This is a genomic window from Streptomyces sp. NBC_00370, from assembly GCF_036084755.1.
Taxonomy (GTDB): Bacteria; Actinomycetota; Actinomycetes; order Streptomycetales; family Streptomycetaceae; genus Streptomyces.
In genome coordinates this window covers 2,733,931-2,849,273 of sequence record NZ_CP107968.1, presented here as the reverse complement: position 1 = coordinate 2,849,273, position 115,343 = coordinate 2,733,931, and the positions used below count along the sequence as shown (strand labels likewise).

Below are 115,343 nucleotides of genomic sequence, written 5' to 3'. Positions count from 1 at the left end.
GGCGTCCGCACCTTCGACGCCCGCAGCGCCGTGGCAGGCCTCGAAGTGGTCGACGAGTCGGCCACCGCACCGGCCGATAGGCCGCAGGACACGCCCTGTGCGATACTGCGGCTGGTGGTTCGGCACCTGACACCTGCCGTTCGACCCGACGACGTCCTGTCCGGTCTCCGAGCTGTGGCCGACCTGGCGCCGCCGGTCCCCGCAGCGGTGACCAGGCTGGCGCAGGGGCTCTTCGACGAGGAGTCCGGCAGTGTGACCGACCCGCTCGCGCCCGACCGCGAGGCAGTCCTGGCCGGCCCTTCCAAGGCCGCCGGACCCGCCGCCGCGAAGGCGCCGGAAGGTGCAGGTTCCGCGTAGGGCGGTCGTTGTAGCGCAGCCCTGGCATCCGGGAGCCACCTGGGCCGGGCGGCGCGCAGACCAGAAGACTTTCGCCAGGCCGTACGTAACCGCGTAGGGAACCGGCGAGCCAGACACAGCAGCTCCCGTGCGGCGCCCGCGCCCCGGACGGCGGCAATCCGCGCATCGCGCGGGCCGCGGCCGGACCGGAATCAGGCGCGGCGCCCGGGAGCGTGACGGGAGAACCGCCCGCATGCCCATTGACTCGACTTCGCCCGGTAACGCCGGGAACGAGAACAGCGAGAACGACAACAACACCCCCAGCGACACGCTGCCGCCGCGGCGCAGGCGCCGCGCGGCTTCCCGCCCCGCGGGACCGCCGTCCGGGACGGCCTCGGCCGCCGAGGCGACCGGCGCGAGCGTGTCCGAGACCGTGCCGCCAGCGGCGGGCGACCAGCCCGGCGAGAATCCGGCGGCTCCCGCGGCCGAGGAGACACCCGCGCCGCGTGCCCGGCGCCGAGCCACCCGTAAGGCAGCGGCTCCCGAACCGGTCGCCGAGCCCGCCGCCGAGCAGGCCGTGAGCCAGCCCGCAGCGGTCGACAGCGCCGCCGAGCAGCCCGCTTCGGACAGCGCCGACGAGACACCGGCGCCGCGCGCCAGGCGCCGCGCGACCCGTAAGACGGCGGCCCCGGCCGCCGCTGCCGACACCGTCGCCGAGCAGGCCGAAGAGACGGCCGCCACGAAGGCCCCGGCGGAAGCCGCCGAAGCTCCGGCCGAGGCCCCCGCGCCGCGTGCCCGGCGCCGTGCCACCCGTAAGACAGCGGCGCCCGAGGTGACCGCCGAGCCGGCGGAGCCCGTGGTGACGGCGGAGATCGCCGAGCCCGCGCCCGCCGCCGAGGAGAGCGCCGAAGAGGCCGCTCCCGCGCCGCGTGCCCGGCGCCGCGCCACCCGCAGGGCCACCGCGCCCGCCGGTGCGCCGCAGCCGGAGGAGAGCGCCGCCGCAGGCGAGAGCGTCGCGGCGGGCGAGAGCCTGCCCGAGGACGCCGTGGCGCAGATCAGCGCCGACGCACCGCAGGTCGAGGCGGCCAGCAAGGCCGCCACCCGTGGCCGTACGCGCCGCAGGGCCGCGGCCCCCGAGACCAGCCCCGAGCCCGCCGCCGAGTCCGTGACGCCCGCAGCGGCGCCGGCGAAGGCCGCGCCGGCGAAGGCCGCGCCCGCCAGGGAGACCGAGGCGGCGCCCGAGCGTTCGCGCCGGCGCTCCGCCCGGCCCGCGGTGGCCGTCTTCCAGGCCCCCGTCTTCACCGAGCCGATGTTCCAGACCCCGGAGACCGCTGCGGCAGCCGCCGCGGCGGGCGGTTCGGACGACGAGCCCACGGACGAGCACGACGAGGCGGCCCGGACACCGGCCGCCGCCACCCCCGAACCCGCCGCCGAGCCGTCGGGCCGCCGCAGCAGGCGCCGCCGCCGTGGTGAGGCCGCCGCCGAGCCGGTGGAGGCCCCGCAGCCCGTCCAGGAGACGCCGCAGGAGCCCGTGGACGAAGCGGGCGACGAGGACGAGCAGGCCCAGGACGCCGACGACACCGACGAGTACGAGGACCGCCCGTCGCGCCGCCGCCGCAGGGGCGGCCGTCGCCGCCGTCGCGGTGAGGCAGCCGACGCGGACGAGTCGCAGGACGAGCAGTCGGACGACCACGCGGACCACGCGGACCGGACGGACCACGCCGACGACGGCGGACGTTCCGACCGCGCCGAGCAGTCCGACGAAGCGGACGACCACGACGAGCCCGACGACAACGACGACCACGACGCCGAATCCTCCGGTGGCGGCTCGTCCAGCAGCAGGCGCAGGCGTCGTCGCCGTCGCCGCAGCGGTGACGGCGGTGGCGAGGCCGAGAGCGGCAACGGCGCCGACGACCCCGAGCGCACCGTCGTCAAGGTCCGCGAGCCGCGCAAGAAGGAAGAGCGCGAACGCGACAGGGAGCACAGCACCAGCTCGGACGAGGTGCAGTCCATCAAGGGCTCGACCCGTCTGGAGGCCAAGAAGCAGCGCCGCCGCGAAGGCCGCGAGCAGGGCCGCCGCCGGGTGCCGATCATCACCGAGGCGGAGTTCCTCGCCCGCCGCGAGGCCGTCGAGCGCGTCATGGTCGTCCGCCAGAACGGCGAGCGCACCCAGATCGGCGTCCTTGAGGACAACGTGCTCGTGGAGCACTACGTCAACAAGGAGCAGGCCACCAGCTACGTCGGCAACGTCTACCTGGGCAAGGTGCAGAACGTACTGCCGTCCATGGAGGCCGCCTTCGTCGACATCGGCAAGGGACGCAACGCCGTCCTGTACGCCGGTGAGGTCAACTTCGAGGCGCTGGGCATGGCCAACGGCCCGCGCCGTATCGAGACCGCGCTCAAGTCGGGCCAGTCGGTCCTCGTCCAGGTGACGAAGGACCCGATCGGCCACAAGGGCGCGCGTCTGACGAGCCAGGTGTCGCTGCCTGGCCGCTACCTCGTCTACGTGCCCGAGGGCTCGATGACCGGGATCAGCCGCAAGCTGCCCGACACCGAGCGCTCCCGGCTCAAGACGATCCTCAAGAAGATCGTCCCCGAGGACGCGGGCGTCATCGTCCGTACCGCCGCCGAGGGCGCCAGCGAGGACGAGCTGCGCCGCGACGTCGAGCGGCTGCAGGGCCAGTGGGAAGAGATCAAGAAGAAGACGAAGGGCGGCGGCAACGCCCCCACGCTGCTCTACGGCGAGCCGGACATGACCGTCCGGGTCGTCCGCGACATCTTCAACGAGGACTTCACCAAGGTCATCGTCAGCGGCGACGAGGCGTGGGAGACGATCCACGGCTACGTCGAGCACGTCGCCCCCGACCTCACCGACCGGCTGACGCGCTGGACGAGCGAGGTGGACGTCTTCGCGACGTACCGCATCGACGAGCAGCTGATGAAGGCGCTCGACCGCAAGGTCTGGCTGCCGAGCGGTGGTTCGCTGGTGATCGACAAGACCGAGGCCATGGTCGTGGTCGACGTCAACACCGGCAAGTTCACCGGCCAGGGCGGCAACCTGGAGGAGACCGTCACCAGGAACAACCTGGAGGCGGCCGAGGAGATCGTCCGCCAGCTGCGCCTGCGTGACCTGGGCGGCATCGTCGTCATCGACTTCATCGACATGGTGCTGGAGTCCAACAGGGACCTGGTGCTGCGCCGGCTGCTCGAATGCCTCGGCAGGGACCGTACGAAGCACCAGGTCGCCGAGGTGACCTCGCTGGGCCTGGTCCAGATGACCCGTAAGCGGGTCGGCCAGGGGCTGCTGGAGTCGTTCTCCGAGACCTGCGTGCACTGCAACGGCCGTGGCGTCATCGTCCACATGGAGATGCCGACGGCGTCCGGTGGCGGCGGCAACGGCAAGCGCTCCAAGAAGCGCGGCCGTGGCGGTTCCTCGGGTGCGGACCACGACCACGAGCACGAGTACACGGACGTCCTGACCGAGCCCGAGCTGGAGACGGAGTCCGAGGCCGAGCTGGCCGCCGAGGTGGCGACCCCGGTCCCGTTCGCCGAGCCCGAGTTCGCGCCGGACGAGGAACTGTTCAACAGCGTGGCCGAGGCGGAGGCTTCGGCGCGTGGCCGCGGCCGCCGCAGGGCGTCCCGCAAGGCGTCGGCCCCGGCCGGTTCGCCGCGGACGGCCGAGCCGGTGGAGGCCGAGGTCGTCACCGAGCCCCCGGCCCCGGTGGCCCCCGTGGCCGACGTCGAGCCGGAGGCTCCCGCCGAGGAGCCGGCGCCGCGCGGCCGTGGCCGCCGCAGGGCGACGCGTAAGGCGACGGCCCCGGCCGGTTCGCCGAAGGCGGCGGACGCCGAGACGGCCGCCGAGGTGGTCGTCCCGGTCGTGGCCGAGGAGCCCGCCCCGGCGGCTCCGGAAGCCCCCGTGGCCGCTCCCGAGGCCGAGGAGGCCCCCGTGGCCGCCCCGCCGAGGGCCCGCCGCCGCGCGACCCGCAAGGCCACCGCACCCGCCGGCTCGCCCTCGGGCGCCGAGGAAGCGGCGGTCGTGGTGGTGGCAGCGTCGACCGAGCCCACGCCGGAAGCCGAACCCGCAGGCGTCGCCGCAGCCGAGTCCGAGGCTCCGGCCGCGGCCCCGGCCAAGAAGACGGCCCGCAAGGCCACGGCGAAGAAGGCCCCGGCGAAGAAGGCCGCCGCCAAGAAGACGACGACGGCCAAGAAGGCGGCGACCAAGAAGACGACCGTCAAGAAGACGGCCAAGTCGGCGTCGAAGAAGACCTCGGCGGCCGAGCAGACGTCGTCACCGAGCGTGTCAGCACCGACCGAAGACTGAGCCTTCGGTAGTACCTCCCCGGTGCCCCGTCCTGTCACATACAGGGCGGGGCACCGTTCTGTTTCGGGCGAACTGCGAGTTGTCAGTGGGGGCGGCGGGAGTTGAGGCGGGCTGCCTGGCGGGTCAGGTGGGTGCGTTCCGCCAGGGTGGGGGCCTTCTTCGCGGCCTCCGCGTAGAGCTTTGCCGCCGTGGTCAGGTCGCCGTCGCGTTCGTGGAGGTACGCGGCCACCGCGGTGTGGCGGGGGAGTGTGTCGTCCAGTGCATCGAGCGCCGCCAGGCCCGCGCGGGGGCCGTCCGCCTCGCCCACGGCGACCGCGCGGTTGAGGCGGACGACCGGGCTGTCGGTCAGCGCGGCGAGTTCGTCGTACCACTCCACGATCTGCACCCAGTCGGTCTCCTCGGCCGTGCGCGCGTCCGCGTGGAGCGCCGCGATGGCCGCCTGCGCCTGGAACTCGCCCAACCGGTCGCGCGCGAGGGCCGTCTGCAGGATCTCGACGCCCTCGGCGATCGACCTGGTGTCCCAGCGGCCACGGTCCTGCTCGGCCAACGGCACCAGGCTGCCGTCGGCGGCGGTCCTGGCGGCGCGGCGGGCGTGGTGGAGCAGCATCAGCGCGAGCAGCCCCGCCACCTCGGGGTGGTCGATCCCCGCCGCGAGCTGCCGGGTGAGCCGGATCGCCTCGGCGGCGAGGTCGACGTCGCCCGAGTAGCCCTCGTTGAAGACCAGGTAGAGGACACGCAGCACCGTCGCGACATCGCCGGGCTGGTCGAACCGTACGCCGGAGACCGTGCGCTTGGCCCGGCTGATGCGCTGCGCCATGGTCGCCTCGGGCACGAGGTACGCCTGGGCGATCTGGCGTGTGGTGAGCCCGCCGACGGCGCGCAGGGTGAGCGCGACGGCGGACGACGGTGTCAGCGACGGGTGGGCGCACAGGAAGTAGAGCTGGAGCGAGTCGTCCACCTCCGGCGCGGGCCCGGGCGCCGGTTCTTCGTCCACGACGTTCTCGCGCCGGCGGCGGGCGGTGTCCGCCCGCGTCGCGTCGAGGAACCGGCGCCACGCCACGGTGACCAGCCAGCCCTTCGCGTCGCGCGGAGGATCGGCCGGCCAGACGCGTACCGCCTCGACCAGCGCGTCCTGTACGGCGTCCTCGGCCGCCGCGAAGTCGGCTCCGCGGCGGACGAGGATGCCGAGGACGCTCGGCGTCAGGCTCCGGAGCAGTACCTCGTTCACGTACGGCTCACTCCGTGACGGTGGGTGCCGCGCCCAGGAACGGGCGCAGTTCGAGCCACTCGTGGATCGGCTTCCCGCCCGCCCCGGGCGCGGCCGACAGCTCCCCGGCCAGCTCGACGGCGCGCTCGTAGCTGTCGACGTCGATCACCATCCAGCCGGCGATGAGGTCCTTGGTCTCGGCGAACGGACCGTCGGTGACGGGCGGACGCCCCTCGCCGCCGTACTGGACGAACGTCCCCTTGGGGGAGAGCGCCTGGCTGTCGACGAACTCGCCGGTCTCCTCAAGACGGGCCGCGAAGTCCTTCATGTACTGGACGTGGTCGATGACCTCGTCCGGCGTCCACTTCTCCATGGGAACGTCGTTGACCGCGGCCGGAGCGCCACGGTAATGCTTGAGCAGCAGGTACTTGGCCATGATGGTTCTCCTCGGTGCCGGCGTGCGACCCATTCTGGTCGCGTTCACAGCAGGGACGGAGCGGGCCACGGGTTCTCGACATGGTCGCGCGAGAAAATTGTTCTGGGGTGCGGCGGGTGGAACGGATCTTGGTGGTGGGGGTCACCGGCGCGGGCAAATCGACGCTCGCCCGAGCGCTGGCCGGCCGTCTGGACCTGACCTACCACGAGATGGACGCGCTCCACTTCACGGGCCCCGACTGGGCGACGAACGAGACGTTCGCCGAAGACGTGTCACGGCTCACCGCCGGGTCCCGCTGGATCGTGGACTCCCTCGGCTACCCGGAGGTCCGTGACCTGCTGTGGGACCGGGCCGACACGGTCGTCTGGCTCGACTATCCGAAGCGCGCCATCATGCCCCGCGTCCTGCGCCGGTCGCTGCGCCGCACCGTCACGCGCGAGCGGATCTTCGGCGGCAACAGGGAAACGTGGAGGGGCTGGCTGAGCCGCGAACACCCGGTGTGGTGGGCCTGGTCCCAACACGCCCCGCGCCGCGCCGAAATCCACCGCCGCGCAAGCGATCCCCGCTTCGCCCCGCTCGCCGTCCACCGCTTCGGCCACCCGGACGAGACGGCGGCGTGGCTGGCGGCGCTCTGACCGACTGCCGGAGCGGCGGGTGTCAGTCCGGGAGGTTCAGGTCCGTCAGTACGTACGTGATGTCCAGGCCCGTCGTCAGGTAGTGCTCGAACAGGCCGTTGTTGAACGCCCACGACGAGCGGCGGCGGCGGATCAGGTCGATTGCTTCTTCGGCCTCCAGGCCGTCCAGCTCCATCAGCGTCTGGGCCACGATCAGGCCGGACCTGTTGTAGCCCGAGTAGCAGCGGACGAGGGCGGTCCTGCCGTCGCGTACCGCGTCCGCCGTCGTCGTGGCCAGGGTCTGCACCGTGCGGATCTGGGGCGGGGTGAGGGAGGCGTCGGGGATCTCGCCGACCAGGTGGTCCACGCCCGGGTCGGGGCCGTGGTCCGGGCGGGTGAAGGCGCTGACGACCAGGTCGAACTCGTCCGTGACCACCACGGGCCGCAGCAGGCCCGTGGTGTCCGTCCAGACATGGCCGCCCATCCAGAGGCCCGGCCTGATCTCGTCCCAGCGGGTTCGGGGGGCGGGGACGTGGTCCTTCTGGCGCGTGTTCACTCATGCTCCTTCGCCGCCCGGCTCATCGAGGTAACGACACGATCCGCCGTTCCCGTTCCCGGTCCGTATTCTGAAGAGCGGAGGGACCCGGACCGCGTTCCCTGAGCCGCAGGAGGAGAGAGGCGTCGTGACCGCGATCGCAGACCGGCCGCACCTGCTGTCGGAGCAGTTCGAAGCCGTGGCCCGATCGCTCGCGCGGGAGGCGGAAGAGCTCAGGCCGGAGCTGATCCACGGAAAACTGGGAGTCAAGCCGGTTCCGGACGGCGATCACGGCCGGATCATTCAGTGGCTGACCCGGATCTGCATCCAGGCGGGCCCTGAGCTGTGGGTCCATGACCAGGGGCTGCGTGTCGAGACCTACCGCACGGGACATGCGCGGCCCGACGGCGTGCTGGCGCCCGCCGACGTGTTCGTCGGGCACGGAGAGTGGGCCGATGCCGGCCCCGCACTCATGGTTGTCGAGGTCACCTCGTACGACTCCGACTCCGACTCCGACTCCGACTCCGACTCCGACACGGACCGGCGCGACCGCGTCGAGAAGCCGCGCGCCTATGCCGAGACCGGGATCCCGGTCTATGCCCTGATCGACAGGGACAGCTGCGAGGTGATCGTGCACAGCGTGCCGGACGGCGTGCGGTACGAGCGGTCCGACCGGATCCCGTTCGGCAAGGCCGTCGAGCTTCCCGCGCCCGTCGGGATCCGGCTGGACACCGAGCCGCTCATGGGCTGGGTGCGCTGAGAGCACCAGGCCCAGGGGCTCCGAGGGCTGGTTTGACCCCCCGTACCGGCGCCCCGTACCCTGAACCTTCGGCGTGTCTATGCACGTCCACTCCTGAGCACCTACCTCCCGGAATTCCGGAGCCCTCGGCTCCCGGGCCTTCGGGGGAGGCCGCTCTCCCTTTCAGGATCGTCTCGGGCCCCGGCCCGTGCGGGCGGCTGGCTTCAGGAGTTCCGTATCGAGCGAGAGTGAGTATCCGTGTACGCCATCGTGCGCAGCGGTGGTCGTCAGCACAAGGTTGCTGTCGACGACATCGTTGAGGTTGACAAGATTCCCACCGCCAAGGTTGGCGACACGATCGAGCTCACCGCTCTGCTCGTGGTTGACGGCGACGCCGTCACCAGCGACCCGTGGGTGCTCGACGGCATCAAGGTCACGGCCGAGGTCGTTGACCACCACAAGGGCGTCAAGATCGACATCCTTCGCTACAAGAACAAGACCGGCTACCGCCGTCGCCAGGGTCACCGCCAGCAGTACACGGCGATCAAGGTCACCGGTATCCCCACCGCCGCGAAGAAGTAAGGGACTGACGAGACATGGCACACAAGAAGGGCGCATCGTCCACCCGTAACGGGCGCGACTCGAATGCGCAGCGGCTCGGCGTGAAGCGCTTCGGCGGTCAGGTCGTCAACGCCGGTGAGATCCTCGTCCGCCAGCGCGGCACCCACTTCCACCCGGGCGCGGGCGTCGGCCGTGGCGGCGACGACACGCTGTTCGCGCTCAACCCCGGTGCGGTCGAGTTCAGCACCGCGCGTGGTCGCAAAGTTGTGAACATCGTTCCGGTTGCCTGACCTCGACTGAGTCGCTGGGCAGCACTGCTGGAACGTTCTGCGCTTGGGGCGGACCTCACTTCTCTGACGGGAAGTGGGTCCGCCTTTCGCGTGTTGTTCGGTATGAGTTTTTCCGTATGTACTGGAGGCAATCCCCATGACCACCTTCGTGGACCGCGTCGAGCTGAATGTCGTCGCGGGTAACGGAGGCCACGGCTGCGCCTCCGTACACCGTGAGAAGTTCAAGCCGCTGGGCGGACCCGACGGCGGCAACGGCGGCCGTGGCGGCGACGTCATCCTGGTCGTCGACCAGGACGTGACGACGCTGCTCGAATACCACCACTCGCCGCACCGCAAGGCCACCAACGGCAGGCCCGGCGAGGGCGCCAACCGTTCGGGCAAGGACGGCCAGGACCTGGTCCTGCCGGTGCCCGACGGGACGGTCGTCCTCGACAAGAAGGGCAACGTCCTCGCCGACCTGGTCGGTCAGGGCACCACGTACGTCGCCGCCGAGGGCGGCCGTGGCGGGCTCGGTAACGCGGCGCTTTCTTCTGCGCGCCGCAAGGCGCCCGGCTTCGCGCTGTTCGGTGTGCCCGGTACGGCCGGTGAGGTCGTCCTGGAGCTGAAGACCGTCGCCGACGTGGCGCTCGTCGGCTACCCGAGCGCCGGCAAGTCCTCGCTGATCTCCGTGCTGTCCGCGGCACGTCCGAAGATCGCGGACTACCCCTTCACCACCCTGGTGCCCAACCTCGGTGTGGTCACGGCGGGTTCGACCGTCTACACCATCGCCGACGTGCCCGGTCTTATCCCCGGCGCCAGCGAGGGCCGCGGGCTGGGCCTTGAGTTCCTGCGCCATGTCGAGCGCTGCTCCGTGCTCGTGCACGTCCTGGACACGGCGACCCTGGAGTCCGACCGTGACCCGGTCACCGACCTCGATGTCATCGAGGAGGAGCTGAAGCAGTACGGCGGGCTCGACGACCGGCCGCGGATGGTCGTCCTCAACAAGATCGACATCCCGGACGGCAAGGAGCTGGCCGAGATGATCCGCCCGGAGCTGGAGAGCCGCGGCTACCGCGTTTTCGAGGCGTCGGCCGTCGCGCACACCGGGCTGAAGGAACTCTCCTTCGCCATCGCCGAGTTCGTCGCCAAGGCCCGTGCCGAGAAGCCGCACGAGGAGGCGACCCGTATCGTCATCCGACCCAAGGCCGTGGACGACGCGGGCTTCACCGTCGCCTTCGACGAAGAGGAAGGCGTCTACCGCGTACGGGGCGAGAAGCCCGAACGCTGGGTGCGGCAGACCGACTTCAGCAACGACGAGGCAGTCGGCTATCTCGCCGACCGGCTCAGCAGGCTCGGCGTCGAGGACCAGCTGCGGAAGGCCGGTGCCCGCGCGGGCGACGGAGTGGCGATCGGCGCCGATGACGACGCGGTCGTCTTCGACTGGGAGCCGACGATGATGGCCGGCGCCGAGATGCTCGGCCGCCGTGGTGAGGACCACCGGCTCGAAGCGCCCCGGCCGGCCGCGCAGCGCCGCAGGGACCGCGACGCCGAACGGGACGACCCGCAGAAGGAGTACGACGACTTCCGGCCGTTCCAGTAGGACGACCGGGGACGCCGCCGGGACGACGACCGGGGACGCCGCCGGGAGGACGCCCGGGGGACTCCGCCGGGGGAGCCGGAGGATGAGCAGGGGCGCCCGCAGGACGTTCGGGCGCCCGGACGTCCCCACGACGTCGTGGCGTCCGCTCCGCAGTACGCCCCGCCCCGGCAAGAGGTCATTCCCGTAACGATCCGGGCCGCCCACGGTCTCGTCACCGACCGTGCGCGGCCCCGTCGCCGCGCGTGCCGTATCCGCCGCGGCCGGCGGCCCGGCGGCCGCGCGGACCCCGTGGACCAGGGAGAACGCGCCAACGTGTGGTGTCGGTCACCTTCTTGGCCGTCGCGCCGCCGGGCAACATCGCTGGCCAGAGGGTGAACGCCCGGTATCGGCCGCATGGCCTGCACCGGGCGTCCGCCTTGCGAGACGGTCACGGAGAGTGCGACCATCGCTCTGTCCTCCACTCGTCTCAAGGCAGGTCGTTCCGTGTCTGTGCTCCATGAAGTCCGGCCCCGCACCACCGCAGTCGTCCTCGCCGGTGGTACCGGCCAGCGCGTGGGCCTGTCGATTCCCAAGCAGTTGCTGAAGATCGCGGGCAAGGCTGTCATCGAGCACACCCTCTGGATCTTCGAGCAGTCCGAGTCCATCGACGACGTGATCGTGCTGATGGCCCCCGGCTACGTGCCCGACGTGGAGAAGATCGTCGCCAAGGCCGGGCTGACCAAGGTCTCCCGGGTCATCGAGGGCGGCACGACACGCAACGAGACCACCGAGCGCGCCATCGAGGCGCTGAGCGAGGGCCTTGCCGAGGGTGAGGACCGCAACGTCCTCTTCCACGACGCCGTACGGCCGTTGCTCTCGCAGCACGTGATCAAGAGCTGTGTGGACGCGCTCGACCGCTACCAGGCCGTCGACGTCGCCATCCCCTCCGCCGACACGATCATCGTGACCCGCACGCACGGTGAGGACGGCGAGTTCATCACCGACGTGCCCGACCGGTCCCGGCTGCGGCGCGGCCAGACCCCGCAGGCGTTCAAGCTCTCCACCATCCGCAGGGCGTACGAGGTCGCCGGCGGAGACCCCAACTTCCAGGCCACCGACGACTGTTCGGTGGTCCTGAAGTACCTGCCCGACGTGCCGATCTACGTGGTCGCGGGCGACGAGTTCAACATGAAGGTCACCCAGCCGGTCGACGTCTTCATCGCCGACAAGCTCTTCCAGCTCGCCTCGACCGCCGCGCCCCGCCAGGCCGACGAAGCGGCCTACCGCGAACTGCTCCAGGGCCGCACGCTCGTCGTCTTCGGCGGCTCGTACGGCATCGGCGCCGACATCGCGGCGCTGGCCGAGCAGTACGGCGCGACGGTCTACGCGCTGGGCCGCTCCACCACCGGTACGCACGTGGAGAATCCGGAGCATGTCGACGACGCGCTGTCGAAGGCGTACTCCGAGACCGGGCGCATCGACTACGTCATCAACACGGCGGGCGTGCTGCGCATCGGCAAGCTCGCCGAGACGGACAACACGACGATCCAGGAAGCCCTGAACGTCAATTACCTGGCGCCGGTGCAGATCGCCCGTGCCTCGTACAAGTACCTGGCCGAGAGCAAGGGCCAGTTGCTGCTCTACACCTCCAGCAGCTACACCAGGGGCCGCGCCGAGTACAGCCTCTATTCGTCCACCAAGGCCGCCATGGTGAATCTCACCCAGGCCCTGTCGGACGAATGGGCGGGCGAAGGCATCCGGGTGAACTGCGTCAATCCGGAGCGTACGGCGACCCCCATGCGCACGAAGGCGTTCGGCGCCGAGCCCGCGGGCTCGCTGCTCTCCTCCGAAGCTGTCGCCCGTACCTCCCTCGACGTGCTCCTCTCCGAACTGACCGGGCACGTCATCGACGTACGCCAACAGGACCCCACCCGCGGGGCTTCCGAGGCGTCCGGCTTCGAACAGGCCCTGGCGGCCGTGCTGGACCGTCAGGGAGATGTGTAATAATCCGTAACAAGTTGTACTTTTCGGGCCTTTGTGCACGCGATTTCGCGTGCACAGGGGCCCGAGTGCGTGAAGCCCCGCCTTCACAATTCCCGCCAACTATGTAATAACCGGCACCCCCTCTGGAGCAGGTTCTTCGTGATTTCGACCGCCATTCGACTGGCCCGCGTGGGCAGCCGGTCAGAGCTGGCCGCGGCAGCCCTGCTGGGGCTTGGGTTCCCGTGCGCCATACTCGCCGCGCTGATTCCGAACATCTGGTTCTTCGCCGTCGCGGTCATCGCGACCTATGCAGCCGACCGGTATCTCTACCACCGCGGCAGCTATTTGATAAACCGGCTCGACAAGGTGCGGGCCGGTCTCGCGATCCGCTTCCTGGCACGCCAGCTCCTGCTGGTCCTGCTGCTGGCCCGGCTGGACCTGGCCGGTGAGGCGCTGACCTACGCGGCGGTGGCCGGCTTCCTGATCTTCTACGCGCTGCACACCGCGCAGGGCGCGCTGGTGATGCTGCTCAGGCTGCGCCGCACGATGCCGGTCGTCACCCGCAACGTGGACCTGCACGCCATAAGGATCCCCAACGCCCCGCCGAACATGCTGGTGCGCCGGGCCAGCGAGAAGATGCTCCACCTCGACCTGCCGATGATGGCCGGGGTGTTCGTCGCCGCCTGGACCGGCACGTACGAGTTCGGGTACGCGGGCGTCGCCCTGACGCTCCTCCTCGCGCTGCTCTACGTGCTGGCCATCGCGCCGTACCTGCGCCGCAGCCGGCTCGTGCCGCCCGCCGCCGACGTGCTCGAAGCCGTCGACGGCTGGCTGCGCGAGTACCAGCCGCAGGTGGTGCTGTACTTCTCCGGCTCCAAGGAGTCGGCGTACCAGGTCAACATGTGGCTCGAAACGATGGAGCAGCTCTCCGAGCGGCCGCTGATCATCCTGCGCGAGCGCGCCATCGCGACCCAGCTCGCCGCCACCCCGGTGCCGGTGATCTGCGTCCCCGGCGGCACGCATCTGATGAACCTCGACCTGTCGACGGTCCGCGTCGCGCTCTACGCCGCGAACGTGGGCAAGAACATCCACCTGCTGCGGGTGCCGACCATGCAGCACGTCTTCATCGGGCACGGCGACAGCGACAAGATCGCCAGCGTCAACCCGTACAGCAAGGTGTACGACGAGGTGTGGACCGCGGGACGGGCGGGCCGCGACCGCTACGCGCTCGCCGACGTCGGCGTGCGTGACGACGACATCGTCGAGGTGGGCCGCCCGCAGCTCGCCCCGATCGAGCAGGGCACCGGCACGACGCGCAAGCCGATCCCGACGATCCTCTACGCGCCGACCTGGGAGGGCTGGGACGACAACCCCGGCAACACCTCGCTGCTGCTGGCCGGCGAGAACATCGTCAAGCGGCTGCTCGACGCGGAGCAGCCCGTTCGGGTCATCTACAAGCCACACCCCTTCACCGGCATCCGCGACAAGAAGGCCAAGGCCGTTCACGCGCGGCTGATGGAGATGGTGAACGAGGCGACGGCGGCCAGGGCGGCCGAGCCGCGCTGGGCCGAGGCAGCGGCGGCCGCGCGCGGCGAGCAGGAGGCGGCGCGCGCCGACCTGGCGCGTATCGAGGCGCGGCTCGCCGAGCTGACGGCGCCCGGCCGGTCCGGCGGGGACGAGTCGGAGGGGTCGCGGGTCGCCCTCGCCGACCAGGACCGGCTCGACGAGGCCAAGCGGCTGCGTGACGAGTGGAACGCCGCCTACTGGCGTTCCTTCGGCTGGTGGGAGCACAAGGTCGTCACCGGCGCCGAGCCCAAGCTGTACGACTGCTTCAACGAGACCGACGGCATGGTCTCGGACATCTCCAGCGTGGTGTCGGACTTCATCGCGAGCGGCAAGCCGTACGCGGTCACCGACTCGGCGGCGCTGGGTGCCGAGGAGTTCAAGCGGCAGAACACCGCCGTACGGGCCGCCGTGATCCTGTCCAACAGCGCGCAGGAGCTGGACGAGCTGCTGGCGGCTGTCGCCGCTCCGGCATCCGACCCGCTCACCGAGCGCAGGGCCGAGCTGAAGCGCTATCTGCTCGGTCCCGACGAGCCGACGTCGATGGAGCAGTTCGACGCCGCTGTGGCCGCACTGGCCGAGAAGGCCGAGGTGCGCAACGTGGGTGTGCGCAAGCGGCTGGCGGAGCCCGAGGAGGCGGCGGGTCTCGACGACTCGGCGCCGGAGGCGGCGGACCCGGCGGACTCGGACGACCCGTCGGCGGACAGCGAGCGGAACTCGCACGACTCGCCCGTAGGGGGCTGAGTCCCGGTAGGCGCGGAACCCGGCGGTGCCGTCCTTGGACGGCGCCGCCGGGTTTTTCGTGCGGTACGGGCCATAGCGGGCGTGATCCCGGCCCCTTGTGACAGGCCTCACACAGACTGAGGAGATGACAGGACAACCAACTTTGCGTTCATCCTGTCTTGAGATTTGATGAATAACATGCCAGCTCCTGACGTAAGCGTGATCATTGGGGCATACGAAGCGATGCCCTATCTGACCCGCTGCCTGGAGTCGGTGGCAGCCCAGACGCTGGACGCCGACCGCATCGAGATCGTCGCCGTCGACGACGGCTCCACCGACGGCACGGCGGAGTACCTGGACAGCTTCGCCGCCGACTCGGCCATCCCGACGAGGGTGCTGCACCAGGCCAACTCCGGAGGTCCCAGCGGACCGCGCAACGTGGGCCTGGGCATGGCGCGCGGCCGGTTCGTCTTCTTCCTCGACGCCGACGACTACCTGGGTCCCGAGGCGCTGGAGCGGCTGGTCGCCATGGCGGACAAGGCCGGTACCGACGTGGTGGCCGGCAAGGCGGAGGGCGTCAACCGGGTGGCTCCCCGGTCGATGTGGACCCGTACGACCGAGCGCGTCAACATCTACAACTCACGGATCATGTACGCGCTGAGCGCCCAGAAGCTCTTCCGGCGCGAGCTGCTCGTACGCCGCGGCATGCGCTTCGACGAGACGCTGCGCACCGGCGAGGACGCCGTGTTCACCATGGAGGCGTTCCTGTGCGGCAACGGTGTGTCGGTGGTCGCCGACTACACCTGCTACTACCTGGTCGGCCGTACGGACGGCAAGCACGCGACGCAGAGCGGCAGCCACGTCGACAGGTTCGAGTCGGCAGCCGCCCTGATGAAACTGATCACCGAGCATGCCGCGCCCGGTTCGAAGACGGAGAAGCTGCTGGTCAGGCCGTTCACCGTCACGCTGGTCCAGCAGTTCAAGCACCAGCTGCTGCGGGAGTCCGAGGAGGTCAGACAGCAGAAGATGGAGCTGGCCGCCCCGCTGATGGAGCGCTACTGGACCCCGGGTGTCGCGAAGCGGCTGCGGGTCGCCGACCGGCTGAGACTCGAATGCGTCGCGCTGGGCCGGCTCGACGTGCTGATGGACGTGGTCGAGTTCATGACGGCGAAGAAGGTGCCCGAGGTGGTGCGCAGGGGCCGCGAGCGCACGCCGTACCTCGCCTACCCGCACTTCAGGAGCCGCAAGGCCGGCATCCCGGACGCCGCGTACGAGGTCACCGTGGCCGAGAAGGTGGGCGACGAGCGGGTGGAACCGTCGAAGGGGATCGTCGGACGCACCTCCATGGCCCGCAGGGTGGCCCGCCGGCTCCGTACCCGGCTACGGGGCGCGTCCGCGTCGGCTTGACGCGTGGCGAGTGCTCGCCGGCCGGCTGACGTAGGGTCGGTTTGGCGAGCCAAGTCGGCCTGTTGCAGCATGAGTTGACGTCAACAATCGACCGTACGGGGCGGCCGGAAGGCCCACTGCCGGGGATACGGCTCATGGCCGCGCCGGAAATCGTGGGTAAAGTCGGACTGCCGGGCGACGCCCGGACCGCAACGTCATTCTCGGCAGGGGATACGCATAGTGAAGGCTCTCGTACTTTCCGGTGGAGCGGGTACCCGCCTGCGCCCCATCACGCACACCTCGGCCAAACAGCTCGTCCCCGTGGCGAACAAGCCGGTGCTCTTCTACGGCCTGGAGGCCATCGCCGAGGCGGGCATCACCGAAGTGGGGGTGATCGTCGGCGACACGGCCGAGGAGATCCAGGAGGCGGTCGGCGACGGCTCGCAGTTCGGGATCAAGGTCACCTACCTCCAGCAGGAGGCGCCGCTGGGCCTCGCCCACGCCGTCCTGATCGCCCGCGACTTCCTCGCCGACGACGACTTCGTCATGTACCTCGGTGACAACTTCATCGTCGGCGGCATCACCGGGCTGGTGGACGGCTTCCGCGAGGAGCGCCCCGAGGCCCAGATCCTGCTGACCCGGGTGCCCAACCCGACCTCCTTCGGTGTCGCGGAACTCGACGCCGACGGCCGGGTCGTGGCCCTGGAGGAGAAGCCGGAGAAGCCCAAGAGCGATCTGGCGCTCGTCGGCGTCTATCTCTTCACCCCCGCCGTCCACGAGGCGGTGCGCTCCATCGAGCCGTCCTGGCGCGGCGAGCTGGAGATCACCCACGCCATCCAGTGGCTGATCGACCAGCGGCGGGACGTACGGTCCACGACGATCTCCGGGTACTGGAAGGACACCGGGAACGTCACGGACATGCTGGAGGTCAACCGCTCGGTGCTGGAGCGGCTGGAGCCGAGCTGCGAGGGCACGGTCGACGAGGCCAGTGAGATCGTGGGCCGGGTCAGGATCGAGAAGGGCGCCAAGGTCACCGGCAGCCGCATCGTGGGACCCGCGATCATCGGCGCCGGCACGGTCGTCTGCGACGCGTACGTCGGCCCCTTCACCTCGGTCTCCGAGGGGTGCACCATCAACGACAGCGAGATCGAGTACTCGATCGTGCTGCGGGACTCCTCCATCGTCGGTGTGCGCCGCGTCGAGACCTCCCTGATCGGCCGCAACGTCGAGGTGACCCCCGCCCCCCGCAACCCGTCCGTCCACCGACTCGTCCTCGGCGACCACAGCAAGGTGCAGATCTCTTCATGACGACTTCCGCCACGCCCACCCGCATCCTGGTGACCGGCGGCGCCGGCTTCATCGGCTCGCACTACGTCCGTACGGTCCTCGGCCCGCAGGGGCCGGGCGACGTCGCCGTCACCGTCCTCGACAAGCTCACCTACGCGGGCAACCCCGCCAATCTCGACGAGGTGCGCGCCCACCCCGGCTTCTCCTTCGTCGAGGGCGACATCTGCGACCCGGAGCTGGTCGGCAAGCTGATGGCCGACCACGACCAGGTGGTGCACTTCGCCGCGGAGTCGCACGTCGACCGGTCCATCGACGGCGGCGCCGAGTTCGTCCGGACGAACGTGGTGGGCACCCACACCCTGATCGACGCCGCGCACCGCGCCGGGATCAAGACCTTCGTGCACATCTCCACCGACGAGGTGTACGGCTCGATCGACGAGGGCTCCTGGCCCGAGACGGACCCGCTGGCGCCCAACTCGCCCTATTCGGCGGCGAAGGCGTCCAGCGATCTGATCGCTTTGTCGTACCACCGCACCCACGGCCTCGACGTGCGGGTGACCCGCTGCTCCAACAACTACGGGCACCACCACTTCCCCGAGAAGGTCATCCCGCTGTTCATCACGAACCTGCTGGACGGCAAGAAGGTTCCGCTGTACGGCGACGGCGGGAACGTGCGGGACTGGCTGCACATCGACGACCACGTGCAGGGCATCGAGCTGGTCCGTACGAAGGGGAAGGCCGGTGAGGTCTACAACATCGGCGGCGGCACGGAAATGTCCAACAAGGAGCTGACAGGCCTCCTGCTGGACGCCTGCGGCGCCGACTGGGACACCAGCGTCGAGTACGTGACCGACCGCAAGGGCCACGACCGCCGCTACTCCGTGGACTGCGCCAAGATCCGCGACGAGCTGGGCTACGAGCCCCGCAAGGACTTCGCCACCGGCCTCGCCGAGACCGTCCGCTGGTACCGCGACCACCGGGACTGGTGGGAACCGCTGAAGGAGCGCGCCGCGCTCGCCCCGGCCGCGGCGGTACGGGCGTGAGCGGCGGCTGGCTGGTCACCGGAGCCGGCGGCATGCTGGGCCAGGACCTGCTGGCCCGCAGGGCGGCCGTCGGAGCGCCCGCTGTCGGTCTGGACCGCACCGCCCTGGACATCACCGACCCGGCCGCCGTACGGGCCGCCCTGGCGGCGCACAGCCCCGCACTGGTCGTCAACTGCGCCGCCTGGACGGCCGTTGACGACGCGGAGGCCAAGGAGGACCAGGCGCTCGCCGTGAACGGGACAGGGCCGCGGGTGCTCGCCGAGGCGTGCCGCGAGGCCGGCGCCGTCCTGCTCCAGGTCTCCACGGACTACGTGTTCGCGGGCGACGCCGTGAAGCCGTACGCGGAGGACGCCCCCACCGACCCGCGCAGCGCCTACGGCCGTACGAAGGAGGCCGGGGAGCGCGCCGTGCTCGACGTGCTGCCGCAGACGGGCTACGTCGTCCGTACGGCATGGCTGTACGGCGCGGGCGGCGGCAATTTCGTCCGAACGATGATGCGGCTCGAAGCGGTCAAGGACACACTCGATGTGGTGAATGACCAGCGCGGTCAGCCCACTTGGACGGTGGATCTGGCCGAGCGGCTGAGCGACCTCGGCGAAGCGGCCCTCGCGGGCAGCGCGCCGGCCGGGGTGTACCACGGCACCAGCGCCGGGGAGACGACCTGGTTCGGGCTGACCCAGGAGATCTTCCGGCTGCTCGGCGCCGATCCGGACCGGGTGCGGCCGACGACCAGCGCCGAGTTCGTACGCCCCGCGCCTCGCCCGGCGTACAGCGTGCTCGGACACGATCGCTGGCGTGAGGCTGATCTCATTCCGATGCGGAACTGGCAGGTCGCGCTGGGGGAAGCGTTCCCCGCGCTGCTCGCCGCAGAGGGCCGAAGTACGGTTACTGGCCAGTAGAAGTTTACGTGCTGTCCGCCGAGGGGCTAACTTCGCTCAGAATCAAGGCTTCCATGTTTGATTCTCAGTGAAGGGCACCTCAGTGGACCGCCACGGCTTCCTGCGCCAACTGCACCGCGTCTACAAACCCCGCAACTACCTGGAGATCGGGGTCAACGACGGGCGCAGCCTGGCGCTGTCCCGCGTCCCCTCCGTCGCAGTGGACCCCGCCTTCAAGGTCGTGAAGGCGCTCAGCTGCGACGTCCATCTGGTGCGCGCGACGAGCGACGACTTCTTCGCCCGCAAGGACCCGCTGCTGCACCTGCGTCCCGGACGTAACCCGTTCCGCGCGCTGGCCCGCAAGGACCCCCTCGCGCTCCTCGGCGGCGACCCGACGCTGGAGCTGTCGTTCATCGACGGCATGCACCTGTTCGAGTTCGCCCTGCGCGACTTCATGAACGTCGAGCGCCACGCCCGCTGGTCCAGCGTCGTCGTGCTCGACGACATGCTGCCCCGCAACATCGACGAGGCCGCGCGCGACCGGCACACCGACGCCTGGACCGGCGACGTCTACAAGGTCGCCCAGGTGCTCCGCCGCTTCCGCCCCGACCTGCTGGTGGTCGAGGTCGACACGGCGCCCACCGGCGTCCTGGTGATCTTCGGGATGGACCCGACGAACACCGTCCTCAAGGACAACTACGACGACATCATCAAGGAGTACGTCGTCCCGGACCCGCAGGCGGTCCCCGACGAGACGCTCGTCCGCAAGAACGCCGTCGCTCCGGAGACCCTGCTCGGCGCGAGCTTCTGGCGCCAGCTCTCGCGCGCACGCGACCTGCGCCGCCCGCGCTCGACATTCACGCAGCTGCGCCGGCAGATCGAGTCGGTCGGACACTGAACGTGTCCGTCGCGTCGTAAGTGACCGCCGGGGCCGATTAGCACCATCGGTCCCGGCGGTCTTTCAGCTCCGCCCGCCCCGCCGCCCGTTGGGCTTGATCGCCACGTGACGGAAGTGTGCGGGAGTGAGGGCGCAATTAGTCCGCCCGGGATCCGGGGGATATTCTGACCGAACGTGATCCCGGAGTCAGACGTCGGGGCGCCTTCTGACGAGTTGGGGCTTGTTCAATGTCGGTCAAGGTCAGTGTGGTCATTCCGGTGTACAACCCGGGCCGGTACATCGAGGACTGCATCGAGTCCCTTCTGCGCCAGAGCCTGCCGGACGACGAATACGAAGCGATCTTCGTGAACGACGGCTCCACCGACGAGACCCCCGCCCGGCTCGACCAACTGGCCGCCGAGCACGAGCATGTGCAGGTCATTCATCAGGAGCCGTCCGGCTGGTCCGGCAAGCCCCGCAATGTCGGAATCGCCGCCGCTCGCGGCGAGTTCGTCATGTTCGTCGACAACGACGACTGGCTCGGCGACGAGGCCCTTGAGCGCATGTACGAGTACGGCGTCGCCAACGAGGCGGATGTGATCATCGGAAAGATGGCAGGGAAAGGCAGGCCCGTTCCCCTCCAGCTCTTCCGGGTCAATCGGCCGCGTGCCAACGTCGACAATGCGCCGCTGATCGACAGTCTCACGCCCCACAAAATGTTTCGCAAAGATTTCCTCGACAAGCACGCGATTCGATTCAAGGAGGGTCGCAGGCGCCTTGAGGACCATGTCTTCGTCGCCGAGACCTATCTGCTCGCCTCCAGCGTCGCGGTGCTCAGCGATTACGTGTGTTATTACCACGTAAAGCGCGAGGACGCCTCCAACGCGGGGTTCCAGCGATTCGATCCGGTGGGTTACTTCACGAATCTCCGCGAGGCGCTCGACGTCGTCGAACGCAACACGCAGCCGGGCCCGCTGCGGGACAAGCTCTACCGCCGCTGGCTGCGCAACGAGATGGTGGAACGGCTGCGCGGCACCCGCCTGACGACCCTGCCCGACGACTACCGCAAAGAGCTGTTCGACGAGATCAGCGCCGTGGTCAACGAGCGCATGACCAGCCCCGCCATCGCCGCCGGCATGCAGCCCACGCAGCAGATCGTCGCCGCGCTCGTCGCCGCCGGCAAGTTCGCCGAGACCGAGGAACTCGCCCGCTGGGAAGGGGAGATCAGGCCCACCGGGCGGCTGGAGGAGATGAGCTGGGACGGCGGCAGGCTCAACCTCCGCGTCACCGCCGAGTACGAGGTCGCGCACGCCCCGATCACCTTCCGCACCGAGGACGGCGAGGACCAGCTCAACCTCCCGTTCGACGCGGCGACCCTCGAAGCGGTACGCGCGGCCGGGGCCAGCACCCGCGCCACGGTCGACCAGGCCGACGCCAGCATCGTCGTACGGGAACGCACCACGGCCGCCGAGTTCTACCTGCCCGCAGAACTGGTCCGTGAGCGGGTGCCCGCGCCGGACGGCGCCGACGACACCCACTTCCGGCTGCTGCTGCGCGCCACGTCGTACCTCGACCCGGAGACCGCCGCCGGCGGCTCGCCGCTCGGCCCCGGCATCTGGGACTTCTACGTACGGGTCAACGCCTGCGGCTGGGGCAAGACGGCCCGGCTCGGCTCGCTGCGCGCCGGCTCCGTCGACACGGCCCGGCGGGGAGCGCTCAGCGGGACGCCGGCCCGGCTCGTCCTGCCGTACTGGACCGACCCGTACAACAACCTGTCGCTCGATGTCGACCACGCGACCAACCGGTTCAACGCCGACGTCAGGGCGCTGACCCCCGACGGCGTCACCCTGAAGACCGAACACGGCTCGGCCGCGCGGCTGTCCTTCCCGCTGCCGCTGCGGGTGACCGGCGACACCGACGCCACGCTGCGGTTCAAGGCACCGGCCCGCTCGGACGACGTGCAGGTCCCGGCCGTCCTCGCCCCCGCCGGCGAGGGCGCCGTCCTCACCGCCGAGCTGCCCGCGACCCTGCTCGCCGGACGGGACTGGGAGATCGAGCTGGGCCTGCCGTCAGCGAAGCGCGGCGCCCCGCGCTTCACCCTGCTGCCGGTCGGCCTGCGGGTCGCCAAGCACGGCAGGGCGACGGCGCTGCCCGCCGCGCAGCTCGCCGGCACCGGCCGCAAGCGGGCCACGGCACGCTCCCTGCCGCGCCGGGTGCTCGGCCGTATCCGCCGCGCGCTCGTCAGGTCCTGACCGACCCACCGACGCCGGGCCCGACCGGCGGCAGATCCCGAACCACGGAAAACCGAGCCGAGGAAAAGCACGCACTATGCGACCTCTGTCCATCGAAGGCGCCTGGGTACACGAGCCGAAGATCTTCCCCGACGACCGGGGTTCCTTCCACGAGTGGTTCCAGGCACCCGGCTTCCGCGAGGCCACAGGCCACGACCTGAACCTCGCCCAGGCCAACTGCTCCGTCTCCCGGCGCGGCACGCTCCGGGGCATCCACTACGCCGATGTGCCGCCCAGCCAGGCCAAGTACGTGAAATGCGTGAGCGGCGCCGTCCTCGACCTGATCGTGGACATCCGGGTCGGCTCGCCGACGTACCGGCAGTGGGAGATCGTCCGGCTGGACAGCGAGACCCATCACGCGGTCTACCTCTCCGAAGGGCTGGGACACGCGTTCCTCGCGCTGACCGACGACGCGACCGTGGTCTACCTCTGCTCCGAGGGCTACGCGCCCACCCGCGAGCACGGCATCGACCCGCTCGACCCGGACCTCGCGATCGACTGGCCGCAGGACATCACCCCGCTCCTGTCGCCGAAGGACGCCGAGGCGCCCACGCTCGCCGAGGCCGAGCGGCAGGGTCTGCTGCCCCTCTACGAGGACTGCGTCGCCTTCAGGACCGGACTGTCCACCCCCTGAAAGGCCGCGCCGCCGCGCACTGAGGTGCGCGTACGCTGCTCAGCCGGGACGCGGACCGGACAGCGAGAGCAGAGGCAGCGCACGTGGCAGCGGCACGACAGGACGCAGTGACACGGCAGGACGTGGTGGCGGGGGCCCACCGGATCGTCGTCAAGGTCGGCTCCTCGTCACTCACCACCGCGGCGGGCGGGCTCGACGCCGACCGGGTCGACGCGCTCGTGGACGCGCTCGCCGCCGTGCGGGGCGGCGGCGAGAAGGAGATCGTGCTGGTCTCCAGCGGTGCCATCGCCGCAGGACTCGCCCCGCTCGGTTTCCCCCGGCGCCCCAGGGACCTGGCCCGCCAGCAGGCCGCCGCCAGCGTCGGCCAGGGGCTGCTGGTGGCCCGCTACACCGCGTCGTTCGCGCGCTACGGCGTACGGGTCGGGCAGGTGTTGCTGACCTCCGACGACACCAGCCGCCGCGCCCACTACCGCAACGCGTACGCCACCTTCGACCAGCTCCTCGGGATGGGCGTCGTGCCCGTCGTCAACGAGAACGACACCGTCGCCACCGACGAGATCCGCTTCGGCGACAACGACCGGCTCGCCGCGCTCGTCGCCCATCTCGTCCGGGCCGACCTGCTTGTCCTGCTCTCCGACGTCGACGGCCTGTACGACGGCGACCCGAGCACGGCGGGCACCTCCCGGATCGCCGAGGTGCACGGCCCTGCCGACCTGGCCGGCATCTCCATCGGCAGCACGGGCAAGGCCGGGCTCGGCACCGGCGGGATGGCCACCAAGGTCGAGGCGGCCAGGATCGCGGCCGCCGCGGGCGTGCCCGTCGTGCTGACCTCGGCCAGCCACGCCGCCGACGGGCTCGCGGGACGCGACACCGGCACGTACTTCCACGCCACCGGACGCCGCTCGGCCGGCCGGCTGCTGTGGCTCGCGCACGCCTCCGCGCCGCGCGGCGCGCTCACCCTCGACGAAGGCGCCGTACGGGCCGTCGTCGAGCGGCACAGCTCACTGCTGGCCGCCGGGATCGCCGCCGTCGAGGGGGAGTTCAGCGCGGGCGACCCCGTCGAGCTGCGCGACCCCGCGGGCAGCGCCGTCGCGCGCGGCCTCGTCAACTTCGACGCCAAGGAGATCCCGCAGCTCCTCGGCCGCTCCACCCGCGACCTGGCACGCGAACTCGGGCCCGCCTACGAGCGCGAGGTCGTACACAGGGACGATCTGGTGATCCTCCGCCCCTGAAGCGCCCCTGGAGCGCCCCCGGTTCGGCTGAAACTCCGGTCTTCTCCGTCGGAGCTTTAGCAAAACCACCCCGCGTCCACCGAAGGACTGGTCAACTTTGTCTCGGGGGTAGGAAGTCTCGGGGGTACCGAACGGGGTAGCACGATGAGCAGCAACAGGAGGCCGCCGGTGAGGCGAGTTCGCCCGGGAGCGGTCGGCCAGGAACGGGCGCTCACCAGCGTCCAGGCGGGGGACGATTTCGACGACGAGCAGATGTCCGAAGCGCGGCCGGCGCCCGACGTCCGGGGGGAAGAGCGCCAGATGTCGAAGCTGTGGCACATCACCCTCAGCGTCTCCGGCGGCGAGGCGCCGCTGACCGAGGTCAGGCGCGCGCTCGAACAGCTCGCCCACGACCATCCCTTCCTGCTGACCAGCAGATACGCCAACGACCACGCGGAGATCCGCTACTGGGAAGAGGCCAGGGACCTGCACGACGCCGCCGCTGTCGCGCTGCGGCTGTGGGGCGAGCACCGCTCCACGGCGAAACTGCCGCCCTGGGAGATCGTCGGCCTGGAGGTCATCGACCGTGAGACGTATCACCTCCGGATAGCGGAGGGGTACGGTCCGCCGCCGGCGGCGCCGGTGGGGGTGCACCCCTTCTGAGCCGTCCCGCCGAGCCCGGCCGGCCAGGACCCCGGCCGCCGGTGTCTCGGAGTACGGGATATGTGCGGAACGCCCACAGGAGTCGCACTACCCTGCGGGCATGACCTCGCTCTCGCCGTACGACAACCTCTCACCTGTCGTCAGGGCCGCCTACCGGTCCAGGTCGGCCGCCGCCGACATCGCCCCACTGCCGCGCGCGGCCAAGGACGACGCGCTGCTCGCGATCGCGGACGCGCTGGAGGTGCGTACGCACGAGATCGTCACGGCCAACGCCGAGGACGTGGAGCGTGCCAGGGAAGCCGGCACCAGCGAGGCGATCATCGACCGGCTGACCCTCACCCCCGAGCGGATCCGCGCCATCGCGGGTGACGTACGGGACGTGGCGGCGCTGCCCGACCCGGTCGGCGAGGTCGTCCGGGGCTCGACGCTCCCCAACGGGATCGACCTGCGGCAGGTCAGGGTGCCGCTCGGGGTCGTCGGGATCATCTACGAGGCCCGCCCCAACGTCACCGTGGACGCCGCGGCGCTCTGCCTGAAGTCCGGCAACGCGGTGCTGCTGCGCGGCTCGTCGTCCGCCATTTCGTCCAACACCGCGCTCGTCCGGGTCCTGCGCGACGCCGTCGGCGGCGCCGGGCTGCCCGCCGACGCCGTACAGCTCGTGCCCGGCGAGGGCAGGGACGCCGTACGGGAGCTGATGCGGGCGCGCGGCCTGGTCGACGTCCTGATCCCGCGCGGCGGCGCCTCGCTGATCCGTACCGTCGTCGAGGAGTCCACCGTCCCCGTCATCGAGACCGGGACGGGCAACTGCCATGTGTACGTGGACGCCGAGACCGATCTCGCCATGGCCGTCGACATCCTGATCAACTCCAAGGCGCAGCGGCCCAGCGTCTGCAACGCGGCGGAGACCCTGCTGGTCCACCAGGACATCGCGGCCGACTTCCTGCCGCGCGCCCTCGACGCGCTCGGCGACGCCGGGGTGACCGTGCACGCCGACGAGCGGGTGCTGGCGTACGCCGAAGCGACGAAGGCGAAGGTCGTCCCCGCCACGGCGGACGACTGGGAGACCGAGTACCTGTCGTACGACATCGCGGCGGCGGTGGTCGACTCGCTGGACGCGGCCGTGGGCCACATCCGGCTCTGGTCCTCCGGCCACACCGAGGCGATCGTCACCACGTCGCAGGCGGCGGCCCGCCGGTTCACCCAGCTGGTCGACTCGACGACGGTCGCCGTGAACGCGTCCACCCGGTTCACGGACGGCGGCCAGTTCGGCTTCGGCGCCGAGATCGGCATCTCCACCCAGAAGCTGCACGCCCGTGGGCCCATGGGGCTGCCGGAGCTGACGTCGACCAAGTACATCGTCACGGGCGACGGTCACACCCGGTAGCCGGCCCGCAGGGCGCGTCCTCGTACGGACGTCCGGGCGGGGTGAGACTTCCGACTCTCCCTGCCCAAAGCGACTCCACAGGTTTACTCTGGAACGGTGCCGGACGACGTGGGGGGCAAGCCGTTCCCGGACGGCTGGGAGCCTGACGACGACCGCGGAGGCGCGGACGAGGACTTCGCCTCCGTGGTGTTCGACGAGGACTTCATCCGTTCGGCGACCGTCCATGAACCGAGCGCCGTCGAGCGTCTGCTGGCGGCGGCTCAGGCCCGCGCCGAGGCGGAGGCCGCCAGGGCCCGCTCGGGCGGCGGCCAGCTGGACGACGAGCTCTACGAGGAGCTGTACGGCCCGGGGCGGGAGTACAGCAGGGCGTACGACGACGAGTACGACCCGGACGACCCCGACAGCCCCACAGGCCCTTACGGACGCCACGGCGGCGCGCTGCGCCCCTACCGCGGCCAGGCGCGCTGGCACCGGCCCGTGGCGTGGCTGCTCGCCGTGATCATGGGCATCGGGATGGTCGCGCTCGCCTTCACCGCCGTCTACCGCGGCGCCTCGTCGGGCAGCCGGCAGGACCGGGTGCCGCGCCCCGCGACGACGGGAATAGACGCGCCGCGCTCGGACGGCCCATCGGCCTCCGCCGAATTTCCGACCCCCGCGGTCTCCGCCGTACCCCGCACCCACTGACCGGCCGGACGAGCGGGGAAGCGCGTCCTTGTCGGAACTTGACCGGTAGCAGCGCGTTTACCAAGAGCAACCTTGACCTACCCTGAAAGTATGACAGGGCACGGAGACCCGCCGGATGGAACGCCCGACGGCGCCGCCGACGGGCTCCCCGGCGGCGACGACGAATACCGTTCGATCGTTTTCGACGAATCGTTTGTTCGCGCTGCCCGCCTCCAGGAGTTCTCGGCCCAGGAGCGCATGCGCGAGCGCGGCCACGCCGTACGCAGCCTGCCGTCGCGGGTCGTCAGGAGCGGACCGCGGCAGATCTTCACCCTGCTCGTCCTGATCTCGCTGGCCTTCGGCACCGCGATCTATCTGGGCGTCCGCCACCCCTACCGGGCCACGGGCTCGGGGAACCGCGCCATCAGCCAGCTGCGGATGACGGTCGTTCCGCTCGCACCGCGCAGGACCGTCCCCGGCGGCACCCCGGCGGACCTCCTCGCACACAGCCCCGCCGCCCAGTTCCGTCCCGGGGCTTCCGGCATCACGCTGCCCGACGTACGGCGCACGACGCACTACTCGGCGAGCCAGGTCGTGGCGGCGCTGACGACCGCCAAGGACTATCTCGTGGCGTCCTCGCTCGACCCCGAGGTGCTGACCGGGCAGTCGGTACGGCCGGTACGGGTGCTGCTCGACCCGGACCAGTCGGCGCAGTTCGACCGGAGCGTCGCCTCGCCCGCCAACGACGGTCTGCACGCGGCGCTCGGCTGGCTCGTACGCTTCGACGCCGCCAAGGTCGTGCCGACGGCCGCGGCGATCCGGGTCCAGGGCACGCTCCAGTACGCCGAGACGGCGGACCAGCGGCTCCAGGTGACGTCGAACCACACCTTCGTCTACGCGCTGCGGCCGGTGGCGGCGGCGAGCGCCGCCCTGCCGGACGCCTCGCTGTTCACCGTCCGCCGCGAACTGCACTTCGGCTTCGACTCCGAGGATCTGCAGAAGCACCGTACGGAACTGCAGCTCAGCGAGGTCCAGGCCGGGCCGCAGTCCTGCTCGGCCGCCGTGCCGGGCAGGATGACGCCGCTGCTCGCCGGTGATCCCGCGCCGACCGCGCCCGCCGCCGGCACCGACCCGTACGCGACAGGCGCGATGAACGCGTCGCTGTGCGGCGTACTGGCCCCGGCGGCGGAGCCGAGCCCGGCGGCCTCCTGAGCGCGACCGTGCGCCTGAGAGCCCCGGGCCCGGGGCACCGTCCGTGACCCGTTCTACGCCGTGTCTTCGGTGCCTTCCGTGCCGTCCGCCTTCGGCTCGTCCGTCTTCGCGGTGCCGGGCCGGCTGCCGTTGCCGCCGCCGGTGAACCTGCCGCGCAGCTTGCCGCCCAGATCCCCGGCGCCGCCCGCGATGTCACCGACCAGCTTCATCAGCGGGTCCTTGCTGTCGCGCACCGTGCCCGCGTAATGCGAGGCCGAGTCACGGAACGAGTCGGTGACCGACGCTTCCTTGTCCTCGTCGCGGCGCGGGTAGTGGCCGTCCATGATCCGCTGGTAGTCGCGGCTCTCCGCCCACTTCTTCAGCTCGGCGGCGCGCACCGTGGTGAACGGGTGCGAGCGCGGCAGCACGTTGAGGATCTTCAGCACGGAGTCCCGGAGGTCGCCGCCGCGCTCGTACTCCTCGGCCTGCGCCAGGAACGCGTCCACATTCATCTCGTGCAGGTGGTTGCCGCCCGCGATCTTCATCAGGCCCCGCATCGAGGCCCGCAGGTCCTGGCCGACCAGCAGCCCGGCCCGGTCGGCCGACAGCTCCGACTTACGGAACCACTCGCGCAGCGCCGTCACGATCGCCATGATCGCGACATTGCCGAGCGGGATCCAGGCGACCTTGAGCGCGAGCCCGGTGAGGAAGAGCAGGATCGTGCGGTACACAGAATGGCCGGAAAGCGCATGACCCGTCTCATGGCCGATGACCGCCCGCATCTCCTCCTCGTCCAGCAGCTCGACGAGCCCCGTCGTCAGCACGATGATCGGCTCGTCGAGACCGATGCACATCGCGTTGGGCTTGGGGTCCTGCGCCACGTACATCACCGGGACCTTCTCCAGGTCCAGGATGTAGCTGGCGTCCCGCAGCATCGCGTGCAGATGCGCGAACTGCGCCTCGCTGACCCGGACGGAGTCCGAGAGGAACAGCAGCCGCAGGCTGCGCTCGGGCAGCAGTCCGCTCAGCGCCTTGAACACCGTGTCGAAGCCGGTGAGCTTGCGCAGCGCGACCAGCGCCGAGCGGTCGGCGGGATGTTCGTAGGCCCGGGAGGAAATGCCGGGGAAGCGCTTGCGCTTACGCATCGGCACATTCTCGTGAGCTGCCTCGTGACCGTTTTCCGTCATGGATGCCCCCTGTTTCTTACGCGTCGTTTCTTACGCGTCCAACGCCCGTCCCCCTGCCGGATCCCAGCCTAGGTGCTGGGACTACCGTGTGGCGGGGGGCTGAAAAAGACCGAGGAGCACACCCGACATGCCGGAAACCGCCGTACTGCTGGCCGCCGCCGCATCGGACACCCATGGTCCTGGCGATACGCTGCGGATCGTGCTGCTCGTCTCCATGGTCGGGGCAGTCCTGCTCGCGTGGTTCCTGCTGCGTGGATACCGCGACAAGGACGCCGACAACGACCCCAACGACTGAGTCGGCACGAGCGTGCCCGGGGCGCCCGCATACGATGTGCGCGAAGCCCCCGACCGACCCCTGACGAAAAGGTCCTGTTGAAGATGAGCCTCACCGGCACCGCAGCCAACCTGGTCACTCTCGCCGAGGGAGAGCACGGCGGCAACCACGAAAGCCTCAGCCCGTATCTGACCGGCGGAGGCGCGCTGTTCGTGCTGCTCCTCCTGCTGTGGGTCACCACCCGCTTCAACCGCGACCGCTGAGGCCGGGTCGAACCTCCGTGCCAGTAGGCTCTGCACGCATGGGAGAGCAGCAAACGCCCGCCGACCCGGGTTCCGCTTCTGATTCCGTTTCCGGCTCAGGTGCCGGCCGGGGCAGGCGCCGACTCGGCGTCATGGGCGGCACGTTCGATCCGATCCATCACGGACACCTGGTGGCGGCCAGTGAAGTGGCCGCCCTGTTCCACCTCGACGAGGTGATGTTCGTACCGACAGGTCAGCCGTGGCAGAAGAGCAAGAACGCGGTCTCACCGGCCGAGGACCGTTATCTGATGACGGTGATCGCGACCGCCTCCAACCCGCAGTTCTCCGTCAGCCGTATCGACATCGACCGGGGCGGACCGACGTACACGATCGACACCCTGCGGGATCTGCGGTCCGCCAACGACGAAGCGGACCTGTTCTTCATCACCGGCGCCGACGCGCTGTCGCAGATCCTCACCTGGCGGGACCACGAAGAGCTGTTCTCGCTCTCCCACTTCATCGGGGTCACCCGGCCGGGCCACGACCTGACCGACGACGGGCTGCCCAAGGGCGGTGTCTCCCTGGTGGAGGTCCCGGCGCTGGCGATCTCGTCGACCGACTGCCGGGGGCGGGTCGCGAAGGGCGATCCTGTCTGGTATCTGGTTCCGGACGGTGTGGTGCGCTACATCGACAAGCGCCAGTTGTACCGCGGCGAGTGAGCCACGGAGAGGGGCACCGGTGAACGACCAGCAGCAGCCGTACGACCCGTACGACCCGTATTACGGACAGCCCCGGATCGTCGGATACGACGAGTACGGGCAGGCTGTGTACGAACAGCCCCAGCAGCCCCAGCAGCAGTACGACGCCTACGGGCAGCCGGTGTACCAGCAGCAGCCGCAGCAGACCCAGCAGCCGCAGCAGGCTCCGCAGCAGTACGACCCGTATGCCCAGCAGCCCCAGCAACAGCATCAACAGCAGCCGCAGCAACAGGGTTACGGCGGCTACGGCTACGACACGGGCCAGCAGCCGGCGGCGGTCGACACCACCCACCAGTGGGACATCCCCCAGCAGCAACAGCAGCAGGCGTCGCAGCCTCAGCAGCAACGGCAGGCGCCCGCGCCCGCCGAGGCGCCCGCCCCCGAGCAGCAGCCTCCCGCCGCCGTCCCCGGACAGCGCAGGCCCGACCAGGACCGCGACTACCGGACCGAGCAGTTCTCGTTCATCGAGGAGCCCGACGAGGACTCCGAGGACGTCATCGACTGGCTCAAGTTCAGCGAGAGCCGCTCCGAGCGGCGCGAGGAGGTCAAGCGCCGCGGCCGCAACCGCGTCGTCGCGCTCGTCGTCGCCGTCGTCCTGGTGGTCGCCGGCGGGGTCGGCTACCTCTGGTACGCCGGCAAGCTGCCGGGCGTCGGCGCAGCGGACAAGAAGGCGAACGTCGCGGTGGGGGCGCAGAAACGCGACGTGATCGTCGTCCATCTGCACAACACGAAGGACAAGGCCACGTCCACGGCCCTGCTGGTCAACAACACCACGACCGGCCAGGGCACCACCGTGCTGCTGCCCAACTCCCTCTCGGTCGCCAACGACGACGGTACGAGCACCACGCTCGCCAAGTCCGTGGACGACGACGGCTCGGACGGCACCCGCGAGGCCATCGGCACGCTGCTCGGCACCAAGGTCACCGGCACCTGGCGGCTCGACACCCCTTACCTGGACAACCTCGTCGAACTCGTCGGCAACATCGACATGACGACCGACGTGACCGTGCCGGGAGCCAAGAAGGGCGAATCGCCCGAGGTCACGAAGGGCGAGAACCGCACGCTCAGCGGCAAGATGGCCGTCGCCTACGCCACGTACCGGGCGCCGGGCGAGGCCGAGGACAAGCAGCTGCAGCGGTTCGGGCAGGTGCTCCAGGCCGTGCTGCGCAAGATGTCCGACGATCCGCACGCCGCCACGATCACCGTGCAGACCCTGGCGCAGATCCTCGACCCGTCCATGACGGAGGCGGATCTGGGCGCCTCGCTGGCCAAGCTCGCCAAGCACGCCAAGGAAGGCGACTACAAGACGACGGTGCTGCCGGTCCAGCCGGACGGCGCCCTCAGCGAGCAGGCGTCCAAGGGTGTGGTGAAGGACATCCTCGGCGGCACGGTCAGCGCTCCCGAGCAGGGCTCGGCCCTCCGGATCGGCGTGAAGAACGCCACCGGGAAGCAGGCGGCCGGGGACTCGGCACGGATCGCGCTGATCAACGCGGGCTACGGCTACGTGGACGCGGGCAAGGGCAGCGCGGTGACGTCGTCGCAGGTCACGTACAGCGACGAGAAGAACAAGGCGCAGGCGGTCGAGGCCGCCAAGACGCTCGGACTGCCGACGAGCGCGGTCAAGAAGGGCACGGCGGTGCCCACGGCGGACGTCTCGATCGTCCTCGGCACGGACTACAAGGCGCCACAGGCCGAGTAGCCCCCGTCCCGCTCGACGACAGCCGCGGCGGGGCCTTGACCGGCCCCGCCGTGGTTTTGTTGTGCGGGCCGTCGGCGGTCCGTGAGATCCTGGGGTTTTCCACGACCGTCGACGAAAGCCTGCTTGTGACCGCTACTGATCGCTCCATCGAGCTCGTCAACGCCGCCGCCCAGGCGGCGGCAGACCGGCTCGGCAACGACATCATCGCGTACGACGTCAGCGATGTGCTCTCCATCACCGATGCCTTCCTGCTCGCCTCCGCGCCCAACGACCGCCAGGTCAAGTCGATCGTCGACGAGATCGAGGAGCGGCTCCAGAAGGAGCTGGGCGCCAAGCCGGTACGCCGCGAGGGCGACCGGGACGCGCGCTGGATCCTCCTCGACTACGTCGACATCGTCGTGCACGTCCAGCACAGCGAGGAGCGTGTCTTCTACGCCCTTGAGCGGCTGTGGAAGGACTGCCCCGAGATCGCGCTGCCCGAGGACGCCGTCAAGACCCGCGGCAAGGACCAGCAGCAGGCAGGTCAGGAGCCCGCGGGGGTCGCGGGTGACGCGGACGGAGACCTGAGCTGAACGGCAGCAGGAGCGGCAAGGGCCGCAAGATCGTCCTGTGGCGCCACGGCCAGACCGCCTGGAACGTCGAGGGCCGGTTCCAGGGCTCCACGGACATCGAGCTGACCGTCACCGGCGTCTCCCAGGCGCGCAGGGCCGCCCGGCTGCTGGCCTCGCTGAAGCCGGACGCGATCGTCGCGTCCGACCTTCGGCGGGCCTCGGCCACCGCGGCCGAGCTGGCGGCGGTCACCGGACTCGGTGTCTCGTACGACGCCGGGCTCCGTGAGACGTACGCGGGAGCCTGGCAGGGGCTGACCCACCAGGAGATCCTGGCCGGCTACGGCGAGCAGTACACCGCCTGGAAGCGCGGCGAGTCCGTGCGGCGCGGCGGCGGTGAGCTGGAGACCGAGGTGGCCGACCGGGCGGCGCCCGTCGTGCTCCGGCACGCCGAGAAGCTGCCCGAGGGCGGCACGCTCGTCGTGGTCAGCCACGGCGGCGCGATCCGCACCACGATCGGCCGGCTGCTCGGTCTTGAATCGCACCACTGGGAAGGGCTCGGCGGGCTGTCCAACTGCTGCTGGTCCGTCCTCGGCGAGGGTGCGCGCGGCTGGCGGCTGATGGAGCACAACGCCGGCACCCTGCCCGAACCGGTCCTCGGCGACGACGACTGAGGGGGCGGCCGGGACTTCGGCCGAACGGTCGTCCGCACCGCCCTGGGCTGCGAAGGGACCGGATTTCACTTTCCGGCTGGTCCCACGCTAAAGTTCTTCTTGTTCGCAGCGCGGAGCGCGAAGAACACGCGGGGCTATAGCTCAGTTGGTAGAGCGCCTGCATGGCATGCAGGAGGTCAGGAGTTCAATTCTCCTTAGCTCCACAACCCCGGTCCCGTCCTCTGTCTCAGAGGGCGGGACCGTGCGTTTACCGCAAGGACCGCAGCACCGCTGCCCGCTCCTTGCTCTCCTCGTCGCTCGGTGTGTAGACCACGATCCGGCATTCCGGCATTCCGTTGACCGACAGCGAGACCGAGGTCATCCGTATCTGCCCCACCACGTCGTGCCGGAACGTCTTCACCCTGGGGCCCGGCTGTGTCACGTTCCCGCCGTGCCACAGCTCGGCGAAGTACGGGCTGGCGGCCGCGAGATCGGCGATGAAGGTCTCCCAGACCGGCTCGCCGACATGACGGCCGTACGCGCTGCGCAGGGTCGCCACCATCACCGGCAGCTCCGCCTCCGGATAGACCAGCGGGCAGGCGTCCCGCGACACGGTGAACAGGATCCACAGCACGTTGAACCGGCGGTACCGGCTCATCGTCCCGACGTCGAAGAGATCGCCGTACGCCGCGTTCGCCCCGATGAGGTCGTAGCGCGAGTTGTACACCACGGCGGGCAGCGGATCGAGGGCGTCCAGGATGCCCTGGATCTCCGCGCTGATGCCGTCCGCTTCGGCCTGCGGATCGGGCGTACGCGGCACCTCGGCCAGCTGGTACAGATGCTCCCGCTCGGCGCCGTCCAGCCGCAGGGTGCGGGCGATGGCGTCCAGGACCTGCGCCGACGCGTTGATCGGGCGCCCCTGTTCCAGCCAGGTGTACCAGGTCACGCCGACCCCGGAGAGCTGCGCGACCTCCTCGCGCCGCAGCCCCGGCGTACGGCGGCGCAGCCCCGGCGGCATCCCCACGTCGGCGGGAGTCACCCGCGCCCGTCTGCTGCGCAGGAAGGCCGCGAGCTCGGTCCTGCGCCGTCGGCCCGTCGACTGCTGCTGGTGCACTGCCACTGCCGTCACACCCCCCATGCTGCGCCGTCCGGCAGGTCCTTGCCAGGTGCTGTCACTACCAGCATCAGCGGGCTCTCGTTACCCGTATCGGATCAGCCGCAGGCTCGGACCCATGACGACCGCCTCATCACGGACCCCACAACTTTCCGACCCCTCAAGTAAAACTCCCACCACTGACAGCGGCCCCGGCAGAGGCCCGCTGCTCGCCGTGGTGCTCGCCGCCCAGTTCATGGCGCTGCTCGACGTCTTCATCGTCAATGTGGCCGCCCCGACGATCCGCGTCGAACTCCACGCGTCCGGCGCCTCGTTGCAGCTGATCATCGCGGGCTACACCATCGCGTACGCGGTCATGCTGATCACCGGCGCCCGACTCGGCGACCTGCTGGGCCACCGCCGGCTGTACCTCGGCGGCCTGCTCGTCTTCACCGCCTCCTCACTCGCCTGCGGACTCGCCGCGAACACCGGCCAGTTGATCGGCTTCCGGCTGGTCCAGGGCGCGGGTGCGGCGCTGATGATCCCCCAGGTGCTCAGCCTGATCCAGCGCAACTTCACCGGCGAGGCGCGCGGCAAGGCGCTCGGCGCCTACGCCGCCGTGCTCTCCACCGGGGCGGCCGCCGGGCAGGTGCTCGGCGGGGTGCTCGTCACCGCCGACCTCTTCGGGACCGGCTGGCGGCCGATCTTCCTGGTGAACGTGCCCGTCGGGATCGTCCTGCTGGTGACGGGCGTGCGGGTGCTGCCCAAGGACCGGGCGGCCGAGCCCGAGCGGCGGCGCGGCCTCGACCTGCCAGGTCTCGTCCTGCTCGGCGCCGCCGTCTCGCTGCTCACCGTGCCGCTGGTGCTCGGCCAGGAGGAGGACTGGCCGCTCTGGTCCTGGGTCTCCCTCGCAGCGTCCCTGGTCCTCTTCGGCTGCTTCCTCGGCTACGAGGCCCGGCTCGCCGCGCGCGGCGGCGCCCCGCTCGTCGCGCCGCGGGTGCTCCGTATCCCCGGCATGGGCGTGGCCGCCGCACGGATCGGTCTGGTGATGGCGGTCAACTCGGGCTTCCTCTTCGCCCTCACCCTCTACATCCAGGGCGCCCTCGGCTACAGCGCGCTGCGCGCGGGGCTGACCTTCGCGCCGACCGCGCTGGTCTTCGGCGCGATCGGACTGACCTGGCGCAACTGGCCCCGGCGGATACAAAAGGCCCTGATACCCGGCGGGTTCGCGCTGGCCGCCGTCTCCGCCGTGGCCGTCGGCTGGGTACTGCGGGACATCGGCGACGGCGGATTCCCGATGTACGCCGCCTTCGTCGGCATGGGCGCGGGTCTCGCACTCGGCTTCAGCCCGGCGCTGACGGGCGCGCTGGCGACCGTACGCCAGGAGGACGCGGCGGACGCCAGCGGACTGCTGGCGACCGTCACCCAACTCGGCCAGCTCCTGGGCGTCGCGGCCTTCGGCACGCTCTTCCTGAACCGCCTCGACGTACCCGGTCCGGACGCCGCAGCGGACGCCTTGTGGGCGACGACTCTCGCCCTCGCGGCGGCCGCGATCATCGGCGCGCTGGCCGGTCTCGGACGGCAGCGACGCGCGTAGCTGCGATTTCCGGCTGACCCCCTTGCCAGGCCGTGGCAGAATCGGACGGCCGGAGGGGGACGCCGGCGCGGTCCGGGAGGGAGAGCACGATGTCCGCGAGCAGCATCGAGGAGGCCGATGCCCCGCTCACCACGGCGGACGACCACTCCCGCCTCAGCTGTCCTACGTGCGGTTCGTCCCATGTGGCCCAAGTGCTCGGCGACAACGGTGGAGTTTCTTACGTGTGCACGGCCTGCGGCCACAGCTGGAGCTGATTGATGGGTGCCCACAGGCGTAAATGCGACTGGTGCGGCAGTGGTACGCCCATCGTCAGGGACATGGATCCCCTCAATCACGACTTTCAGTACTGGTGCGAGGAGTGCGCGCGGGCGCTGATCATAAAAGGTGACCCCATCGAGACCTACCGCGAATTGGAGGGCGAACCGATCTACGGCCGCCTCCTCGACGAGCACTGCACGCTCAAGCGGTTCTACTCGTTCGCCACGGCCTGACGCCACCGTGTAATGTTCTCGATGTCGCAAGGGGCTATAGCTCAGTTGGTAGAGCGCCTGCATGGCATGCAGGAGGTCAGGAGTTCAATTCTCCTTAGCTCCACAACCCACAGCGTCACAGTGAAGCGGGCCACCCGGATCGGGTGGCCCGCTTCTCGCTGTGCTGCCGGGGCCGGTTAACCGCGGCCGGGGCCAAGGGCCTTGCGGCCGCCGCTCGCCGGGGGGAGGGCGGCGCGGGCCGGGCGGCGCTGGGGGGCCGGCTGCTCGATGCGCAGGGCCAGGGCGGGGCAGCGGCGTACGGCGCGCTGCGCGCGGCCCCGCAGATGCATGGGTATGTCGGCGTCGGCGAGGGCGGGGAAGCCGTCGGGGCCGAGCCGGATCAGCTCGGGGATGATGTCGGCGCACAGGCCGTGGCCCTGGCACAGCGTCCAGTCGACGGCGATCTTCTCGCCGCTCGGGATGGACTCCACCGCGTCCTGGTAGCCGGGGCCCGGCAGCGGGAGCACGCCGGTCGTCTCGCGTCCGCAGCCGCCGTCCAGGACGTGCGCCGCCAGGTCGTCGGTGAACGCCGAGAGGGTGGAGGCGAAGAACCGCGCCGAGCCGTCGGGGTGCTTGCACGCGCCGCGGCCCTTGACGGCCTGGGTGACCGCGCGCAGCGCCTCAAGGGCCGCGGGGCCGCCGCCGTTGATCACGTCGGACAGGCCGCCCGCCGCCGCGGGCAGACCGAGACGGCAGGGGCCGCACTGGCCGGCGGTCTCGGCGGCCAGCCAGTTGGCCACGCGCAGCGCCTCGCCGAGCGGGCAGGTCTCGGGGCCGATCGGCAGGATCGCGCCCGCGCCCAGTGAACCGCCCACGGCGGCCAGGGAGTCGCGCGAGACGGCGGCGTCGTGCGCGGAGACCGCGTCGATCCAGTTGCCGTGGTAGCCGCCGGTCAGCACGCCCTGGGGGAGCGGCGGTGCGCCCGCCATCTGGAGGACGTACCGCAGCGGCACGCCCGTCGGCACCTCGATGACCAGCGGCCGCGCCACGGCGCCGGAGACCGTGAGCATGACCGTGCCGGGCTCGGACTCCAGGCCGGTGTGGGCGTAGCGCCGGGCCCCGATCCTGGCGGCCACGGCGAGCTGGGCGAACGTCTCGGCGTTGGACAGCAGCGTCGGGGCGCCGTTGACGCCCGACTCGGCGGCCCGCTCGCGGCGGCCCGCGGGCAGCGCGGGACCGCCGCCGATGGCGCGGATCACGGAGGACGCCTCGCCCGAGACCATGCGCTCGGGGGTACGGACGATCCGGGCCCGCAGCTGACGCCCGCGCCGGTCGGTGAGCCCGCGCTCGGCGAGCGCGTCGCGCATCGACATCTCGGTCGAGTTGCGGGTGACGGCGATGATCAGGGTCCTGGCGCCCAGCGCCTCGGCCGCCAGCAGCGCCCCGTCGAGGATGAGGTGCGGGGCGCGGTTGAGCAGCACGGTGTCCTTGCGGCAGGCGGGTTCGCCCTCACTGCCGTTGATGACGACGACGGGGCGTACCCCGCGGCGTATCGAGGCCTGGGCGACGGCCCGCAGCTTGGTGCCGAAGGGGAAGCCCGCGCCACCTCTGCCGCGCAGGGATATGTGCTCGGCGAGCTGGGCGAGGCGCTCTCCCGTCACCGGCTGGAGGGGTCCGTGCACCTTCAGGTGCATGGAGAGATCGAGCCGTTCTACCAGGTCGAAGCCCTGGGTCAGCTGGGGAAGGCCGACAACCCGGACTTCGGGGACATCGGGGAGCGGGACGTTCACGGTCGGTCTCCTGCGGGTGCGTTCCAGGGTTCCCCGGCCGGGGGCGGATACAACGGTCCCGGTGACGGCTCGGGCGCCTCGGGCATCGGCCCGACGGGCGACGCCGGTGCCTGGCCGTTGTACGGGGGCAGCGAGCCCGTGTCGTACCCGGCGCTGATGCCCGGGTCGTACGGCGGGATCGAGCCCGTGTCGTACGGGGACGGCGCGCCGGGGCCGTACGGGGAAGAGCCCGAAGGATCGGAAGGGCCGGGGTACGGGGAGTACGGGGACGGAGGGGATGGTGCGAAGGACTGCCCCGGCGGCGCCGGGTGCGGTGCGGGCCAGGGGCCCTGCCTGCCGGAGTGGCCGTCCGAGAGGCTGGTGATGTCGGAGACCCCGGAGATGACGGGCAACTCCTCGGTCATGGGGATGCGTTCGGCGAGCGGTATCTCTCCGGCCGACGGTGATCCGCCGCCACGGGAGGCCGCGTATCCCGCCGCCAGGCCTGTGCCGGTACCGGCGCCGCTGCCCGCCAGGGGGGCGGGGAAGGGGTCGGTCAGCGGGTCGGGCAGGGGCGGCAGCGGCGGCAGCGGCTCGGACCGTACCGACTCGTACCCGTACTCGTACACCGGCTGAGTCGGTGCGGCGAGCTGCGGCGGGGTGAATCCCCTGCCGAGCGGGGTGCCCAGCGGCTGCGCCGACGACGCCCCCAGCGACTGCGCTGAGGACGCGCCCATGGACTGGGGGGTGGAGGCGCCCATGGACTGCGCCGACGGTGCGGACGGCCGCTGGAACTGCCGCTCGTACTCGGGCGATCCGGTGATGGTGGCACCGGGCAGCGGCATCTCGGCCGGGTCGCGCCTGGCGGGCTCGGGCTCGGCGGGACCGCGAGTGCCGGCGAGCGCAAGGAGCCGCTGGGCGATGCGCCGCTGGACCGGCTTCGGCAGCAGCCGCAGGGAGACGGCGGCGCCCACCCCGAGGAGGGACAGGCAGTACAGGACGACGACGTAGGTCGCCGGGGCGCGGCCGGTGTAGAGGCCGTGCATCAGGGCGAAGCACCAGGCCGGGTAGGCCAGCATGTGCATCGTGCGCCAGCGCCCGGCGAACCGCCCGGGGAGGGCGAACGCGCTGCGCATGGCGCCGGTCATGGCCGTGACAACCATCAGGATGGCGGCGAGCGAACCGAGGCCGATGAGGCCGCCGGTGCCGGTCACGCCGAGGCCGAACGGCACCACGGCGCCGATCAGCGCCACGTGCCCGAGGTAGACCTTGACGGTGATGTGGAGCAGGAGGAACCCGAGCGAGGCCACTGCCGTCGCCCGGTGGACGCCCTGGGCGAGCAGCCGGTGGCGCGAGGACAGCAGAAAACGGTCGGTGGCTATCAGGCCCCAGGCGACCGCTGAGGTCAGCGAGAGCAGGGAAAGCACACCGCTGGTGAAGTCGAGCGCGGCGCGGAAGGCGTCGCCCGACGCGATGGCCAGCAGCGGTACCAGTACCAGTGTGGCAACGGTCAGCCCGCCCCGGACCTGACGGCTCATGCCGCGCTCCGTGGGGAGTGACGAACTGTTCTTGCGATGAGGTTTCATGGGGGTCGACTCCGAATGGCTCGGGAAAGCGGTCCCGTTGCGGCATGCTAGGTCGCGCCTTTCCGGCCAGTACGCCATTTGCGGGTTTAACCCGGGGAACGTGAGCCAACCAACGTTGCGGTTGCCCCGTATCGCGCCGATACGCGGGGTAAGCGCGCGCCGTAAGGGAGTTGGGTGGCGGCCCGTGCGCGGATGATCCGTACCGGCGGACGGTGCCGATATGCCCGCCGATGTGCCCTGTGCGGACGGTCCGCGCCCTGCGGTAACCTGAAGCCATGTGTGCCGTACGCCTTCTGCTTAGCGAGCCGCGCTGACCAGTCCCACCGGATCTCGTACCGGGTGGAACCAGCGCGGCGCCCCTCCTGTGCGAGGGGCTTTTTCATTTGCTGAACGGCATCGCGGAAACCGCTGGCAGAGACGATCGATGGAGTTCGGACGATCATGAGTGAGACCACTTCGGCCGCCGCAGAAGCGGCGGCGCCCCACCGCTACACGGCCGCCATGGCCGCCGACATCGAGGCGCGCTGGCAGGACGTCTGGGAGGCGGACGGCACGTACGAGGCGCCGAACCCGACCGGGGAGCTGGCGGGCGACCCCGCCCTGGTGGCCAGGCCCAAGAAGTTCATCATGGACATGTTCCCGTACCCGTCCGGTGTCGGCCTGCACGTCGGGCACCCGCTGGGGTACATCGCCACCGACGTCTTCGCCAGGCACCAGCGCATGACCGGCTACAACGTCCTGCACACGCTGGGCTTCGACGCCTTCGGCCTGCCCGCAGAGCAGCACGCCGTCGCCACCGGTACGCACCCCCGGGTGTCGACCGAGGCCGCCATGGAGAACATGAAGCGCCAGCTGCGCCGGCTGGGCCTGGGCCACGACAAGCGGAGGTCGGTCGCCACGATCGACCCCGACTTCTACCGCTGGACCCAGTGGATCTTCGTCCAGATCTTCAACTCCTGGTACGACAAGGACGCCGACAAGGCGCGCCCCATCGAGGAGCTGGTCGCGCAGTTCGAGACCGGACAGCGGGAGACCCCCGACGGGCGCCCCTGGAACGGACTGACGGAGCGGGAGCGCGCCGACGTCCTGGGCGAGTACCGGCTGGCGTACGCCTCGGACGCGCCCGTCAACTGGGCGCCGGGGCTGGGCACCGTCCTGGCCAACGAGGAAGTGACCGCCGACGGCCGCTCCGAGCGCGGCAACTTCCCCGTGTTCAAGGCCAAGCTGCGCCAGTGGAACATGCGCATCACCGCCTACGCCGACCGGCTGCTGGACGACCTGGACGAGCTGGACTGGCCCGAGGCGATCAAGCTGCAGCAGCGCAACTGGATCGGGCGCAGTGAGGGCGCGCGCGTCAACTTCCCCGTCGTGGACGCCGCGGGCGGCACGGACGCGATCACGGTCTTCACGACCCGTCAGGACACCCTGTTCGGGGCCACGTACATGGTGCTGGCGCCGGAGCACGAGCTGGTCGAGAAGATCGTCCCCGCCGCCTGGCCCGCCGACACGCACCAGGTGTGGACCGGCGGTCACGCGACGCCCGTCGACGCCGTCGACGCGTACCGTAAGCAGGCCGCGGCCAAGTCCGACGTCGAGCGGCAGGCCGAGGCCAAGGACAAGACCGGTGTCTTCACCGGCGCTTACGCGACCAACCCGGTCAGCGGCGAGCAAGTCCCGGTCTTCATCGCCGACTACGTCCTGATGGGGTACGGCACGGGCGCGATCATGGCCGTCCCCGCGCACGACAGCCGGGACTTCGCCTTCGCGCGCGCCTTCGAACTGCCGGTGCGCTGTGTGGTCGAGCCGACCGACGGCCGGTCGACCGACGCGGCGGAGTGGGACGACGCGTTCGTCTCGTACGACGCCCGCCTCGTCAACTCGACGGGCACCGACATCACCCTGGACGGTCTGGGCGTGGTCGAGGCCAAGGCGCGGATCACGGAATGGCTGGCCGAGCGCGGCATCGGCGAGGGCACCGTCAACTTCCGGCTGCGCGACTGGCTGTTCAGCCGGCAGCGCTACTGGGGCGAGCCGTTCCCGATCGTCTACGACGAGGACGGCATCGCGCACTCGCTGCCCGAGTCGATGCTGCCGCTGGAACTGCCGGAAGTTGACGACTACTCGCCACGCACCTTCGACCCCGACGACGCGGACACCAAGCCCGAGACCCCGCTGTCGCGCAACGAGGACTGGGTCGACGTCGAGCTGGACCTGGGCCGCGGCGAAGGCGTCAAGCGCTACCGCCGCGAGACCAACACCATGCCGAACTGGGCCGGTTCGTGCTGGTACGAGCTGCGCTACCTGGACCCGCACAACGACGAGAAGCTGGTCGACCCGGCCATCGAGCAGTACTGGATGGGCCCGCGCGAGGGCATGCCGCACGGCGGCGTCGACCTGTACGTGGGCGGCCAGGAGCACGCCGTTCTGCACCTGCTGTACGCGCGGTTCTGGTCCAAGGTGCTGTTCGACCTGGGCCATGTCTCGTCGGTCGAGCCGTTCCACAAGCTGTACAACCAGGGCATGATCCAGGCGTTCGTCTACCGGGACGCCCGCGGTATCGCGGTGCCGGCCGCCGAGGTCGAGGAGCGCGACGGCACCTACTGGTACGAGGGCCAGCAGGTCAGCCGGGTGCTGGGCAAGATGGGCAAGTCCCTGAAGAACGCGGTCACGCCCGACGAGATCTTCGCCGACTACGGCGCGGACACGCTGCGGCTGTACGAGATGGCGATGGGCCCGCTGGACGTGGCGCGGCCGTGGGACACCCGGGCCGTCGTCGGCCAGTACCGGCTGCTGCAGCGGCTGTGGCGCAATGTCGTGGACGAGACGACGGGCGAGGTCAACGTCGCCGACACGGAGCCCGACGTGCCGACGCTGCGCGCGCTGCACAAGGCGATCGACGGGGTCTCGCACGACATGGCGGGACTGCGGTTCAACACCGCCATCGCCAAGGTCACCGAGCTGAACAACCACCTGACGAAGACGCGGGGGCCGGTGCCGAGGTCCGTGGCCGAGCGGCTGGTGCTGCTGGTCGCGCCGCTGGCGCCGCACATCTCCGAGGAGCTGTGGCGCAAGCTGGGGCACACCGACTCGGTGGTCCACCACGACTACCCCGTGGCCGACCCGGCGTACGTCGTGGACGAGTCGGTCATCTGCGTGGTGCAGATCAAGGGCAAGGTGAAGGCGCGGCTGGAGGTCTCCCCCTCGATCTCGGACGCCGAGCTGGAGACGCTGGCGCTGGGTGACGCGGACGTGGTGGCGGCGCTGGGCGGTGCGGATATCCGCAAGGTGGTCGTGCGGGCGCCGAAGCTGGTCAACATCGTTACCGCGTAGGAGCTGTCCCGCGCGTACGGAGAGCCGTCCTGCGCATAGGGGCGTCCCTTAGGGGCAGGTTGGGGGTTCGGATGGAACCCCCGGCCTGCCCCGTCCGTTTACGGTGGTAGGACGACACCGACTGCGGAGGGCCGCCCATGGAAGCCGTCATCCTGATCCTGGTGCTGCTCTTCGTCGCCTTCGTCGTCGCCGGGGCGTATGTGACCGTCAAGGCCGTCGGAGCGGCCCGGCGCAGCGTGGACCGTACGGTCACGCAGGCGCGCCGTACGGTCGAGGACACCGCCCTGCGGGCCAAGAGCTTCGGGCAGCCGGGGGTGCAGGGCGAGCTGGCCCAGCTGCGGCTGCGGCTGCGGACGTCCATGCGGGCGACGCAGGAAGCGCTGCAGGCCGGCGTCCCCGAGGACGCATCGCTCTCCGAGTCGATCGGACTCTTCCAGCGGCTCAGCGTCCATGGCCACGAGCTGGACGCCGAGCTGAAGCAGCTGGAGCGGGACCCGGACCGCAAGAGGATCGCCGAGCGGCTCCAGGAGCTGCGCGACCGTACGGACAGCATCACGCACTCGGCGGACTCGCTGCGCTGGGCGGCGCGGGACCGGGCCAGGAGGTTCGCCGACGATGACCTGTCCACGCTGACCAGCCAGATCGACGTGGAGTCGGGCGCGCTGCGGCACTGGACGGCGGCCGAGCCGCCGCACGGCTCGAACGTGCCGTACGGCTCGAACGCGGCCCAGGGCTCGAACGCGGCGTACGGCTCGACCGTGCCGCAGGGCTCGAACGTGCCGCAGGACGAGAATCCCACGGTGGTCGACCAGACCTGGCCGGAACCGCCGCCCGCCGAGGGGCCGCAGGCGATCGGACCGACGGACGCCACGCGCGGCGCGGGCTACCCGTGGCAGCGGCCGGCCCGGGAGAAGGAACCGCGGAAGCAGTCACTGCGGAAGCAGCCGCGGCAGAAGTCGCCACGCTCCGCCAAGCCGGAGACCGGGAACTGACCGAATCGATCATGGGTCCGGTCGAATCGATCATCGACGCGGGGCCGAGCTGCCGACCGGGGGCGACGACGGGTAACCTCCCGCTCATGTCCCGCCATGTCGCGATCGTCACCGATTCAACGGCCTACCTGCCGCCCCAGACGATGGAGCGGCACGGCATCACAGCGGTGCCGCTGACCGTGGTGCTCGGCGACCGTGCGCTGGAGGAGGGCACGGAGATCTCGGCCCGCTCGCTGGCCCTGGCGCTGCAGAAGCGCCACTCCGTCACCACGTCGCGGCCCAGCCCCGACGTCTTCGCCGCCACGTACCGCAAGGCGGCCGAGGCCGGGGCGACCGGAATCGTGTCGCTGCACCTGTCGGCCGAGTTCTCCGGGACGTACGACGCCGCGCTGCTCGCGGCGAAGGAAGCACCCGTACCGGTGCGGGTGGTGGACACCGGCATGGTGGCGATGGCCCTCGGGTTCTGCGCGCTCGCTGCGGCCGAGTCCGCCGACGCGGACGGCAGCCTGGACGAGGCGGTGGCCGCCGCGGAGAAACGGGCCGCGGGAACGGCCGCCTACTTCTACGTCGACACGCTGGACTATCTGCGCAGGGGCGGCCGGATCGGCGCCACCCAGGCGCTGCTCGGCTCGGCGCTCTCGGTGAAACCGCTGCTCCAGCTGGACGACGGGCGGATCGAACTGCTGGAGAAGGTGCGGACGGCGTCCAAGGCGATCGCCCGGCTGGAGGAGCTGGTGATCGAGCGGGCGGGCGAACACGCCGTGGACATCGCTGTGCACCATCTGGCGGCGCACGAGCGGGCGGCGACGCTCGCCGACCGGCTGCGGACGCGGGTGCCGGGGCTGGTGGATCTGCATGTGAGCGAGGTGGGCGCGGTGATCGGGGCACACACCGGGCCGGGGCTGCTGGGAGCTGTGGTCTCACCGCGCTGAGCGGCGTCGACGGGTGCCGTCGGATGGGTCGGGTGCCGTCGGGTGGCGCTTTCGGGTGATGGACTTATCCACAACTGGCAGTTTTTCCACAGGAATTGAGCTTGATCATCGGTATTCCGCCGATCTGTCTAGCCTCCTGTGACATGGCTCTTCGCACTCCTCTCCGGACTCCTCTTCGCACCCCTTCTCGGCTCCGCCCGCGCACCGGCGCCGCCACCAGCGGCCCGGGGCGCGCCCCGCTTCCGACGGCCGGGCCGGCGCCCGTGGGCGTCATGGCCGCGCCCGGTACCGGCCGGGTGAAGCGCCGCAGCGCACGCGCGCCGACGCTCTCTTCGGCGGGCTGCCGGCGCCGCCGGCCGCCGAGACCCCCGTACCCGACACGCCCGGCACGGGGCGGCGCGCCCGGCTGTCGCTGTGGCTCCAGCTCCGCTGCGGTCTGGAGCCCCGGACGCTGGCGGCGCTCGCGGTGGTCCTCGTCGTGGCGGTCGTGCTGGCGGCCCAGCATTTCTGGTCGGCGCGGCCGCAGGCCGTCAGTGCGCCGCAGGCGGTCGGTCAGGCGGTGCCTTTCCCCGAGCCGTCACCTTCGCCGGGCCCGTCGGCAGCCGCCGCCACCTCGTCCGCGCGGGTCGTCGTCGATGTCAGCGGCAAGGTCCGCAACCCCGGAGTGCTGCGGCTGCCCGCAGGGTCCCGGGTCTCCGACGCCCTGCGGGCGGCCGGGGGCGTCAAGGCCGGTACGGATCTGACCGCGCTGAACCGGGCCCGGGTGCTGCTCGACGGCGAACAGGTCGTCGTGGGCGCCCCTGCGCCCCCGGCCCCCGGCGGCGCGGTGCCGGGACCGTCCGGCGGTGGCGGCGGCGGTGGCGGCGCGCAGCCGGCGAGCCCGGTGAGCCTCGGCTCGGCCACGGTGGACCAGCTGGACACCCTGCCCGGGGTCGGTCCTGTGCTCGCCCAGCACATCGTCGACTACCGCACCCAGAACGGCGGCTTCCGCTCCGTCGACCAGCTCCGTGAGGTCAACGGCATCGGGGACCGCAGGTTCGCCGACCTTCAGCCGCTCGTACGGCCATGAAGCGGCCCGTGGTCCATGCGGCGGCCGGCGGACGGCTCGGCGACGCCGATCCACGACAGGAGGCCCCGGCGGATCTGCGGCTGCTGCCACCCGCCATGGCGGCGTGGGGGGCCGCCGCCCTCGCCATCGGGGCGCCGGGACGCTGGACCGGCGCCGGCGTGGCTGTCTGCCTGCTGGCAGCGGCGGCGCTGCTGCTGGTACGGGGGCGGCGGCCCGGCCGGGTGGCGGTGGCGACCGCCCTCCTGTGCGCGGCGGCGGGCGCGGCCTGCGCCGGGCTGCACGGCGCCGATCTGCGCCGGGGTCCCGTGCCGGGGCTGGCCGAGCGGTACGCCCGGGTGACCGTCGAGCTGACCGTCACCTCGGACCCACGGCTCACCCGGCCGAAGGTGCGCGGGGACCAGCTCTCGGACGCCGGGGTGATGCTCGACGCCGACGCCGTACTGGTGACGGGGCCCGACGGGCGCGCCACAGCGGGCCGTACCCCCGTCCAGGTCTTCGCCACGCCCGGCGACCACCTCGCGTCCTGGCAGGAGCTGCTGCCCTCCACCCGGCTGCGGGTGACCGGACGGCTGGAGCCCCCGACGGACGGTGACGTGCGCTACGCGGCGGTGCTCCGGGCGGAGGGCGCCGGACCACCGGCGGTCGGCGGGCCGCCGACCGGGCTCCAGCGCCGGGCCGGTGAGCTGCGTGCCGGACTGCGGGAAGCGACCGACGGCCTGCCGTCCGACGCCCGCGCCCTGCTGCCGGGACTGGTCGTCGGCGACACGTCACGGATCTCGCCGGAGCTGGACGAGGCGTTCAAGGCGACCGACCTCGCCCATCTGACGGCCGTCAGCGGAGCCAATCTGGCGATCGTCCTCGCGCTGCTGATCGGCCCGCCGGGGCTGGCGCTGCGGGCCGAGCGGCGCGGGCTCGCCGCCCGGCTGGGGATCCCGCTGCGGGCGACCGCGCTGCTCGGCGGGGTGCTCACCCTGGGCTTCGTGGTGGTCTGCCGCCCGGAGCCGAGCGTGCTGCGCGCCGCGGCCTGCGGAGTGATCACGCTGCTCGCCATCGGCACCGGGCGCCGCAGATCCCTGCTCCCCGCCCTCGCGGCCGCGGTTCTGCTACTGGTGCTCTACGACCCCTGGCTGGCGCGGGGTTACGGCTTCCTGCTGTCCGTACTGGCCACCGGCTCCCTGCTGACGATCGCGCCCCGGTGGAGCGCGGCGCTGCGCCGTCGCGGGGTGCCGGGACGGCTCGCCGAGGTGCTGGCGGCGGCCGGGGCCGCGCAGGCCGTGTGCGCTCCCGTCGTGGTGGTCTTCGCCGCGCGGGTGAGTCTGGTGGCCGTCCCGTGCAATCTCTTCGCCGAGCTGGCGGTCGCCCCGGCCACGGTCCTCGGCTTCGCGGCGCTGGGGCTCGCGCCGGTCGCCATGCCCGTGGCCGAGCTGCTTGCCCGGTGCGCCGGCTGGCCCGCCGGGTGGATCGCCGCTGTCGCGCGCGCCGGAGCCGGGCTGCCGGGCGCGCGGGTCGACTGGCCGGACGGCTGGCCGGGCGGAGCGCTGCTCGCCGTACTGACGGCGCTCGCCGTGTACGGCGCGCGGTACGTACCCCGCCACCCCTGGGCGACCGCCGGGTGCACGGTGCTCCTGCTGCTCGCCGTGGTGCGGCCGCCACCGCTCACCCGGATCGTTACCGGATGGCCGCCGCCCGGCTGGACGTTCGCGATGTGCGACGTCGGCCAGGGCGACGCCACCGTGCTCGCCGCAGGCGACGGCACGGCGGTGGTGGTGGACGCGGGACCCGAGCCCGCCCTCGTCGACAACTGTCTGCGGGATCTCGGCGTCACACGTGTCCCGCTGCTGCTGCTCACCCACTTCCACGCCGACCATGTCACCGGGCTGCCCGGGGTGTTGCGGGGCCGGGCGGTGGGCGCCGTGGAGACGACCACCTTCCCCGAGCCCCGCGAGCAGAGCGCCTTCGTCCGCAGGACCGCGGCGTCGGCGCGGGTGCCCGTTGTACCGGTCGCGCCGGGCGAGCAGCGCCGCATCGGGCCGCTCGCCTGGCGGGTGCTGTGGCCGCGCGCGGGACCGGGACCCGTGACGGGCGAGCCGAACGACTCCAGCGTCGCGCTGCTCGTACGGATCGCCGGCGGCCCCACACTGCTGCTCCCCGGCGACCTCGAACCGGCGGCCCAGCAGAGCCTGCTACGGGACAACCCGGCGCTGCCGCCGGTGGACGTCCTCAAGGTCGCCCACCACGGCTCCGCCCACCAGGACCCGGGCCTGCTCCGCCACATCCACCCCCGGCTGGCGCTCATCTCCTCGGGGAGGCACAACATGTACGGCCACCCGTCGCCCAGAACCCTCGCCGCGCTCACCACCGGGGGAGCGGCCGTGCTGCGCACGGACACGAACGGCGCGATCGCCGTCACGGGCGCCGGCCGCGCACTGCGGGCGGTGCCCCGGGGGCAGGATCTGACCGTCGGGTGAAGGAGACTCGGACGATGGACATGTCGCGCCACATTCTCTTCGGGGGACACCCACTTGAGGGTTTTTGGCATGTTCCATGGCGGTGATCGCTTGTTGAATCGATACTGACGGTTCCTACGTCGCTACTGGGGAGGGACCATGGCGCAGGATCCCGCGCCGAAGCACCTGACGATCACGCTCGATATCGACCTCCAGACCGCTGGCTCGACAGTGGGCGAGGCTCGGGTCAGAGCCACGTACAACGCCGTCGTCGAGGCGGCTCTGGTAGCCGCCATGGAGCAGCTCCCCGAGGGGAGCATCAAGACCGTCACGGCCGAGATGGACTGGTCTTACCGGTGGATGGAGAAGCGTGAGGTCCGTTTCTCCAGAGGCGACGACGGAGAGGGTGACAAGGCCTGAGGCCTCGACTTCGCGAGGTTCTCGGGGAGCTGCACTATCCAGCTTCCGGGACGAGACAGGCGGCCCCGATTCGTCGTTCAGGCGAGAGGCGACGGCTTTCGACGCACTGTCCGAGCCGACACGCGAAGCCCCACGGTCGATGCACGCAGTGATCTTGAATCTGGCCCCGTCTCTGTTGAGTCCACGGGCTGAACATGCCGACGGGATCAGTCCCATGGGGCTGATCCCGTCAACTCCGCTTCGGCGGCTACAGCCCCTGCCGGGTCTCGCGTGCTGCGCACTCCCGTCGTTCGCGTTCTGTAGGTGTGGGCAGTGCTCCGTCGCCTCGCATGTACGCCGAGAGGAGCGCGATGGAGTGACCGGCGTCGAACTCGCTCATGTACGGCTCGTGCTCCGATTCGTAGGCGTCCACGAAGAAGGACTTGCGAGCGACGCTCAGGGCGTCTTGCAGACGCTCCCTCAGCGCGTCCGCCGCAGGGATCAGCGCGACGTTCAACTCGGCATCGTCAGCCATGGTGTTCGCGGTCTTCACCCATTGATTCCGCTCGTCCGGCGACATGCCCACCTTCCACGTCAGGGCGTGTCGCCTCAGCTCGTACAGCTCTGCGAGCGCCTTTTCCGCCACGACCCTCCCACGGGACTCCACCTCGCCCGCCCGGGCCTCCGCCCGCTCTTCGCGCGCCGTTCGGGCCTGGTGCCGTTGTTGAACGATGCCGCCCAGCAACGTGCCACCGACGCCCACGACGGTGCCGCCCAGGCCGAACACTCCCGCCAAAGTCTGTGTGTCCACGGCGCCATCGTGCCGACACGAGGACGACGGCGGGGCTGAATTCGTCGATCCCTATCCGTGTCACGACCGTGCGCGGCGAGCGGCGGGAGCGGGAGCTGTCCGACGACGCGGCGGTGCCGGCCGCCTACCGGGACCACTTCGGGCTGCGGCTCGACCGGGTGCCCGTCGTACGGCCACGGACAGGTAACAGCTCGTAACGGTCGGGACCTCTACTTGGCGGTACGTTTGCCTCGAACAACGCAAGAGTGATCGAATGCCTATTCGTCAAGGGCCGCCGCCCCGACGACGACGTCGAGAGCCCGGTGCGGCCTCGCAGGGCCAATAGCACAGGGGTACGCACACCATGATCAGCCGCTTGCTCGGCCGACAGACGGCCGCGAGTCAGAAGAACAACCCGCTCTCCGGACTCTCCGTGCCGCAAGGCGCGGGACTCTTCACCTGCCGGGTGATCGACCCCGTCGGGGAGCCGGTCAGGAACGCCGAGTTCACGCTGAGCGACCAGAACGGCCGCAAGATCGTCAGCGGTGAGACCGACCCCTTCGGCACGATCGTGGCGATGGTCCCCATCGGGGAGTACCGGCTGGCCGTCTCGGCCGAGAGCTTCAGCCCGCACCGGGGCAGTGTCTCGGTCGCGGAGAGCGGGCAGTTCGTCGGCCTCGGCGACATCACGCTCCAGATAGCGCCCTCGCTCCCGCTGCCGGCCCCCGGCGAGTGGGAGATCGAACCGGCCCACTCCCGGATCGGTTTCATCGCCCGTCACATCGGTCTCGCCCGGGTGCACGGCCGCTTCGACAACTTCGCCGGCGCGATCCGGATCGGCCCGACGATGGACCAGTCCGCGATGCACGTCGTCATCGGCGCCGCCTCCATCGACACCAACGTGCAGATGCGCGACGACCACCTGCGCTCGGCGGACTTCCTCGACGTGGCGAACTACCCCACGCTGGAGTTCTACAGCGACCGCATCACACACCGCGGCGGCAACAACTGGGCGATCAACGGCGCCCTCACCCTGCACGGCGTCACCCGCACGGTCACGCTCGAAGCCCAGTACCTCGGGCTCGGCAACGGCATGGAGGGCGAGACGCGCGCCGCCATCCGCGCGTCGACCGAGCTGCACCGCGAGGACTACACCGTCAACTGGCAGTCCATGCTGGCGCGCGGCATCGCCGTCGTCGGCTCCAGCATCAGGATCGACCTCGACATCCAGATCGTCCCCAAGACCGGCGAAGCCTGAGCCGGGCGAACCGGCCCCGCCTCCGCGCCGCCGATATCCTGCCGAACCATGAGACACGTACTGGTGCTGCCCGACCGCGACGCCGCCGAAGAGGTGGCGCGCGAGCTGGCCGACCGCTTCGGGGTGAGCGACGAGCCGCAGCTCGTACGGGACGCGCTGGCCGGCGAGGACGACGCCGAGGACGCCCAATGGCTCGTGGTGGTGGAGGACCCGCAGGCGCGGCTGGACGCCACGGCGCTCGACGACTTCGTGGCCGAGCTGGACGGCTGGCGGGAAGCGCCGTAGGTCCGTGCGTCCGTAGGTCCGGTACCTCCCGCCGCCACCGCGGGCCGCGCTGTCAGTGGGGCGTGCCATCCTGGATCCCGATGGCCACCAGAAAGTCTTCCCCCGACGACCTCCTCGCCCCCCTCACGCTCGCCGTGGGCCAGGAGGATCTGCTGCTCGACCGCGCCGTCCAGCAGGTGGTGGCGGCTGCTCGCGTCTCCGACGCCGACACCGACGTACGCGATCTGACGCCCGAACAGCTCCAGCCCGGCACCCTCGCCGAGCTGACGAGCCCGTCGCTGTTCGCCGAGCGCAAGGTCGTCATCGTGCGCAACGCGCAGGATCTGCCCGCCGACACGATCAAGGACGTCAAGTCCTACCTCGACAACCCGGCCGAGGAGATCACGCTCGTCCTGCTGCACGCGGGCGGCGCCAAGGGCAAGGGCCTGCTGGACGCCGCCCGCAAGGCCGGCGCCCGCGAGGTCGCCTGCCCCAAGACCACCAAGCCGGCCGAGCGGCTCTCCTTCGTCAGGTCGGAGTTCCGGGCGCTGGGCCGGTCGGCGACGCCCGAGGCGTGTCAGTCCCTGGTGGACGCGATCGGCAGCGACCTGAGGGAGCTGGCGAGCGCCGTCTCGCAGCTCGCCTCGGACGTGGAGGGCACGGTCGACGAGGCGGTGGTCGCCCGCTACTACACGGGCCGCGCCGAGGCGTCCAGCTTCACCGTCGCCGACCGGGCCGTGGAGGGCAGGGCCGCCGACGCGCTCGAAGCGCTGCGCTGGTCGCTGTCGACCGGAGTGGCGCCCGTACTGATCACCAGCGCGCTGGCGCAGGGCGTACGGGCCATCGGCAAGCTCTCGTCGGCCCGTGGTGGCCGTCCCGCCGACCTCGCGCGGGAGCTGGGGATGCCGCCGTGGAAGATCGACCGGGTCCGGCAGCAGATGCGCGGCTGGACCCCGGACGGGGTCGCCGCTGCCCTGCGCGCCGTGGCCGCGGCCGACGCCGGGGTCAAGGGCGGCGGTGACGACCCCGAGTACGCGCTGGAGAAGGCGGTCGTCGCCATCGCGGCAGCCGCGAGATCGGGCGCCAACCGCTGACCGCCACCCGCTGACCGACACCTGCCGACCCCGTACCACTGAAGGCCGACGCGCCCAGGGCCCCGACCGGCACGCCGAAGGCCCCGGCACCGTCCTGGGGAGGACAGTGCCGGGGCCTTCGGTGTAAACCCTGTGGATCCGCACCCGCGTGGCGAACGCAGTTCGGTGTGCGGCTCCGGTGATGCCGGTCAGGAGCGGTAGAGAGGGCCCGCTGAGTCCCTTCCGGCGATCAAATCACTGGTTCAAATCAATAGAGCGGAGAGCGGGAAGCGCTCAGCCCTGGAGGGAGGCAACCCGGGCGGCGATCGCCGACTTCTTGTTGGCGGCCGCGTTCTTGTGGATGACACCCTTCGAGGCAGCCTTGTCGAGCTTGCGGGACGCCTCGCGAGCGGCCACCGTGGCCTGCTCGACGTCACCGGCTGCGGCGGCCTCACGGGCCTTGCGGATCGCGGTCTTGAGCGACGACTTGACGGCCTTGTTGCGCAGGCGCGCCTTCTCGTTGGTCTTGTTCCGCTTGATCTGGGACTTGATGTTCGCCACGAAAGAGCCTTTTCAGGTTCGATGAAACTGGATGATCTTCGACAGTGCCGTGTCAAGACACAGCTGTTCAGGTTACCAGTCACCGTCCGACCGGCCCAAACCGGGCGCAGCCCCGCGCCCGTGGGACGATGGAGGCTACGTATCGATCCGATGTCGACCCGAGACGAGACGCCGCGCGTCTCAAGAATCAGGACCCTGCGTGCCCGCGACCCCTATCCACGTGCCCGAGCCCAGCCGTACGGACCCGGCGCTGCTCCGCAACTTCTGCATCATCGCGCACATCGACCACGGCAAGTCGACGCTCGCCGACCGGATGCTCCAGCTGACGGGAGTGGTCGACCAGCGGCAGATGCGCGCCCAGTATCTCGACCGGATGGACATCGAGCGCGAGCGCGGCATCACCATCAAGTCCCAGGCCGTCCGGCTGCCCTGGGCGCCCACCACGGGTGACGAGAAGGGCAGGACGCATGTCCTGAACATGATCGACACACCGGGCCACGTGGACTTCACGTACGAGGTGTCCCGCTCCCTCGCGGCCTGCGAGGGCACGGTGCTCCTGGTGGACGCCGCCCAGGGCATCGAGGCGCAGACGCTCGCCAACCTGTACCTGGCGATGGAGAACGACCTCACCATCGTCCCGGTGCTGAACAAGATCGACCTGCCGGCCGCCCAGCCCGAGAAGTTCTCCGAGGAGCTGGCGAATCTCATCGGCTGCCAGCCGGAGGACGTCCTGCGGGTCTCGGCCAAGACCGGCATCGGCGTGGAGGCGCTGCTGGACAAGGTCGTCCTGGACGTGCCGCCGCCGGTCGGCGACGCGGACGCCGCCGCCCGCGCGATGATCTTCGACTCGGTCTACGACTCCTACCGGGGGGTCGTGACGTACGTACGAGTCATCGACGGCAGCCTCAACAAGCGTGAGCGGATCCGGATGATGTCCACCGGCGCCACCCACGAGCTGCTGGAGATCGGGGTCTCGTCCCCGGAGATGACCGCGGCCGACGGCCTCGGCGTCGGCGAGGTCGGCTACATCATCACCGGTGTGAAGGACGTCAGGCAGTCCAAGGTCGGTGACACGATCACCACCCTCAACAAGGGGGCGACCGTCGCGCTGGGCGGCTACAAGGACCCCCGGCCGATGGTCTTCTCCGGCCTCTATCCGCTGGACGGCTCCGACTACCCGGAGCTGCGCGACGCCCTCGACAAGCTCCAGCTCAACGACGCGGCGCTGGTCTACGAGCCGGAGACCTCGGCGGCGCTCGGCTTCGGCTTCCGGGTCGGCTTCCTCGGGCTGCTGCACCTCGACGTGATCCGGGAGCGGCTGGAGCGTGAGTTCAACCTCGACCTGATCGCCACCGCCCCCAACGTGGTCTACCGGGTGGTCATGGAGGACGGCAAGGAACACACCGTCACCAACCCGAGCGAGTTCCCCGAAGGCAAGATCGACTCGGTGCACGAGCCGGTCGTACGGGCCACGATCCTCGCCCCGAGCGAGTTCATCGGCTCGATCATGGAGCTGTGCCAGACCCGGCGCGGCACCCTGCTCGGCATGGACTACCTCTCGGCCGACCGGGTGGAGATCCGCTACACGCTGCCGCTCGCCGAGATCGTCTTCGACTTCTTCGACCAGCTGAAGTCCAAGACCCGCGGCTACGCCTCGCTGGACTACGAGCCCACGGGCGAGCAGTCGGCCCAGCTGGTGAAGGTCGACATCCTGCTGCACGGCGACAAGGTCGACGCCTTCTCGGCCGTCACCCACCGGGACCAGGCGTACGCGTACGGCGTACGGCTCGTCGCCAAGCTGCGCGAGCTGATTCCGCGCCAGGCGTTCGAGGTGCCGATCCAGGCGGCCATCGGCTCGCGGGTCATCGCGCGCGAGACGATCAGGGCCATCCGCAAGGACGTCCTCGCCAAGTGCTACGGCGGTGACATCTCCCGTAAGCGGAAGCTGCTGGAGAAGCAGAAGGAAGGCAAGAAGCGGATGAAGATGGTCGGCAGCGTGGAGGTTCCGCAGGAGGCCTTCATCGCGGTGCTGTCGAGCGACGAATCCGCAGGTAAGGGCAAGAAGTAGCGGTCCGGTGCCCGCCCCGGGCCCGGCGCGCCGCCCCGGTGGTCCCCGTGCCGCGGCACGGGGACCACCGGGCGGGGCGTGGCGGGTGAGGACGGTGGGGCGGGTCGGGGCCCGTTCGTTATGAAGCGGCCCCGTACGGCCTCTTACGCGGGCGACGGGCGGCCTCTACCCTGATCACTGCTCGGTAGTTACTCGTCAGTTAGTTACTCGCGAGTCACCTAGTTGTACAGTCGTCTGGTCAGTCAGTCACGCAGCACAGCCGTGGGCCCGGAGGATGTCGTGAGCGACACACAGAACTTGATCGAGAACCGGCCGCCCTCCGTGGCGACCCTCTTCATTGAGCGCGTGACAGCCACGCCTGACGCCGAGGCGTATCGCTATCCCGTCCCCCCTTCGTCGGGCGAGGGACCTGACGACTGGTCCTCGCTGACCTGGGGCCAGGCCGCCGAGCGGGTGTACGGCATCGCCGCAGGTCTGATCAGCCTCGGTGTGCAGCCGGAGGAGCGGGTCGCGCTCGCCTCCGCCACCCGGGTCGACTGGATCCTCGCCGACCTCGGCGTGATGTGCGCGGGCGCCGCGACCACCACGATCTACCCCTCCACCAACGTCGAGGAGTCCGCCTTCATCCTCGCGGACTCCGAGAGCCGGGTGCTGATCGCCGAGGACGCGGCGCAGCTGGCCAAGGCGCGCGAGCGCCGCGCCGAGCTGCCGCACCTCGCGCATGTCGTGGTGATCGAGACCGCGGACGCGCAGGCAGCCGAGGGCGACCCCGACGGCTGGGTGCTCTCCCTCGCCGATCTGGAGGCGCGCGGCGCCGACTACCTCACCGCGAACCCGGCCGCCGTCAAGGAGCGGGTCGGCGCGATCACCGCCGGTCAGCTGGCCACCCTGATCTACACCTCCGGTACGACGGGGCGTCCCAAGGGCGTACGGCTGCTGCACGACAGCTGGTCCTACATGGCCAAGGCCACGGTGGCGACCGGACTGATCACCAAGGACGACGTCCAGTACCTGTGGCTGCCGCTCGCCCATGTCTTCGGCAAGGTGCTGACCTCGGGTCAGATCGAGGTCGGCCATGTCACGGCGGTCGACGGCCGGGTCGACAAGATCATCGAGAATCTGCCGGTCGTGCGGCCGACGTACATGGCCGCCGTGCCGCGGATCTTCGAGAAGGTCTACAACGGCGTCGCGGCGAAGGCGCGGGCCGGCGGCGGAGCCAAGTACAAGATCTTCCTGTGGGCCGCCGAGGTCGCCCGCGAATCGGCCAAGGTCTCCCAGGACAACTTCCGGCGCACCGGCACCGCTTCGCTGCCGCTCGGCCTCGGCGCCAAGCACAAGGTCGCCGACCGGCTCGTCTACGCCAAGCTCCGCGAGGCGTTCGGCGGCAATCTGCGCGCCGCGGTCTCCGGCTCCGCCTCCCTCGCACCCGACATCGGCTTCTTCTTCTCCGGCGCCGGCATCCACATCCTGGAGGGCTACGGCCTGACGGAGTCCAGCGCCGCCAGCTTCGTCAACCCGGGCGAGGCGTACCGCACCGGCACGGTCGGCAAGCCGCTGCCCGGCACGGAGGTGCGGATCGCCGACGACGGCGAGATCCTGCTCCGCGGCCCCGGCATCATGGCGGGCTACCACGGCCTGCCCGAGAAGACCGCCGAGGTGCTGGAGGCCGACGGCTGGTTCCACACCGGCGACATCGGCGAGCTGTCCCCCGACGGCTATCTGCGGATCACCGACCGCAAGAAGGACCTGATCAAGACGTCCGGCGGCAAGTACATCGCGCCGGCCGAGGTCGAGGGTCAGTTCAAGGCGGTCTGTCCGTTCGTCTCCAACATCCTCGTGCACGGCGCCGACCGGAACTTCTGCACCGCCCTGATCTCGCTCGACGAGCCCTCCATCCTGGACTGGGCGGCCGAGCACGGCCTGGCGGACAAGTCGTACGCGGACGTCGTCGCCGACCCGCGTACGGTACGGCTCATCGACGGGTACGTGAGCCGGCTCAACGAGGGGCTGCAGCGCTGGCAGACCATCAAGAAGTTCCGGCTGCTGCCCCGCGACCTCGACATCGAGCACGGCGAGCTGACGCCCAGCCTCAAGCTGAAGCGGCCGGTCGTCGAGCGCGAGTACAAGAACCTGATCGAGGACATGTACGCGGGCTCACGCGAGGCCTGACAGACACCCACGTGGCGGCCTGACGGCCGTTCAGCGCCCCCGTCCGCGCCGCAGCTCGCCCAAGGCATCCTCTATGCGGGCCAGTTGGTGGCGCAGGACGGCGGCGTCGTGCGGGTCGGTGCGGTGCAGCTCGTCCTCTATCGACGTCAGCCGGTCCGCTATCCCGTCGAGCTGTTCGTGCTCCTTCGCCAGCAGCCGCTCCAACTGCTGGTTCTTGCGGTGCAGATCGATGAAGACGCTGACCTTGGCGCGCAGCACCCACGGGTCGAACGGCTTGGTCAGGAAGTCGGCCGCGCCCGTCGCGTAACCGCGGAAGGCGTATCCGCTGTCGGGCTCACCCCCGGTCAGAAAGATGATCGGGGTGTCCTTCGTCCGCTCGATCCGCTTGATGTTGGCCGCCGTCTCGAAGCCGTCCATGCCCGGCATCCGTACGTCGAGCAGCACCACGGCGAACTGCTGGCGCAGCAGCTCGCGCAGCGCCTCCTCGCCCGATCTGGCCCGTACGAGGGGTTCGTCGAGGGAGGCCAGTACGGCCTCCAGCGCGACGAGGTTGTCTTCCATGTCGTCGACCAGGAGGATGCTCGCCCGGTCCGTGGCGGCTGCCTGAGTGCCCATGGTGAATGCCTCACGTGATCGTTCGTCGTCGCATCGGTGGGTACGCCCTCGGGGACCTGGAAGGCCGGGCAGCGGACAGCGGGCGGCTCGAAACACGCGCTCAGGCACTGTCCTTGGTGCATTCCCGCCCATTTTGATGACTCGGTGCGTATGGGCGAGCCCAGTCTGTCACTCTGTCGGGGTCACAAGCGGCGCAATGCCACAACCGGACCAGGAGCCGCCGAGTGGGGCCCATTCCGATCCCGCGAGAGACTGCCCAACGCCCCGCACCCCAGGGGCCGTTACGGAAGGACGCCCGATCGGCCGCACGTACCAGCCTGCCCGGCAACCCGCTCGCGCCCGGGGCGGCGCGCCGATTCGCCCGCGCCGCGCTGGCGGACTGGACGAGCCTCGGACTGCTCGCCACCTGCACGTTCTGCCAGGGCAGCGCGGCGGGCGCGGGCGGCTGCCTCACCGGGCAGCACAGTACCGACCTGCTCGCCGACGACGCCGTCGTGGTCCTCAACGAACTCGTCACCAACGCCGTCGTCCACGCCGGCACCACCGTCGAGGTGCTGTGCCGGCTGGAGGACGCCACGGAGCCCGACGACCCGTCCCAGCCGGACGGCGACCCGGCTGCGCTGCTGGTCGAGGTCTCCGACCACCACCCCACCCGGGCGGTGCGCGGCGGTGTGCAGGAACGATCCGCCGCCGGTGCGCCCGAGTACGGCCGCGGGCTCCAGGTCGTCGGCTCGCTCGCCGAACGGTGGGGGATCACGTACCGCTCCGGCCTCAAGACCGTCTGGGCCCGGCTGCCGCTCGACGGCAGGGAACCGGCCGTGCCCGGCGGCGGAGCGATGCCGGGTGCCGCGCAGTCGGAGGCGACGGGGCCCGCGCTGCGGCGCGAACTGCGCGCGGCGGAGATCCTGGCCCCCGCGTCACGGCGCACCGTGCGCGACGACCCCGACTGGGTCAGCAGAGGGGCCCTTGCGTTCCTCGCCGAGGCCTCCGACCTGCTCGCGGGACAGCTCGACGAGGACCTCGTCGCCGCGCTCGCCTGCCAGCTGCTGGTGCCGCGCCTCGCCGACTGGTGCGCCGTCTGGCTGGACGCCGAAGGCGGCGCCGCGGGTGCGCCGCCCCGGCTCGCCCGCGTCTGGCACCTGGACGAGTCCCGGATCGACCAGCTCCGGGCGGACCTGGAGAAGGACGTGCCACGGCCGCCGGAGGCCGCGCGGCCGGGTGTGTCGATCCGGATCGGGGGAGCGGCGTTGCCGGCGGGCGACCCGGGCGGTACCGGCGACGAGAACACCGCGAACCCCGAGAACACCCCGAACCCCGAGGATCCCGCCCACGGGACCGCCTTCGTCTACCGGCTCGTCGCGAACGGCCGCGCCATCGGCACGCTGATGCTCGGCAGGCTCGACGGCCGCGCCCGGGTGCCCGACGAGGTCAGCTCGCTGGTCGAGGACTTCGCCCGCCGGGTCGCCCTCGCGATCGGCGCGGCCCGCCGCTACACCCGGCAGGCCACCATCAGCCGGGTGCTCCAGCGCGGGCTGCTGCCCAGCCAGGTGGCGCGGATCCCCGGCGTCGCCAGCTCGCTGGTGTACGAGCCGAGCGACGACGGCCTCGCGGGCGGCGACTTCTACGACGTCTTCCCCTGCCCGCCCGGCGGCCGCTGGTGCTTCATGCTCGGCGACGTCCAGGGCAGCGGCCCCGAGGCGGCCGTCGTCACCGGCCTGGCCCGCCCCTGGCTGCGGCTGCTGGCCCGCGAGGGCTACCGCGTCGGAGAGGTGCTCGACCGGCTCAACCGGCTGCTGCTGGACGACGCCACGGAGGCGGCGGAGGCCGCGTCCCTGATGGTCGCCTCGGCGGCAGGACCGGCCGACGGGCCGCAGGCGCTGCCCGACGGCAGCCAGCCCCGCTTCCTGTCGCTGCTCTACGGCGAGCTGATGCCCCTGCCGGGCCCCGTCGGCGGCGTACGGTGCACGCTGGCCAGCGCGGGCCACCCGCTGCCGCTGCTGCTGCGCCCCGACGGCTCGGTCCGGCCGGCCGCCGAACCGCAGCTGCTGCTGGGGGTCGTGGAGAACGTCGCGTACGAGAGCCACACGTTCGACCTCCAGCCCGGCGACACGCTCCTGTGCGTCACGGACGGCGTCACCGAGCGCCGCTCGGGCCACCGCCTCCTGGACGACTGCGACGGCCTCGCCCACGTCCTGGCGGGCTGCGTGGGCCTGCCGGCCCAGGAGGTCGCCGAACGGATACGCCGAGCGGTCCACGACTTCGACGGCACCCCGCCGGGGGACGACCTGGCACTGCTGGTGTTCCAGGCGGAATGAAGACGTGCGACGCCGGGCGGGCCGGCGGGTGCACCCGCCCGGCCCGTACGGCTCACTTCCGCCGTACGGGACAATGGGGGCATGCCTTCCGCACTGCCCGACGGTGAGCCCATGCCCGAGACCGGCGCGTTGCCCGCGAGCGCCCTTGCGGGCGCGGGTGACCGGCCGCTGGGGTTCTATCTGCACGTTCCGTACTGCGCGACCCGCTGCGGCTACTGCGACTTCAACACCTACACCGCGACCGAGCTGCGCGGCTCGGGCGGTGTGCTGGCCTCGCGTGACAACTACGCCGACACCCTCGCCGACGAGGTCCGGCTGGCCAGGAAGGTGCTGGGCGACGACCCCAGGCCGGTGCGTACCGTCTTCGTCGGCGGCGGCACGCCGACCCTGCTGGGCGCCGGTGACCTGGTGCGGATGCTGGGCACGATCCGTGACGAGTTCGGGCTCGCCGACGACGCCGAGATCACCACGGAGGCCAACCCGGAGTCCGTCGACCCGGCGTATCTGGCCGCGCTGCGCGAGGGCGGCTTCAACCGGATCTCGTTCGGCATGCAGAGCGCCAAGCAGCACGTGCTGAAGGTCCTCGACCGCAACCACACCCCCGGCCGCCCCGAGGCCTGCGTGGCGGAGGCGCACGCGGCGGGCTTCGACCACGTCAACCTGGACCTGATCTACGGCACCCCCGGCGAGACCGACGACGATTGGCGCGCCTCCCTGGCGGCGGCCGTCGGCGCCGGCCCCGACCACATCTCCGCGTACGCCCTGATCGTGGAGGAGGGCACCCAGCTCGCCCGGCGCATCCGGCGCGGCGAGGTCCCGATGACGGACGACGACGAGCACGCCGACCGCTATCTGATCGCCGACGAGGTGCTGGCGGCGGCCGGCTTCGGCTGGTACGAGGTGTCCAACTGGGCGACGTCGGAGGCGGCCCGCTGCCTGCACAACGAGCTGTACTGGCGCGGCGCCGACTGGTGGGGCGCGGGCCCCGGCGCCCACAGCCACATGGGCGGCGTCCGCTGGTGGAACGTGAAGCACCCGGGCGCGTACGCGGCGGCGCTGGCCGAGGGCCGCTCCCCGGGCGCGGGCCGCGAGCTGCTGACCGACGAGGACCGCCGCGTGGAACGCATCCTCCTGGAGCTGCGCCTCGCCGAGGGCGTCCCGCTCTCCCTGCTGGCCCCCGCGGGCCTGGCGGCCGCGTCCCGCGCGGTGGACGACGGCCTCCTGTCCCCGGCCCCGCACGCCGAGGGCCACGCGGTCCTGACCCTGCGCGGCAGACTGCTGGCGGACGCGGTGGTCAGGGACCTGGTCGACTGATCACACAACTGATCACCCGGACGGGTGAATCAGTGCAGGAGGGGGCGGGGTCTTCCTACGCTGTCCCTAGGCTGCCGTCGTACCTGGCGATGGCGAAAGCGGAGGGCCACGGAGATGACTGCTGTGGATGACCGACCGATCACTGACGACGTCGTCGAATTCTTCGAGGCCCTTGAGGTCCCCGAGGGATACGTGGCGGAGCTCCTGCGGGGGGAAATCGTGATGATGGCCGGGCTGGATCTGGTCCACAACCGAATTGTGCTGTCCGTTCTCAAGCAGATTCTGCCCAAGGACTTCGACTGTCTCCAGACCCAGGACATCGCGATCCCCGGTGAGCAGAGCGAGCCCCAGCCCGACCTCGTCGTACTCGAACGCGGCGGCGGTCCCGAGTCCGGGCGGCTGTTGCCCTCCGACGTGCTCACCCTGGTCGTCGAAGTAGTCTCCAAGACCAGCGTCGACCGGGACTATGGCGAGAAGCGGTCCATCTACGCGGCGGGCAAGGTCCCCGCCTACCTCGTCATCGACCCCATGGCAGCCCACTGCGTGCTGCTCACGGAGCCGACAGGTGACGGCGAGGCGGCCGACTACCAGGTCGAGAACACCGTCAAGTTCGGCCTGTCCGTCCCGTTGGACCTGCTGGACGTCACGCTTGACACCTCTGAGTTCCAGACCCTGCCCCCGGTCAAACGGCACCGCCGACCGTGACGAAGTCGATCAGCTCCTCCACCCGTCCCAGCAGCGCCGGTTCCAGGTCCCGGTACGACCTGACGTGCGACAGGATCTCCTGCCACGCCGCGCCCGTGTTCTCCGGCCAGCCCAGCGCCCGGCACACGCCCGTCTTCCAGTCCTGACCGCGCGGGACCTTCGGCCAGGCCGGGATGCCCACCGAGGACGGCTTCACCGCCTCCCAGACGTCGATGTACGGGTGGCCGACGATCAGTACGTCGGCGCCCGTCACCTCCGCCGCGATCTTCGACTCCTTCGAGCCCGGCACCAAGTGGTCGACCAGGACGCCCAGCCGCGCGTCCTCCGCCGGGCCGAACTCGGCGACGATCGACGGGAGGTCGTCGATGCCGCCGAGGTACTCGACCACCACGCCCTCGATGCGCAGGTCGTCGCCCCACACCTTCTCGACCAGCTCGGCGTCGTGCCGGCCCTCCACGTAGATGCGGCCCGCCCTGGCCACCCGCGCCCGCGCGCCCGGCACCGCGACCGACCCGGAGGCGGTGCGGGCCGGGCGGTGCGGGGCCGCCGCCGACGGGCGGACCAGCGTCACCACCCGGCCCTCCAGCAGGAAGCCGCGCGGTACCAGCGGGAAGACCCGGTGCTTGCCGAAGCGGTCCTCCAGGGTCACCGTCGGCCCCTCGGCCGTCTTCTCGCAGCGGATCACCGCGCCGCAGAAGCCCGTCGACACCTCCTCGACCACCAGATCCGGTTCGGCGGGGACCTCCGGCGCGGGCGTGGGCTTCTTCCACGGCGGCGTCAGATCGGGACTGTAGCTGCGCATCCGCCGACGATAGCGGTCAGTCGAGCAACTTCTCGATGAGGTCCGCCGCTCGCGTCGTACCGCCCTCCGCCCGCGCCCAGGACCGCAGCTCGGCCGCGCGCCCGAGAGTCGCGGGCGCCGAGGCGAACCCGGTCAGGGCGGCGCGCAGCCGCTCAGGCGTCGCGTCCGCCGTGTCGATCCGCACCGCGACCCCCAGCTCCACCAGCCGGTCCGCGTTGGTGAACTGGTCGACCGCCTGCGGTACGGCGATCATCGGCGTCCCCGTGAACAGCCCCTCGCTGCTGCCGCCCATCCCCGCGTGCGTCACGAACGCGTCGGCCTGCTCCAGGATCGCCAGCTGCGGCACCCACGGACGCACCTCGACATTGCCCGGGACCGGACCCAGCGCACCGGGATCGGTCCGCCGGCCGATCTGGAGCACCACGTGCCAGCCCGGCAGATCCCCGTACGCGGCCAGGCACGCGCGGTAGAAGTCCGGCCGGCCCGTGTACGCCGACCCCAGCGAGATCAGCAGCACCTTCTCGGCGCCTGCGGGCCGCACCCACTCCTCCTGCCCGGCGCGCGGCCCGAAGCAGGACCCGACGAACGTCACCGTCTCCTCGTCGACGTCGTCGGCGAACGGCTGCATGGCCCGGGGGATCAGCGCCAGCGTGTTCGGCGGCCGGCCGCCGAACACATCGGGGTCGGTGGTCGTCGCCCCCGACTCCGCCAGCCACGTACCGAACTTCGCCCGGTACGCGTCGGCGCCCGGCAGCTGCCACAGCTGCGTCGCCACGTCACGCTCGTAGCCCCGCCAGGCCACGTACGTCGGCGAGAGCTGCATGAACGGCCGGCCCTGCGTCTCGGCGATGACCCGCGCGGGATACCCGCCGATGTCGTACAGGTACAGGTCGGCGGGGTCGCTGTCGTACGCGGCGCGCAGCGCGGACAGCGCCTGGATGCCGTTGTCCAGGAAGATCGTCATCGCCGCGATCGGATCGTCCGGCCACTTGTTGTCGGCCGGCAAAAGCGAGTCGTACGGGACGAGTTCCGCGCCCACGCCGGTGACCAGCTCCTCGGCCGACGGGTCGTTGGCGTACGACACCCGGTGGCCGCGGGCCACCAGCTCCCGGAAGATCTCCAGGCTGGGCAGGATGTGGCTGACGGCGGGGACGCCGATCATCGCGACATGGCGACGGGGCACGCGTGACATGGCAGATCACTCATTTCAGGTCTACGGGCCGCGGCAGAACCGCGGAAGGAGAACACGACGGAGACCGGGCCGGCGAAGAGACGCCACACCCGCATACGGGACCGGGCGCGCGGGGAGGCTTGTCCCCGGGCGGCGGGTTCTTCGGACGTCTGTCGTGTCAGCCGTAGAGCTGCTTGTGCATCATGCCGACGACCTTAATGCCGGTCCCGGCGCTGAAGAAACCCCGCCCGGGACATATCGCGGGGCATAACCGGGGCAAGATCCGGGACAGAACGGGCGGCACGGGCGGCGTGTGCGGCTGCCTTGCTACGGCCGTACCGAACGGCCGTACACTGGCTCGGGGAATGTTGGCACTCCCCTGCAACGAGTGCCAAGCGAGGACCGACGGGGTACGACGGACGAGAGCTGGAGGTGTGCGCGATGCTCAGTGAACGCAGACTTGAGGTGCTGCGCGCCATCGTCCAGGACTATGTGGGCACGGAGGAGCCGGTCGGCTCCAAGGCCCTCACCGAGCGGCATCAGCTCGGGGTCTCGCCGGCCACGGTCCGCAACGACATGGCGGTGCTGGAGGACGAGGGCTTCATCGCCCAGCCGCACACCAGCGCCGGCCGGATCCCCACGGACAAGGGCTACCGGCTCTTCGTGGACAAGCTGGCGGGCGTCAAACCCCTGTCGGCGCCGGAGCGCCGCGCCATTCAGAACTTCCTGGACAGCGCCGTCGACCTCGACGACGTGGTGGGCCGTACGGTCCGGCTGCTCGCGCAGCTGACCCGGCAGGTCGCCGTCGTCCAGTACCCCTCGCTGACCCGCTCGACGGTGCGTCACGTGGAGCTGCTGTCGCTCGCCGCGGCCCGGCTGATGCTCGTGCTGATCACGGACACCGGACGGGTCGAGCAGCGCATGATCGACTGCCCGGCGCCGTTCGGCGAGACCTCGCTGGCCGATCTGCGGGCCCGGCTCAACAGCCGGATCGTGGGGCGCAGGTTCGCCGACGTGCCGCAGCTCGTGCAGGACATGCCGGACTCCTTCGAGCTGGAGGACCGCGGGACCGTCTCCACGGTGCTCGCGACCCTCCTCGAAACCCTGGTCGAGGAGACCGAGGAGCGGCTGATGATCGGCGGCACCGCCAATCTCACCCGCTTCGGACACGATTTTCCGCTGACCATCCGGCCGGTGCTGGAGGCGCTCGAAGAGCAGGTGGTGCTCCTCAAGCTGCTGGGTGAGGCGGAACATCCGGGCATGACCGTACGGATCGGGCACGAGAACGCCCATGAGGGCCTCAGCTCCACGTCCGTCGTCGCGGTCGGCTACGGTTCGGGCGACGAGGCAGTCGCCAAACTCGGCGTGGTCGGACCGACCCGCATGGACTACCCCGGAACGATGGGAGCGGTACGCGCAGTGGCACGTTACGTCGGACAGATCCTGGCGGAGTCGTAAGTGGCCACGGACTATTACGCCGTTCTCGGCGTGCGCCGCGACGCATCGCAGGACGAGATCAAGAAGGCATTCCGGCGGCTCGCACGCGAGCTGCATCCGGATGTGAATCCCGATCCCAAGACGCAAGAGCGCTTCAAGGAGATCAACGCCGCGTACGAGGTGTTGTCGGACCCGCAGAAGAAGCAGGTCTACGACCTCGGCGGCGACCCGCTGTCGGCGGGTGGCGGCGGTGGCGCCGGCGGCTTCGGCGCGGGCGGCTTCGGCAACTTCTCCGACATCATGGACGCGTTCTTCGGTACGGCGTCGCAGCGCGGCCCCCGGTCGCGTACGCGCCGTGGCCAGGACGCGATGATCCGGCTGGAGATCGACCTCAACGAGTCGGCCTTCGGCACGACGAAGGACATCCAGGTCGACACGGCCGTCGTCTGCACCACGTGCAACGGCGAGGGCGCAGCGCCCGGCACCTCGGCGCAGACCTGCGACATGTGCCGCGGCCGCGGCGAGGTCTCGCAGGTCACCCGGTCCTTCCTGGGCCAGGTCATGACGTCGCGGCCGTGCCCGCAGTGCCAGGGCTTCGGCACGGTCGTACCGACCCCGTGCCCCGAGTGCGCGGGCGACGGGCGCATCCGCTCCCGCCGTACGCTCACGGTCAAGATCCCGGCCGGCGTCGACAACGGCACCCGTATCCAGCTCGCCGGTGAGGGCGAGGTCGGCCCCGGCGGCGGCCCCGCAGGCGATCTGTACGTGGAGATCCACGAGCTGCCGCACGCGGTGTTCCAGCGGCGCGGCGACGATCTGCACTGCACGGTCACCATCCCGATGACAGCGGCTTCCCTGGGCACGAAGTGCCCGCTGGAGACGCTGGACGGGGTCGAGGAGATCGACGTACGCCCGGGCACCCAGTCGGGCCAGTCGATCCCGCTGCACGGCAGGGGCATCACGCACCTGCGCGGCGGCGGCCGTGGCGACCTGATCGTCCACGTCGAGGTCATGACCCCGTCGAAACTGGACCCCGAGCAGGAGAGGCTGCTCAGGGAGCTCGCGGTTCTCCGGGGTGAGGAGCGGCCGACAGGCCAGTTTCAACCGGGGCAACAGGGGCTTTTCTCGCGGCTGAAGGACGCGTTTAACGGCCGGTAGGCCGCGGGTCGCCGTCCGGCGGGGGTTGCGGTTCTTGGCTGGGCCGCGTTCGTCTGGTGCCGGGTTCCGGGTCCTGCGGAGGGGGGTGTCCGGACTGCTTGTCGCATGAGCTCCTTCGCTTTACGTCCGGACACCCCCCTCCTCCGGCCCCGGCCCCCTCCCGCCGGTGGTCGGGCACGCCCGTGTGCCGGCGGCTGGGGTGAAGGGGGTCGTGCAGGGGTGGTGTCCGGAGCGTAGAGCGTGATTTGTGGCGCATCTCGGCGGTGGCTCCGCGTCAGGCGAGTACGCGCCGTAAATCATGCAGCGCAGGACACGACCCCGGAACGGCCCCCGGCGGCGACCGAAACCAAGACCGCCAACCGAACCGCGCCGGACGGCGAACCCGCAACCAACCGACCCGCAACGCCGCCCAAAGGGCGGCATGGCACCATGCCTCCATGTCCTCCGCGCTGACCGATCTCTGCCGGTATCCGATCGTGCAGGCCCCCATGGCGGGCGGTGCGTCGTGCCCGCAGTTGGCTGCGGCCGTTTCCGACGCCGGGGGCCTCGGATTCCTCGCCGCCGGGTACAAGACCGCGGACGGCATGTACGAAGAGATCAAGCAGCTGCGCGGGCTGACCGGCCGGCCCTTCGGCGTCAATCTGTTCATGCCGCAGCCGCACCACGAGGACGGCGCCGCCGTGGAGGTCTACCGCAACCAGCTCGCCGGTGAGGCCGCCTGGTACGAGACCCCGCTGGGCGACCCCGAGTCCGGCAGGGACGACGGCTACGAGGCCAAACTGGCGATACTGCTCGACGACCCGGTGCCGGCCGTCTCGTTCACCTTCGGCTGCCCCACCCGCGCCGCGCTCGCCGCGCTCGGCCGCGCCGGGGTGTTCACCGTCGTCACCGTCACCACCCCCGACGAGGCGCGGGCCGCGCAGTGGGCGGGTGCCGACGCCGTCTGTGTGCAGGGCATCGAGGCCGGCGGACACCAGGGCACGCATCGCGACGACCCCGCGACCGACGGCGCCGGCATCGGGCTGCTCTCGCTGGTCGCCCAGGTCAGGGAGACCGTACAGCTGCCGATCATCGCGACCGGCGGCCTGATGCGCGGCGGCCAGATCGCCGCCGTGCTCGCCGCGGGCGCCGACGCGGGACAGCTCGGCACCGCGTTCCTGGTCTGCCCGGAATCCGGTGCGAACCTGCTGCACAAACAGGCCATGACCAACCCCGTCTTCGCCAGGACCGAGCTGACCCGTGCCTTCTCCGGGCGGCCGGCGCGCGGCCTGGTCAACCGCTTCATGCGGGAACACGGCCCGTACGCGCCACCCGCGTATCCCGCCGTCCACCATCTGACCGCAGGGCTGCGCAAGGCCGCGGCCAAGGCGGGTGACGCGCAGGGCATGGCGCTCTTCGCCGGACAGGGCCACCGGATGGCCCGCGAGCTGCCCGCCGGGCAGCTCGTCGAGGTACTGGCCGCCGAACTCGACGCGACCCGCGCCGCGTTGTCCCTGGGGAGTGCGTCATGACCGCGCCCGTCTTCCTCGTCCCCGCCGGTGCGCTGCACACCGGGACCGTCACCCTCGACGGGCCGGAGGGGCGGCACGCCGTCTCCGTACGCAGGCTCCGCGTCGGCGAGCAGATCGTCCTCACGGACGGCGTCGGCAACGGCGGGTTCGGGACGGTCGCGGCCGTCGAGGGCAAGGACCGGCTCGACGTCGCCGTCACCGACGTACGCACCGAGGGCGTGCCCGCGCCGCTGATCACCGTCGTCCAGGCGCTGCCCAAGGGGGACAGGGGCGAGCTGGCCGTCGAGACGATGACCGAGACAGGCATGGACGCCGTCGTGCCGTGGTCCGCCGCGCGCTGCGTCACGCAGTGGCGGGGCGAGCGCGGCGCCAAGGCGCTCGCCAAGTGGCGGGCGACGGCCAGGGAGGCGGGCAAGCAGTCGCGGCGGCTGCGCTTCCCCGACGTCGCCGAGTTGGCCGGCACCAAACAGGTCGCAGCCCTGCTGGCCGGCGCCGACTTCGCCGCCGTCCTGCACGAGGAGGGCAGCGAACCGCTGGCCACGGCCGCGCTGCCGGCCGAGGGCAGCATCGTGCTCGTCGTCGGTCCCGAAGGGGGCGTCTCCCCGGAGGAGCTGGCGGCCTTCGCCGAGGCCGGGGCCAAGCCGTACCGGCTCGGCCCGAGCGTGCTGCGCACCTCCACGGCGGGCACGGCGGCCACCGCTCTGCTGCTGGGCCGCACCGGCCGCTGGTCCTGACGGGCCGCCACGGCCGCCCGGCGCGGCGGAGCGCCGTCGGCCGGATACGATGCGTGCCAACCGATCGGACACCCCAGGGAGGCCCGGCACCATGGCGGGAGAACCACAGGCCGACTGCCTGTTCTGCAAGATCGTCTCCGGTGACGTACCGGCCACCGTCGTCAAGGAGACGGAGACCACGGTCGCCTTCCGGGACATCAACCCGCAGGCCCCGACCCATGTCCTGGTCATCCCCCGGGTGCACTACCCCGACGCCGCTTCGCTCGCCGTCGCCGAGCCGCAGATCGCCGCCGACGTCCTGCGGGAGGCGGCCGAGGTCGCCGCGCAGGACAAGGTGGACGCCGGCGGGTACCGGATCGTGTTCAACACCGGCAGCGGGGCGGGCCAGACCGTCTTCCACGCGCATGCCCACGTGCTGGGCGGCCGGGGTCTCAACTGGCCCCCCGGATAACGGCGGGCAACGGCGTTGTCCGTCCGCGAACTGGTGGTCCTGGGCACCGCGAGCCAGGTGCCGACCCGCCACCGCAACCACAACGGGTATCTGCTGCGCTGGGACGGCGAGGGTCTGCTCCTCGACCCCGGTGAGGGCACCCAGCGGCAGATGCTGCGCGCCGGGGTCGCCGCGCACGACATCAACCGGATATGTGTCACGCACTTCCACGGCGACCACTCGCTCGGTCTCGCCGGTGTCATTCAGCGCATCAACCTCGACCGGGTGCCGCACGAGATCACCGCCCACTACCCGCTGAGCGGGCAGCACTTCTTCGAGCGGCTGCGGTACGCCACCGCCTACCGGGAGTCTGTCGCACTGGCGCAGGTCCCCGTCGACGGGGACGGCGTGGTCGTCCTCGCCGAGACACCCGCCTACACGCTGGACGCGCACCGGCTCTCGCACCCCGTCGAGTCGTACGGCTACCGGCTCACCGAACCGGACGGCCACCGGATGGTGCCCGCCCTGCTCGCCGAGCGCGGCGTCCGGGGCCCGGACGTCGGCCGGATCCACCGCGACGGCGTGCTGGACGGTGTCACGCTGGCCGAGGTCAGCGAGGTGCGGCGCGGCCAGCGGTTCGCCTTCGTGATGGACACCCGGCTCTGCGAGGGCGTGTACACGCTGGCCGAAGGGTGCGACATGCTGGTCATCGAGTCGACCTTCCTCGACGAGGACGAGCGGCTGGCCACGGACCACGGCCATCTCACCGCCGGCCAGGCGGCCCGGGTGGCGCGGGACGCGGGCGTACGGCATCTGGTGCTGACCCACTTCTCGCAGCGCTACGGCGACCCCGCCGCGTTCGAACGGCAGGCGCGCGCCGCCGGGTTCGACGGCGAACTGACCGTGGCCGCCGACCTGACGCGGGTGCCGCTGCCCAAGCGGTCGGCGGGACACGCCCACTGAGCGTGCGGCTTCCCCTCCGTACGGCGGCGCACATCGGGCACACTGGCCGGATCTGCACGCGACCGGGGAGACGGCAGTGACGACCGCATCCGACGGAAACCCACAGGACCACACCGCCGACATCGACCCGCTCGGCGGGCTGCGCGCCCCGGACGACCCGGAGTGCGACGTCTATCTGACCGGCACCGTCTTCCTCGACATCATCTTCACCGGCCTCGACAGCGCACCCGTGCGCGGCACCGAGTCCTGGGCCAGGGGGATGGGATCGAGCCCCGGCGGTATCGCCAACATGGCGAGCGCGCTGGCCCGGCTGGGGCTGCGCACGTCGCTGGCCGCCGCCTTCGGCGACGACCATTACGGCGAGTACTGCTGGGACGCGCTGGAACAGGGCGAGGGCATCGACCTGTCCCGCTCGCGCACCGTCCCCGGCTGGCACTCACCCGTCACCGTCTCCATGGCGTACGAGGGCGAGCGGACGATGGTCTCGCACGGCCACGAGGCCCCGCCGCCCGAGGGCGCGCTGCCCGAATGCCCGCCGCGCGCGCGGGCCGCGGTCGCCGCTCTCAACCCGGGGCGCGACGAGGGCTGGGTCGCCCGCGCCGCCGGGCACGGCGCGCGGATCTTCGCCGACGTCGGCTGGGACGACTCGGGGCGCTGGGACCTGGCCGAGCTGCCCGACCTGGAGCACTGCGAGGCGTTCCTGCCCAACGCCGAGGAGGCGATGCGCTACACCCGCGCCGACAGCCCCAGGGCCGCCGCCAGGCTGCTGGCCGAGCGGGTGCCGCTCGCCGTCGTCACGCTGGGCGCCGAAGGGGCGTACGCGGTGGACGGCAGGACGGGGGAGACGGCCGAGGTGCCGGCCATCGCGGTGGAAGCACTGGACCCGACGGGCGCGGGCGATGTGTTCGTGGCCGGATTCGTCACCGGCACGCTCGCCGGCTGGCCGCTGGCCGACCGGCTTGCCTTCGCGGGCCTGACGGCCGCGCTCTCCGTCCAGGAGTTCGGCGGCGCGCTCGCCGCCCCCGGCTGGTCGGAGGTGGCCGCGTGGTGGAGCTACGTGCAGGCGTCGACCGAGCAGGACCCCGAAGGGCTGCGCAGGTACGCCTTCCTCAAGCCGCTGCTCCCGGCCCCCGACCGGCCCTGGCCGCTGCGCAGGGCGGTCCCGACGATCGGCTTCGGCCGCTCGTCCTGACCACCCGGGCGGGCGCGGGAAAGGCGGATCGGGCAAGGGCGCGTGTAAAAGTCCTACGGGCTTGTCAGTGCGGAGTCGTAGGCTGTTACCCCAGAGGTTGTCGAGCAGCGAGAACCCTGCAACGGGAGGTATGTGCAGGCCACAGTGCCGGCCCATGACTCAGACACCTACAGCCCAGAATGGCAGGTCCCCCGAGACGGGACAGGCGCGTGCCCACTTCACCGTCCCTGACAAACATCCGATGGTGACGGTTCTGGGTTCGAGGGATTCCCTGCTGCGTGTGATCGAGTCGGCTTTCCCCGACGCCGACATCCATGTACGGGGCAATGAGATCAGCGCCAGTGGCAGCGCGGCTGACGTCGCGATGATCCAGCGCCTGTTCGACGAAATGATGCTGGTGCTCCGCACCGGTCAGCCGATGACGGAGGACGCAGTGGAACGTTCGATCGCCATGCTCAGGGCGAGCGAGGACGGCGGCGCGGACGGACCCGAGACGCCCGCCGAGGTGCTCACCCAGAACATCCTCTCCAGCCGGGGGCGCACGATCCGGCCGAAGACCCTCAACCAGAAGCGCTATGTCGACGCCATCGACAAGAACACGATCGTGTTCGGCATCGGCCCCGCCGGTACGGGCAAGACGTATCTCGCCATGGCCAAGGCGGTCCAGGCCCTGCTGGCCAAGCAGGTCACCCGGATCATCCTGACCAGGCCCGCCGTCGAGGCGGGGGAGCGGCTGGGCTTCCTGCCCGGCACGCTCTACGAGAAGATCGACCCGTATCTGCGCCCGCTCTACGACGCGCTGCACGACATGCTGGAGCCGGACTCGATCCCGCGGCTGATGGCGGCGGGCACGATCGAGGTCGCCCCGCTGGCGTACATGCGAGGCCGCACCCTCAACGACGCGTTCATCATCCTGGACGAGGCGCAGAACACCAGCCCCGAGCAGATGAAGATGTTCCTGACGAGGCTCGGCTTCGAATCGAAGATCGTCATCACGGGCGACGTCACCCAGGTCGACCTCCCGGGCGGCACGAAGAGCGGTCTGCGCCAGGTCCAGGACATCCTGGAGGGCGTCGACGACGTGCACTTCTCCCGGCTCACGTCGGAGGACGTCGTACGGCACAAGCTCGTCGGCCGTATCGTCGACGCCTACGAGAAGTACGACAGCCGCAACGGCAACGAGCAGCACCGCTGACGGGCCCGCCCGGCTGAGGCATCGACCGAAAGAGTCACAGCAACACCATGTCGATCGACGTCAACAACGAGTCAGGTATCGAGGTCGACGAGCAGGCGGTCCTCGACGTCGCCCGCTACGCGCTCACGCGGATGCGTATCCACCCGCTCTCCGAACTGTCGGTGATCGTCGTGGACGAGGCCGCCATGGAGCAGCTGCACATGCAGTGGATGGACCTGCCGGGTCCGACCGATGTCATGTCCTTCCCGATGGACGAGCTGCGTCCGCCGGTCAAGGACGAGGAGGAGCCCCCGCAGGGGCTCCTCGGTGACATCGTGCTCTGCCCCGAGGTCGCGAAGAAGCAGGGCGAGGAAGCGCCGACGCAGCACACCATGGACGAGGAGCTGCAGCTCCTCACCGTCCACGGTGTGCTGCATCTGCTCGGGTACGACCATGACGTGCCGGACGAGAAGGCCGAGATGTTCGGCCTCCAGGCCGCCATCGTCGACGGCTGGCGGGGTGAGCGCGGTCTTACGGGTCCGTCGCCCGCGCCGACCGTGTCATGACCGCACAGCTGATCGTCGGGGCCGTCGCCCTGGTCGTCGTCGCCTGGCTGGCGGCCTCGGCCGAGGCGGGCCTCGCCCGCGTCTCCAGCTTCCGCGCGGCCGAGGCCGTCAGGTCGGGGCGCAAGGGCGCGGCCAAGCTGGCCCAGATCGCCGCCGACCCCACCCGCTACCTCAACGTCGCCCTGCTGGTGCGGGTGGCCTGCGAGATGGCGGCGGGCGTGCTCGTCACGTACGTGTGCCTCAAGGAGTTCGACGCGACCTGGGAGGCGCTGCTCGTCGCGATCGGGGTGATGGTCCTCGTCTCGTACGTGGCCGTCGGCGTCTCACCGCGCACCATCGGCAGGCAGCACCCGCTGAACACGGCGACGGCGGCCGCGTACGTCCTGCTGCCGCTGGCCAGGGTGATGGGCCCGGTCCCGCAGCTGCTGATCCTCCTCGGCAACGCCCTCACGCCCGGCAAGGGCTTCCGCAAGGGGCCGTTCGCGAGCGAGGCCGAGCTGCGCGCGATGGTCGACCTCGCCGAGCAGGAGTCCCTGATCGAGGACGACGAGCGCCGCATGGTGCACTCCGTCTTCGAGCTGGGCGACACGCTCGTACGGGAGGTCATGGTGCCGCGCACGGACCTGGTCTCCATCGAGCGGTACAAGACGATCCGTCAGGCCCTGACGCTGGCGCTGCGGTCGGGCTTCTCCAGGATCCCGGTGACGGGGGAGAACGAGGACGACATCGTCGGGGTCGTCTATCTCAAGGACCTGGTCAGGAAGACCCACATCAACCGCGAGTCGGAGGCCGATCTGGTCTCCACGGCGATGCGCCCGGCCGCCTTCGTGCCCGACACGAAGAACGCCGGGGACCTGCTGCGTGAGATGCAGCAGGAGCGCAGCCATGTCGCCGTCGTCATCGACGAGTACGGCGGCACGGCGGGCATCGTCACGATCGAGGACATCCTGGAGGAGATCGTCGGCGAGATCACCGACGAGTACGACAGGGAGCTGCCGCCGGTCGAGGAGATCGGCGACGGCTCGTACCGGGTCACGGCCCGGCTCGACATCGGCGACCTCGGGGAGCTGTTCGGTCTCGACGAGTACGACGACGAGGACGTGGAGACGGTCGGCGGACTGCTGGCGAAGGCCCTCGGGCGCGTCCCGATCGCCGGCGCGAGCGCCAAGGTCGAGCTGCCGGACGGCCGGGTCCTGCGACTGACGGCCGAGTCTCCGGCGGGCCGCCGCAACAAGATCGTCACGGTACTCGCGCAGCCGGTGGTGGCCGAGGAGAAGCAAGGGGCGGCTTCGTCGTGACCCCCGGAGAACTGACGGAGTTCTGCCTCGGGTTCAACGGGAGTTCGCGCGAGACACCGTTCTCGCGCAGCCCCGGCCTCTCGGTCTTCAAGGTGGGGGCGAAGATCTTCGCGTTCTGCTCGCTGGACGACGAGCCGCTGCGGGTCGCCCTCAAGTGCGCGCCGGAGGAGGCGGTCAGGCTCCGGGAGGCGTATCCGGCGATCGTCCCTGGCTGGCATCTCAACAAGCGGCACTGGAACACCGTGACGGTCGGCGACCTCCCGCCGCGCATGGTGCGGGAGTTGATCGAGGACTCCTACGACCTGGTGGTCGCCGGGCTGCCCCGGGCCGACCGCCTCCGCCTCGACCGGCCCTGACCTCAGGCCACTGCTCCAGGCCCTGATCCCGGGGGAGTCCCCGGTCCGGGGACTCTACGCGCGTCCGTGGACGTCAGCGGTTCAGCCGTGGGGCCGCATCTTGCGTACGCGGCGGCGGATGGCGGGACCGATGCGCGAGCCGTCGGCCGACATCCGCCGCTCCATCGTGGTGAGCCGCTTCATCAGTTCCTTGTTCTGCGCGGTCAGCGCGAGAACGCTCCGCTCGGCCTGCGCCAGCCGCTCGTGCAGCCTGCTGAAGCGGTAGCGCAGCGCGCCGTCGTCGGAGCTGTCCCAGACGCTGACGGGCGGCGGCAGCTTCAGGGCGGCGACCCGGGCGTCGTACGCGGCGCCGCCGTCACCGTGACTGAAGGTGTTCTCCAGGCCGTTGCGGTCGAGGAAGCCCTTGAACCGGTCCCAGCGCTCGCGGTGGTTGCTCAGCAGCGGCCCGTAGTCGGCTTCCTCGTACAGGTCCCTGGGGTGGATGTCGCCGGGCAGGCCGCGCAGCATCCGGTGCGGGATGTCGTAGTACCGGCAGAGTTCGAGGGTCCGCGAGTCGTGGACCAGCACCACGCTGGGCGTGCCCGCGAGGAGCGGCGCGATGTTGCCGTGGATGCGGGTGCCGTAGACGAAGTCGTGGGTGGCCAGTTCTTCCAGCCAGGTCCTCGGGTCGAGCGGGACCCTGACCTTGTTCTCCTGGAAGAGCGGGTGCGTCATCCGGCGGGGGAGGCCCTTGTCGCGGCCGGCGGTGACGCCGCTGGAGGTGTCGCCCCAGAACAGCAGCTCGGCGTCGGCGAGGTTCTGCGCGAAGTAGGTGAGGTCCGGGAAGCGTTCGTACGCGTTGCGGGCCAGCGCGGCCACGTCACCGACGCTCACGGCACCGGGCGAGAGGTTTATCCCTATTCGGGACGAACTGTCAATGAACCCCGGGTCGCGCGGCCGGGGGAAGGTCTCGCCGTACATGAACATCGAGGGACAGCCGATGATGTCGACGTCGTTGAAGCCGAGGTCCTTGAGGTACGAGGCGGTCAGTTCACCGCGCACGCCGATCGAAGGTGATCTCTCCAGCACGGCCCTGACGAAGCGTTTGACCGACAGCTCCATCGGGGCGAGCCGCTTGGTGTCGTAATTCTCATTGACCTGTGCGCCGACTCCCAGCACCACCACCGGAATGGTGAGCTGCTCGATCAGGGTGGACATCCGGTCGAGCGAGGCGCGGAAGCTGGGCCGGAAGGCGTTGGCGAGCGGGATGACGAACGCGTCGTACTGTTCGTTGATCTCCTTCGCCCGCTCGGCCGTCGGCACGGTCTTCAGCCCGTTCGACGTCAACTCGGTGTCCTGGGTGAGCAGGATCTTGTACGTCGCGTCGCTGAACAGGAGATTCCCGGAGTTCGTGCCGATCAGGTCCTGCTGGATGAACTCCTCTTGGGACGCGACACGGAACGGGCTCTTCCCTGAGCGGATGAGTATGCGCTTCATGGCCTGCTTTCTCGCTTACTCGTAAGACCGGTCGACTGTCCGGAAGACGTAGATGAACGGGACGATACCGCAGGGCAAAGACAAGAAGACGAACGCATTTCCTGGTTTCGAACGGTTTGTTCTTTAGGTCCCCGGCCCGGTGAACCCGGCGCCACCAGCGGTGATCTCCTGAGACTTATGCTCGGCACATGACACAGAGCGCCGGGCCAGGACCCGCGGACATCGACCCGGAGGACCGCAAGATCATCACGCTCGCCCGCGCCACCCGCGCCCGCAACGGGGTGGCCGAGGGCGCGGCGGTACGTGACGAGACGGGCCGTACGTACGTCGCCGGCACGGTCGATCTCGACTCCCTCAAACTGAGCGCGCTGCGCACCGCCGTCGCGATGGCCGTCGCCAGCGGGGCGACGTCACTCGAAGCCGCCGCCGTCGTCACCGAGGCCGCGGAAGCGGCGGCCGAGGACCGCGCGGCGGTACGCGATCTCGGCGGCCCCGCGACCCCGGTCCTGCTGGCGGCCCCGGACGGGACGCTGCGCTCCACGGTCGACGCGGGCTGACGCGGGCTGACGCGGGACCCGTGCCGGCCGTCCACGGACCCGGCTGGTCGGCGCGGGCCCCGCGATCGGGGACAATGGGCGCCATGAGCGCTCGTACCCCTTCACCCGAGACAGCCGAAGCACCCCACAGGGCCGGCTTCGCCTGCTTCGTAGGCCGCCCCAACGCGGGCAAATCCACCCTCACGAACGCTCTGGTCGGACAGAAGGTGGCCATCACCTCCAACCGGCCGCAGACCACCCGGCACACCGTCCGCGGCATCGTGCACCGGCCCGAGGCGCAGCTGATCCTCGTGGACACCCCCGGCCTCCACAAGCCGCGCACCCTGCTCGGCGAGCGCCTCAACGACATCGTGCGGACCACCTGGGCCGAGGTCGACGTGATCGGCTTCTGTCTGCCCGCCGACGAGAAGCTGGGCCCCGGGGACCGCTTCATCGTCAAGGAACTGGCCGCGATCAAGAAGACGCCGAAGATCGCCGTCGTCACGAAGACGGACCTGGTCGACTCCAAGACACTCGCCGAGCAGCTCATCGCGATCGACCAGATCGGCCGCGAACTGGGCCTGGAGTGGGCCGAGATCATCCCCGTGTCGGCCGTCGCCGACCAGCAGGTCGGTCTGCTGGCCGACCTGCTGGTGCCGCTGCTTCCGGAGAGCCCCCCGCTCTACCCGGAGGGCGACCTCACCGACGAGCCCGAGCAGGTCATGGTGGCCGAGCTGATCAGGGAGGCCGCGCTGGAGGGCGTACGGGACGAGCTGCCGCACTCGATCGCCGTCGTGGTCGAGGAGATGCTGCCGCGCGAGGACCGCCCGGCCGACCGGCCGCTGCTGGACATCCACGCCAACGTCTACATCGAGCGGCCCAGCCAGAAGGGCATCATCATCGGCCCGAAGGGCAAGCGGCTCAAGGAGGTCGGGACGAAGTCCCGCAAGCACATCGAGGCGCTGCTGGGCACCCCGGTCTTCCTCGACCTGCATGTGAAGGTCGCGAAGGACTGGCAGCGGGACCCGAAGCAGCTGCGGAAGCTCGGTTTCTGACCGCGTCACAGCGTCACAGTGCTTCTACGAGTGTCGCCACCCGCCCCGACAGGGCCCGCGCCCAGGCGCGGTAGCCGCTCGCCGACGGGTGGAAGCGGTCGGCGGCCATCCAGTCGCCCGGCATCTTCGGCGGCCCGCCCGAGTGCAGATGGAACAGTGCGGGATGCCGTCCGGCGACGATCTTCAACTGCCGGTCGAGCAGCCGCAGATACCCGCTGAGCGGCAGCTGGACGGCGTGAGGCAGCGCGTCCATCGTGTCCGTCTCCGGCAGCCCGGCGAACATCATCGGCACATCATGGCCGAGCCGCGCCCTGACGTCCCGCACCAGCCGCTCCACATCGGCGCGGAACGCGCGCGGCCGGCGGAACGTGAGCGCGTCGTTCACCCCGGCGACCACCAGCACCAGATCCGGCTGCCAGCCCTCCGTCGGCTCCGTGAGCCGGGTCAGCAGCTCCCGCCGTACGGCGCGCACCGTGGCGCCGGAGCGCGCCACCACCCGCCAGGAGACCTCCCGTCCGGTGAGCGCGGTCACCGCGAGGGCCAACTGGCCCGCCAGCGCGTCCTCCTGCCGCACCGCGCCGACCCCGGCCGCCGTCGAGTCCCCCAGGACGAGCAGTCGCAGCGGGCGCCCCCCGGCGCCCGCTGCGTTCTTGGACAGGCCCTTGTCCCCTGCGGCTTCCGGGAGCCTCGGCACCCGTGCCCGTATCGCCTGTTTGGTCATCAGCATGAGGTCCACCCCTCTGTCGCCTCAACGCCATAACGCTGTTATGTCCATAACATCGTTATGCTCCGTCCTGTGTCAACCTCCGATTCCGCGCTACGCCGCCGTCTGCTGGACGAAGCCGCCCGCATCCTCGCCGAACAGGGCCCCGCCGCCCTCAGCGCGAGACGGCTCGTCAAGGAGGTCGGCGCCTCGACCATGGCCGTCTACACCCACTTCGGCTCCATGCCGGGGCTGGTCCGGGAGGTCATGCGCGAGGGGTTCGCCCGCTTCATGGAGCGGCTGCGGCTGGTGGGGCGCAACGACGAGGACCCCGTCGCCGAACTGTTCGCGCTGGCCCGCGGCTACCACGAGTTCACCCTCGCCGAACCGCACGTGTACGCGGTGCTGTTCGGCGGATCGGCGCTGGCCGGCTTCGAACTGGACGACGACGACCGGGAGATGGGCCTGTACGTCCTGCGTGTGCCGCAGGACGCGATCCGCCGGGCCATGGTGGCGGGCAGGTTCCACGAGGCCGACACCGGCCTTCGGGTACGCCAGCTCTGGTGCGTGCTGCACGGGCTGATCGAGCTGGAACAGACGGGCTACCTCAAGAGCCGCTACACCGTGGACGAGTTCCTCGATGCGACGCTGCGGGACTTCGCGGTCGGCGCGGGGGACTCGATGGAGGCGGCGACCGCGTCCCTCGAAGCCGCCGCCCTCCTCTGAATGCTCAGGCGCCTTCCTTCAGGACGCGCGAGACCAGCTCCCGTTGCGACTCGGACAGCCTCGGGTCGGCGCAGTGGACCGTACGTCCGTCGACCGTGATCCGGTAGCTGAAGCCGTCCGGGACGCCGGCCGGCGGCGCGTCCTGGCTGTCGGCGAGCGCCCGCTCCGCCAGGGCGTGCCAGGCGCCGGCGTCGGGCACGCCCGAGGTGTCCACCTCGGCCGCCCGCTCGATGCCGGCGAAACCGCCCGTGCGCCGTACCTGAATCCGCATGGGACTCTTCTACCCACCGCCCCCGGCTTATCCGGCGATCCCGACCTGCGACCACGCCTTGACCGTCGCGCGGTGCTCCGCGCCGTCGGCGCCGAAGCGGTCGCGCGCCGCAGCCGCCGTACCGGCCGCGAAGTCCGCGAAGGTCGCGTCGGCCGCGAGGGCGCCGCCGGTCAGCACGTCGAACCAGATCTGCCCGGCCCGCTCCCACGCCTTGCCGCCCAGCTCCGTGGCCAGCAGGTAGAACGCGTGGTTCGGGATGCCCGAGTTGATGTGCACACCGCCGTTGTCGCTGCTCGTGCGGACGAAGCCGTCCATCGTGCCCGGCTGCGGGTCCTTGCCGAGCGCGTCGTCGTCGTACGCCGTGCCCGGCGCCTTCATCGAGCGCAGCGCGACCCCGCTGACCCGTGGGGTGAGCAGTCCGGCGCCGATCAGCCAGTCCGCCTCGGCGGCCGTCTGGTCCAGGGTGAACTGCTTGACCAGCGAGCCGAAGACGTCCGATACGGACTCGTTGAGCGCGCCCGCCTCGCCGGAATAGGTGAGGTTGGCCGAGTACTGCGTGAGGCCGTGGGTCAGTTCGTGCGCGATGACGTCCACGGGGAGCGTGAAGTCGAGGAAGATCTCCCCGTCGCCGTCCCCGAAGACCATCTGCTCGCCGTCCCAGAACGCGTTCGCGTAGTTCTCGTCGTAGTGCACGCTCGCTGTCAGCGGCAGCCCCGCGCCGTCCAGCGAGTCGCGCCCGTACGCCGAGAGCAGCAGCTCGAAGGTGGCGCCCAGCCCGTTGTACGCGCGGTTCACCGTGGTGTCGGCGGCGGGCTGCTCGCCCTCGCCGCGGATCCGGGTGCCCGGCAGGGCCGTGCTGTGCGCGCAGTCGTACACCGTGCGCTGCGGGGCCGCCGCTGCCGCGTCACCCGTCGGCGGCGCCGTACGGGCCTCGGGCCCGGGGGTGGCGGTCGCGGTCAGCCGGCGGCGGGTGCGCCGTACGGCGTCCGCGTCCAGGGTCCGGCGGGCGGGCTCGGCGAGCGCAGGGTCCCGGGCCTCGGCCAGCCTGTCCAGGATGTGCGGCGGCACGATCGTGCAGAAAACGGGGTCGATGGCGTCCATGAAGGCAATGTCGCATCCCGTAGCCGCCCTGTCACTGCTTGTGGTCGAAGTTGCTGAAATGGAGTGATGTCTCACTGTTCGCGCTGACCCGGCCGTCGCCCACCGGTGATCCCGCATACTGATACGGGCCGCCATGGACGGCGCGGCTCCGCTAGGCTCCCCGCATCATGCGTTTCGGGCTGCTTCTTCTTAGCTGCCGCGGCGAGGGTCTGTAGTCGTAGGTCGACCCCCTCCCCGCGGAGTGCGGTGTTGCGGTGATTACGTCCCGTCGTCGGCCGTTCCAAGCGGACACACGAGGAGCCCTACGCAATGTCTGAAACTTCCGTCGGTCGTTCGACGCCCGTCACCAACGCGACCCACACCCAGCAGCCCTCCGGGATGCCGATCCACAAATACGGCCGCTACGACGCCGTGGACATCCCCGACCGCACCTGGCCGGACAACCGGGTTACTGTCGCGCCCCGCTGGCTCTCCACGGATCTGCGTGACGGCAACCAGGCGCTGATCGACCCGATGTCGCCCGCCCGTAAGCGGGAGATGTTCGACCTGCTGGTGCGGATGGGCTACAAGGAGATCGAGGTCGGCTTCCCCTCGTCGGGTGAGACGGACTTCGCGTTCGTGCGCTCGATCATCGAGGAGGGCGCGATCCCCGACGATGTGACGATCTCCGTACTGACCCAGGCGCGTGAGGAACTCATCGAGCGCACCGTGGAATCGCTGCGCGGCGCCCGGCGTGCGACGGTCCACCTGTACAACGCCACCGCGCCGACCTTCCGCCGTGTCGTGTTCCGGGGGACGAAGGAGCAGGTCAAGCAGATCGCCGTGGACGGTACGCGGCTGGTGATGGAGTACGCGGAGAAGATCCTCGACGACTCGACGGTCTTCGGTTACCAGTACAGCCCCGAGATCTTCACCGACACCGAGCTGGACTTCGCCCTGGAGGTCTGCGAGGGCGTCATGGACGTCTGGCAGCCCGAGGCCGGCCGCGAGATCATTCTCAACCTGCCCGCGACGGTGGAGCGTTCGACGCCGTCCACGCACGCGGACCGGTTCGAGTGGATGTCCCGCAACCTGTCGCGCCGTGAGCACGTCTGCCTGTCCGTCCACCCGCACAACGACCGGGGTACGGCCGTGGCCGCCGCCGAGCTGGCGCTGATGGCGGGCGCCGACCGGATCGAGGGCTGTCTGTTCGGCCAGGGTGAGCGCACCGGCAACGTCGACCTGGTCACCCTGGGCATGAACCTCTTCTCGCAGGGCGTCGACCCGCAGATCGACTTCTCGCAGATCGACGAGATCCGCCGCACCAGCGAGTACTGCAACCAGATGGAGATCCACCCGCGCCACCCCTACGCGGGTGACCTGGTCTACACGTCCTTCTCCGGCTCCCACCAGGACGCCATCAAGAAGGGCTTCGACGCCCGCGACGCGGACGCCGCCGCGCAGGGCAAGACGGTCGACGAGATCCAGTGGGCCGTGCCGTACCTGCCCATCGACCCCAAGGACGTCGGCCGCTCCTACGAGGCCGTCATCCGGGTCAACTCGCAGTCCGGCAAGGGCGGTGTCGCCTACGTCCTGAAGAACGAGCACCAACTGGACCTGCCGCGCCGGATGCAGATCGAGTTCTCCCGGATCATCCAGGCCAAGACCGACGCCGAGGGCGGCGAAGTCACCCCGGCCCAGATCTGGTCCGTCTTCCGCGACGAGTACCTGCCCGACGCGGACAACGCCTGGGGTCGGCTCCAGCTGCGTTCGGGCCAGTCCACGACCGACAAGGACGGCCAGGACACGCTGACCGTCGAGGCGGTCGTCGACGGCGTCGACACGGTGCTGACCGGCACCGGCAACGGCCCCATCTCGGCCTTCTTCGAGGCGCTGGCCACCGTGGGCCTGGACGCGCGGCTGCTGGACTACCAGGAGCACACCATGAGCGAGGGCGCCCGCGCCCAGGCCGCCTCGTACATCGAGTGCGCGATCGACGGAAAGGTGCTGTGGGGCATCGGGATCGACGCGAACACCACTCGGGCCTCCCTGAAGGCGGTAATTTCGGCTGTGAACCGCGCAGCCCGCTGAAACCGCCGGAACCCGCGCTGACCTGAGCATTTACGAACCCCGCCGCCCGGAAACGGGTGGCGGGGTTCGGCCATGTCGTGGCGAACTCACGCCGGGGTGCTGACGGGACAAGGTCCATGTGGCTAACATCACGTCAACGCGGCAATGATGCCGAAGCGTTACGGAGGTGCGCGACGTGCTGCCAGTTCAAGGATCACGCGGCCGAAAAGTGCGCATCTGTGGCATTCGTACGTCGTGGACGACGGTCGGCGACGGAGAGTTCTTCTGCCCCGGCTGCGGAGGCGACCGCAACTACCGCCGCCGCACGGGCCGTCGCCGCTTCACGCTCCTCGGCGTCCCGCTGGTGCCGCGCGGTCTCGCCGGCCCCGTCGTCGAATGCGCCGCCTGCCACGACCACTTCGGCATGGACGTCCTCGACCACCCCACCACGGTCCGCTTCTCGGCGATGCTCCGCGACGCCGTCCACACAGTCGCCCTGGCCGTCCTCGCCGCCGGTGGCACGTCGTCGCGCACGGCGCTGGAGACCGCGGTCTCCACGGTCCGCGCCGCCGGGTTCGACGACTGCACGGAAGAGATGCTGACGGAGCTGGTCGACGCCCTCGCGGCCGACACCGGCCGGTTCATCATCGACCCCGGCCCCTGCGGCGCGGCCCTCGCCATCGAGCTGCACGAGGCGCTGGAACCGCTCGCCCCGCATCTCGCCCCGGCGGGCCGGGAGTCGATCATCCTGCAGGGCGCCAGGATCGCCCTGGCCGACGGCCCGTACAGCACGGCGGAGCGCGAGGTGCTGACGACGGTCGGCGGCGCGCTGCAACTCTGCGCCGACGACACGGCCAAGCTGCTCCTGGCCGCCACCCGCACGCACTCCTAATTTTTGGGGCTCGGTTCGCCTCCGGGGCGCCCAGGGGTTCACTGTTCGTCCCGGGCCCGCCCCGATCACGTAGCGAGTGAGCCGAAGGGGCGCGCCGCTGTCGAAAGGGAGAGCGCGCGCAGGCCCGTGAGGTACGAGCGGGGCGAGCACGGTCGACCGTCGACAGTGGCTTAAAGCGCCCCGGAGGCGAACCGAGCCCCCAAAAAAGAGGGGTGTGAGCCGAAGGGGCGCGCCGCTGTCGAAAGGGAGAGCGCGCGCAGGCCCGTGAGGTACGAGCGGGGCGAGCACGGTCGACCGTCGACAGGGGCATAAGGCGCCCCGGAGGCGAACCGAGCCCCCAAAAAAGAGGCGACAATGAGGGTATGAGTCTGTTCCGGGATGACGGCGTTGTGCTGCGTACCCAGAAGCTCGGTGAGGCCGACCGCATCATCACGCTTCTGACCCGCGGCCACGGCCGCGTCCGCGCCGTCGCCCGCGGGGTGCGGCGGACCAAGTCGAAGTTCGGGGCGCGGCTCGAACCGTTCTCCCACGTCGACGTGCAGTTCTTCGCGCGCGGCAGCGATCTCGTAGGCCGCGGGCTGCCGCTCTGTACGCAGAGCGAGACCATCGCCGCGTACGGCGGCGGGATCGTCACCGACTACCCCCGCTACACCGCCGGTACGGCCATGCTGGAGACCGCCGAGCGGTTCACCGACCACGAGGGGGAGCCCGCGGTCCAGCAGTACCTGCTGCTGGTCGGCGGCCTGCGCACCCTCGCCCGTGCCGAGCACGCCCCGCATCTGATCCTGGACGCCTTCCTGCTGCGCTCGCTCGCCGTCAACGGGTACGCGCCGAGCTTCGACGACTGTGCGAAATGCGGCCTCGACGGGCCCAACCGGTTCTTTTCGGTCGCTGCGGGAGGAGTCATATGCGGCGACTGCCGGGTGCCCGGCAGCGTCGTACCCTCTGCGGAGGCCGTCGAACTGCTCAGCGCGCTGCTGACGGGGGACTGGGAGACGGCGGACGCGTGCGAGGCGCGCCATGTCAGGGAGGGCAGCGGACTGGTGTCCGCCTATCTGCACTGGCATCTGGAGCGCGGGCTGCGCTCGCTCAGATACGTAGAGAAGAATTAGGAGACGAGCCGCATGGCACGACGCGGAATCCTGGGGCGTACCCGCCGCGAGTACAAGACACCGGAGCCGCATCCGTCCGGTGCTCGCCCGCCGCGGATCCAGAGCGAACTGGTGCCGAAGCACGTCGCCGTCGTCATGGACGGCAACGGCCGGTGGGCCAAGGAGCGCGGGCTGCCGCGTACCGAGGGCCACAAGGTCGGCGAGGGCGTCGTGCTCGACGTGCTCAAGGGCTGCATCGAGATGGGCGTCAAGAACCTGTCCCTGTTCGCCTTCTCGACGGAGAACTGGAAGCGCACGCCCGACGAGGTGCGGTTCCTGATGAACTTCAACCGCGACGTCATCCGCCGCCGGCGCGACGAGATGGACGAGCTCGGCATCCGGATCCGCTGGGTCGGCCGGATGCCCAAGATGTGGAAGTCCGTCGTCCAGGAGCTCCAGGTCGCCCAGGAGCAGACCAAGGACAACGACGCGATGACGCTGTACTTCTGCGTCAACTACGGCGGTCGCGCAGAGATCGCCGACGCGGCGCGGGCGCTCGCACAGGACGTGGCGGCGGGCAAGCTCGACCCGTCCAAGGTCAACGAGAAGACCCTCGCCAAGTACCTGTACTACCCGGACATGCCGGACGTGGATCTCTTCCTGCGGCCGAGCGGTGAGCTGCGGACGTCCAACTACCTGATCTGGCAGAGCAGTTACGCGGAGATGGTGTTCCAGGACGTGCTCTGGCCGGACTTCGACCGGCGTGATCTGTGGCGCGCCTGCCTGGAGTTCGCCTCGCGCGACCGCCGCTTCGGCGGTGCGCTGCCCAACGACTCGTCGAACGAGGACATCCAGGAGCAGGCGGAGCAGCTGAGCTGAGGCGAGGGGGAGGGGGTCGCCCCTCCCCGGTCAGCTGTCGCAGGTGGCGCAGTCCGCGCAGGTACCGAAGATCTCCACCGTGTGCGCCACGCTCACATAGCCGTGCTGCGCCGCGATCGTCTCCGCCCACTGCTCGACGGCGGGGCCCTCGACCTCGACCGCCTTCCCGCACATCCGGCAGACCAGATGGTGGTGATGGTCGCCGGTCGAGCAGCGCCGGTAGACCGACTCGCCGTCGGTCGTGCGCAGGACGTCGACCTCGCCGGCGTCGGCGAGCGACTGGAGCGTGCGGTACACGGTGGTGAGGCCGACCGAGTCGCCCCGGTGCTTCAGCATGTCGTGAAGCTCCTGCGCGCTGCGGAACTCGTCCACCTCGTCAAGTGCCGACGCCACCGCCGTACGCTGCCGGGTCGACCGGCCGCGCACGGGAGCCGCGGCGCTCGGTCCACTGCTGGGCGCAGTCGTCACAAGTGCCTCCTCTGCTCTCTCGGGCCATTCTGCCAGTTCGCGCTCACACCGTTGCGTCGTCGGCGGGCCGCCGCGTGGCAGGCACCTCCAGTGTGTACCCGGAAGCCGCGGTGGCGACCCCCGCCGGTTCCGCACCCGCCGGTTCCGCCTCCATGGCCGCCAGCGCCCGGGCCCGCCGTCTCGCCAGCGGCGCCGCCAGGACCGTGAGGACCACGAACAGCCCGATGGCCAGCAGCACGATCGTCGCGCCCGGCGGCACGTCCTGGTAGTACGAGGTGACCGTACCGGCCAGCGTGACCGCCGTACCGATCACCACCGACAGCACGAACGTGACCGTGAACGACCGGCTGATCTGCTGCGCCGCCGCGACGGGCACCACCATCAGCGCGCTCACCAGCAGCAGCCCGACGACCCGCATGGCGACCGTGACGGTCACCGCGGCCGTCACCGCGATGAGCAGATTCAGGGTGCGCACGGGCAGGCCGCTGACCCGTGCGAACTCCTCGTCCTGGCTGACGGCGAACAGCTGGCGCCGCAGCCCGACCGTGACCAGCACCACCAGGGCCGCCAGCACGGAGATCGAGACCACGTCCTGCGGCGAGACCGTCGAGAGCGAGCCGAAGAGGTACGAGCTGAGGTTGGCGTTCGAGCCGTTCGGCGCGAGGTTGATGAGCAGCACACCGCCCGACATCCCGCCGTAGAAGAGCATGGCCAGCGCCAGGTCGCCGCGTGTGCGGCCGTACGACCGCACCAGCTCCATCGTCACGGCGCCGGCGACGGCGACCAGCGTCGCCATCCACACCGGGCTGGTGGACAGCAGAAAACCGAGCCCGACGCCGGTCAGCGCGACATGGCCGATGCCGTCGCCCATCAGCGCCTGGCGGCGCTGCACGAGGTAGATACCGACAGCCGGGGCCGTGATGCCGACGAGTACGGCGGCGAGCAGCGCCCGCTGCATGAAGGAGGCTTCCAGAATTTCCATGATCAGCTCAGCAGTCCGGTGCGGAGCGGCTCGCCGGCCGCGACGGGGTGGCAGCTCTGGTCGTCGCGCCGTGGCGGCCCTTCATGGACGACAGAGCCGTCCCTGAGCGTCACCGCACGGTCGATCAGGGGTTCCAGGGCGCCGAGTTCGTGCAGGACCAGCAGGACGGTCGTACCGGCCGCCACCTGCGCGCGCAGCGTCTCCGCGAGGATCCGCTGGCTGACCAGGTCGACGCCGGCCATCGGCTCGTCCATGATCAGCAGCTCGGGTTCGGCCGCGAGCGCCCTGGCGATCAGCACCCGCTGGTGCTGGCCGCCGGAGAGCGCGTCGACCGGGTCCTTGGCGCGGTCGCCGAGCCCGACGAGCTCGATGGCCCGCCGTACCGCCGCCCGGTCCGCCTTGCCCGGCCTGCGCAGCTTCCCGCGCGACAGCCGGCCCGACGCGACGATCTCCCTGACCGTGGCGGGCACGCCGCTCGCTGCCGTGGTGCGCTGCGGTACGTATCCGACGCGGGCCCAGTCGCCGAAGCGGCCCAGCGGGGTGCCGAAGAGGGACACCTCGCCCGAGGTGAGCGGTACGAGCCCGACCACCGACCGCACGGCCGTCGACTTGCCCGAGCCGTTGGCACCGAGCAGCGCGACGACCTCGCCGCGCCGCACGGTCAGGTCGACACCGCGCAGCACGGGCCGCGACCCGAGGGACGCGATGGCGCCGCGTACCGAGATGGCCGGGGCCGCGGCGAGGTCGGTATCCGTATCCGGGTGACTCACGTTCACTTCGCTCCCAGCGCCGTGCGCAGCGCGACGAGGTTGGACCGCATGACTGCGATGTAGTCAGCGCCCTTGGACTGGTCCGTGATTCCCTCGACCGGGTCGAGGACGTCGGTCCGCAGCCCCGAGTTGCCCGCGATCGTCTTCGCGAGCTTGTCGCTGACGAGCGTCTCGAAGAAGACGGTGCCGACATGGTCACGCGCGGCGACGTCGCCCAGGTCCTTCACCCGGGCCGGGCTCGGCTCCGACTCCGGGTCGATCCCGACGATGGCCTCCTGGCGCAGTCCGTAGCGCTGCGCGAGATAGCCGAAGGCCGCGTGGGTGGTGATGAAGGTCCTGGTGGCGGTGTGGGCGAGGCCCTGCCGGTACGCGGTGTCGAGGGCGCCGAGGCGGCCGGTCAGCGCGGCGGTGTTCGTCGCGTAGTCGGCGGCGTGGTCGGGGTCCGTCTTCGCCAGGGCGGCGCCGACCCCCTCGGCGATCTTGCCGAACCGTACGGGATCGAGCCAGATGTGCGGGTCGTTCTTCCGCGGGGAGCCGAGGGGGGCCGCGTCCAGCACGTTCTTGGCGTCCGACACCTTCACGGCGTCGTCCACGGCGGGCGCGATGCCCTTCAGGTAGACGACGAGACCCGATTCACCGAGCCTGGTGATCTCCCGGGGCTTGAGTTCCAGATCGTGCGGTTCGACGCCGGGCGGGGTGAGGGTGGTGACGGAGACGTGGTCGCCGCCGATCTGCTGGACCAGATACCGCAGGGGATAGAAGGAGGCCGTCACCGCCAGCTTGCCGCCGCTCCTGCCGTCCACGATGTCGGCCGTTCCCTTCCCCGGGGCGCCGCAGCCGGACAGCGCGACCAGGCCGAGGGCGAGGGCACCCGCCAGACCGGCGCCGGATATCAGCCGCAGGCGGGCCGGAGGTCGGGGACGGCGTGCGTTCATGACAGTCATTTTCAACAAAAACGATAACGGTTGTCAACAACGCCGGTTTCGGTGCCGGAAAAGCCGGTTGTGGCGGCGTTGTGGCGCCGTCGTGCGCAACCGATTTGATCCGAGGGGTGCGCCCGCCGCTAATCTGAAGCATTCGCCGTTCGTCGCCGTCGTAATGAAGAGAGCACCGTGGCCGCCGACAAGATCGACACCATCGTCAACCTGAGCAAGCGCCGTGGCTTCGTCTACCCGTCCAGTGAGATCTACGGTGGTCAGCGAGCCGCCTGGGACTACGGGCCGCTCGGAGTCGAGCTGAAGGAGAACATCAAGCGCCAGTGGTGGCGCCACATGGTCACCTCGCGCGAGGACGTCGTCGGTATCGACTCGTCGGTGATCCTGGCCACCGAGGTGTGGGAGGCGTCGGGTCACGTCGCCACCTTCACCGACCCGCTGACCGAGTGCACCTCCTGTCACAAGCGCTTCCGCGCCGACCACCTGGAGGAGGCGTACGAGGAGAAGCACGGCAAGGCCCCGCTGAACGGCCTCGCCGACATCAACTGCCCCAACTGCGGCAACAAGGGCACGTTCACCGAGCCCAAGTCCTTCTCGGGGCTGCTGTCCACGCATCTCGGCCCGACCCAGGACACCGGCTCCGTCGCGTACCTGCGCCCCGAGACCGCGCAGGGCATCTTCACCAACTTCGCGCAGGTGCAGCAGACTTCGCGTAAGAAGCCGCCGTTCGGCATCGCGCAGATGGGCAAGTCCTTCCGGAACGAGATCACTCCGGGCAACTTCATCTTCCGCACCCGCGAGTTCGAGCAGATGGAGATGGAGTTCTTCGTCAAGCCGGGCGAGGACGAGAAGTGGCACGAGTACTGGATGGAGCAGCGCTGGGGCTGGTACCGCGACCTGGGCATGCGCGAGGAGAACATGCGCTGGTTCGAGCACGCGCAGGAGAAGCTCGCGCACTACGCCAAGCGCACCGTGGACATCGAGTACCGCTTCTCGTTCGGCGGCAGCGAGTGGGGCGAGCTGGAAGGCGTCGCCAACCGCACCGACTACGACCTCTCCGTGCACTCCAAGGCGTCGGGCCACGACCTGTCGTTCTTCGACCAGGAGGCCGGCGAGCGCTGGACGCCGTACGTCATCGAGCCGGCCGCCGGTGTCGGCCGCGCGATGCTGGCCTTCATGCTGGACGCGTACAACGAGGACGAGGCGCCCAACGCGAAGGGCGTGCTGGAGAAGCGCACCGTGATGCGGCTCGACCCGCGGCTCTCGCCGGTCAAGGTCGCCGTGCTGCCGCTGTCCCGCAACCCGCAGCTCTCGCCGAAGGCCAAGGGCCTCGCCGAGGACCTGCGGCGCAACTGGAACATCGAGTTCGACGACGCGGGCGCCATCGGCCGCCGTTACCGCCGCCAGGACGAGATCGGCACGCCGTTCTGCGTCACGGTCGACTTCGACACCCTTGAGGACAACGCGGTGACGGTCCGCGAGCGCGACACGATGCAGCAGGAGCGCGTCTCGCTGGACCAGATCCAGGGGTACCTGGGCAGCAGGCTGCTCGGCTGCTGACCTTCCGCCGGTAACCCCGGCAGATCACGGTCGCGGCTCGAAGCCCCCGGTTCCGTTACGGAGCCGGGGGCTTCGTTGCAGACTGGGGTGTGTACGCGTCAACAGGAGGCATGATGGCGTCCACGACGAGCAGCAAGGTCAGCAGATGGGACCAGCACGGGCGTGAACATGTGGTCCGGGTCGAAAAGGCGGGCGTGCAGCGGACCTTGAGCTGTGACACCTGCGACTGGAGCAAGAGCGTGCAGTTCCTGCCGTGGCTGAAGGCCGAGGAACATCTCGCGGAGGCGCACCAGGCGACGGTGGACCCGACGACCGGCTGACGGATAAACCGGTAACGCCGCCGGTCCGGGCGGTGGTAGCGTCACAACCATGCGTATCACGGGCATGTTCTTCCAGATCTACGAGTGAGAGCGCGGCGGTCACCGACCGCCCCCTCGCCGACGAATCCGCAGATCACTTCTCATCAGTTCGGGAGAACCCCGTGGCCAAGAGCCGGAACAACCTCCTCGGCGTGGGCGGACAGCGTAAGAAGCTGTCCCGCGCGGAACAGCAGGGCAACGGCCCGGCGCGCAACGCCGACCGTAAGGCCGCCGACGAGAACAAGCAGGAACTGCTGCGCAAGATGCGCGAGCGGGCCGGCCACCCGGCCGGCGAGGAGCAGGAGTCGCCCGAGGCGCCTGCCGCGACGACAGAAGACTGACCGGCCTTTTCGCAAGCCGAGTGGGGCCCGGATCACCGAGGTGGTGATCCGGGCCCCATGTCGTTCATCCGCACGGCGCCGCGTCAGCCGACGGCGCGGGGCAGCCGCAGGCTCAGCAGCAACGTGAGGACGACGGCGCCCAGTTGTACGAGCAGCGTCACGGCCAGGGCGTCCCGCATCCCCGACCCGGCGGCCAGGCTCAGGAAGAGCGAGCCCAGCGTCGCCACGCCCAGCGCAAGCGCGGACTGCTGCGTCGTGACCATCACGCCGCTGCCCACCCCGGCCCGCTCGGCCGGGATCTCCGACAGCACGATGCGGAAGATGACCGGGAGCTGGAGCCCCTGGCCGAAACCGGCGATCGCGGTGCCGGGCAGCAGCGCCCAGGCGTCGAGGGACGACCAGTCGTGCCACACCGTGAAGGCCAGCAGCGCGATACCCACGGCCTGGATCAGCGCGCCGGCGGTGACCACCAGGCTGCCGTACCGCCGTACCAGCCGGGGGCCCGCCAGCGAGGCGACGAAGAAGGTGGCGGCGAGCGGCACCAGCGCCACACCGGACGCGACAGCGCCCATGCCCAGGCCCTGCTGGAGGGCGACGGCGATGACGAACATGAACCCGCCGAAGCCGATCGAGAAGGGCACGACGAGCGCGAGCCCCCGGCGCAGCGGCACGATCTCGAACAGGCTCGGCGGCACCAGCGGCGTACGGCCCTGCCGGTCGGCCCGCCGCTCGACGGCGAGGAAGGCGAGCGCGGCGACGGGGAAGAGACCGAGCGAGACCCAGGTCCACACCGGCCAGCCCGCGGCCCGGCCCTCGGTGAGCGGTGCGAGCAGCGTCGACAGCGTGGCGGCGAGCAGCAGTGTTCCCGGTACGTCGATGGGCGCGGGCCGCTGCGAGCGGGTCTCAGGCACCGTACGGACGGCGAGCAGCACGCCGGCGACCGCGACGGGTACGTTCACGAGGAAGATCGCCCGCCAGCCGGATCCCGCGATGTCGGCGGCGACCAGTACCCCGCCGAGGATCTGCCCGACGACCATCGCGAGGCCCGCCGTCGCGCCGTACATGCTGAGCGCCTTGGCCCGGCGCGGACCCGAGGTCGCCGAGTGGATGGTGGCGAGCACCTGCGGCAGCATCAGCGCCGCTGCGGCGCCCTGCGCGACGCGCGCCCCGACGAGGGCCCAGGCGCTCGGCGCGAGTCCGCAGGCGAGCGAGGTGAGGCCGAAGGCCGCCATCCCGGCGATGAACAGCCGCCGGCGGCCGAACATGTCCCCGAGCCGCCCGCCGAGGACGAGCAGCACGGCGTACGAGAGCCCGTAGCCCGCGACGACCAGCTCCAGCAGGGCGGGGCCCGCGGCGAGGTCGTGGTCGATGGTGGGCAGGGCGACATTGACGATGAAGAAGTCGATCAGCGGGAGTGAGGCGCCGAGCAGCACGGTGAACAGACCGAGGGCGCCGAGGACGGAGCCGTGGTGGTGGATGACGGGGGCTTCGGTGGTGGCCTCGGAGGAAGTGACGGACGCGGATGCGGATGTTCTACTCACCTGGACGACGATCGTCCTGCTCGCACCCTGGTACCAGAGTGTCTTTATCCTGGTAGAAGCAGTACCTGGCAATGACCCGCCGGCCGAGGCAGGCTGGGGGAATGACGACGAGCGTGCGTGCGCAGGAACCGGATGTACGTCGGCACGAACTCGCGGAGTTCCTGCGCAGCAGGCGCGAGCGCGTCGTCCCCGAACAGGTCGGCCTGCCGCGCGGCAGGCGGCGCCGCACCCCGGGCCTGCGCCGCGAGGAGGTCGCGCATCTGTCGGCCGTGGGGGTCACCTGGTACACGTGGCTGGAGCAGGCGCGTGACATCCAGGTCTCGGCCCAGGTCCTGGACGCGGTGGCCCGCGCGCTGCTCCTCGACCCGAGCGAGCGCGCGCACCTCTTCGCGCTGGCGGGCGCGGTCGACCCGGCGCCGGGGACGGCGTGCCCGACGATCACTCCGGCGCTGCGGGAGATGCTGACGCAGCTCGACCCGTACCCGGCCTGTATCCAGAACAGCCGCTACGACGTCCTCGCGTACAACCGCGCCTACGGCTCGCTGATGTGCGACCTGGACGCCCTGCCGCCCGAGGACCGCAACTGCCTGTGGCTGGCGTTCACGAACGACGACTGGCGGGCGTCGATCGCCAACCGCGAGGAGTCGAGCCGGCTGATGACGGCGCGGTTCCGCGCGGACATGGCGGAACACCTCACGGACCCGGCCTGGAAGACGATGCTGAGCCGTCTGCAGGCGGCGTCGCCGGAGTTCTGCGAGATCTGGGAGCGGCACGAGGTGATGGGCAACCCGGCCAAGACCAAGAAGTTCATCAACGCCAGGGTCGGCCCGCTGAACATGACCCAGACCAGCCTCTGGCTGGGCCCCCGCAACGGCTCCCGGATGGTCAGCTACGTCCCCGTGGACGAGGAGACGCGACTGCGTCTGATCGAGCTCCAGGACCTGCTGCTGAAGGCGGGGAAGGAGCACCAGAACGCCTGAACCGGGAGCCGCGCGGCTGCTGTCTTCCGCTCAGCGGGTGCTGATGCCCAGGGCGACGATCTGGGTGACCGCGTCGTCGGCGAAGTTGTCGTCGCTCACCAGGACCAGGGTCCGTTCGCCGGTCGGCAGGGTGGGGCCCCAGGTCATGCCCTCGGTGTTGTCGACCGTGGACAGCCCCAGGTCGTCGAAGTCGGCGACCAGCTTCTTGCGCATCGGGACGACCCGCTGCCCCGCCAGGGAGTCGATGTCCCGTACGTCGGTCGCGCCGCGGGTGGTGGCGTCGTAGACGCGGATCTTGTAGTCCGAGCCCGCCACCCAGCTCCGTTCGAGGACGAGATAGCGGCTGGGGTCGTCAGGGAAGGCGAGGATCGAGGGCACGCCGGTGTCCGGGCCCCACGGGCTGGACGGGTCGGACGCGGCGAAGATCTTCTCGATGGGGTACGTGAACTGCCCCAGCACCCGGCCCCTGCGGCTCTGCTGCGTGACGCGGACCAGCGCGCCGTGGTCCAGGGTGGGCTCCGGGCCGTCCTGGAGCAGCGGGCCCTCGACCGCGCTGGTCAGCACCCGGTCGCCGGCCCCGAAGGTGATCGCCTCGACGGCCTTGTTCCGCCGCAGGCCCCGGTCCTCCATCGTGACCTCGTAGTTGGGCGGCAGCGGCAGCCGGCCGCGGTAGCCGCCTGAGCGGTCGGCGAACTGGATCGACGGCTGGATCACCGGATCGCTCGCCGACGTGGGCCGGTCACCCTCCTGCGCCCACCAGTAGCGGCAGCTCCGCGGGTCCACCCGGATCTCCTCCGGGTCCACGGCCTTGCCGTCGCGGGTGCTGGCCGGCGGGTAGACCGAGCCGTCCGGCTGGCGGAACGGGTGGGTGCCGGTGAAGTCGACGGAGTGCACCCCGGCGCCGTCCACCCTGATCCGCGCGGTGTAGAAGCGGGCGGGCTGCAGGTTCGAGCGGTCGTCGCTGATCATGGCGTACTCGCCCGTGCACGGATTCCGGTCGATGCCGGACAGCCCGCCAACGGTCGTGTCCTGGAAGTCGAGTTTGCGCGGAACGATCTTCTCGCCCAGCAACCGGGCCTGCGCCCCGAGGGCGGGCCGTACGGCGGCGGACCGTGCGGCGGCGGACCGTCCGGCGGTGTCGTGGGACTGGGCCGCCACCGCGGGGGCCACCGTCGTCGCCAGCATCAGCGCGGCGACGGACGCGCGGCGGATCAGGGAGGATGTCATGCAAGCGATCTTGGCCCCGCGCCCGCCCCGAGCGCAGTCACCCATACGCGTGATGAGGTCACGCAGCGGAGTGACGCACGCGTTCCGCCTGCTGGTTGTCCGGGGAATCCAGCCGTTCGGCGTTGCGCAGGGCCGTGCCTCTGGCCCAGTGACCGCTGGTCAGCAGGCCGACCACCAGGACGATGACACCGGCGGCCGTGATGATCCAGAACGCCGGGTGGCTCGCCGTCGCGAACTTCGCCGCGTACGAGGACGAGCCGACGCCCGACGCCAGGACCGCGCCGATCACCGCCACTCCCAGCGTCTGGCCGATCTGCCGGCTCGTCGAGGCGACGGACGCGGCGACGCCCGCCTGGGAGCGGGGCATGCCCGACACCGCGGTGTTGGTGATCGGCGCGTTCACGAAGCCGAAGCCGATGCCGAACAGGACGTAGCCCGTGAAGAGCAGCACGTTGTGCGTCTCCGCGTGGAAGGCGGCGAACAGCGTTCCGCTGGCCGCCATGCCGATGCCGGCGATCAGCAGCGGGATGCGCGGTCCCCAGTTCCCGACCAGCCGTCCCGACAGCGGGGCGCAGACGAAGGTCATCGCCGCCATCGGCAGCATGTAGAGCCCCGCGTGCATCGCGGTGAGACCCCGGACGTCCTGCAGGTAGAGGGTGTTCAGGAACAGGAACCCGCCGAGCGCGCCCGAGGCGCAGACCGCGATCACCGTCGCGCCGCTGAACGGCGCGCTGCGGAAGAAGCGCAGGTCGATCAGTGGCTCGTAGCGCCGTGGCTCGTAGAACAGCAGGCCGATCAGGGAGAGCACCGCCACCGAGGCGAAGGTCAGGATCAGCGGCGAGAGGAAGCCCGCCGCGGGCGCCTCGATGATCGCGTAGGTCAGCGCGCCGAGGAGGCCGATCACCAGCACCTGACCGACCGGGTCCGGCCTGCGCGGCTTCGGCGCGCGGGACTCGGGGACGAAGCGCCAGGTCAGGATCAGCGCCGTGATGCCCACCGGGATGTTGACCCAGAAGATCGAGCGCCAGCCGACCGAGTCCACCAGCAGACCGCCGATCAGCGGCCCGGCCGACATCGAGATGCCGATGGTGCCGCCCCACGCGCCGATCGCGCGGGCGCGCTCGCGCGGGTCGGTGAAGGTGTTGGTGATGATCGACATCGCCACGGGGTTGAGCATCGAGCCGCCGACCGCCTGCACCATGCGGAAGACGACGAGCAGTTCGAGGTTGGGCGCGATGGAGCAGAGCCCCGAGCCGAGGGTGAAGACGACCAGCCCGATCTTGAAGACCTTGCGCCGGCCGATCCGGTCGGCGGTGGAGCCCGAGAGCATCAGCAGGGAGGCGAGCACCAGGGTGTACGCGTCGATGGTCCACTGCAGTCCGGAGACCGAGGTGTGCAGTTCCTTCTGCATCGACGGCAGGGCGACGTTGAGGACGGTGTTGTCGAGGCTCACGATCAGCAGGCTCATACAGCAGATCGCGAGCACCAGCATGCGCCGTCGGCGGCTGAGCTCGGGCATACAAGGATAGTACGGCTAACTAACAACTTAGCCGTACGGGACATCAGGGCACCGCCGCCATACGTGACAATGGACGTATGACAGCCCCACTTGCTCCCACGACCGCCGCGCCGCTGGCCATCGGCCCGTACCCGGTGACCCCGCCCGTGGTGCTCGCACCCATGGCCGGGATCACCAACGCGCCGTTCCGGACGCTGTGCCGTGAGTTCTCCGGCGGCAAGGGGCTGTTCGTCAGTGAGATGATCACCACACGGGCGCTGGTCGAGCGCAACGAGAAGACGATGCAGCTCATCCGCTTCGACGCGTCCGAGACTCCCCGCTCGATCCAGCTGTACGGAGTCGATCCGGTCACCGTAGGCAAGGCCGTCCGCATGATCGTGGACGAGGGCCTCGCCGACCACATCGACCTCAACTTCGGCTGCCCCGTGCCCAAGGTCACCCGCAAGGGCGGCGGCTCGGCCCTGCCGTACAAGCGGCCGCTGCTGCGCGCGATCCTCCACGAGGCCGTCACCAACGCGGGCGAGCTGCCCGTCACGATGAAGATGCGCAAGGGCATCGACGACGACCACATGACGTACCTCGACGCGGGCCGGATCGCGGTCGAGACCGGTGTCACGGCCATCGCGCTGCACGGCAGGACAGCGGCCCAGCACTACGGCGGCACCGCCGACTGGGACGCGATCGCGCGGCTGAAGGAGCACGTTCCGGAGATCCCGGTCCTCGGCAACGGCGACATCTGGTCCGCGGACGACGCGCTGCGCATGGTGCGTGAGACCGGCTGTGACGGCGTCGTCGTCGGCCGGGGCTGCCTGGGCAGGCCGTGGCTCTTCGGCGACCTCGTCGCGGCCTTCGAAGGGACGGGCGAGACGCTGCGGCCGACGCTGCGCGAGGTCACGAAGGTCATGCGGCGCCATGCCGAGCTGCTGGGGGAGTGGATCGGCGACGAGGCGCGCGGGGTGATCGACTTCCGCAAGCATGTGGCCTGGTACCTGAAGGGCTTCTCGGTCGGCTCGCAGCTGCGCAGGGAACTGGCGATCACCTCGTCCCTGGCCGAACTCGACTCGCTGATGGCCGGGTTGGACCTCGACCAGCCGTGGCCGGACGGCGCGGACGGACCGCGCGGCCGTACGTCGGGCAACAACAGGGTCGTCCTGCCGGACGGTTGGCTGAAGGACCCGTACGACTGCGCGGGGATCGGCGCCGACGCCGAACTCGACACCTCGGGCGGCTGACCCGTCCCGTCGGTAATGCGGTGGCGGTCCGTGCGAGCCCGGTGCTTGGATGCGCGGCATGACCTCCGCCTCCGCACAACAGACCTTGCTGGACAAGCTCGACACGTACTACGACGCGGTACCGCGCGCGGCGGCCCGGGTCGAGGACCACGGGTCGCTGACCTTGTTCGTCAGGACCGACCCCGGGTGGCCGTACTACGCCCGGCCGACCAGGGGTGCGTCGGGCGTCGTCGAGCCGGCGGACGTGGCGCGGGTGCGGGCCCGGCAGCGCGAACTGGGCGTCCCGGAGAGCTTCGAGTGGGTGGCGGAGACCACGCCCTCGCTGCGGGCGGCGGTCGAGGCCTCGGCGGGGCTCGTCATCCAGGAGCACCCGCTGATGGTGCTTCCCCCGGACGCCGAACTGCCCGCCGGAGCAGCCGAAACAGCGGTCGAGGGGGTGTCCGTACGGATCGTGGGCGCGGACGATCCCGCGCTGGCCGGCGCCCTGGCGGCGCCGCGGCTCGCCTTCGCCGCCCCCGGAACGGGCCTGGGGGAAGCAGGAGTTGACCAACTGGCCGCCGCCGCAAGGGAGACGGCGGCCGACGGGTCCGTGGCGCGGGTGGCCGCCCGTATCGGCGCCGGGCTGACGGCGGTGGCCGCGGCGGTGGCGGACGGCCTCGCCCTGTGCGCGGGCCAGCATCAACCGGTGGGCAGGGTCAGCGAGATCGTCGGCGTGGGCACGCTGCCCGCCGCCCGCCGCCAGGGCCTCGCGCTCGCGGTCACCGCAGCGCTGGTGACCGACGCACGGGCGCGCGGCGTGGACACGGTCTTCCTGTCGGCGGACGACGAGACCGTCGCCCGTATCTATGCGCGGCTGGGCTTCCGCCGGATCGGTACGGCGCTGACGGCCGAACCGGCCACGGCGGATCACTAGAGAACGGGGAGAGTTCGATGCGGGACGGGTACGTACTCCGGAGCCCGGTGGAGGCCGATCTGCCGGCGGTGGCCGAAGCGGTGAGCGCCGCCGAGCGGGCGAGCGACCCCACGGCCGCCGCCAGGACCGTGGCCGGCTTCCGGCACGAGTGGGCGTCGCTGGACCCCGCGAGGGACGTCTGGGTCGTCACCGGACCCGACGGCGAGGTGTGCGGATACGGGCAGGTCGGCGGCGTGCGCGAGGGGCGAGTGATCGGCGACGCGTACACCCGTCCCGGCCATCTCGGCCAGGGCGTCGGTACGGCGCTGCTGACCCGGATGGAGGCACGCGCCGCCGAACTGCCGCGGCCCGTCGTGCTGGTGAACTACGTCCTGCTCGACGGCGCCGCCGACCGGATGCTGCGTGCCCGCGGGTACGCGCGGACCCGTGTCCACCAGCGGATGCGGATCGCCGTCGACGGACCGCGGGAGAAGCCGGTCTGGCCGGACGGCGTCACGGTGCGCTCCTGCGACGGGACTTCGGAGGATCTGCTGCGCGTCCACGAATGCGCGGAGGACAGCTTCGGCGACCGCTGGGGCCACGCGCCGCGCTCGTACGACGAATGGGCCGCCGACCTGCTCTACGAAGGGTTCGACCCGGACCTCTGGCTCCTCGCCGAACGCGACGGGCGGACGGTGGGCGTGGCCCTGTGCCAGCTGCGTGAGGTCGAGGGCCGACCGGCCGGTGAGGTAAGCCAGTTGGGGGTGCGGCGGGAGGCCAGACGGCTCGGTCTCGGCCGGTCGCTGCTGCTGGCGAGCTTCGCGCTCTTCGCCGGACGGGGGATCGACTCCGTCGGGCTCGACGTCGACAGCACGAGCCCGACCGGCGCGCACCGGCTCTACGAGCGGGTCGGGATGAAGACGACGACGGGCATCGCCCAGTTCGAGCGCGCGCTGTCCACGGACGGATAGGGAGGACCCGGTCATGCCCGCACCCACCGGCTTCAGTTACGAGCGGCACACCGACGGCAGCGTGGTCATCACCCACCAGGGGCGGTCGGCGGCCACGCTACGCGGCTCACGCGCCGACAAGTTCCTGGGGCAAGTGGCCTCGGGGGACGCCCAGTTGGTGATGGCGCGCTGGACCGGCTCGTACAAGTTCGGCAACGAACGCACCGCCCGCGACCACCCCCGCAACCGCGGCAACCGGCGCTAGGTGAATCCCGGCCTCAGGACCGGCCCGTCTGCTGCACCACGTCCGGCCCCGCGTGCCGCTCAAGCGGCGTCGCCGCCGCCGAGTTGGAGACGCTGAAGGCGACCGTGCCCGCCCGGTAGCGGTCGTCGGTCCACTCGATCGGGCGGCCAGCCGCCGTGTACGTCAGATAGCGCTGCCGCAGCAGCGGGCTGCCCCTGCGCACCCGCAGCAGCCGCGCGTCCTCGCTGCCCGTGGCGACGGCGTCGAGCAGATGCTCGCCGTAGTGCGCCACGATCCCGGCCTCCTCGGCGATGCTGTTCATGATCGACACACAGTCGTCGGGCAGGGCCTGGACGGCCGGTGCCACCCAGTCCGTGTAGGCGGTGCGCTCCACCATCACCGGCTCGCCGTCCAGATGGCGCAACCGCAGGACGTACAGCACCTGCGCGCCGGGGTCGATGCCGAGCCTGGACGCCTCCTCGGCCGTCGCCGTCCGCGTCGTACGGCTGAGGATGCGGCTCGCCACCTCGCTGCCCATCGCCTGTGCCCACTGGGCGAAGCTGTTGAGCTGCTGGAAGCTGTGCCGGCGCTCCTGGCGCAGCACCACGCGGCGGGCGCCCTGCCGGGAGCCGATCAGGCCCTCCGAGGCGAGCAGTCCGACCGCCTGGCGGACCGTACCGCGCGAGGCCGACCAGTGGGCCGCCAGGTCGCTCTCCGACGGCAGGTGCGCGCCCACGGGGTAGTCGCCGGACAGGATCGACTGCCGCAGCGCCTCCGCGATCTCCAGATAGCGCGAACTCCCCACACTGGCCCCCTCGGTCGGTCCCGCCCGCGTTGAGCGCGCTGCCGGCGGTCATGCGTGAACTGTGTACAGGAGCGCTTCCCCGTCGCGCACCTGACCTTCACTGTAACCGCATATGAATCCCTGACCGCCACCCCGGTCCGCCCCCTGCCACCCGCCCGTACGTGCCGTGAATCCCCGGCGTTCTGGCGCTTTGTGGGCGTTTTGGTCTTCCACGCCTCGTGCCGTCAAGGTCATCGGACGTTAACCGTGCGGACACCTTGACCGGGCGAACTGGTGCCAGCTTGTATGAACAAGTGAAACCTTCATTTGCCCCCGGGAGACACCGCGTGACCCGACTTCGCGTACGCGCCAACGGCCGGCTGATAGCCGCGCTGGCGCTCAGCACCGCCGCACTCACCGCGCTCACCGCCTGTGGCGCCAAGTCCGACTCCGACACCCCCGCCGACGCCGGCGGCTCCGCCGGTGTGAAGGCCGATGCCGCCACCTCCGTGGCGGACTTCGGCGGTCTGGCCGGTCTGGTCAAGGCGGCGGAGAAGGAAGGCACACTCAACGCGATCGCCCTGCCGCCGGACTGGGCCAACTACGGCGAGATCATCAAGGGCTTCGAGGCCAAGTACAAGGTCAAGATCAAGGACGAGACGCCGGACGCCGCCAGCGCCGACGAGATCAACGCGATCAAGTCCCGCAAGGGCCAGGACCGCGCCCCCGACGTCGTCGACCTGGGCAGCCCCTTCGACCGCAGCGGAGCGGCCGAGGGCCTCTTCGCGGCGTACAAGGTCGCCTCCTACGACAAGATCCCCGCCGCCCAGAAGGACCCGAACGGCCTCTGGTACAACGACTACGGCGGGTACATCTCCATCGGCTGCGACGCCAAACGCGTCAAGGTCTGCCCGACGACCTTCGCCGATCTGCTCAAGCCCGAGTACAAGGGCAAGGTCGCCCTCAACGGCAACCCCAACAAGTCCGGTTCGGCCTTCGGCGGCGTCTACGCGGCCTCCCTCGCCAACAAGGGCAGCTTCTCCGACATCCAGCCCGGGATCGACTTCTTCGGCAAGCTGAAGAAGAGCGGCAACTTCATCCCCGTCGAGTCCACCCCCGCGACGGTCCAGAAGGGCGAGACGCCCATCTCGATCGACTGGGACTACCTCAACGCCGGTTACGCCGACCAGTTCAAGGGCAAGGGCGTCGACTGGCAGGTCGCCGTCCCGGCCGACGGCTCGTACGCCCAGTACTACTCGCAGGCGATCAACAAGGACGCGCCGCACCCGGCCGCCGCCCGCCTGTGGATGGAGTACCTGTACAGCGCCGAGGGCCAGAACCTCTTCCTCAAGGGCTACGCCCGCCCCGTCCTGCTGCCCTCCATGACCGAGGACGGCTCCGTCGACAAGACCTTCGTCACCAAGCTCCCCAAGGTCGAAGGCACCCCCGAGTTCCCCGAGGCCAAGGACCTGGACAGCGTCAAGGCCGTCCTCGCCAAGAACTGGGACAAGGCCGTCAGCTGATGGCGGACCACACCCTGCCCGCGCCGGGCACCACTCCGCCCGCACCGGGCGCCGCCGACGGCACCCGCCGTCGGCGGCGGGCGCCGCGCGCCTGGCTCGGCGCCCTCCCGCTGCTCGTGTTCGCCGGCATCTGCTTCGGACTGCCGGTCGGCGCCGTGGTGTACGGGGCGTTCACGACGAAGGACACGGCCACCGGCGTCACCTCGGCGACCGGCGCCAACGTCAGCACCTCGCTCCAGGGCCCGTACCTGACCTCCCTGACCGGCAGCGTCGAACTGTCCGCGCTGACCGCCCTGATCGGCACCGTGCTCGGCATGCTGATCGCCCAGGCCGTCGTCACGTCCCGGCGCGGCGCGCTGCGGGAGTCCGTACTGACCGCCTCCGGCGTCCTCGCCAACTTCGGCGGCGTACCGCTCGCCTTCGCCTTCGTCGCGACCCTCGGCATCTCGGGCGTCGTCACGCAGTACGCGCACCTGGACGCGGCCGGCTGGAACCTGTACTCCTTCACCGGACTCACCGTGATCTACCTGTACTTCCTGGTGCCGCTGATGGTGCTGGTCAGCGTCCCCGCGCTGGACGGCCTGCGCCCGCAGTGGCGGGAGGCGGCGCAGAACGCGGGGGCCACCACCTGGCAGTTCTGGCGCCATGTCGGACTGCCCGTCCTCATGCCCACCCTGCTCGGCGGGTTCGTGCTGCTCTTCGGCAGCGCCTTCGCCGCGTACGCCACGGCGGCGGCGCTCGTCGGCGGTTCCGTACCCCTGGTGACGCTGAAGATCGCCGACGCGCTGTCCGGCAACGTCCAGGTCGGCCAGGAGAACGTCGCGCTCGCCCTGAGCCTCGACATGATCGTGATCGCCGGTCTGGTGATGGTGGTCTATCTGCCCCTCCAGCGACGGAGCACCCGATGGCTGCACTGACACCCACAGCGGCGGACGCCCCGAGCCGCACAGCGCCGCCCGCGGGCCGCGTCCGCAGGCAGCGCCGCCGCCCGCGTATCTGGCGCGGCGCCGTCCTGGTCCTGGCCGGGATCTACTTCGTCGTGCCGCTGCTCGCCTCGTTCGTCTTCACCGTCCACACCCCGGGCCAGGGCGTCTCCTTCGACGCCTACACCGGGATCCTGTCCGCCGACGGATTCTCCAAGAGCCTGCTGCTCTCGCTCGGCCTGGCCGGCTGCACCATCGTGCTGTCGCTGCTGCTGGCCGTGCCGGCGCTCGTCGCCGTACGGCTCGGCGCGCCCCGGCTGCGGCCCGTCGTCGAGGTCATCTGCATGCTGCCGCTGGTGGTGCCGCCGATCGCGCTGGTCAGCGGGATCACGACCGTACTGCGCTGGGGCCCCGACCACTTGTCCACGACCCCGCTCTACCAGACCTTCATCGTCGTGCAGGACGAGTCGTTCCCACTGGTGCTCGTCATCGCCTACACCGTGCTCGCGCTGCCGTTCGTGTACCGCTCGCTGGACGCGGGGCTGCGCGCCGTCGACATCCCCACGCTCGTGGAGGCGGCCCGCAACTGCGGGGCGAGCATGCCGTACACGGTCGTCCGGGTGATCCTGCCCAACCTGCGCTCGTCGCTGGCCGGCGCGTCCTTCCTCACCCTGGCGCTGGTGCTCGGCGAATACACCATCGCGGCGCTCCTCGGCTATCAGCCCTTCGCCGTCTGGATCGTCACCATCTCCGGTTCCCAGGCGCAGGTTTCGGTCGCCGTCTCGCTGCTCAGCCTGCTCATCGCCTGGGCGCTGCTGATGGTCCTCTCCCGGGCCGGGGCACGGGCGGCGGCCGGCGCTTCGGCGGCCCCCGCGGGCGGCCCTGCCACCACAACTCCCCTCTCCGGCAAGGAGTAGCCCCCTCATGTCATCCACGGCCACACTCACCGCGAGCGAGGAACAGCCCGCGGCCCCCGCCGGCGCGCTGGTCGAATTCCGTGGTCTGCGGCGGGCCTTCGGGCCCACCGTCGCCCTCGACGGGCTCGACCTGACGGCCCGCCCCGGTGAACTCCTCGCGCTGCTCGGCCCCTCGGGCTGCGGCAAGACCACCGCGCTGCGGGTGCTCGCCGGATTCGAGCAGCCCGACGCGGGCGATGTGCTGGTGGACGGCGCCGACATCACCCGGGTCCCGGCCAACCGCCGTGACGCGGGCATGGTGTTCCAGTCGTACAGCCTCTTCCCGCACCTCAACGCGCGCGACAACGTCGCCTTCGGGCTGCGGGTACGGAAGGTGTCGGCCGCCGAGCGGCGCACCCGCGCCGCCGAACTCCTCGACCTGGTCGGGCTGCCCGAGCACGGCGACCGCTTCCCGCACCAGATGTCCGGCGGCCAGCAGCAGCGGGTCGCACTCGCCCGCGCGCTGGCGCTGCGGCCCCGGGTGCTGCTGCTCGACGAGCCGCTGTCGGCGCTCGACGCCAAGGTCAGGCTGACGCTGCGGGAGGAGATCCGCCGGCTCCAGCTCTCGCTCGGCATCACCACCATCTTCGTCACGCACGACCAGGAGGAGGCGCTGTCGATGGCCGACCGGGTCGCCGTGCTCAACGCGGGCCGCCTCGAACAGTGCGCGGCGCCCGCCGAGTTGTACGAGCGTCCCGCCACCGCCTTCGTCGCCGAGTTCGTCGGCACGATGAACCGGCTGCCCGGCCGGCTCACCGACGGCGGCCGGGTCGAGGTCGCCGGCGCCACCCTGCCGGTGGACGGCGAGATCCCGGCGGGACGCGAGGTCGAGGTGCTGATCCGGCCGGAGAACGTCACGGCGACCGCCGACCCCGTAGGCACCGCCACGGTCGTCTCGGCCGCCTTCTTCGGCTCGGTCACCCGGGTGCTGCTCGATCTGCCCGGCGGCGGCTCGGTCAAGGCCGACGTCCCGTCGCGCGACGCGGGGGAGCTGCAGCCCGGCGTACGGGCGACGGTCGTACCGGCCGAGCGGCCGGCCCTGGTCGTACCGGTGACCGGTGTCGTGGCGTCCGCGGGGGACGACGCGTGAAGCTGCCTGCGGCTGTCCTCTTCGACATGGACGGCACGCTCGTGGACACCGAAGTGCTCTGGTGGGACACGGCGGACGAGGTCGCCGCCCGGCTCGGCCACCGGCTGACGGACGCCGACGCGCGCGAGGTGGTGGGCCGCGCCGTCGCCGACACGGCCGCGCATCTCGTACGCGTCACCGGCGCGGACGCCGGCCGTACGGAGGAGGTGGCGGCCGAACTGTCCGGCTCCTTCTTCCGGCGGGTGGAGGCCGGGGCCCCGCTGCGGCCAGGCGCCGGTCGGCTGCTGGCCGGACTGGAACGGGCCGGGGTGCCGTTCGCCCTGGTCAGCGCCTCGCCGCGGGCGGTGGTCGACTCGGTGGTCGGCGGTTCACTGCCGGACGTGGGCTTCGCCTTCACGCTCTCGGCCGACGACACCGTACGGACCAAGCCGCACGCCGACCCCTACCTGGCGGCGGCCGAACGGCTCGGCGTGCGGCCGGGGGCGTGTGTCGCCGTGGAGGACTCCCCGGACGGTACGGCCTCGGCGCAGGCCGCCGGGTGCGCCGTACTCGTCGTACCGTCGCTGCTGCCGGTGGAGCGGGCCGCCGGGCGCTACTTCGCGGACAGCCTGGAGGACGTCGATCTGGCGGTGCTGCGCGACTGCGCGCGGGACCGGCTGCGCGACCACGCTTCGGCCCGTCGTGGGGCGTGATTCTCGCCACATTTGATGGTCGACGCGCTCAGAGGAGCGGATCTTGGGCGACTGCACCTCTGGAAGGGGTGGCACTGCGTGCCACCCCTTTGGTGTTCGAAGGATGAACTCAGACGTCGTTGTCACCGCTCAGGTGAGCGGGAAGGGTCATCGGCGGGTCATGCCCGGTTCGAGGCATGAAGCCGTGCGGACCGCGTCGGCGTCCGCCATGCGCATTCGATCCAGTGGCGGACGAGTGGTTAAGGCCGTGCGACGGCCAGGTGGACATGTCCGGACGCCTTTGATCTGGGTATGTTCCTCGCCGTCAGGGCAGCCAGCGCGTCGTCCTCCGAGGAGTCGAGACCCGTGTCGGAAAAGCAGGAGAAGACCGAGAAGGCACCGAAGTACGTCTTCGACTTCACCGAGGGCAACAAGGATCTGAAGGATCTGCTCGGCGGCAAGGGCGCCAACCTCGCCGAGATGACCAATCTCGGGCTGCCCGTCCCGCCCGGTTTCACCATCACCACCGAGGCGTGCACCGTCTATCTCGACAGCGGGACCGAACCGGCGGCACTGGGTGACGAGGTGAGCGCCCATCTCGAAGCGCTGGAGAAGAAGATGGCCAAGCGGCTCGGCCAGGCCGACGATCCGCTGCTGGTCTCCGTACGCTCCGGGGCGAAGTTCTCCATGCCGGGCATGATGGACACCGTCCTGAACGTCGGGCTCTCCGACGACTCGGTCGCCGGGCTCGCCAAGCAGTCGGGCGACGAGCGGTTCGCCTGGGACTCCTACCGGCGGCTCATCCAGATGTTCGGGGCCACCGTCCTCGGTGTCGACGCCGAACTCTTCGAGGAGGCGCTGGAGGAGACCAAGCGGGCCAACAACGCGGCGACCGACGTCGATCTGGCCGCAGGGGACCTCAAGAAGCTGGTCAAGCAGTTCAAGAAGATCGTCTCCCGGCACACCGGGCGGGACTTCCCGCAGGACCCGCGCGTGCAGATGGACCTCGCGATCCGCGCCGTCTTCGACTCGTGGAACACCGACCGCGCCAAGCTCTACCGCCGCCAGGAGCGCATCCCCGGCGACCTCGGAACGGCCGTCACGGTCTGCTCGATGGTCTTCGGCAACCTCGGCCCCGACTCCGGTACGGGCGTGGCCTTCACCCGCGACCCGGCCAGCGGCCACCAGGGCGTCTACGGCGACTACTTGCAGAACGCGCAGGGCGAGGACGTCGTCGCCGGCATCCGCAACACCGTGCCGCTCGCCGATCTGGAGACCATCGACAAGGCCTCGTACGACCAGCTGATGCAGATCATGGAGACGCTGGAGACGCACTACCGCGATCTGTGCGACATCGAATTCACCATCGAGCGCGGCCAGTTGTGGATGCTCCAGACCCGGGTCGGCAAGCGCACGGCGGGCGCCGCCTTCCGGATCGCCACGCAACTGGTCGACCAGGGACTGATCGACGAGGCGGAAGCGCTCCAGCGCGTCAACGGCGCCCAGCTCGCCCAGCTGATGTTCCCGCGCTTCGACGAGGGCGCGAAGCGGCAGTTGCTCGGACGCGGTATCGCCGCGTCGCCGGGCGCCGCCGTCGGCAAGGCCGTCTTCGACTCGTACACCGCCGTCAAGTGGTCGCGCTCGGGGGAGAAGGTCATCCTCATCCGCCGGGAGACCAACCCCGACGACCTCGACGGCATCATCGCAGCGGAGGGCATCCTGACCTCGCGCGGCGGCAAGACCTCGCACGCCGCCGTCGTCGCCCGTGGCATGGGCAAGACCTGTGTGTGCGGCGCTGAGGAGCTGGAGGTCGACACCAAGGCCCGTCGGCTGACGGTCGGTTCGACGGTCATCGAGGAGGGCGACGTCGTCTCCGTCGACGGCTCGACCGGCAAGGTCTACCTCGGTGAGGTGCCCGTCGTCCCCTCGCCCGTGGTCGAGTACTTCGAGGGCCGGATGCACGCGGGCGCCGACGACGCCGACGAACTCGTCGAAGCCGTGCACCGGATGATGGCGTACGCCGACCGGCGCCGCAGGCTGCGGGTGCGGGCCAACGCGGACAACACCGAAGACGCCCTGCGCGCCCGCCGGTTCGGAGCCCAGGGCATCGGGCTCTGCCGCACCGAGCACATGTTCCTCGGCGAACGCAGGGCCATGGTCGAGAAGCTGATCCTCGCCGACACGGACGACGAGCGCGAGACGGCGCTCGGCGCCCTGCTGCCGCTGCAGAAGAAGGACTTCACCGAGCTGTTCGAGGCGATGGACGGACTGCCGGTCACGGTACGGCTGCTGGACCCGCCGCTGCACGAATTCCTGCCCGACATCACGGAGTTGTCGGTCCGTGTCGCCCTGGCCGAGGCCCGCAAGGACCACAACGAGAACGATCTGCGGCTCCTGCAGGCCGTACACAAACTGCACGAGCAGAACCCGATGCTCGGGCTGCGCGGGGTACGGCTCGGCCTGGTCATCCCCGGCCTCTTCGCCATGCAGGTACGGGCCATCGCCGAGGCGGCGGCCGACCGCAAGAACAGCAAGGGCGACCCGCGCGCCGAGATCATGATCCCGCTCGTCGGCACGGTCCAGGAGCTGGAGATCGTCAGCGACGAGGCGCGCCAGGTCATCGCCGACGTCGAGAAGGCGACGGGTGTCGAGCTGAAGCTGGCGATCGGCACGATGATCGAGCTGCCGCGCGCCGCGCTGACGGCGGGTCAGCTCGCCGAGGCCGCCGAGTTCTTCTCGTTCGGCACGAACGACCTGACCCAGACCGTGTGGGGCTTCTCCCGCGACGACGTGGAGGCGAGCTTCTTCACCGCGTACCTGGAGAAGGGCATCTTCGGGGTCTCCCCGTTCGAGACGATCGACCGCGACGGCGTCGGCGCGCTCGTACGCAGCGCGTGCGAGGCGGGCCGGGCGACCCGGCCGGATCTGAAGCTCGGGATCTGCGGTGAGCACGGCGGCGACCCGGAGTCGGTGCACTTCTTCCACGCCGTCGGCCTCGACTACGTGTCCTGCTCGCCGTTCCGCATCCCGGTGGCGCGGCTGGAAGCGGGCCGCGCGGCGGCAGGCGCCTAACGCCCCCCGAGACACCGGGGCCGTCCGCAATCCGCCCGCCCCTCACGGGTCCGGCGGGCGGCTCCGGGACGCGCGGCGGGACGGGGCCGGAACCCGTGCGGGGGTCCGGCCCGTCCCGCCGCGTCATGCTGCCGAGATTCCCCGCTCGGCGCCGATGAGTTTCCGGCGGGGGCCCGGTCTGTCCTTTCGAACGCGCGCCTGGCGCGCCGAGAGAAATGAGACGGCCGATGCCCGCGATGATCTTCCTCAACCTGCCGGTCAGCGATGTCGAGGTCTCCAAGACCTTCTTCGAGAAGCTCGGCTACGCGAGCAATCCACAGTTCTCGGACGACCGGACGGCGTGCGTCGTCATCAGCGACACCATCTTCGTGATGCTCCTGGAGAAGTCCCGCTTCAAGGACTTCACGAAGAAGGACGTCGCCGACGCCGAGACGACCGCCGAGGCGCTGATCTGTCTCAACGCCGAGAGCCGCACCGCGGTGGACGAACTGGTGGACGCGGCTCTCGCCGCAGGCGGCTCACCCGCCCTCGACCCGCAGGACCACGGCTTCATGTACCAGCGCTCGTTCCTGGACCCGGACCACCACCAGTGGGAGATCATGTGGATGGACCCGGCCGCCGTCGCGGGACAGAGCTGACGCCGCACAGCGGGCCGGCGGCGGGGCGGGCGCAAGATCCACACGACAGACCCTAGGGTCGTGATCATGCCCGACATATCCCTGACCGTGCTCACCCTGCTCTGCCTCGCCGCGCTCGCTGCCGGGTGGATCGACGCCGTGGTGGGCGGTGGCGGGCTGCTGCTCCTGCCGGCGTTGCTGATCGGGCTGCCGCATGTGCCGGCGGCGAACATCCTCGGCACCAACAAGGCCGTCGCCATCGTCGGTACGTCCGGCGCCGCCGTCACGTATGTGCGCAAGGCGCCGGTCGAGTTGGGCACGGCCGTGCGGATCGGGCTGGTGGCGCTCGCCGGATCGATGACGGGCGCCTTCTTCGCCGCCGGGATCAGCAGCGACGTGCTGCGGCCGGTGATCATGGTGGTGCTGCTGGCGGTCGCGGCCTTCGTCCTGCTGCGGCCCGGCTTCGGCCGGGCGCAGCCGGGGGCCGGGCCGGTCACGCGGCGGCGTACGGTCCTGGCGATCGTCCTCGTGGGCGGCGGGATCGGCTTCTACGACGGGCTGTTCGGCCCCGGCACCGGGACCTTCCTGGTCCTGGCGCTCACCGCCGTACTGCGGCTCGACCTGGTCACCGCGTCCGCCAACGCGAAGATCGTGAACGTCTGCACCAACGGGGGCGCGCTCGCGATGTTCGCCTACCAGGGCACGGTGCTCTGGCAACTGGCCGCGCTCATGGCCGTGTTCAACCTGGCGGGCGGAATGCTGGGCGCGCGGACGGCGCTCAAGAAGGGCAGTGAGTTCGTACGCGGGGTGCTGCTGGTCGTGGTGTTCTCGCTGATCGCGAAGCTCGCCTTCGACCAGTGGGCGGCCTGAGCCGGCCGGTCACCCGACGAGATGGGCGTACGTGACGACGTTGCCCTGGTAGCCGGTCCTCGGCGAGAAGCCGCCGCCGCAGGTGATCACCCGCAGCTCGGCCCGGCCGGCCGAGCCGTACACCTTGCTGTCGGGGAAGTCGGCGTTCTCGTACACCTCGACCGCGTCCACGGTGAAGACTGCCGTACGGGAGTCCGCGCGTACGACGTCGATCCTGTCCCCCTTCTTCAGGGTGCCCAGGGAGTAGAAGACGGCGGGCCCGCGCGCGTTGTCGACATGGCCCGCGATGACGGCCGTCCCCTTGGCGCCGGGCGCCGCGCCGCCCCCGTACCACCCGGCGAGGTTGCTGTTCGCGGCCGGCGGTACGGCGAGACTGCCGTCGGCGGCGAGGCCGAGCCGCATCAGCGGCGCGTCGACCTCGATCTCCGGGATGCGCAGCCGTACCGGCGCCGACGCGGGCATCGGGTCGGCCGCCGCCCGGCTGTGGTGTCCTGGCCCGGCGGCGAAGGCCTGCGCGGCCGAAGGGGCGGGCGGGGTGACCGGGCGCGCGCCGTTCTGGACGAGCCAGACACCCGTACAGGCGACGGCGGCGAGCAGCCAGCCCTTCCTCCTGACCTGGGCGGTGACCGGCACGGTGAGCGACCTTTCCGCGGCTGGGATGCGGGGATCCGGGACTGCGGGATCCGGGACAGAGGTTCCCCGCCCCGGTCAGCGATGAGCATGACGGGGGCGGGGACGCCCGGACGGGACCTCCTAGTCCTCCTGCGTGCCGCTCGCCCGGCGACGCAGGAGCAGGGTCCCGCCCACGGCGGCGGCGGCCAGTACGGCCGTCCCCGCCGCGATCTGGGTGGTGTCGGGCCCGACGCTGCCGCCGACCCCCGTCTTCACATGGCCGACCGGCCCTGAATGGGCCCGTACGGTGACATCACCGTCGGCCTCCTTGCCGTTCTTGCACTTCGCGACGATCCGGTACGTGCCGGGCCTGGCGCCGTCCGGCACCGTGAAGTGACCGACCACGACCTCTTTGTGCGTCTCGGCCTTCAGCTCGAACTCCCCGGCACCGAGTTCGCGGGCGTCGCCCTTGGCGTAGCCGCCGGGGCCGCAGGCCGTGGTGTTGACGGTGACGGTCGCGCCGGGAGGCGCGCTCGCCGGGGTCACCTCAAGCACCCCGGGCTTCCCGCCGCCGTGATCCCCGCCGCCCCACTGATCGCCGCCCTGGTCGCCGTCCCCGTGGTCACCACCCCAGTCCCCGCCGCCGGGACCCACGTCGCCGTGCTCCCCACCGGGAACCTCGCCACCGAGGCGCTCCTCGTCCGGGACGTCCGGAATCTCGCCCCCCGGGACCTCACCGGCTCCGGCCTCGGTGCCACCGAAGTCCCCGCCGCCGGCGTCACCGGCATCCGCGAAGGCACCGGTGGCGCTCGCGGTCATCAGTCCGAGCGAGGCAGCCGCGAGGGCGGCACCGGTCAGCAGGCGTGCAGTGCTGCGCATGGTGATCCTCCGTCGGAATCGCGGGTCTCCTCCGAGGTAAGTGCCACCACGAGCCGCACGCCTGCTGATGGCCGATCAGATTCCCGCCCCCAGGAGCGCGTGTCAGGCTTGCCAAACGCCGTCACCGCAGGTCACGGCCGAGGCCGACGAACAGACCCGCTCGCCACCCCCGCACGCGCCGAACGGGTGACGAGCCCGCGCCACGGGCCCGGTACGGCTCAGAGCTGGTTCTCGCCGCCGTCCACGTACAGGTTGGCGCCGAGGACGAAGCTGCTCCGGGCCGAGGCGAGTAAGGCCACCGCGTCGGCGACCTCTTCGGCGCGGCCGATCCGGCCCAGCGGCACACCCGCGACGAACTGGGCCTTGGTGACCGGCGCGTCTCCCTCGGCCACGGCGTCGACCGCGGGGGTGTCGATGGTGCCCGGGGAGATCGCGTTGACCCGGATGCCGCGGTCCTTCAGCTCGTTGGCCCAGGTACGGGCGAAGGACCGTACCGCCGCCTTCGAGGCCGCGTACGTGCCGAACGCCGCGACACCGTCGTCCGCGCGCACCGAGGAGTTGAGGATCACCGAAGCGCCGTCGTTGAGCAGCGGCAGCGCCTTCTGCACCGTGAACAGCGTGCCCCGTACGTTGACGCCGAAGGTCTCGTCGACGTGTTCCTCGGTGACCTCTTCCAGCGTCGCGAACGACGCGGTGCCCGCGTTGGCGAAGACGATGTCCAGGCCGCGGCCCCGGGCGCGGACCGCGTCGTAGAGCCGGTCCAGGTCGGCCAGGTTCGCGATGTCGCCCACCACACCGGTGGCCGCCGCGGGGCCGATGGTCTCGACGGCCGCGTCCAGCGCGGTCTTGCGCCGGCCGGTGATGAACACATGCGCCCCGTCCGCCGCCAGCCGGACGGCGGTGGCCAGGCCGATCCCGCTGCTCCCGCCGGTGACGACGGCGGTCTTTCCTTCGAGCTGTCCCATGATCACGACCTCCACAGATTCGGTACCGATCGGTACCGAAAAAGACCGTAGCACCTTCCGCACCGACCGGTACGGAAGAGGTACGATCGATGCCATGGACACCGGACAGAAGGCGCCGGTCGGCCGGCCGAGGGGATTCGACACCGAAGAGGCCCTGGAACGCGCCATGCGGGTCTTCTGGGGGCAGGGCTACGAAGGCGCCAGCCTCACCGACCTGACCGCCGCCATGGGGATCAACCGCACCAGCATGTACGCGGCTTTCGGCAACAAGGAGGAGCTGTTCCGGAAGTGCCTGGAGCGCTACACGGAGGGCCCCGCCTCGTACGGGGTCCGCGCCCTGCGGGAGCCGACCGCCCGCGAGGTGGCCGCCGCGATGCTCAACGGCGCGGTCCTGGCCACCACCGGCGCCGCCGGCCCGGCCGGGTGCCTCGGTGTCCAGGGGTCCCTCGCCGCCGGTGAGCCGGGAAGTCATGCCCGCGACACCCTCGCCGCCTGGCGCGACGAGCACGTCTCCTACCTCAGCGACCGCTTCCAGCAGGCCGTGGACGAAGGCGACCTGCCGCCCGACGCCGATCCCGGTCTGCTCGCCCGGCACCTCATGACCGTGGCGAACGGCATCGCCGTCCAGGCCGCCGGCGGTGTCACGCGCGACGTCCTCCAGCAGGTGGCCGACATGACCCTGCGCAGTTGGCCGCCCGCCACGGCCCCGGCTCAGCCGGCCGCCTGAGGCGCCCCCGGCCGGTCAGGGGCGCTCCCACTCCACCGACTCGTACACGGCCCGCACCCGCGCCAACAGCTCCGCGTCGCCAGGGAACTCGACGTCGTCGATCCGGCTCACCGGCACCACGCCGTGCGAGTTGGTGTGGAACGCGGCCCGGAAACCCGCCAGTTCCGGCAGCGTGACCTCGCGCCGTACGGAAGCCAGGCCCGCACTGGCCAGCCGGGGCTCGACCAGCGCCATGGTGATGCCCGTCAGGATGGCGCCCTGCGGCCAGATCACCGAACTGCCGTCCCAGAAGCCGACGTTCGCGATGCTGCCTTCCAGGACGACCCCACCCGGACCGGTCAGCAGCGCGTCGTCGAACCCCGCCCGGACCGCGCGATGACCGTGGTAGATCTGCCCGAAGCCGCCCAGATGCTTGAGATGGGCGGCGGGGCGCTCGTACGGGACGGACATCAGGCTCACCGCCCGCTCGTCCTGCACCGCCGGCGGCCGTACGGTCACCATCAGGCTCAACTCCGAAGGCAGCTCGGCCTGATGCACGTACACCCGCGCCGACGCGTCCTCGACGTCACCGAGCGCGTGCCGCAGCAGCGCCCGTACCCGCTCGCCCGCCACACCCACGCCGAACAGCTCCTGGCTCGCCGCGTCAAGACGGGCGACATGCAGATCGATGCCGCGCACCCCGCCGCCCCTGACCTGCATGGCGGTGAAGTGCCCGTAGTTGTTGAGCGCGCGCATCCGCAGGTCGGACTCGGTGGCCGGACGCCCGTCCACCTCGATGAGCAGTTCTGGAGCCTCGGTCGTCATACCGGTCACGGTACGACGAGGTCAGTCCTCTATCAGCCGCCGGGGTCCGGGGCCGTGCGAGGCCAGTTCGTCGCCCGGGTTGGACAGGACGCAGCGGTCCAGCGAGAGACAGCCGCAGCCGATGCAGTCGGTGAGATTGTCACGCAGCCGCTGAAGGGTACGGATACGCGCTTCGAGGTCGTCGCGCCAGCACTCCGAGATCCGCGCCCAGTCCTCCTTCGTCGGCGTACGGTCCGCCGGCAGCAGCTCCAGGACGGCCCGGATGTCGGCCAGCGGGATGCCGAGCCGCTGCGAGGTGCGGATGAAGGCGACCCTGCGCAGTGTGTCGCGGCTGTAGCGCCGCTGGTTGCCCGACGTACGGCGGCTCCTGATGAGCCCCTCGCGCTCGTAGAAACGCAGCGCCGACGTGGCGACCCCGCTGCGCGCCGCCAGCTCCCCGACCGTCGCTTCTTTGGCGTCCCAGGCGAGATGTGTCGTCATACGGCCCAGCGTAGCTTGACTTCAACTTTGGTTTAAGTATGAGGCTCTGTCCATGAACTCCACGCAGGACACCACCGCAGGGCCGCTGAAGCTGGCCGTCATCCTCGGCAGCAACCGGGAGGGGCGCTTCGGGCCCGTCGTCGCCAACTGGTTCCTCGAACGGGCCTCCACACGCGCCGACTTCACCGTCGACCTGATCGATCTCGCCGAGACGGACCTGCCGACAGCGCCGTCGCCCGACCCCGGCC

At 70.8% G+C, this 115,343-nt stretch carries 110 protein-coding genes and 2 tRNA genes (2 of these 112 only partly in view); 83 read left to right on the top strand and 29 right to left on the bottom strand.

The features are described 5' to 3' along the window. On the top strand, positions 1–357 hold the final stretch of the coding sequence (locus tag OHS57_RS12575; protein WP_328581966.1) for a TIGR03936 family radical SAM-associated protein. 438 nt of this gene lie to the left of the window's left edge; only the last 357 of its 795 coding nucleotides appear in the window; the start codon falls outside the window, past its left edge; its stop codon occupies positions 355–357. A 232-nt stretch (positions 358–589) separates the two neighbouring features. Then, on the top strand, positions 590–4,657 hold the full coding sequence (locus tag OHS57_RS12570) for an Rne/Rng family ribonuclease (RefSeq protein WP_328581965.1): 4,068 nt from the start codon (positions 590–592) through the stop codon (positions 4,655–4,657). 82 nt (positions 4,658–4,739) lie between these two features. Here the strand turns inward: OHS57_RS12570 and OHS57_RS12565 are convergent, their stop codons facing one another. Continuing rightward, on the bottom strand, positions 4,740–5,885 hold the full coding sequence (locus tag OHS57_RS12565) for an RNA polymerase sigma factor (RefSeq protein ID WP_328581964.1): 1,146 nt from the start codon (positions 5,883–5,885) through the stop codon (positions 4,740–4,742). Positions 5,886–5,892: 7 nt separating this feature from the next. Then, positions 5,893–6,300: a YciI family protein gene (locus tag OHS57_RS12560; protein WP_041989798.1), complete on the bottom strand. Its 408-nt coding sequence runs from the start codon at positions 6,298–6,300 to the stop codon at positions 5,893–5,895. Between the two features lie 116 nt (positions 6,301–6,416). Here OHS57_RS12560 and OHS57_RS12555 point away from each other — a divergent pair, with 116 nt between their 5' ends. After that, positions 6,417–6,935 carry an AAA family ATPase gene (locus OHS57_RS12555; protein WP_328581963.1) on the top strand — a complete coding sequence of 173 codons (519 nt, stop codon included), beginning with the start codon at positions 6,417–6,419 and terminating at the stop codon, positions 6,933–6,935. 22 nt (positions 6,936–6,957) lie between these two features. On the opposite strand, the gene OHS57_RS12550 is transcribed toward OHS57_RS12555, so the two are convergent. Beyond that, the gene (locus OHS57_RS12550; RefSeq protein ID WP_328581962.1) at positions 6,958–7,470 is read right to left on the bottom strand and encodes a protein-tyrosine phosphatase family protein; all 513 of its coding nucleotides are present in this window, start codon (positions 7,468–7,470) and stop codon (positions 6,958–6,960) included. Between the two features lie 127 nt (positions 7,471–7,597). On the opposite strand from OHS57_RS12550, the gene OHS57_RS12545 reads away from it, so the two are divergent. The 18 genes from OHS57_RS12545 (at position 7,598) to OHS57_RS12460 (ending at position 28,395) form a co-directional block, all read left to right on the top strand. After that, a complete protein-coding gene (locus tag OHS57_RS12545) occupies positions 7,598–8,209 on the top strand; it encodes a Uma2 family endonuclease (protein ID WP_328581961.1) in 612 nt (203 codons plus the stop codon). A gap of 237 nt (positions 8,210–8,446) precedes the next feature. After that, positions 8,447–8,770, top strand: a complete 324-nt coding sequence (gene rplU, locus OHS57_RS12540) for a 50S ribosomal protein L21 (RefSeq protein WP_041989823.1) — start codon at positions 8,447–8,449, stop codon at positions 8,768–8,770. Positions 8,771–8,784: 14 nt separating this feature from the next. After that, positions 8,785–9,039: a 50S ribosomal protein L27 gene (gene rpmA, locus OHS57_RS12535; RefSeq protein ID WP_041989826.1), complete on the top strand. Its 255-nt coding sequence runs from the start codon at positions 8,785–8,787 to the stop codon at positions 9,037–9,039. A gap of 136 nt (positions 9,040–9,175) precedes the next feature. Then, entirely contained in the window at positions 9,176–10,618 is a 1,443-nt protein-coding gene (gene obgE, locus OHS57_RS12530) for a GTPase ObgE (protein ID WP_328581960.1), read from the top strand. Between the two features lie 483 nt (positions 10,619–11,101). Further along, complete coding sequence (locus tag OHS57_RS12525; protein ID WP_041989832.1) at positions 11,102–12,601, top strand: bifunctional cytidylyltransferase/SDR family oxidoreductase; 1,500 nt, start codon at positions 11,102–11,104, stop codon at positions 12,599–12,601. Positions 12,602–12,769: 168 nt separating this feature from the next. Further along, complete coding sequence (locus OHS57_RS12520; RefSeq protein WP_328581959.1) at positions 12,770–14,887, top strand: hypothetical protein; 2,118 nt, start codon at positions 12,770–12,772, stop codon at positions 14,885–14,887. A gap of 168 nt (positions 14,888–15,055) precedes the next feature. Continuing rightward, on the top strand, positions 15,056–16,273 hold the full coding sequence (locus OHS57_RS12515) for a glycosyltransferase family 2 protein (RefSeq protein ID WP_328581958.1): 1,218 nt from the start codon (positions 15,056–15,058) through the stop codon (positions 16,271–16,273). A gap of 219 nt (positions 16,274–16,492) precedes the next feature. Next, positions 16,493–17,560 (top strand): glucose-1-phosphate thymidylyltransferase, encoded by a 1,068-nt coding sequence (locus OHS57_RS12510; protein ID WP_041989841.1) that lies wholly within the window; start codon positions 16,493–16,495, stop codon positions 17,558–17,560. Then, entirely contained in the window at positions 17,557–18,582 is a 1,026-nt protein-coding gene (gene rfbB / locus OHS57_RS12505) for a dTDP-glucose 4,6-dehydratase (protein WP_328581957.1), read from the top strand. Before OHS57_RS12510 ends, rfbB begins: the two co-directional genes overlap by 4 nt. Beyond that, positions 18,579–19,481: a dTDP-4-dehydrorhamnose reductase gene (gene rfbD / locus OHS57_RS12500; protein ID WP_328581956.1), complete on the top strand. Its 903-nt coding sequence runs from the start codon at positions 18,579–18,581 to the stop codon at positions 19,479–19,481. The genes rfbB and rfbD overlap by 4 nt, the downstream gene beginning before the upstream one ends. A gap of 82 nt (positions 19,482–19,563) precedes the next feature. Next, positions 19,564–20,358 carry a methyltransferase type 11 gene (locus OHS57_RS12495; protein WP_041989846.1) on the top strand — a complete coding sequence of 265 codons (795 nt, stop codon included), beginning with the start codon at positions 19,564–19,566 and terminating at the stop codon, positions 20,356–20,358. 227 nt (positions 20,359–20,585) lie between these two features. Beyond that, a complete protein-coding gene (locus tag OHS57_RS12490; protein WP_328581955.1) occupies positions 20,586–22,589 on the top strand; it encodes a glycosyltransferase family 2 protein in 2,004 nt (667 codons plus the stop codon). 76 nt (positions 22,590–22,665) lie between these two features. After that, positions 22,666–23,262 carry a dTDP-4-dehydrorhamnose 3,5-epimerase gene (gene rfbC, locus OHS57_RS12485; protein ID WP_328581954.1) on the top strand — a complete coding sequence of 199 codons (597 nt, stop codon included), beginning with the start codon at positions 22,666–22,668 and terminating at the stop codon, positions 23,260–23,262. 125 nt (positions 23,263–23,387) lie between these two features. Beyond that, on the top strand, positions 23,388–24,494 hold the full coding sequence (gene proB / locus OHS57_RS12480) for a glutamate 5-kinase (RefSeq protein WP_041996389.1): 1,107 nt from the start codon (positions 23,388–23,390) through the stop codon (positions 24,492–24,494). 168 nt (positions 24,495–24,662) lie between these two features. Next, positions 24,663–25,136, top strand: coding sequence for a hypothetical protein (locus OHS57_RS12475; RefSeq protein WP_328581953.1), 474 nt, complete (start codon positions 24,663–24,665; stop codon positions 25,134–25,136). A gap of 100 nt (positions 25,137–25,236) precedes the next feature. Beyond that, complete coding sequence (locus OHS57_RS12470) at positions 25,237–26,520, top strand: glutamate-5-semialdehyde dehydrogenase (RefSeq protein ID WP_041989856.1); 1,284 nt, start codon at positions 25,237–25,239, stop codon at positions 26,518–26,520. A 96-nt stretch (positions 26,521–26,616) separates the two neighbouring features. Further along, on the top strand, positions 26,617–27,204 hold the full coding sequence (locus OHS57_RS12465; protein WP_041989858.1) for an SCO2584 family spore wall biosynthesis protein: 588 nt from the start codon (positions 26,617–26,619) through the stop codon (positions 27,202–27,204). 90 nt (positions 27,205–27,294) lie between these two features. After that, positions 27,295–28,395 (top strand): SCO2583 family membrane protein, encoded by a 1,101-nt coding sequence (locus tag OHS57_RS12460; RefSeq protein ID WP_041989862.1) that lies wholly within the window; start codon positions 27,295–27,297, stop codon positions 28,393–28,395. A gap of 53 nt (positions 28,396–28,448) precedes the next feature. Here the strand turns inward: OHS57_RS12460 and OHS57_RS12455 are convergent, their stop codons facing one another. Next, positions 28,449–29,561 (bottom strand): M48 family metallopeptidase, encoded by a 1,113-nt coding sequence (locus tag OHS57_RS12455; RefSeq protein WP_041989864.1) that lies wholly within the window; start codon positions 29,559–29,561, stop codon positions 28,449–28,451. A gap of 127 nt (positions 29,562–29,688) precedes the next feature. On the opposite strand from OHS57_RS12455, the gene OHS57_RS12450 reads away from it, so the two are divergent. The 7 genes from OHS57_RS12450 to OHS57_RS12420 all read left to right on the top strand — a co-directional run bounded on the left by OHS57_RS12450 (position 29,689) and on the right by OHS57_RS12420 (position 33,959). After that, complete coding sequence (locus tag OHS57_RS12450; protein ID WP_328581952.1) at positions 29,689–29,856, top strand: hypothetical protein; 168 nt, start codon at positions 29,689–29,691, stop codon at positions 29,854–29,856. Between the two features lie 83 nt (positions 29,857–29,939). After that, positions 29,940–30,098, top strand: coding sequence for a hypothetical protein (locus tag OHS57_RS12445; RefSeq protein WP_041996392.1), 159 nt, complete (start codon positions 29,940–29,942; stop codon positions 30,096–30,098). Between the two features lie 38 nt (positions 30,099–30,136). Continuing rightward, positions 30,137–30,796 (top strand): nicotinate-nucleotide adenylyltransferase, encoded by a 660-nt coding sequence (nadD, locus tag OHS57_RS12440; protein WP_078863655.1) that lies wholly within the window; start codon positions 30,137–30,139, stop codon positions 30,794–30,796. 19 nt (positions 30,797–30,815) lie between these two features. After that, positions 30,816–32,534 (top strand): LCP family protein, encoded by a 1,719-nt coding sequence (locus OHS57_RS12435; protein WP_328581951.1) that lies wholly within the window; start codon positions 30,816–30,818, stop codon positions 32,532–32,534. Between the two features lie 125 nt (positions 32,535–32,659). Beyond that, positions 32,660–33,106, top strand: coding sequence for a ribosome silencing factor (gene rsfS / locus OHS57_RS12430; protein WP_328581950.1), 447 nt, complete (start codon positions 32,660–32,662; stop codon positions 33,104–33,106). Beyond that, positions 33,103–33,756, top strand: coding sequence for a histidine phosphatase family protein (locus OHS57_RS12425; protein ID WP_041989879.1), 654 nt, complete (start codon positions 33,103–33,105; stop codon positions 33,754–33,756). Before rsfS ends, OHS57_RS12425 begins: the two co-directional genes overlap by 4 nt. A gap of 130 nt (positions 33,757–33,886) precedes the next feature. Continuing rightward, positions 33,887–33,959, top strand: a tRNA-Ala gene (locus OHS57_RS12420). A gap of 44 nt (positions 33,960–34,003) precedes the next feature. On the opposite strand, the gene OHS57_RS12415 is transcribed toward OHS57_RS12420, so the two are convergent. Next, entirely contained in the window at positions 34,004–34,873 is an 870-nt protein-coding gene (locus tag OHS57_RS12415) for a helix-turn-helix transcriptional regulator (RefSeq protein ID WP_328581949.1), read from the bottom strand. Positions 34,874–35,066: 193 nt separating this feature from the next. Between OHS57_RS12415 and OHS57_RS12410 the strand changes: the two genes are divergently transcribed. The 4 genes from OHS57_RS12410 (at position 35,067) to OHS57_RS12395 (ending at position 37,019) form a co-directional block, all read left to right on the top strand. Beyond that, a complete protein-coding gene (locus tag OHS57_RS12410; RefSeq protein ID WP_328585051.1) occupies positions 35,067–36,425 on the top strand; it encodes an MFS transporter in 1,359 nt (452 codons plus the stop codon). A gap of 89 nt (positions 36,426–36,514) precedes the next feature. Continuing rightward, entirely contained in the window at positions 36,515–36,679 is a 165-nt protein-coding gene (locus tag OHS57_RS12405; protein ID WP_198533292.1) for a hypothetical protein, read from the top strand. Positions 36,680–36,682: 3 nt separating this feature from the next. Continuing rightward, positions 36,683–36,916, top strand: a complete 234-nt coding sequence (locus OHS57_RS12400; RefSeq protein ID WP_041989882.1) for a hypothetical protein — start codon at positions 36,683–36,685, stop codon at positions 36,914–36,916. Between the two features lie 30 nt (positions 36,917–36,946). Further along, a tRNA-Ala gene (locus OHS57_RS12395) sits at positions 36,947–37,019 on the top strand. A 73-nt stretch (positions 37,020–37,092) separates the two neighbouring features. Here OHS57_RS12395 and OHS57_RS12390 read toward each other — a convergent pair. Next, on the bottom strand, positions 37,093–38,685 hold the full coding sequence (locus OHS57_RS12390; protein WP_328581948.1) for an NADH-ubiquinone oxidoreductase-F iron-sulfur binding region domain-containing protein: 1,593 nt from the start codon (positions 38,683–38,685) through the stop codon (positions 37,093–37,095). Continuing rightward, a complete protein-coding gene (locus OHS57_RS12385; RefSeq protein ID WP_328581947.1) occupies positions 38,682–40,202 on the bottom strand; it encodes a hypothetical protein in 1,521 nt (506 codons plus the stop codon). Before OHS57_RS12385 ends, OHS57_RS12390 begins: the two co-directional genes overlap by 4 nt. 489 nt (positions 40,203–40,691) lie before the next feature. Here OHS57_RS12385 and leuS point away from each other — a divergent pair, with 489 nt between their 5' ends. The 6 genes from leuS (at position 40,692) to OHS57_RS12355 (ending at position 49,440) form a co-directional block, all read left to right on the top strand. Continuing rightward, positions 40,692–43,580 (top strand): leucine--tRNA ligase, encoded by a 2,889-nt coding sequence (leuS, locus tag OHS57_RS12380; RefSeq protein WP_328581946.1) that lies wholly within the window; start codon positions 40,692–40,694, stop codon positions 43,578–43,580. Between the two features lie 137 nt (positions 43,581–43,717). Next, a complete protein-coding gene (locus tag OHS57_RS12375) occupies positions 43,718–44,572 on the top strand; it encodes a hypothetical protein (RefSeq protein WP_041989895.1) in 855 nt (284 codons plus the stop codon). Positions 44,573–44,658: 86 nt separating this feature from the next. Continuing rightward, entirely contained in the window at positions 44,659–45,504 is an 846-nt protein-coding gene (locus OHS57_RS12370; protein ID WP_041996401.1) for a DegV family protein, read from the top strand. A gap of 478 nt (positions 45,505–45,982) precedes the next feature. Beyond that, positions 45,983–46,573, top strand: coding sequence for a ComEA family DNA-binding protein (locus OHS57_RS12365; RefSeq protein WP_328581945.1), 591 nt, complete (start codon positions 45,983–45,985; stop codon positions 46,571–46,573). Beyond that, complete coding sequence (locus tag OHS57_RS12360; RefSeq protein WP_328581944.1) at positions 46,570–49,041, top strand: ComEC/Rec2 family competence protein; 2,472 nt, start codon at positions 46,570–46,572, stop codon at positions 49,039–49,041. The genes OHS57_RS12365 and OHS57_RS12360 overlap by 4 nt, the downstream gene beginning before the upstream one ends. A 138-nt stretch (positions 49,042–49,179) precedes the next feature. After that, positions 49,180–49,440 (top strand): hypothetical protein, encoded by a 261-nt coding sequence (locus OHS57_RS12355; RefSeq protein ID WP_328581943.1) that lies wholly within the window; start codon positions 49,180–49,182, stop codon positions 49,438–49,440. 247 nt (positions 49,441–49,687) lie between these two features. Here the strand turns inward: OHS57_RS12355 and OHS57_RS12350 are convergent, their stop codons facing one another. After that, positions 49,688–50,230: a hypothetical protein gene (locus tag OHS57_RS12350; RefSeq protein ID WP_328581942.1), complete on the bottom strand. Its 543-nt coding sequence runs from the start codon at positions 50,228–50,230 to the stop codon at positions 49,688–49,690. 68 nt (positions 50,231–50,298) lie between these two features. Here OHS57_RS12350 and OHS57_RS12345 point away from each other — a divergent pair, with 68 nt between their 5' ends. The 4 genes from OHS57_RS12345 to holA all read left to right on the top strand — a co-directional run bounded on the left by OHS57_RS12345 (position 50,299) and on the right by holA (position 52,825). Further along, on the top strand, positions 50,299–50,427 hold the full coding sequence (locus tag OHS57_RS12345) for a hypothetical protein (protein WP_443042880.1): 129 nt from the start codon (positions 50,299–50,301) through the stop codon (positions 50,425–50,427). 146 nt (positions 50,428–50,573) lie between these two features. After that, positions 50,574–51,467: a YceI family protein gene (locus tag OHS57_RS12340; protein ID WP_041989900.1), complete on the top strand. Its 894-nt coding sequence runs from the start codon at positions 50,574–50,576 to the stop codon at positions 51,465–51,467. Between the two features lie 48 nt (positions 51,468–51,515). Next, positions 51,516–51,752, top strand: a complete 237-nt coding sequence (locus OHS57_RS12335; RefSeq protein WP_328581941.1) for a hypothetical protein — start codon at positions 51,516–51,518, stop codon at positions 51,750–51,752. Positions 51,753–51,832: 80 nt separating this feature from the next. After that, complete coding sequence (gene holA / locus OHS57_RS12330) at positions 51,833–52,825, top strand: DNA polymerase III subunit delta (RefSeq protein ID WP_328581940.1); 993 nt, start codon at positions 51,833–51,835, stop codon at positions 52,823–52,825. Positions 52,826–53,098: 273 nt separating this feature from the next. Here the strand turns inward: holA and rpsT are convergent, their stop codons facing one another. After that, positions 53,099–53,365: a 30S ribosomal protein S20 gene (rpsT, locus tag OHS57_RS12325; RefSeq protein WP_041989908.1), complete on the bottom strand. Its 267-nt coding sequence runs from the start codon at positions 53,363–53,365 to the stop codon at positions 53,099–53,101. Positions 53,366–53,564: 199 nt separating this feature from the next. On the opposite strand from rpsT, the gene lepA reads away from it, so the two are divergent. Then, positions 53,565–55,433: a translation elongation factor 4 gene (gene lepA, locus OHS57_RS12320; protein WP_041989911.1), complete on the top strand. Its 1,869-nt coding sequence runs from the start codon at positions 53,565–53,567 to the stop codon at positions 55,431–55,433. A 279-nt stretch (positions 55,434–55,712) separates the two neighbouring features. Next, complete coding sequence (locus tag OHS57_RS12315) at positions 55,713–57,602, top strand: AMP-dependent synthetase/ligase (RefSeq protein ID WP_328581939.1); 1,890 nt, start codon at positions 55,713–55,715, stop codon at positions 57,600–57,602. A gap of 30 nt (positions 57,603–57,632) precedes the next feature. Here the strand turns inward: OHS57_RS12315 and OHS57_RS12310 are convergent, their stop codons facing one another. Further along, a complete protein-coding gene (locus tag OHS57_RS12310; RefSeq protein ID WP_041989917.1) occupies positions 57,633–58,217 on the bottom strand; it encodes a response regulator in 585 nt (194 codons plus the stop codon). Between the two features lie 224 nt (positions 58,218–58,441). Between OHS57_RS12310 and OHS57_RS12305 the strand changes: the two genes are divergently transcribed. From OHS57_RS12305 to OHS57_RS12295, 3 genes are all read left to right on the top strand, one after another. Further along, the gene (locus tag OHS57_RS12305) at positions 58,442–60,532 is read left to right on the top strand and encodes a SpoIIE family protein phosphatase (protein ID WP_328581938.1); all 2,091 of its coding nucleotides are present in this window, start codon (positions 58,442–58,444) and stop codon (positions 60,530–60,532) included. 81 nt (positions 60,533–60,613) lie between these two features. Next, positions 60,614–61,846, top strand: a complete 1,233-nt coding sequence (gene hemW, locus OHS57_RS12300) for a radical SAM family heme chaperone HemW (protein ID WP_328581937.1) — start codon at positions 60,614–60,616, stop codon at positions 61,844–61,846. Between the two features lie 114 nt (positions 61,847–61,960). Continuing rightward, positions 61,961–62,551, top strand: a complete 591-nt coding sequence (locus OHS57_RS12295) for a Uma2 family endonuclease (RefSeq protein WP_328581936.1) — start codon at positions 61,961–61,963, stop codon at positions 62,549–62,551. Here OHS57_RS12295 and OHS57_RS12290 read toward each other — a convergent pair. Then, positions 62,529–63,353, bottom strand: a complete 825-nt coding sequence (locus tag OHS57_RS12290; RefSeq protein ID WP_328581935.1) for a DUF3097 domain-containing protein — start codon at positions 63,351–63,353, stop codon at positions 62,529–62,531. The genes OHS57_RS12295 and OHS57_RS12290 overlap by 23 nt on opposite strands. 16 nt (positions 63,354–63,369) lie before the next feature. Next, the gene (locus OHS57_RS12285) at positions 63,370–64,545 is read right to left on the bottom strand and encodes a macrolide family glycosyltransferase (RefSeq protein ID WP_328581934.1); all 1,176 of its coding nucleotides are present in this window, start codon (positions 64,543–64,545) and stop codon (positions 63,370–63,372) included. Positions 64,546–64,965: 420 nt separating this feature from the next. On the opposite strand from OHS57_RS12285, the gene hrcA reads away from it, so the two are divergent. The 11 genes from hrcA to OHS57_RS12230 all read left to right on the top strand — a co-directional run bounded on the left by hrcA (position 64,966) and on the right by OHS57_RS12230 (position 75,343). Then, on the top strand, positions 64,966–65,982 hold the full coding sequence (hrcA, locus tag OHS57_RS12280; protein WP_041989930.1) for a heat-inducible transcriptional repressor HrcA: 1,017 nt from the start codon (positions 64,966–64,968) through the stop codon (positions 65,980–65,982). After that, positions 65,983–67,119 carry a molecular chaperone DnaJ gene (gene dnaJ / locus OHS57_RS12275; RefSeq protein WP_041989933.1) on the top strand — a complete coding sequence of 379 codons (1,137 nt, stop codon included), beginning with the start codon at positions 65,983–65,985 and terminating at the stop codon, positions 67,117–67,119. It abuts the gene before it with no gap. A gap of 437 nt (positions 67,120–67,556) precedes the next feature. Beyond that, on the top strand, positions 67,557–68,630 hold the full coding sequence (locus tag OHS57_RS12270; RefSeq protein ID WP_041989936.1) for a nitronate monooxygenase: 1,074 nt from the start codon (positions 67,557–67,559) through the stop codon (positions 68,628–68,630). Then, entirely contained in the window at positions 68,627–69,364 is a 738-nt protein-coding gene (locus tag OHS57_RS12265; protein WP_328581933.1) for a 16S rRNA (uracil(1498)-N(3))-methyltransferase, read from the top strand. The genes OHS57_RS12270 and OHS57_RS12265 overlap by 4 nt, the downstream gene beginning before the upstream one ends. 91 nt (positions 69,365–69,455) lie before the next feature. Continuing rightward, the gene (locus OHS57_RS12260) at positions 69,456–69,815 is read left to right on the top strand and encodes a histidine triad nucleotide-binding protein (protein ID WP_328581932.1); all 360 of its coding nucleotides are present in this window, start codon (positions 69,456–69,458) and stop codon (positions 69,813–69,815) included. Between the two features lie 15 nt (positions 69,816–69,830). Then, positions 69,831–70,757, top strand: coding sequence for a ribonuclease Z (locus tag OHS57_RS12255; protein ID WP_328581931.1), 927 nt, complete (start codon positions 69,831–69,833; stop codon positions 70,755–70,757). Positions 70,758–70,833: 76 nt separating this feature from the next. Next, positions 70,834–71,949: a carbohydrate kinase family protein gene (locus OHS57_RS12250; protein WP_041989950.1), complete on the top strand. Its 1,116-nt coding sequence runs from the start codon at positions 70,834–70,836 to the stop codon at positions 71,947–71,949. 154 nt (positions 71,950–72,103) lie between these two features. After that, the gene (locus OHS57_RS12245) at positions 72,104–73,144 is read left to right on the top strand and encodes a PhoH family protein (protein ID WP_052457119.1); all 1,041 of its coding nucleotides are present in this window, start codon (positions 72,104–72,106) and stop codon (positions 73,142–73,144) included. A 47-nt stretch (positions 73,145–73,191) separates the two neighbouring features. Then, positions 73,192–73,689, top strand: a complete 498-nt coding sequence (gene ybeY, locus OHS57_RS12240; RefSeq protein WP_328581930.1) for an rRNA maturation RNase YbeY — start codon at positions 73,192–73,194, stop codon at positions 73,687–73,689. Then, complete coding sequence (locus OHS57_RS12235; RefSeq protein WP_041989956.1) at positions 73,686–74,987, top strand: hemolysin family protein; 1,302 nt, start codon at positions 73,686–73,688, stop codon at positions 74,985–74,987. The genes ybeY and OHS57_RS12235 overlap by 4 nt, the downstream gene beginning before the upstream one ends. Further along, the gene (locus OHS57_RS12230) at positions 74,984–75,343 is read left to right on the top strand and encodes an MmcQ/YjbR family DNA-binding protein (protein ID WP_041989959.1); all 360 of its coding nucleotides are present in this window, start codon (positions 74,984–74,986) and stop codon (positions 75,341–75,343) included. The genes OHS57_RS12235 and OHS57_RS12230 overlap by 4 nt, the downstream gene beginning before the upstream one ends. Positions 75,344–75,424: 81 nt before the next feature. Here OHS57_RS12230 and OHS57_RS12225 read toward each other — a convergent pair whose 3' ends face one another. Then, complete coding sequence (locus OHS57_RS12225; RefSeq protein WP_328581929.1) at positions 75,425–76,819, bottom strand: polysaccharide pyruvyl transferase family protein; 1,395 nt, start codon at positions 76,817–76,819, stop codon at positions 75,425–75,427. 188 nt (positions 76,820–77,007) lie between these two features. On the opposite strand from OHS57_RS12225, the gene OHS57_RS12220 reads away from it, so the two are divergent. Both OHS57_RS12220 and era read left to right on the top strand, forming a co-directional pair. Further along, positions 77,008–77,376, top strand: coding sequence for a cytidine deaminase (locus OHS57_RS12220; RefSeq protein WP_328581928.1), 369 nt, complete (start codon positions 77,008–77,010; stop codon positions 77,374–77,376). Positions 77,377–77,450: 74 nt separating this feature from the next. Then, positions 77,451–78,410, top strand: coding sequence for a GTPase Era (gene era, locus OHS57_RS12215; protein WP_041989967.1), 960 nt, complete (start codon positions 77,451–77,453; stop codon positions 78,408–78,410). 13 nt (positions 78,411–78,423) lie between these two features. Here era and OHS57_RS12210 read toward each other — a convergent pair whose 3' ends face one another. Beyond that, entirely contained in the window at positions 78,424–79,137 is a 714-nt protein-coding gene (locus tag OHS57_RS12210) for an SGNH/GDSL hydrolase family protein (RefSeq protein WP_328581927.1), read from the bottom strand. Between the two features lie 69 nt (positions 79,138–79,206). Here OHS57_RS12210 and OHS57_RS12205 point away from each other — a divergent pair, with 69 nt between their 5' ends. Further along, entirely contained in the window at positions 79,207–79,839 is a 633-nt protein-coding gene (locus tag OHS57_RS12205) for a TetR/AcrR family transcriptional regulator (RefSeq protein ID WP_328581926.1), read from the top strand. A gap of 4 nt (positions 79,840–79,843) precedes the next feature. Here the strand turns inward: OHS57_RS12205 and OHS57_RS12200 are convergent, their stop codons facing one another. Both OHS57_RS12200 and OHS57_RS12195 read right to left on the bottom strand, forming a co-directional pair. After that, complete coding sequence (locus OHS57_RS12200; protein ID WP_041989973.1) at positions 79,844–80,110, bottom strand: protealysin inhibitor emfourin; 267 nt, start codon at positions 80,108–80,110, stop codon at positions 79,844–79,846. Between the two features lie 27 nt (positions 80,111–80,137). Continuing rightward, entirely contained in the window at positions 80,138–81,211 is a 1,074-nt protein-coding gene (locus OHS57_RS12195; RefSeq protein WP_328581925.1) for a M4 family metallopeptidase, read from the bottom strand. A 309-nt stretch (positions 81,212–81,520) separates the two neighbouring features. Here OHS57_RS12195 and leuA point away from each other — a divergent pair, with 309 nt between their 5' ends. From leuA to OHS57_RS12175, 4 genes are all read left to right on the top strand, one after another. Next, complete coding sequence (gene leuA, locus OHS57_RS12190) at positions 81,521–83,281, top strand: 2-isopropylmalate synthase (RefSeq protein WP_041989975.1); 1,761 nt, start codon at positions 81,521–81,523, stop codon at positions 83,279–83,281. Between the two features lie 175 nt (positions 83,282–83,456). Beyond that, complete coding sequence (locus OHS57_RS12185; RefSeq protein WP_041996415.1) at positions 83,457–84,152, top strand: TerB family tellurite resistance protein; 696 nt, start codon at positions 83,457–83,459, stop codon at positions 84,150–84,152. Between the two features lie 362 nt (positions 84,153–84,514). Continuing rightward, on the top strand, positions 84,515–85,264 hold the full coding sequence (gene recO / locus OHS57_RS12180) for a DNA repair protein RecO (RefSeq protein ID WP_328581924.1): 750 nt from the start codon (positions 84,515–84,517) through the stop codon (positions 85,262–85,264). 12 nt (positions 85,265–85,276) lie between these two features. Then, positions 85,277–86,122, top strand: coding sequence for an isoprenyl transferase (locus OHS57_RS12175; protein WP_328581923.1), 846 nt, complete (start codon positions 85,277–85,279; stop codon positions 86,120–86,122). Between the two features lie 30 nt (positions 86,123–86,152). Here OHS57_RS12175 and OHS57_RS12170 read toward each other — a convergent pair whose 3' ends face one another. Genes OHS57_RS12170 through OHS57_RS12155 form a run of 4 tightly spaced genes read right to left on the bottom strand, consistent with a single transcriptional unit; the run spans position 86,153 to position 89,286 of the window. Then, positions 86,153–86,590, bottom strand: a complete 438-nt coding sequence (locus OHS57_RS12170) for a Fur family transcriptional regulator (protein ID WP_041989984.1) — start codon at positions 86,588–86,590, stop codon at positions 86,153–86,155. Positions 86,591–86,633: 43 nt separating this feature from the next. Then, positions 86,634–87,578 carry a metal ABC transporter permease gene (locus tag OHS57_RS12165; protein WP_041989986.1) on the bottom strand — a complete coding sequence of 315 codons (945 nt, stop codon included), beginning with the start codon at positions 87,576–87,578 and terminating at the stop codon, positions 86,634–86,636. After that, complete coding sequence (locus OHS57_RS12160) at positions 87,575–88,342, bottom strand: metal ABC transporter ATP-binding protein (protein ID WP_328581922.1); 768 nt, start codon at positions 88,340–88,342, stop codon at positions 87,575–87,577. The genes OHS57_RS12165 and OHS57_RS12160 overlap by 4 nt, the downstream gene beginning before the upstream one ends. Before the next feature lie 2 nt (positions 88,343–88,344). Continuing rightward, positions 88,345–89,286, bottom strand: coding sequence for a metal ABC transporter substrate-binding protein (locus OHS57_RS12155; protein WP_443042879.1), 942 nt, complete (start codon positions 89,284–89,286; stop codon positions 88,345–88,347). 168 nt (positions 89,287–89,454) lie between these two features. Here OHS57_RS12155 and OHS57_RS12150 point away from each other — a divergent pair, with 168 nt between their 5' ends. From OHS57_RS12150 to OHS57_RS12140, 3 genes are all read left to right on the top strand, one after another. Beyond that, on the top strand, positions 89,455–90,837 hold the full coding sequence (locus tag OHS57_RS12150) for a glycine--tRNA ligase (protein WP_041989993.1): 1,383 nt from the start codon (positions 89,455–89,457) through the stop codon (positions 90,835–90,837). 113 nt (positions 90,838–90,950) lie between these two features. Then, on the top strand, positions 90,951–91,157 hold the full coding sequence (locus OHS57_RS12145) for a hypothetical protein (protein WP_041989996.1): 207 nt from the start codon (positions 90,951–90,953) through the stop codon (positions 91,155–91,157). Positions 91,158–91,318: 161 nt separating this feature from the next. Beyond that, the gene (locus tag OHS57_RS12140) at positions 91,319–91,537 is read left to right on the top strand and encodes a DUF6243 family protein (RefSeq protein WP_041989999.1); all 219 of its coding nucleotides are present in this window, start codon (positions 91,319–91,321) and stop codon (positions 91,535–91,537) included. Between the two features lie 83 nt (positions 91,538–91,620). Here OHS57_RS12140 and OHS57_RS12135 read toward each other — a convergent pair whose 3' ends face one another. Then, the gene (locus tag OHS57_RS12135; protein WP_328585050.1) at positions 91,621–93,015 is read right to left on the bottom strand and encodes an MFS transporter; all 1,395 of its coding nucleotides are present in this window, start codon (positions 93,013–93,015) and stop codon (positions 91,621–91,623) included. 164 nt (positions 93,016–93,179) lie between these two features. Here OHS57_RS12135 and OHS57_RS12130 point away from each other — a divergent pair, with 164 nt between their 5' ends. Beyond that, positions 93,180–94,058, top strand: coding sequence for a helix-turn-helix transcriptional regulator (locus tag OHS57_RS12130; RefSeq protein WP_041990002.1), 879 nt, complete (start codon positions 93,180–93,182; stop codon positions 94,056–94,058). A 30-nt stretch (positions 94,059–94,088) separates the two neighbouring features. On the opposite strand, the gene OHS57_RS12125 is transcribed toward OHS57_RS12130, so the two are convergent. Both OHS57_RS12125 and OHS57_RS12120 read right to left on the bottom strand, forming a co-directional pair. After that, positions 94,089–95,285: an esterase-like activity of phytase family protein gene (locus OHS57_RS12125; protein WP_328581920.1), complete on the bottom strand. Its 1,197-nt coding sequence runs from the start codon at positions 95,283–95,285 to the stop codon at positions 94,089–94,091. A gap of 58 nt (positions 95,286–95,343) precedes the next feature. Beyond that, the gene (locus OHS57_RS12120; RefSeq protein WP_328581919.1) at positions 95,344–96,804 is read right to left on the bottom strand and encodes an MFS transporter; all 1,461 of its coding nucleotides are present in this window, start codon (positions 96,802–96,804) and stop codon (positions 95,344–95,346) included. Positions 96,805–96,881: 77 nt separating this feature from the next. Here OHS57_RS12120 and dusB point away from each other — a divergent pair, with 77 nt between their 5' ends. From dusB to OHS57_RS12100, 4 genes are read left to right on the top strand one after another with little or no spacing between them, the layout of a single operon-like run. Then, on the top strand, positions 96,882–98,036 hold the full coding sequence (gene dusB, locus OHS57_RS12115) for a tRNA dihydrouridine synthase DusB (RefSeq protein ID WP_041990008.1): 1,155 nt from the start codon (positions 96,882–96,884) through the stop codon (positions 98,034–98,036). A 58-nt stretch (positions 98,037–98,094) separates the two neighbouring features. After that, complete coding sequence (locus OHS57_RS12110) at positions 98,095–98,949, top strand: GNAT family N-acetyltransferase (protein ID WP_328581918.1); 855 nt, start codon at positions 98,095–98,097, stop codon at positions 98,947–98,949. Positions 98,950–98,966: 17 nt separating this feature from the next. Further along, complete coding sequence (locus tag OHS57_RS12105) at positions 98,967–99,899, top strand: GNAT family N-acetyltransferase (RefSeq protein ID WP_328581917.1); 933 nt, start codon at positions 98,967–98,969, stop codon at positions 99,897–99,899. Positions 99,900–99,912: 13 nt separating this feature from the next. Then, a complete protein-coding gene (locus OHS57_RS12100; RefSeq protein ID WP_041990018.1) occupies positions 99,913–100,143 on the top strand; it encodes a hypothetical protein in 231 nt (76 codons plus the stop codon). Between the two features lie 13 nt (positions 100,144–100,156). Here OHS57_RS12100 and OHS57_RS12095 read toward each other — a convergent pair whose 3' ends face one another. Then, positions 100,157–100,927 carry a GntR family transcriptional regulator gene (locus OHS57_RS12095; protein WP_041990021.1) on the bottom strand — a complete coding sequence of 257 codons (771 nt, stop codon included), beginning with the start codon at positions 100,925–100,927 and terminating at the stop codon, positions 100,157–100,159. Between the two features lie 326 nt (positions 100,928–101,253). Here OHS57_RS12095 and OHS57_RS12090 point away from each other — a divergent pair, with 326 nt between their 5' ends. The 8 genes from OHS57_RS12090 (at position 101,254) to OHS57_RS12055 (ending at position 110,628) form a co-directional block, all read left to right on the top strand. Beyond that, positions 101,254–102,429 (top strand): ABC transporter substrate-binding protein, encoded by a 1,176-nt coding sequence (locus tag OHS57_RS12090; protein ID WP_078863661.1) that lies wholly within the window; start codon positions 101,254–101,256, stop codon positions 102,427–102,429. After that, positions 102,429–103,346 (top strand): ABC transporter permease, encoded by a 918-nt coding sequence (locus OHS57_RS12085; protein WP_328581916.1) that lies wholly within the window; start codon positions 102,429–102,431, stop codon positions 103,344–103,346. Before OHS57_RS12090 ends, OHS57_RS12085 begins: the two co-directional genes overlap by 1 nt. Beyond that, the gene (locus tag OHS57_RS12080; protein ID WP_078863662.1) at positions 103,334–104,269 is read left to right on the top strand and encodes an ABC transporter permease; all 936 of its coding nucleotides are present in this window, start codon (positions 103,334–103,336) and stop codon (positions 104,267–104,269) included. Before OHS57_RS12085 ends, OHS57_RS12080 begins: the two co-directional genes overlap by 13 nt. Before the next feature lie 7 nt (positions 104,270–104,276). After that, positions 104,277–105,398, top strand: coding sequence for an ABC transporter ATP-binding protein (locus OHS57_RS12075; protein WP_328581915.1), 1,122 nt, complete (start codon positions 104,277–104,279; stop codon positions 105,396–105,398). After that, entirely contained in the window at positions 105,395–106,090 is a 696-nt protein-coding gene (locus OHS57_RS12070; RefSeq protein ID WP_328581914.1) for an HAD family hydrolase, read from the top strand. Before OHS57_RS12075 ends, OHS57_RS12070 begins: the two co-directional genes overlap by 4 nt. A 345-nt stretch (positions 106,091–106,435) precedes the next feature. Continuing rightward, positions 106,436–109,141: a pyruvate, phosphate dikinase gene (ppdK, locus tag OHS57_RS12065; RefSeq protein WP_328581913.1), complete on the top strand. Its 2,706-nt coding sequence runs from the start codon at positions 106,436–106,438 to the stop codon at positions 109,139–109,141. Between the two features lie 227 nt (positions 109,142–109,368). Continuing rightward, positions 109,369–109,779 (top strand): VOC family protein, encoded by a 411-nt coding sequence (locus OHS57_RS12060; protein WP_328581912.1) that lies wholly within the window; start codon positions 109,369–109,371, stop codon positions 109,777–109,779. Positions 109,780–109,845: 66 nt separating this feature from the next. After that, positions 109,846–110,628: a sulfite exporter TauE/SafE family protein gene (locus OHS57_RS12055; RefSeq protein WP_041990032.1), complete on the top strand. Its 783-nt coding sequence runs from the start codon at positions 109,846–109,848 to the stop codon at positions 110,626–110,628. Positions 110,629–110,637: 9 nt separating this feature from the next. Here OHS57_RS12055 and OHS57_RS12050 read toward each other — a convergent pair whose 3' ends face one another. The 3 genes from OHS57_RS12050 to OHS57_RS12040 form a co-directional block, all read right to left on the bottom strand. Continuing rightward, on the bottom strand, positions 110,638–111,261 hold the full coding sequence (locus OHS57_RS12050) for a class F sortase (protein ID WP_041990035.1): 624 nt from the start codon (positions 111,259–111,261) through the stop codon (positions 110,638–110,640). A 120-nt stretch (positions 111,262–111,381) separates the two neighbouring features. After that, a complete protein-coding gene (locus OHS57_RS37765; RefSeq protein ID WP_443042878.1) occupies positions 111,382–112,119 on the bottom strand; it encodes a hypothetical protein in 738 nt (245 codons plus the stop codon). Positions 112,120–112,337: 218 nt separating this feature from the next. Further along, on the bottom strand, positions 112,338–113,084 hold the full coding sequence (locus OHS57_RS12040) for an SDR family NAD(P)-dependent oxidoreductase (RefSeq protein ID WP_328581911.1): 747 nt from the start codon (positions 113,082–113,084) through the stop codon (positions 112,338–112,340). A gap of 94 nt (positions 113,085–113,178) precedes the next feature. Between OHS57_RS12040 and OHS57_RS12035 the strand changes: the two genes are divergently transcribed. Continuing rightward, positions 113,179–113,811 carry a TetR/AcrR family transcriptional regulator gene (locus OHS57_RS12035; RefSeq protein WP_328581910.1) on the top strand — a complete coding sequence of 211 codons (633 nt, stop codon included), beginning with the start codon at positions 113,179–113,181 and terminating at the stop codon, positions 113,809–113,811. 15 nt (positions 113,812–113,826) lie between these two features. On the opposite strand, the gene OHS57_RS12030 is transcribed toward OHS57_RS12035, so the two are convergent. Both OHS57_RS12030 and soxR read right to left on the bottom strand, forming a co-directional pair. Beyond that, positions 113,827–114,615, bottom strand: coding sequence for an aminotransferase class IV (locus OHS57_RS12030; RefSeq protein ID WP_328581909.1), 789 nt, complete (start codon positions 114,613–114,615; stop codon positions 113,827–113,829). Positions 114,616–114,636: 21 nt separating this feature from the next. Further along, positions 114,637–115,095: a redox-sensitive transcriptional activator SoxR gene (soxR, locus tag OHS57_RS12025; RefSeq protein ID WP_328581908.1), complete on the bottom strand. Its 459-nt coding sequence runs from the start codon at positions 115,093–115,095 to the stop codon at positions 114,637–114,639. Positions 115,096–115,147: 52 nt separating this feature from the next. Between soxR and OHS57_RS12020 the strand changes: the two genes are divergently transcribed. Then, positions 115,148–115,343: the beginning of an NADPH-dependent FMN reductase gene (locus OHS57_RS12020; RefSeq protein WP_328581907.1), read on the top strand. The gene runs 407 nt beyond the window's last position; 196 of the gene's 603 nt are visible here — the first part of the coding sequence; it begins with the start codon at positions 115,148–115,150; its stop codon lies beyond the right edge, outside the window.

Coding starts and splice junctions, on each gene's coding strand:
- OHS57_RS12470 (WP_041989856.1), top strand. CDS start 25,237: ATGACCTCGCTCTCGCCGTACGACAACCTCTCACCTGTCGTCAGGGCC.
- OHS57_RS12080 (WP_078863662.1), top strand. CDS start 103,334: ATGGCTGCACTGACACCCACAGCGGCGGACGCCCCGAGCCGCACAGCG.
- OHS57_RS12370 (WP_041996401.1), top strand. CDS start 44,659: ATGTCCCGCCATGTCGCGATCGTCACCGATTCAACGGCCTACCTGCCG.
- OHS57_RS12155 (WP_443042879.1), bottom strand. CDS start 89,286: ATGACTGTCATGAACGCACGCCGTCCCCGACCTCCGGCCCGCCTGCGG.
- OHS57_RS12110 (WP_328581918.1), top strand. CDS start 98,095: ATGACCTCCGCCTCCGCACAACAGACCTTGCTGGACAAGCTCGACACG.
- OHS57_RS12235 (WP_041989956.1), top strand. CDS start 73,686: ATGACCGCACAGCTGATCGTCGGGGCCGTCGCCCTGGTCGTCGTCGCC.
- soxR (WP_328581908.1), bottom strand. CDS start 115,095: ATGACGACACATCTCGCCTGGGACGCCAAAGAAGCGACGGTCGGGGAG.
- OHS57_RS12265 (WP_328581933.1), top strand. CDS start 68,627: ATGACCGCGCCCGTCTTCCTCGTCCCCGCCGGTGCGCTGCACACCGGG.
- hemW (WP_328581937.1), top strand. CDS start 60,614: ATGCCTTCCGCACTGCCCGACGGTGAGCCCATGCCCGAGACCGGCGCG.
- OHS57_RS12125 (WP_328581920.1), bottom strand. CDS start 95,285: ATGACATCCTCCCTGATCCGCCGCGCGTCCGTCGCCGCGCTGATGCTG.
- OHS57_RS12560 (WP_041989798.1), bottom strand. CDS start 6,300: ATGGCCAAGTACCTGCTGCTCAAGCATTACCGTGGCGCTCCGGCCGCG.
- OHS57_RS12295 (WP_328581936.1), top strand. CDS start 61,961: ATGACTGCTGTGGATGACCGACCGATCACTGACGACGTCGTCGAATTC.
- nadD (WP_078863655.1), top strand. CDS start 30,137: ATGGGAGAGCAGCAAACGCCCGCCGACCCGGGTTCCGCTTCTGATTCC.
- OHS57_RS12100 (WP_041990018.1), top strand. CDS start 99,913: ATGCCCGCACCCACCGGCTTCAGTTACGAGCGGCACACCGACGGCAGC.
- OHS57_RS12130 (WP_041990002.1), top strand. CDS start 93,180: ATGACGACGAGCGTGCGTGCGCAGGAACCGGATGTACGTCGGCACGAA.
- OHS57_RS12270 (WP_041989936.1), top strand. CDS start 67,557: ATGTCCTCCGCGCTGACCGATCTCTGCCGGTATCCGATCGTGCAGGCC.
- obgE (WP_328581960.1), top strand. CDS start 9,176: ATGACCACCTTCGTGGACCGCGTCGAGCTGAATGTCGTCGCGGGTAAC.
- OHS57_RS12075 (WP_328581915.1), top strand. CDS start 104,277: ATGTCATCCACGGCCACACTCACCGCGAGCGAGGAACAGCCCGCGGCC.
- OHS57_RS12245 (WP_052457119.1), top strand. CDS start 72,104: ATGACTCAGACACCTACAGCCCAGAATGGCAGGTCCCCCGAGACGGGA.
- OHS57_RS12225 (WP_328581929.1), bottom strand. CDS start 76,819: ATGAAGCGCATACTCATCCGCTCAGGGAAGAGCCCGTTCCGTGTCGCG.
- OHS57_RS12290 (WP_328581935.1), bottom strand. CDS start 63,353: ATGCGCAGCTACAGTCCCGATCTGACGCCGCCGTGGAAGAAGCCCACG.
- OHS57_RS12340 (WP_041989900.1), top strand. CDS start 50,574: ATGATCAGCCGCTTGCTCGGCCGACAGACGGCCGCGAGTCAGAAGAAC.
- OHS57_RS12405 (WP_198533292.1), top strand. CDS start 36,515: ATGTCCGCGAGCAGCATCGAGGAGGCCGATGCCCCGCTCACCACGGCG.
- OHS57_RS12360 (WP_328581944.1), top strand. CDS start 46,570: ATGAAGCGGCCCGTGGTCCATGCGGCGGCCGGCGGACGGCTCGGCGAC.
- rfbC (WP_328581954.1), top strand. CDS start 22,666: ATGCGACCTCTGTCCATCGAAGGCGCCTGGGTACACGAGCCGAAGATC.
- rfbB (WP_328581957.1), top strand. CDS start 17,557: ATGACGACTTCCGCCACGCCCACCCGCATCCTGGTGACCGGCGGCGCC.
- OHS57_RS12105 (WP_328581917.1), top strand. CDS start 98,967: ATGCGGGACGGGTACGTACTCCGGAGCCCGGTGGAGGCCGATCTGCCG.
- OHS57_RS12210 (WP_328581927.1), bottom strand. CDS start 79,137: ATGCTGATGACCAAACAGGCGATACGGGCACGGGTGCCGAGGCTCCCG.
- OHS57_RS12570 (WP_328581965.1), top strand. CDS start 590: ATGCCCATTGACTCGACTTCGCCCGGTAACGCCGGGAACGAGAACAGC.
- OHS57_RS12145 (WP_041989996.1), top strand. CDS start 90,951: ATGGCGTCCACGACGAGCAGCAAGGTCAGCAGATGGGACCAGCACGGG.
- OHS57_RS12375 (WP_041989895.1), top strand. CDS start 43,718: ATGGAAGCCGTCATCCTGATCCTGGTGCTGCTCTTCGTCGCCTTCGTC.
- OHS57_RS12040 (WP_328581911.1), bottom strand. CDS start 113,084: ATGGGACAGCTCGAAGGAAAGACCGCCGTCGTCACCGGCGGGAGCAGC.
- OHS57_RS12310 (WP_041989917.1), bottom strand. CDS start 58,217: ATGGGCACTCAGGCAGCCGCCACGGACCGGGCGAGCATCCTCCTGGTC.
- OHS57_RS12200 (WP_041989973.1), bottom strand. CDS start 80,110: ATGCGGATTCAGGTACGGCGCACGGGCGGTTTCGCCGGCATCGAGCGG.
- OHS57_RS12445 (WP_041996392.1), top strand. CDS start 29,940: ATGAGCCTCACCGGCACCGCAGCCAACCTGGTCACTCTCGCCGAGGGA.
- OHS57_RS12415 (WP_328581949.1), bottom strand. CDS start 34,873: ATGGGGGGTGTGACGGCAGTGGCAGTGCACCAGCAGCAGTCGACGGGC.
- leuA (WP_041989975.1), top strand. CDS start 81,521: ATGTCTGAAACTTCCGTCGGTCGTTCGACGCCCGTCACCAACGCGACC.
- recO (WP_328581924.1), top strand. CDS start 84,515: ATGAGTCTGTTCCGGGATGACGGCGTTGTGCTGCGTACCCAGAAGCTC.
- OHS57_RS12355 (WP_328581943.1), top strand. CDS start 49,180: ATGGCGCAGGATCCCGCGCCGAAGCACCTGACGATCACGCTCGATATC.
- OHS57_RS12030 (WP_328581909.1), bottom strand. CDS start 114,615: ATGACGACCGAGGCTCCAGAACTGCTCATCGAGGTGGACGGGCGTCCG.
- OHS57_RS12120 (WP_328581919.1), bottom strand. CDS start 96,804: ATGCCCGAGCTCAGCCGCCGACGGCGCATGCTGGTGCTCGCGATCTGC.
- OHS57_RS12385 (WP_328581947.1), bottom strand. CDS start 40,202: ATGAGCCGTCAGGTCCGGGGCGGGCTGACCGTTGCCACACTGGTACTG.
- OHS57_RS12035 (WP_328581910.1), top strand. CDS start 113,179: ATGGACACCGGACAGAAGGCGCCGGTCGGCCGGCCGAGGGGATTCGAC.
- OHS57_RS12450 (WP_328581952.1), top strand. CDS start 29,689: ATGCCGGAAACCGCCGTACTGCTGGCCGCCGCCGCATCGGACACCCAT.
- OHS57_RS12490 (WP_328581955.1), top strand. CDS start 20,586: ATGTCGGTCAAGGTCAGTGTGGTCATTCCGGTGTACAACCCGGGCCGG.
- OHS57_RS12085 (WP_328581916.1), top strand. CDS start 102,429: ATGGCGGACCACACCCTGCCCGCGCCGGGCACCACTCCGCCCGCACCG.
- OHS57_RS37765 (WP_443042878.1), bottom strand. CDS start 112,119: ATGCGCAGCACTGCACGCCTGCTGACCGGTGCCGCCCTCGCGGCTGCC.
- holA (WP_328581940.1), top strand. CDS start 51,833: ATGGCCACCAGAAAGTCTTCCCCCGACGACCTCCTCGCCCCCCTCACG.
- hrcA (WP_041989930.1), top strand. CDS start 64,966: ATGCTCAGTGAACGCAGACTTGAGGTGCTGCGCGCCATCGTCCAGGAC.
- OHS57_RS12285 (WP_328581934.1), bottom strand. CDS start 64,545: ATGTCACGCGTGCCCCGTCGCCATGTCGCGATGATCGGCGTCCCCGCC.
- OHS57_RS12175 (WP_328581923.1), top strand. CDS start 85,277: ATGGCACGACGCGGAATCCTGGGGCGTACCCGCCGCGAGTACAAGACA.
- OHS57_RS12220 (WP_328581928.1), top strand. CDS start 77,008: ATGACACAGAGCGCCGGGCCAGGACCCGCGGACATCGACCCGGAGGAC.
- era (WP_041989967.1), top strand. CDS start 77,451: ATGGGCGCCATGAGCGCTCGTACCCCTTCACCCGAGACAGCCGAAGCA.
- OHS57_RS12400 (WP_041989882.1), top strand. CDS start 36,683: ATGGGTGCCCACAGGCGTAAATGCGACTGGTGCGGCAGTGGTACGCCC.
- OHS57_RS12455 (WP_041989864.1), bottom strand. CDS start 29,561: ATGACGGAAAACGGTCACGAGGCAGCTCACGAGAATGTGCCGATGCGT.
- OHS57_RS12460 (WP_041989862.1), top strand. CDS start 27,295: ATGACAGGGCACGGAGACCCGCCGGATGGAACGCCCGACGGCGCCGCC.
- OHS57_RS12515 (WP_328581958.1), top strand. CDS start 15,056: ATGAATAACATGCCAGCTCCTGACGTAAGCGTGATCATTGGGGCATAC.
- ybeY (WP_328581930.1), top strand. CDS start 73,192: ATGTCGATCGACGTCAACAACGAGTCAGGTATCGAGGTCGACGAGCAG.
- OHS57_RS12195 (WP_328581925.1), bottom strand. CDS start 81,211: ATGGACGCCATCGACCCCGTTTTCTGCACGATCGTGCCGCCGCACATC.
- rpmA (WP_041989826.1), top strand. CDS start 8,785: ATGGCACACAAGAAGGGCGCATCGTCCACCCGTAACGGGCGCGACTCG.
- OHS57_RS12335 (WP_328581941.1), top strand. CDS start 51,516: ATGAGACACGTACTGGTGCTGCCCGACCGCGACGCCGCCGAAGAGGTG.
- OHS57_RS12260 (WP_328581932.1), top strand. CDS start 69,456: ATGGCGGGAGAACCACAGGCCGACTGCCTGTTCTGCAAGATCGTCTCC.
- dusB (WP_041990008.1), top strand. CDS start 96,882: ATGACAGCCCCACTTGCTCCCACGACCGCCGCGCCGCTGGCCATCGGC.
- OHS57_RS12055 (WP_041990032.1), top strand. CDS start 109,846: ATGCCCGACATATCCCTGACCGTGCTCACCCTGCTCTGCCTCGCCGCG.
- OHS57_RS12060 (WP_328581912.1), top strand. CDS start 109,369: ATGCCCGCGATGATCTTCCTCAACCTGCCGGTCAGCGATGTCGAGGTC.
- leuS (WP_328581946.1), top strand. CDS start 40,692: ATGAGTGAGACCACTTCGGCCGCCGCAGAAGCGGCGGCGCCCCACCGC.